This window comes from Streptococcus merionis DSM 19192, from assembly GCF_000380085.1.
Classification (GTDB): Bacteria; Bacillota; Bacilli; order Lactobacillales; family Streptococcaceae; genus Streptococcus; species Streptococcus merionis.
In genome coordinates this window covers 1-90,520 of record NZ_KB904560.1, presented here as the reverse complement: position 1 = coordinate 90,520, position 90,520 = coordinate 1, and the positions used below count along the sequence as shown (strand labels likewise).

79 protein-coding genes, 1 tRNA gene, 1 other RNA gene, 2 pseudogenes and 1 other annotated feature are annotated in these 90,520 nt (G+C 41.5%); of the genes and pseudogenes, 10 read left to right on the top strand and 73 right to left on the bottom strand.

Features of this window, described 5'->3' with window-relative positions; genetic code table 11:
* From A3I5_RS0110890 to A3I5_RS0110870, 5 genes are all read right to left on the bottom strand, one after another.
* The coding region (locus A3I5_RS0110890; protein WP_018374642.1) for a GAG-binding domain-containing protein at nt 1–2,665 on the bottom strand (2,665 nt) is incomplete at its 3' end.
* A 354-nt stretch (nt 2,666–3,019) separates the two neighbouring features.
* Nucleotides 3,020–4,666, bottom strand: a complete 1,647-nt coding sequence (locus tag A3I5_RS12150) for a sensor histidine kinase (RefSeq protein WP_018374641.1) — start codon at nt 4,664–4,666, stop codon at nt 3,020–3,022.
* The gene (locus tag A3I5_RS0110880; protein WP_018374640.1) at nt 4,653–5,342 is read right to left on the bottom strand and encodes a response regulator transcription factor; all 690 of its coding nucleotides are present in this window, start codon (nt 5,340–5,342) and stop codon (nt 4,653–4,655) included. The genes A3I5_RS12150 and A3I5_RS0110880 overlap by 14 nt, the downstream gene beginning before the upstream one ends.
* A 48-nt stretch (nt 5,343–5,390) precedes the next feature.
* Nucleotides 5,391–6,038: a response regulator transcription factor gene (locus tag A3I5_RS0110875; RefSeq protein WP_018374639.1), complete on the bottom strand. Its 648-nt coding sequence runs from the start codon at nt 6,036–6,038 to the stop codon at nt 5,391–5,393.
* Between the two features lie 915 nt (nt 6,039–6,953).
* Nucleotides 6,954–8,510, bottom strand: a complete 1,557-nt coding sequence (locus A3I5_RS0110870; RefSeq protein ID WP_018374638.1) for an ABC-F family ATP-binding cassette domain-containing protein — start codon at nt 8,508–8,510, stop codon at nt 6,954–6,956.
* A 173-nt stretch (nt 8,511–8,683) separates the two neighbouring features.
* Here A3I5_RS0110870 and A3I5_RS0110865 point away from each other — a divergent pair, with 173 nt between their 5' ends.
* Entirely contained in the window at nt 8,684–9,382 is a 699-nt protein-coding gene (locus A3I5_RS0110865) for a PASTA domain-containing protein (RefSeq protein ID WP_018374637.1), read from the top strand.
* 54 nt (nt 9,383–9,436) lie between these two features.
* Here A3I5_RS0110865 and A3I5_RS0110860 read toward each other — a convergent pair whose 3' ends face one another.
* Nucleotides 9,437–9,619: a PspC domain-containing protein gene (locus A3I5_RS0110860; RefSeq protein ID WP_018374636.1), complete on the bottom strand. Its 183-nt coding sequence runs from the start codon at nt 9,617–9,619 to the stop codon at nt 9,437–9,439.
* Between the two features lie 270 nt (nt 9,620–9,889).
* Between A3I5_RS0110860 and A3I5_RS0110855 the strand changes: the two genes are divergently transcribed.
* Nucleotides 9,890–10,339 carry a hypothetical protein gene (locus tag A3I5_RS0110855; protein WP_018374635.1) on the top strand — a complete coding sequence of 150 codons (450 nt, stop codon included), beginning with the start codon at nt 9,890–9,892 and terminating at the stop codon, nt 10,337–10,339.
* Nucleotides 10,340–10,352: 13 nt separating this feature from the next.
* On the opposite strand, the gene trmFO is transcribed toward A3I5_RS0110855, so the two are convergent.
* The 15 genes from trmFO to A3I5_RS0110775 form a co-directional block, all read right to left on the bottom strand.
* A complete protein-coding gene (gene trmFO, locus A3I5_RS0110850; protein ID WP_018374634.1) occupies nt 10,353–11,687 on the bottom strand; it encodes a methylenetetrahydrofolate--tRNA-(uracil(54)-C(5))-methyltransferase (FADH(2)-oxidizing) TrmFO in 1,335 nt (444 codons plus the stop codon).
* A gap of 549 nt (nt 11,688–12,236) precedes the next feature.
* Nucleotides 12,237–15,905: a transglutaminase domain-containing protein gene (locus A3I5_RS12145; RefSeq protein WP_018374633.1), complete on the bottom strand. Its 3,669-nt coding sequence runs from the start codon at nt 15,903–15,905 to the stop codon at nt 12,237–12,239.
* A 574-nt stretch (nt 15,906–16,479) separates the two neighbouring features.
* Nucleotides 16,480–17,244 carry a DUF3307 domain-containing protein gene (locus A3I5_RS0110835; protein ID WP_018374631.1) on the bottom strand — a complete coding sequence of 255 codons (765 nt, stop codon included), beginning with the start codon at nt 17,242–17,244 and terminating at the stop codon, nt 16,480–16,482.
* Nucleotides 17,241–17,906, bottom strand: a complete 666-nt coding sequence (locus A3I5_RS0110830) for a SatD family protein (protein ID WP_018374630.1) — start codon at nt 17,904–17,906, stop codon at nt 17,241–17,243. Before A3I5_RS0110830 ends, A3I5_RS0110835 begins: the two co-directional genes overlap by 4 nt.
* Nucleotides 17,907–18,055: 149 nt before the next feature.
* Nucleotides 18,056–18,676 carry a GntR family transcriptional regulator gene (locus A3I5_RS0110825; protein WP_018374629.1) on the bottom strand — a complete coding sequence of 207 codons (621 nt, stop codon included), beginning with the start codon at nt 18,674–18,676 and terminating at the stop codon, nt 18,056–18,058.
* A gap of 114 nt (nt 18,677–18,790) precedes the next feature.
* The gene (gene pyk / locus A3I5_RS0110820) at nt 18,791–20,293 is read right to left on the bottom strand and encodes a pyruvate kinase (protein ID WP_018374628.1); all 1,503 of its coding nucleotides are present in this window, start codon (nt 20,291–20,293) and stop codon (nt 18,791–18,793) included.
* A 49-nt stretch (nt 20,294–20,342) separates the two neighbouring features.
* Nucleotides 20,343–21,353, bottom strand: a complete 1,011-nt coding sequence (pfkA, locus tag A3I5_RS0110815) for a 6-phosphofructokinase (protein ID WP_018374627.1) — start codon at nt 21,351–21,353, stop codon at nt 20,343–20,345.
* Nucleotides 21,354–21,436: 83 nt separating this feature from the next.
* The gene (locus A3I5_RS0110810; RefSeq protein ID WP_018374626.1) at nt 21,437–24,550 is read right to left on the bottom strand and encodes a DNA polymerase III subunit alpha; all 3,114 of its coding nucleotides are present in this window, start codon (nt 24,548–24,550) and stop codon (nt 21,437–21,439) included.
* Between the two features lie 77 nt (nt 24,551–24,627).
* A complete protein-coding gene (locus A3I5_RS0110805) occupies nt 24,628–25,230 on the bottom strand; it encodes a lysozyme family protein (RefSeq protein ID WP_026217044.1) in 603 nt (200 codons plus the stop codon).
* On the bottom strand, nt 25,227–26,201 hold the full coding sequence (locus tag A3I5_RS0110800; protein ID WP_018374624.1) for a nucleoid-associated protein: 975 nt from the start codon (nt 26,199–26,201) through the stop codon (nt 25,227–25,229). Before A3I5_RS0110800 ends, A3I5_RS0110805 begins: the two co-directional genes overlap by 4 nt.
* A 19-nt stretch (nt 26,202–26,220) precedes the next feature.
* Nucleotides 26,221–27,477: a serine hydroxymethyltransferase gene (glyA, locus tag A3I5_RS0110795; RefSeq protein WP_018374623.1), complete on the bottom strand. Its 1,257-nt coding sequence runs from the start codon at nt 27,475–27,477 to the stop codon at nt 26,221–26,223.
* Nucleotides 27,478–27,713: 236 nt separating this feature from the next.
* Nucleotides 27,714–28,325 carry an L-threonylcarbamoyladenylate synthase gene (locus A3I5_RS0110790; protein WP_018374622.1) on the bottom strand — a complete coding sequence of 204 codons (612 nt, stop codon included), beginning with the start codon at nt 28,323–28,325 and terminating at the stop codon, nt 27,714–27,716.
* Entirely contained in the window at nt 28,318–29,148 is an 831-nt protein-coding gene (gene prmC, locus A3I5_RS0110785; protein ID WP_018374621.1) for a peptide chain release factor N(5)-glutamine methyltransferase, read from the bottom strand. The genes A3I5_RS0110790 and prmC overlap by 8 nt, the downstream gene beginning before the upstream one ends.
* Nucleotides 29,148–30,227, bottom strand: a complete 1,080-nt coding sequence (gene prfA / locus A3I5_RS0110780; protein ID WP_018374620.1) for a peptide chain release factor 1 — start codon at nt 30,225–30,227, stop codon at nt 29,148–29,150. Before prfA ends, prmC begins: the two co-directional genes overlap by 1 nt.
* Nucleotides 30,228–30,236: 9 nt before the next feature.
* Nucleotides 30,237–30,830, bottom strand: coding sequence for a thymidine kinase (locus A3I5_RS0110775; RefSeq protein WP_018374619.1), 594 nt, complete (start codon nt 30,828–30,830; stop codon nt 30,237–30,239).
* Nucleotides 30,831–31,152: 322 nt separating this feature from the next.
* Between A3I5_RS0110775 and A3I5_RS0110770 the strand changes: the two genes are divergently transcribed.
* Nucleotides 31,153–31,335, top strand: a complete 183-nt coding sequence (locus A3I5_RS0110770; protein ID WP_018374618.1) for a 4-oxalocrotonate tautomerase — start codon at nt 31,153–31,155, stop codon at nt 31,333–31,335.
* Nucleotides 31,336–31,498: 163 nt separating this feature from the next.
* On the opposite strand, the gene rpsA is transcribed toward A3I5_RS0110770, so the two are convergent.
* The 7 genes from rpsA to parE form a co-directional block, all read right to left on the bottom strand.
* Nucleotides 31,499–32,698: a 30S ribosomal protein S1 gene (gene rpsA, locus A3I5_RS0110760; RefSeq protein WP_018374616.1), complete on the bottom strand. Its 1,200-nt coding sequence runs from the start codon at nt 32,696–32,698 to the stop codon at nt 31,499–31,501.
* A gap of 123 nt (nt 32,699–32,821) precedes the next feature.
* Nucleotides 32,822–32,893: transfer RNA gene (locus tag A3I5_RS0110755), tRNA-Gln, on the bottom strand.
* A 154-nt stretch (nt 32,894–33,047) separates the two neighbouring features.
* The gene (locus A3I5_RS0110750; protein ID WP_018374615.1) at nt 33,048–33,281 is read right to left on the bottom strand and encodes a DUF2969 domain-containing protein; all 234 of its coding nucleotides are present in this window, start codon (nt 33,279–33,281) and stop codon (nt 33,048–33,050) included.
* A gap of 61 nt (nt 33,282–33,342) precedes the next feature.
* The gene (locus tag A3I5_RS0110745; protein ID WP_018374614.1) at nt 33,343–34,371 is read right to left on the bottom strand and encodes a branched-chain amino acid aminotransferase; all 1,029 of its coding nucleotides are present in this window, start codon (nt 34,369–34,371) and stop codon (nt 33,343–33,345) included.
* Nucleotides 34,372–34,610: 239 nt separating this feature from the next.
* Nucleotides 34,611–37,067 (bottom strand): DNA topoisomerase IV subunit A, encoded by a 2,457-nt coding sequence (parC, locus tag A3I5_RS0110740; RefSeq protein ID WP_026217043.1) that lies wholly within the window; start codon nt 37,065–37,067, stop codon nt 34,611–34,613.
* Between the two features lie 438 nt (nt 37,068–37,505).
* Nucleotides 37,506–37,919 (bottom strand): YkvA family protein, encoded by a 414-nt coding sequence (locus tag A3I5_RS0110735; protein WP_018374612.1) that lies wholly within the window; start codon nt 37,917–37,919, stop codon nt 37,506–37,508.
* Between the two features lie 9 nt (nt 37,920–37,928).
* Nucleotides 37,929–39,878 (bottom strand): DNA topoisomerase IV subunit B, encoded by a 1,950-nt coding sequence (gene parE / locus A3I5_RS0110730; RefSeq protein WP_018374611.1) that lies wholly within the window; start codon nt 39,876–39,878, stop codon nt 37,929–37,931.
* A 104-nt stretch (nt 39,879–39,982) separates the two neighbouring features.
* Between parE and plsY the strand changes: the two genes are divergently transcribed.
* A complete protein-coding gene (gene plsY, locus A3I5_RS0110725; RefSeq protein ID WP_018374610.1) occupies nt 39,983–40,621 on the top strand; it encodes a glycerol-3-phosphate 1-O-acyltransferase PlsY in 639 nt (212 codons plus the stop codon).
* Between the two features lie 274 nt (nt 40,622–40,895).
* Here the strand turns inward: plsY and thiI are convergent, their stop codons facing one another.
* From thiI to ssrA, 5 genes are all read right to left on the bottom strand, one after another.
* Nucleotides 40,896–42,110, bottom strand: a complete 1,215-nt coding sequence (thiI, locus tag A3I5_RS0110720; RefSeq protein WP_018374609.1) for a tRNA uracil 4-sulfurtransferase ThiI — start codon at nt 42,108–42,110, stop codon at nt 40,896–40,898.
* Nucleotides 42,111–42,122: 12 nt separating this feature from the next.
* Nucleotides 42,123–43,265, bottom strand: coding sequence for a cysteine desulfurase family protein (locus A3I5_RS0110715; protein WP_018374608.1), 1,143 nt, complete (start codon nt 43,263–43,265; stop codon nt 42,123–42,125).
* Nucleotides 43,266–43,548: 283 nt separating this feature from the next.
* The gene (locus A3I5_RS0110705) at nt 43,549–44,304 is read right to left on the bottom strand and encodes an SDR family oxidoreductase (RefSeq protein WP_018374606.1); all 756 of its coding nucleotides are present in this window, start codon (nt 44,302–44,304) and stop codon (nt 43,549–43,551) included.
* Nucleotides 44,305–44,379: 75 nt separating this feature from the next.
* Nucleotides 44,380–46,863, bottom strand: coding sequence for a bifunctional DnaQ family exonuclease/ATP-dependent helicase (locus tag A3I5_RS11975; RefSeq protein ID WP_040834872.1), 2,484 nt, complete (start codon nt 46,861–46,863; stop codon nt 44,380–44,382).
* 230 nt (nt 46,864–47,093) lie between these two features.
* Nucleotides 47,094–47,441, bottom strand: a transfer-messenger RNA (tmRNA) gene (gene ssrA / locus A3I5_RS12470).
* A 75-nt stretch (nt 47,442–47,516) separates the two neighbouring features.
* Between ssrA and A3I5_RS0110695 the strand changes: the two genes are divergently transcribed.
* Complete coding sequence (locus A3I5_RS0110695; RefSeq protein WP_018374604.1) at nt 47,517–48,110, top strand: TVP38/TMEM64 family protein; 594 nt, start codon at nt 47,517–47,519, stop codon at nt 48,108–48,110.
* 137 nt (nt 48,111–48,247) lie between these two features.
* On the opposite strand, the gene uvrC is transcribed toward A3I5_RS0110695, so the two are convergent.
* From uvrC to A3I5_RS11970, 14 genes are all read right to left on the bottom strand, one after another.
* The gene (uvrC, locus tag A3I5_RS0110690) at nt 48,248–50,035 is read right to left on the bottom strand and encodes an excinuclease ABC subunit UvrC (protein ID WP_018374603.1); all 1,788 of its coding nucleotides are present in this window, start codon (nt 50,033–50,035) and stop codon (nt 48,248–48,250) included.
* 135 nt (nt 50,036–50,170) lie between these two features.
* Nucleotides 50,171–50,659, bottom strand: coding sequence for a 2-amino-4-hydroxy-6-hydroxymethyldihydropteridine diphosphokinase (gene folK / locus A3I5_RS0110685; RefSeq protein WP_018374602.1), 489 nt, complete (start codon nt 50,657–50,659; stop codon nt 50,171–50,173).
* The gene (gene folB / locus A3I5_RS0110680) at nt 50,656–51,015 is read right to left on the bottom strand and encodes a dihydroneopterin aldolase (RefSeq protein WP_018374601.1); all 360 of its coding nucleotides are present in this window, start codon (nt 51,013–51,015) and stop codon (nt 50,656–50,658) included. The genes folK and folB overlap by 4 nt, the downstream gene beginning before the upstream one ends.
* 6 nt (nt 51,016–51,021) lie before the next feature.
* The gene (gene folP / locus A3I5_RS0110675) at nt 51,022–51,822 is read right to left on the bottom strand and encodes a dihydropteroate synthase (RefSeq protein ID WP_018374600.1); all 801 of its coding nucleotides are present in this window, start codon (nt 51,820–51,822) and stop codon (nt 51,022–51,024) included.
* Between the two features lie 4 nt (nt 51,823–51,826).
* Entirely contained in the window at nt 51,827–52,393 is a 567-nt protein-coding gene (gene folE, locus A3I5_RS0110670) for a GTP cyclohydrolase I FolE (protein ID WP_018374599.1), read from the bottom strand.
* Nucleotides 52,390–53,667 (bottom strand): bifunctional folylpolyglutamate synthase/dihydrofolate synthase, encoded by a 1,278-nt coding sequence (locus A3I5_RS0110665; RefSeq protein ID WP_026217041.1) that lies wholly within the window; start codon nt 53,665–53,667, stop codon nt 52,390–52,392. Before A3I5_RS0110665 ends, folE begins: the two co-directional genes overlap by 4 nt.
* A gap of 21 nt (nt 53,668–53,688) precedes the next feature.
* Nucleotides 53,689–54,033 (bottom strand): DUF2200 domain-containing protein, encoded by a 345-nt coding sequence (locus A3I5_RS0110660; protein WP_018374597.1) that lies wholly within the window; start codon nt 54,031–54,033, stop codon nt 53,689–53,691.
* 373 nt (nt 54,034–54,406) lie between these two features.
* Nucleotides 54,407–54,589: a hypothetical protein gene (locus A3I5_RS0110655; protein ID WP_018374596.1), complete on the bottom strand. Its 183-nt coding sequence runs from the start codon at nt 54,587–54,589 to the stop codon at nt 54,407–54,409.
* On the bottom strand, nt 54,590–54,940 hold the full coding sequence (locus A3I5_RS0110650; RefSeq protein WP_018374595.1) for a hypothetical protein: 351 nt from the start codon (nt 54,938–54,940) through the stop codon (nt 54,590–54,592). It lies immediately after the preceding gene.
* Nucleotides 54,937–55,299, bottom strand: coding sequence for a hypothetical protein (locus A3I5_RS0110645; protein ID WP_018374594.1), 363 nt, complete (start codon nt 55,297–55,299; stop codon nt 54,937–54,939). Before A3I5_RS0110645 ends, A3I5_RS0110650 begins: the two co-directional genes overlap by 4 nt.
* A gap of 3 nt (nt 55,300–55,302) precedes the next feature.
* A complete protein-coding gene (locus A3I5_RS0110640; protein WP_018374593.1) occupies nt 55,303–55,758 on the bottom strand; it encodes a hypothetical protein in 456 nt (151 codons plus the stop codon).
* A 31-nt stretch (nt 55,759–55,789) separates the two neighbouring features.
* Nucleotides 55,790–56,956, bottom strand: a complete 1,167-nt coding sequence (locus A3I5_RS0110635) for a hypothetical protein (RefSeq protein ID WP_018374592.1) — start codon at nt 56,954–56,956, stop codon at nt 55,790–55,792.
* A gap of 39 nt (nt 56,957–56,995) precedes the next feature.
* Nucleotides 56,996–57,472: a hypothetical protein gene (locus A3I5_RS0110630; RefSeq protein WP_018374591.1), complete on the bottom strand. Its 477-nt coding sequence runs from the start codon at nt 57,470–57,472 to the stop codon at nt 56,996–56,998.
* Nucleotides 57,473–57,677: 205 nt separating this feature from the next.
* Nucleotides 57,678–58,364 (bottom strand): recombinase family protein, encoded by a 687-nt coding sequence (locus tag A3I5_RS11970; protein WP_018374590.1) that lies wholly within the window; start codon nt 58,362–58,364, stop codon nt 57,678–57,680.
* Between the two features lie 275 nt (nt 58,365–58,639).
* Here A3I5_RS11970 and mnmE point away from each other — a divergent pair, with 275 nt between their 5' ends.
* Nucleotides 58,640–60,013 (top strand): tRNA uridine-5-carboxymethylaminomethyl(34) synthesis GTPase MnmE, encoded by a 1,374-nt coding sequence (mnmE, locus tag A3I5_RS0110620; RefSeq protein ID WP_018374589.1) that lies wholly within the window; start codon nt 58,640–58,642, stop codon nt 60,011–60,013.
* Nucleotides 60,014–60,249: 236 nt separating this feature from the next.
* On the opposite strand, the gene A3I5_RS0110615 is transcribed toward mnmE, so the two are convergent.
* The 6 genes from A3I5_RS0110615 to A3I5_RS0110585 all read right to left on the bottom strand — a co-directional run bounded on the left by A3I5_RS0110615 (nt 60,250) and on the right by A3I5_RS0110585 (nt 67,117).
* Nucleotides 60,250–61,413: an ATP-grasp domain-containing protein gene (locus tag A3I5_RS0110615; protein WP_018374588.1), complete on the bottom strand. Its 1,164-nt coding sequence runs from the start codon at nt 61,411–61,413 to the stop codon at nt 60,250–60,252.
* Nucleotides 61,414–61,422: 9 nt separating this feature from the next.
* Nucleotides 61,423–62,163: an esterase family protein gene (locus A3I5_RS0110610; protein WP_018374587.1), complete on the bottom strand. Its 741-nt coding sequence runs from the start codon at nt 62,161–62,163 to the stop codon at nt 61,423–61,425.
* 581 nt (nt 62,164–62,744) lie between these two features.
* Nucleotides 62,745–63,572 (bottom strand): alpha/beta hydrolase, encoded by an 828-nt coding sequence (locus A3I5_RS0110600; RefSeq protein ID WP_018374586.1) that lies wholly within the window; start codon nt 63,570–63,572, stop codon nt 62,745–62,747.
* A gap of 148 nt (nt 63,573–63,720) precedes the next feature.
* Entirely contained in the window at nt 63,721–65,157 is a 1,437-nt protein-coding gene (locus tag A3I5_RS0110595) for a 6-phospho-beta-glucosidase (RefSeq protein WP_018374585.1), read from the bottom strand.
* An 87-nt stretch (nt 65,158–65,244) separates the two neighbouring features.
* Nucleotides 65,245–65,814: a sugar O-acetyltransferase gene (locus tag A3I5_RS0110590; protein WP_026217040.1), complete on the bottom strand. Its 570-nt coding sequence runs from the start codon at nt 65,812–65,814 to the stop codon at nt 65,245–65,247.
* A 127-nt stretch (nt 65,815–65,941) separates the two neighbouring features.
* Complete coding sequence (locus A3I5_RS0110585) at nt 65,942–67,117, bottom strand: MFS transporter (RefSeq protein ID WP_018374583.1); 1,176 nt, start codon at nt 67,115–67,117, stop codon at nt 65,942–65,944.
* A 159-nt stretch (nt 67,118–67,276) separates the two neighbouring features.
* Between A3I5_RS0110585 and A3I5_RS0110580 the strand changes: the two genes are divergently transcribed.
* Nucleotides 67,277–68,152: a MurR/RpiR family transcriptional regulator gene (locus A3I5_RS0110580; RefSeq protein WP_018374582.1), complete on the top strand. Its 876-nt coding sequence runs from the start codon at nt 67,277–67,279 to the stop codon at nt 68,150–68,152.
* Nucleotides 68,153–68,226: 74 nt separating this feature from the next.
* Complete coding sequence (ypfJ, locus tag A3I5_RS0110575) at nt 68,227–69,147, top strand: KPN_02809 family neutral zinc metallopeptidase (protein WP_018374581.1); 921 nt, start codon at nt 68,227–68,229, stop codon at nt 69,145–69,147.
* Between the two features lie 255 nt (nt 69,148–69,402).
* On the opposite strand, the gene A3I5_RS0110570 is transcribed toward ypfJ, so the two are convergent.
* The 18 genes from A3I5_RS0110570 to rplU all read right to left on the bottom strand — a co-directional run bounded on the left by A3I5_RS0110570 (nt 69,403) and on the right by rplU (nt 85,633).
* A complete protein-coding gene (locus A3I5_RS0110570; protein ID WP_018374580.1) occupies nt 69,403–70,749 on the bottom strand; it encodes an MATE family efflux transporter in 1,347 nt (448 codons plus the stop codon).
* Between the two features lie 136 nt (nt 70,750–70,885).
* Nucleotides 70,886–71,518, bottom strand: a complete 633-nt coding sequence (locus A3I5_RS0110565) for a V-type ATP synthase subunit D (protein ID WP_018374579.1) — start codon at nt 71,516–71,518, stop codon at nt 70,886–70,888.
* Nucleotides 71,519–71,563: 45 nt separating this feature from the next.
* A complete protein-coding gene (locus tag A3I5_RS0110560; protein WP_018374578.1) occupies nt 71,564–72,964 on the bottom strand; it encodes a V-type ATP synthase subunit B in 1,401 nt (466 codons plus the stop codon).
* Nucleotides 72,951–74,741, bottom strand: coding sequence for a V-type ATP synthase subunit A (locus A3I5_RS0110555; RefSeq protein WP_018374577.1), 1,791 nt, complete (start codon nt 74,739–74,741; stop codon nt 72,951–72,953). The genes A3I5_RS0110560 and A3I5_RS0110555 overlap by 14 nt, the downstream gene beginning before the upstream one ends.
* A gap of 850 nt (nt 74,742–75,591) precedes the next feature.
* Nucleotides 75,592–75,912: a V-type ATP synthase subunit F gene (locus A3I5_RS0110545; protein WP_018374575.1), complete on the bottom strand. Its 321-nt coding sequence runs from the start codon at nt 75,910–75,912 to the stop codon at nt 75,592–75,594.
* Entirely contained in the window at nt 75,902–76,912 is a 1,011-nt protein-coding gene (locus tag A3I5_RS0110540) for a V-type ATPase subunit (RefSeq protein ID WP_018374574.1), read from the bottom strand. The genes A3I5_RS0110545 and A3I5_RS0110540 overlap by 11 nt, the downstream gene beginning before the upstream one ends.
* Nucleotides 76,913–76,924: 12 nt before the next feature.
* Complete coding sequence (locus tag A3I5_RS0110535) at nt 76,925–77,506, bottom strand: V-type ATP synthase subunit E family protein (protein WP_018374573.1); 582 nt, start codon at nt 77,504–77,506, stop codon at nt 76,925–76,927.
* A gap of 34 nt (nt 77,507–77,540) precedes the next feature.
* On the bottom strand, nt 77,541–78,020 hold the full coding sequence (locus A3I5_RS0110530; protein ID WP_018374572.1) for a V-type ATP synthase subunit K: 480 nt from the start codon (nt 78,018–78,020) through the stop codon (nt 77,541–77,543).
* Entirely contained in the window at nt 78,021–80,030 is a 2,010-nt protein-coding gene (locus tag A3I5_RS0110525) for a V-type ATP synthase subunit I (protein WP_018374571.1), read from the bottom strand.
* Nucleotides 80,020–80,343: a hypothetical protein gene (locus tag A3I5_RS0110520; RefSeq protein WP_018374570.1), complete on the bottom strand. Its 324-nt coding sequence runs from the start codon at nt 80,341–80,343 to the stop codon at nt 80,020–80,022. The genes A3I5_RS0110525 and A3I5_RS0110520 overlap by 11 nt, the downstream gene beginning before the upstream one ends.
* A gap of 245 nt (nt 80,344–80,588) precedes the next feature.
* A complete protein-coding gene (yihA, locus tag A3I5_RS0110515) occupies nt 80,589–81,185 on the bottom strand; it encodes a ribosome biogenesis GTP-binding protein YihA/YsxC (protein ID WP_018374569.1) in 597 nt (198 codons plus the stop codon).
* A 301-nt stretch (nt 81,186–81,486) separates the two neighbouring features.
* Nucleotides 81,487–82,719, bottom strand: coding sequence for an ATP-dependent Clp protease ATP-binding subunit ClpX (gene clpX / locus A3I5_RS0110510; protein WP_018374568.1), 1,233 nt, complete (start codon nt 82,717–82,719; stop codon nt 81,487–81,489).
* A 37-nt stretch (nt 82,720–82,756) separates the two neighbouring features.
* On the bottom strand, nt 82,757–82,927 hold the full coding sequence (locus A3I5_RS12705; protein ID WP_095114562.1) for a hypothetical protein: 171 nt from the start codon (nt 82,925–82,927) through the stop codon (nt 82,757–82,759).
* Between the two features lie 2 nt (nt 82,928–82,929).
* Nucleotides 82,930–83,439, bottom strand: a complete 510-nt coding sequence (locus tag A3I5_RS0110500) for a dihydrofolate reductase (RefSeq protein WP_018374566.1) — start codon at nt 83,437–83,439, stop codon at nt 82,930–82,932.
* 92 nt (nt 83,440–83,531) lie between these two features.
* Nucleotides 83,532–84,371: a thymidylate synthase gene (locus A3I5_RS0110495; protein ID WP_018374565.1), complete on the bottom strand. Its 840-nt coding sequence runs from the start codon at nt 84,369–84,371 to the stop codon at nt 83,532–83,534.
* A gap of 280 nt (nt 84,372–84,651) precedes the next feature.
* Nucleotides 84,652–84,945: a 50S ribosomal protein L27 gene (rpmA, locus tag A3I5_RS0110490; protein WP_018374564.1), complete on the bottom strand. Its 294-nt coding sequence runs from the start codon at nt 84,943–84,945 to the stop codon at nt 84,652–84,654.
* Entirely contained in the window at nt 84,938–85,303 is a 366-nt protein-coding gene (locus tag A3I5_RS0110485; RefSeq protein WP_018374563.1) for a ribosomal-processing cysteine protease Prp, read from the bottom strand. Before A3I5_RS0110485 ends, rpmA begins: the two co-directional genes overlap by 8 nt.
* Nucleotides 85,304–85,318: 15 nt before the next feature.
* Nucleotides 85,319–85,633, bottom strand: coding sequence for a 50S ribosomal protein L21 (gene rplU / locus A3I5_RS0110480; protein WP_018374562.1), 315 nt, complete (start codon nt 85,631–85,633; stop codon nt 85,319–85,321).
* Between the two features lie 34 nt (nt 85,634–85,667).
* Nucleotides 85,668–85,740 (bottom strand) — a sequence feature (ribosomal protein L21 leader region).
* A 382-nt stretch (nt 85,741–86,122) separates the two neighbouring features.
* Here rplU and pgfM2 point away from each other — a divergent pair.
* Nucleotides 86,123–88,843, top strand: coding sequence for a glycosyltransferase PgfM2 (pgfM2, locus tag A3I5_RS0110475; protein WP_018374561.1), 2,721 nt, complete (start codon nt 86,123–86,125; stop codon nt 88,841–88,843).
* 273 nt (nt 88,844–89,116) lie between these two features.
* On the opposite strand, the pseudogene pgk reads toward pgfM2, so the two are convergent.
* Nucleotides 89,117–89,272: pseudogene (gene pgk / locus A3I5_RS12465) on the bottom strand (phosphoglycerate kinase); the annotation flags it as partial.
* 295 nt (nt 89,273–89,567) lie between these two features.
* A complete protein-coding gene (locus A3I5_RS0110465) occupies nt 89,568–90,005 on the bottom strand; it encodes a hypothetical protein (RefSeq protein ID WP_018374559.1) in 438 nt (145 codons plus the stop codon).
* A 382-nt stretch (nt 90,006–90,387) separates the two neighbouring features.
* Between A3I5_RS0110465 and A3I5_RS12820 the strand changes: the two are divergent.
* Nucleotides 90,388–90,520: pseudogene (locus A3I5_RS12820) on the top strand (ISL3 family transposase); the annotation flags it as partial.

Genomic DNA, 90,520 nt, shown 5'->3' with positions numbered 1-90,520 from the left:
CGATAGCTTCTTTTTGGATCTCTGTTGTCTCTACAATCGCTGGTTCAAGTGGCGTGAGTGGACGATGTGTCCTTTCATATTCTGCGATGAAGTCATCAACTTGCTTTTTCACCTTGGCAACATTTTCAGGGATAAATGTTTTGTAGTCAAATGTGCCTAAGAGTTCTGCGGTTGCGAGATAAGTAACTTCTCGTTCTAACTCATTAGCTAATTCTGTCGCTTTCTCATTTTTCAAGGCTCTCAGACGACCAATATCGGAACGCATAGCTTCTTGTCCTTTTTTGAGCACTTCTAAATACATCTGATACTCTTTGGTGTAAGTAGCGACAGCATCCTCTGCATCTTTGACATGTTGGTCAACCAAACCAAGAGCAGTATCGTTAAGGACACTTATCAAGTGTTTCTGTCTTTCCAACTCTTTCACCAATTCAGTTGTCTTAGGCTTCTTAGAATATTCCTCAATCAACTTTTCAATCTTTTGAACACCCTCTGCCTGTTTGTCCAAGTTATTGACAAGCTGTTGAATTTCTTGGAAAGCGGGTTTTAATTCTGTTTCAAAGTAAACCCGCAGGTTCTCTCCAAACTGACTAGCATAGCTATTACTAGGTGTTTGTTTTATATAATTTTTAAATAACTCTTCAAGTTTCTGACTTTCTGGATATCTCTTTCGATATTCCGCAACTTGTCGTGTATAACTTTCTATTTGTAACTGACGGTTAAAATCAACGAGATCATTGTATTTAACTTCCAACTGGTTAAACTTATTCTGATCAGGTTTGACAGAATCCTGCTTAAATGAACTCATCTTACTTGTACCAACACGTGAGAACTCTTTCCATAAGTTATGTTGTTCATTATAATCTTCTGTCTCAGGCGCTTTTGGAAGCTTATCTAAATTAGCTAGACTGGCTTCTAATTGTTTAATAAGTTCTTTACCTTTGCTGATCAAACCGTTTAGATTATCTGTTTTTGCACGCTCTAGTATCTTAGCTGCTTCTTCTTTTGTCTTATCTTCTAATTCATTAGAGTAACCATTTTTTTGTTCTTGTGTCAGATATTTAAAGTCTTTAATTTCTTTATTAACTTTATTGGCTGCTTCAAAATCTTCCTTGCCTTTTTGATTTTTAGCAGCAGCTTCTTTTAGGATATTTTCGATCTCATTTTTTGAAGCCACTTTCTCAAGTTGCTCCACATAAGAATTTTTCTCTTTCAAATGTGGCATCTGATAGATTTTATTTTTAGCTTCTTCTGCCAACCTTTCAATCTCGGCTTTTTGTTCTTGTGCTAACTCTTTCATAAACATTTCAGGGATTTCTTTTTTAGCACTTGTTAAGCTAGTAGCTTTGTTGAACAAAGCTTGATACTTCTGTTTTAGATTTTGGGAGGCTTCACTTTTATTCAATTTTTCTATTTCTTCTTTAACTGTTTTATCTAACTCTCCCTTGTAATCTTGATCAATATACCCTTTAGCTTCTTCAATGGTCTTTGGTTTAATGACCTCTCCACTTCTGTGAATGATATCAGCTCCAATGAACGAAAGAAGTTTTTCTTCTAATTTTTTGCTATCAGTAACTCCTGACTTGATAAACGTTTCAGACAAGTCTTGACCCTGCTTAGCAAAGGCTTCTTTATAGTAATTGTTAACTTCAGCTAATTCTTTTATCTTTTCATAAATCTTTTTATACTCAGCAATCTTACTTTGATCAGCCGGCGCGTCTTTTTGTGGCTTTTCTTTCTCTGAATCAGCTGATGAATTGTCTTGATTTTCTGGCTGTTTTTCTTCAGGTTTAGCTGGTTGATCTTTTTGTGACTGTTCTTCTGTGTCTGGACTTCCTGGATCATCGCCTTGTGGTTGATCTTTTTTGAGTTTCTCTACTTCTCGTTCCAACTCTTCTGGAATAGTTTTATAGATATCTATAAGTGAAGCTTCTTGTAGCTTATCAAAGTATTTTTTCTTCACTTCATCACTAATAGATGAATTCAAAAAAAACTTCTCTCTTAGACTATTGGCTCCCTCTGAATAAGCTCTAGAATAATCCCTAATTATAAAGTCTCTGATATTGTTTCCAGATGTCTTTTCTCCTCTAGCATTTACAATTGCCTGAACATACCCCGCCAGAGCAACACTTTTATCATAATCATCTTTATTATTTGAAGTAAAAACAGTATCTAGATTCTTTGCTGAATCAGAATCTTTCGTACTTCCGTACTGTTTATAATTAATCTCTTGTAGCTCTTTTACGTAGCTGTATATATCTTGGAGATTTCTCCCCACACCCTTTTGCACTGGCTGTTCCGCTCTCGCCTCTGCCACTGGTAAAGGTTCTGCTGGCTCTTGAGTGAGTGTGATAGTCTCAGGCTCTTTCGGTAGGTCAGTTTCTTTAGGCTCTTGGCTTTCCGTTGTGGTCGGTTCGGTCGGTTCTTCTAGTGGGGTGATTTCAGATGTTGGAGGTATCTCTTCTTTTACTGCTACCTCATCTGACAAAGTTGAATCCGTTTCCATTTTATCGCTTGAAGACCTGGCCACTTCACTTGCTGAGGGCTGTTCCATCGTTGTTGCAAGGGCGGTAGAATTAGCACCAAAAACGACCATAGCAACCGCTATCGAGCCAACACCACACTTTAACTTTCTAATCGAGTACCTTAAATCTCTCTGGTTTTTCATGACTTTTTCCTCATTTCATCGTACTGTATAGCCCCATAAATTTAGGTTATGGAGAGAGCAAAAAAATCTCACATACATGAGTTCCTTTTCTATAGTACTAGGCTACCATCACAATCTTTTGTTAATCTGTGGTTTGTGTACATTTTTTGTGTTTTTTAGAAATTCGTCTGATAGCTACCACTTACACTATGAAAACACAGTAAACTTAGAGAGATTGCGACTCTTATCTCATGAAATAAACCATGTCTACACCTTGTTTACCTTGATAATGATTTTACAAAGAGGCTGGACAAAAAATCCAACCTCACCACTCATCGTTTGCGAAACATCTTAGCGCAGGAGTATTTACGATTCCTACACTCTGTCATCTTCGACATTATCTGCCAAGGGTAGGGTAATCACAAAGGCTTTGACGTAAGGAGCTGAAGGTGTTGTATCAAGTGCTACTTGGCCATGGTGCAGGCGGATGATTTTATCAACAATGGCAAGTCCCAGACCTGACCCGCGATTTCCCGCTGTTCTTGCCCTATCTCCTGTCACAAAGGGATTAAATATCTCTGCTGCTATCTCTGGCTCAATAGGCACACCGTTATCTGCTAAGGTGATTTTAACCTGCTTTTCTTCTTTTTGAACTCGGAAATAGAAGGTCGTTCCTTCTGGATTATAGTGGAAAAAGTTATTGATGACGTTATGTAACACGCGGTCAAACTTAGCGCTATCTAATAAGAGAGGCATACTTTTTTCTGTTAGTTCAATATCTATCGGATACTGATTTAAGGCGAATTCCTCATAAGATTTTTCCCAGTATTGCTGTAAATACACTGAAAAATCAACTTTTTTCAATTGTACAGAAAAGTCTGGGTGCTCAATATTACTATATTCATGAAAGGAATTGATCAAGTCGTTTAAGACACTAGCCTTGTAATGGATAATCTGCAAGTAGCGTTCTTGATTTTCTTCAGCAATTATGCCTTCTTCCATAGCTTTGGCATAGCCTTGGATGACTGTAATCGGAGTTTTCAAGTCATGGGAAATATCTGCCAGCATCTGCCTCTTACTGTCTTCTAACTGTGCACGCTTTTGCTCACTTTCTCGTAATTCTGCGGAAATTTTATTAAAGGTATTGGAAATATTGACCAATTCTTTTGGTCCATCATAGGCGACATAGACCTCTTCTTCTCCTCGATTTTTAGGAAGCGTCTCCAAAGCATTTCCCAAAATAGCCAACGGTTTAGCAATTTTTCTTCGAATGCGATAAGAGAAGAGAAAAATTAAAAGAATACAGATCGCAAAAAATAAAAATAAATTGGTAAATACCCGAGAAAAGAATAGCTTGTACTCCATTTCTGTATCATAAGGTCGATACAAGATAAGTGCCATTTTTTCACCGTCTTTTGTTGTGAAATTATAGCGATGCAGATTATACTTGTCTGAAAACCTATGCGTCATCAATTTTAATTCACGCTCAGTGAACTGTGTGTATGCCATTGGCTTCCTCGAAGATATTACCCTCAGTTGGTCATCCATCAAAAAATCAAACTCTTCTCGTAATATCTCAATCGGCTCATCGATGTATTTTTTATCTTTATAATTTCGCTGGACGATAGAAAAACTTTGACCGGATTGATCTTTAAACGGTACCCAAGTGAGATAATATTTTTCATCAAATTCGGGAATCACAGATACCTCTTTTGCTGTGAGCGGATGTTTTTCTTTTGAATTGCTTGTGTAGACAAGCCCCCGTTCATAAGAGAATATCTCGTAGAAACTGCCTAGTGTGGTTAAAGAGTCTATAGGGAGATGCTCAAACTTCTTAGATGTTAGATGGTCATCTAATTTACTGATTTGTGCGAGAGAAGGAAGATGATTGGTATCTGCATATAAAAGCACACTTTGAAATAACCACAAGGTACTTCCCAAAAAGAAAAGAAGCACATAGGCAGCATAGCTTCTTACAAGTAAGCCTACTAGGCTGCCTTTCTTTTGCTTACGTTTTTTCAATCTTGTATCCCACCCCTCTGATTGTTTTGATATATCTAGGATTTTTGGCATCTTCTTCGATTTTATCTCGAATGTTAGAAATGTGAGTCATAATTGTACTTTCATCTCCTCTGGCATCTTGATCATTAATCATATCGTAGAGCTGTGATTTGGTAAATATCCTACCAGGAGATTCCATTAAAATATGAAGCAGTTTAAATTCCTTGGCTGTCAAGGTAATCTTCTGCCCAGCTTTTTCTAGGAGAAATCTCTCGCTATCCATCATGAGATTCCCAATTGTCAAGACCTTGGAAGCAGTGGCTTTAGGATTTAGGTCATGATAACGGCGCAAGTGTGCATTGACGCGCGCTAAGACTTCTAGAGAATTAAAGGGCTTGGTGATATAATCATCCGCTCCAATATTGAGTGAGAAGACTTTATCTAGATCTTCTTTTTTGGCTGATAAAATCATGATCGGAATGGAGCTGGTTAGGCGAATAGCTTTGGTTAAACTATTACCGTCCATTTCTGGAATCATGAGGTCAATAATCGCCAAATCAATCGTTTCTTTTCGGAAGATATCATAAGCAGTTTTACCATCAGACGCGCAAAATACTTTGTACTTTGCATTTTCTAAGTACAATTTTAAAATCGCTGCGATATCCTGATCATCTTCTACAACCAATATGTGATACATCCTACTACTCCTTTTATCCCTAATGGCATTTTCTGATTAGACTTTATTTTAACTTTCTAGGATATATCCTAAGCCTGGCATTGTCTTTAAGGGAATGCCAGCTATTTTCTTTCTAATATGCTTGATGTGATTGTCTAAAACTCTGGTCTCCAACTCTCCGTATCCCCAAATCGTCTGCATGAGCTGTGCACGAGTCACTAGGCAATCACACCGTTTGACCAGCAATTCCAAAATCTGAAATTCCTTTTTCGTCAAACGCACTGATTCGCCTTTCCAACTAACAGCACAGGCTTCAAAATCGACATGTAAATCACCAATTGTCATCTCAGATTTCGCTGTGTTAAGTCGTAATACGTTCTTGACACGCTCAACTAAGACCAAAGGAGAAAATGGTTTTACGATATAATCAGCAATCAGTTGCTTGAAACTAAGGAGTTGTGTATATTCATCATCAACTCCTGTCAGCATGATAATCGGCACTTCACAAAAAGTTCTCACCTCCCGCAATACATCCAGACCATTGATCACCGGGAGCATGATGTCTAATATGACCAAGTCATATTTCTCCTGTTGAATAAGCTCGAGAGCATCTTTGCCATTAAAAATAGACTCTGTTTGATAATCTGCTCCTTCTAGCACTTCTTTGATTAAATTATTAATATCTTTGTCGTCTTCTACAATTAAAATTTTAGTCATACCTTTTCCTAATCTGTTAATTCCTTACCATGAGAGGAACCAAAAAGAAGTTGATAAAAAAGCAGCTCTAAGAACTCCTTTTCCACACAACATAAATGAAAAATGTTCATATCATTTTGAGAATTGATTCATAGTTTGACAACTACCTATACCAATTATACACTAAAAAAGAAAACTATCCAAGGTTTATGATAATTTTTTGAATCTTCTTTAGCACTTTTTCCTAGACTAACTTTCGTTTATAAGGACAATGGAATTTCACCATAAATTGTTATTAAAAGCTGTCAAATTGCTGTATCATCAGCTCTCTTAGATGATGGAAATCTGACCTTTGAAATATATTCGATTTCCGAACAAGTCTAATGGTGAAAAAGGCGAGAAAGTTAAGTGCACCTAAAAAGAAAGCATATACAAAATTCGATTGCAAAAACGAATTGAGTGGGAACGAACTCAAGCAACCAAAAAGAGTTCGTTTTCCCACCCCGCACAGTTACGGTGGTAACACTGGTTTGTTGAAGACAAACCAGATGTTCCACCTATGCGATAGCTGTCCAAGAGTTGCGAACATTGTAAGCAAACGATTGGAGACAGCGAACCGCTGATTAGGCCGGATGGATTTGGAGTGTAAAACACGAACAAATCTACCAATCAGCAGTGGTTCATTAGCGCTAAAGCACCTAATGATCTTTGCAGGGGTAAGACTAAGTTGGAGTCTTACTCCCAACCACTGCGCTGAGATATTGACGTAAACTATGAGTGATGAGGCTGGACTTTTTATACGTAATCTTCAATGATTACATGTTTTTTGGGGGAGTGAGGGCGAAGCCATCATGGTGGTCTTACCCAGCCTCATTCATTTTTTAGCGTGCTATTCTTAGTATTATTGGTCATTTCGCTGATTTTTCAGCAAGATCCCTAACCTTTCATAACAGAGTAGCCTGAAAAATCCCAAACATCAGTCGCTAGACCTTCATAGAATTCGGGCTCGTGACAGACCATAAGAATGCTACCTTTGTATTCTTTGAGGGCGCGTTTGAGCTCTTCCTTAGCGTCGACGTCCAAATGGTTGGTCGGTTCATCTAGGATAAGGACATTGCTCTCCTTATTTTGCAGCTTGCAGAGACGAACCTTAGCCTGCTCACCACCGCTGAGGACACGCACGTTACTCTCGATATGCTTGGTAGTTAGACCACATTTGGCAAGGGCTGCACGTACTTCGGCCTGATTCATATACGGAAAAGTATCCCAGATCTCATCCAAGCAAGATTTGTCTATATTTCCAGACATTTCCTGCTCAAAGTAGCCAATTTCCAAAAACTCTCCGCGCTCGACACTGCCGTCTAGTGGCTCGATCAAGCCCAGAAGACTCTTGAGCAGAGTTGTTTTACCAATACCGTTTGAACCTGTGATAGCAATCTTCTGACCGCGCTGCATTTCCAGATTCATAGCTTGGGTCAGGGGATTGTCATAGCCGATGATCAGATTTTCAGTCTTGAAGATGTAACGCCCAGGTGTTCGTGCTTGGAGGAAATGAAATTCTGGTTTTGGACGTTCTTGGACCAGTTCAATTTTATCCATCTTGTCCAATTTTTTCTGACGAGACATCGCCATGTTACGAGTTGCTACGCGAGCTTTATTTCGTGCCACAAAGTCTTTGAGATCAGCAATTTCTTTTTGCTGACGGTTGTAGGCAGCCTCTATTTGAGCCTTTTTCATAGCATAAACTTCTTGGAATTTGTCGTAATCGCCTACATAGCGATTGAGCTGTTGATTGTCCATATGATAAATCAAATTGATGACGCTATTAAGAAAAGGAATGTCGTGGGAAATCAGTATAAAAGCATTTTCGTAGCTATTCAGATAACGGCGCAACCATTCAATGTGCTCTGCGTCTAGGTAGTTGGTTGGCTCGTCCAGAAGCAAGATGTCTGGTTTTTCTAGCAAAAGCTTGGCCAGCAGAATCTTGGTCCGTTGCCCACCAGATAGTTCTGTCACATCGCTATCCAAACCAAAAGCTGTAATTCCAAGAGCCCGTGCCACTTCCTCAACCTTAGTGTCCACGATGTAGAAGTCGTGTGATTCGAGCAAGTCTTGCAATTCGCCAGTCTCTTCCATGAGCTCTGCTATTTTAGTATCGTCTGCGTCAGCCATTTCCATATAGGCTTCACCGATACGAGTCTCATAATCATAAAGGTAGGCAAAAGCTGATCGTAAAACATCACGAATCGTCATACCAGGCTCAAGGACCGTATGCTGATCTAAATAGCCAACACGGACACGCTTACTCCACTCCACCTTACCTTCATCTGGCTGAAGTTTACCCGTGATGATGTTCATAAAGGTTGATTTCCCCTCGCCATTGGCTCCGATTAGGCCGATATGCTCACCCTTAAGAAGACGAAAAGAAACATCGTCAAAAATCGCACGTTCTCCAAAGCCATGGGTCAAATGTTCCACATTTAAAATACTCATTAGTCATCCTATACTGTTATAAATTTGCCAGTCACAAAAACAAGCATACTCTTACTATTTTATCCTATTTCATAGGATTTGTCATGGAAATTTCTCTTCAAAAACCATTGAAATTACTTGTTTCTGAAAGTGGTTTTGGTATAATAAAATTAGTATAAAAAGGAGAATTAATTATGGCTATTCCTGTAAAGGGGTTGATGAAAGCTGCAAAAGTTGTAGCTCCAATTGTCGCTAGTGCAGCTCCTATGGTGAAAGATGTTATTGATCAGCAAAACGAAGCTAAGAAAGATTACATCCAACTTCCTAATCTCGTTGACATGCGTTTAACAGACGCTATTGGGCATCTTGAACGACTGCATTTTGTTCCTCAAGAAATGCTGGTTGAGCCTCATAAGAAATATTTAACCAAAAAAGTCGATTATGTCCTCCAAATGGATCCTAAACCTGGTAAATACCCAGAGGGAACCTTGGTCAAAATTTATTATATGAACGCAGACATTTTAGACCAATGTGATGACCAAGTGGAACTTCCTAAGATCAAGGGACTTGACCTTGAGGCGGCTACAGAACTTTTGACCAATAAAGGTTTTGAAGTCGTGACGGCTTTGGCAAAGCCTCATAAAAACTACGCAGATGATCACAATAATTGTGTGGTCGACTTTGAACCAAAGCCTGCCCTTTTTACTAATAACCTCCGTCGCGGCACAACAATTACCCTTCACTATGTCAATGATGTGATTATCGAAAAGAGCCAACACCTCCTCGAAGCCGAAAAAGCAAAGCAAGCTAGTAAAGCAAAAGTTGTTGATGATGGCGTCAAAGCAATCGGAGACGGTATTAATAATCTCAAAGGGATCTTTGGGAAAAAATAAAAAATGAGGCTGGGACAACTCCTGGCCTCAAACCGTTCATATCGCAATATAAAACTAAGTTTCTGACATGACAATCGCTAGGATAATATAAAGCGCTATTGCTCCTCCGCCTAAAAGTGCTCCCACGACAAATCCCAGACGGACATTATCTGACTTCATGCCAAAATACTCTGCAAGACCTCCACAGACCCCAGCAATCTTTCGATCCGTGCGAGATAAAACTAATCTTTTATTCATAATGACCTCCATAATTTGTAATCGCTTTTATTTTAACATAAATTAGAATATATCTCAATCTGACTAAGCCGTTTTACGTGTAGTAAACTCGCTTAGCACTTGTTAAAGTCACTAATTTGTCTTTCTTTTCACAAAATATGGTATACTTAACTTATAAACAACTTTTTTATCTTTGCACCTTTAAAGGAGGTTTCCGATGATTCCAATGCCTTTCTCTATGTAGAGAATGACCCTCATGCTTTTTTAGAAGAAGATGACCTCAAGGTACTAGTGAGTGATCATGAGAGATATCTCAATAATTCAAATCGAAATCGAAAAGCAGATAGATCACAGGTACCATTTAGTGATGAATTTGATAAACAGATTAATTTAGGATTTGGTAATACCTTGGATTTTTATCAATTGGCAGAAGGTAGTAAAACTTACACCATTGAGTTCCAACCTCTGACAATTGATGGTAAGGAATTATATGTCTCCCATACGACCAACACATTTGCTGATGGGGATGTGGTTGAATTGAACTATGTTTTAAAAGCTGGATTATCTCTGGTCACAGCAAAAGCAATGTTCAAAGCAGAAGATGAAGCAAGACTGCGTCCAGAAATCGAAAAGTCACTTGCCAGCATCGAACCATTTACCCTAGATTACCTGGATGAAAACGAGCCAGATTACCACGGCGTGACAATTGATGAAGAAAAAGAAAAACAAGATGGGCAATAAGCCGATCTTGTTTTTAGATGCTAAGGTATTCTTCCAAATCGGTCAAAGCACGTTCAGCAATGGCTTCGTAACGCGTTTTCTTATCACGAATACGTGGCCCTTCCAATTCCTTGATAATACCAAAATTGACATTCATTGGCTGGAAATGCTTGCTCTCCGTGTGGGTGATATAGTAAGGTAGGCTGCCGATAGCTGTTGTCTCAGGGAAGAAAATTGGCTCTTCACCCTTAAACAGTCGCGCAGCATTAATTCCCGCTACAAAGCCGCTGGCAGCAGATTCTACATAGCCTTCAACACCTGTCATCTGACCTGCAAAGAAGAGATTGCTCTGCTTTTTAGACTGGAAAGCTTGGTTGAGGAGGTTTGGCGAATCCATATAAGAATTGCGGTGCATGACACCGTAACGGACAAATTCGGCATTTTCAAGACCTGGAATCATTTGAAAAACACGCTTTTGCTCGCCCCATTTAAGATGAGTTTGGAAGCCAACCATGTTATAAAGGGAACCAGCTGCATTGTCCTGACGAAGCTGAACAACAGCATAAGGCGTTTTAAAGTCGCCATCACGTGGACCTTCGTAATCCTCTGGGTATTCCAAGCCAACTGGTTTCATTGGGCCATAGAGCATGGTCTTGATCCCACGTTTAGCCATGACCTCAATCGGCATACAACCTTCGAAGTATTTTTCCTTTTCAAAAGAATTGAGGGGTGCTTCTTCTGCAGTAATCAAGGCTTCGTGGAAGGCCATGAATTCTGCCTTGGTCATAGGACAGTTGAGGTAGGCCGCTTCTCCCTTATCATAGCGAGACTTGAGATAGACCTTGCTCATGTCAATGGTGTTAATATCAATAATAGGTGCTGCTGCATCATAAAAATAAAAACCATCGCCATCGTTAAATTCGTGAATTTTGGCTGCTAAAGCGTCAGAAGTCAGCGGGCCTGTCGCAATAACGGTAATCACATCTTTAGGTAGCTCAGTGATTTCCTCACGGATAACTTCAATCAGTGGATGATTATGAATTTCAGCTGTGACAGCTTCAGCATATCCTTCACGGTCAACAGCCATGGCGCCGCCCGCAGGCACACGATGAGCTTCACCATTACGCATGATAATCGAGTCCAGACGACGCATTTCTTCCTTGAGGAGACCGACAGCATTGGTCAAACTATCTCCACGAAAAGAGTTGGAACAAACCAACTCGGCAAAGTTATCGGTCTTGTGCTGAGGAGTTGGTTTAACCCCGCGCATTTCGTAAAGCTTAACTGGAATTCCACATTTGGCAATTTGATAGGCTGCTTCTGAGCCAGCCAAGCCAGCTCCAATCACATTGATATAAGATTGAGACATGTCTTCTACCTCTTCTCTTGGGAGTAAACTCCTTTAAATCTTTCTAATTCTCTTTTTCCCTTTGAAAATCACAAAAAGTCTCATCAATACAATGTCAACTTTCGGCGCAAAAAGCTCATTGACCTCTAAATATGAGAAAGAGCCAAAGCTTTAACTACGCTTGATTTCTTAACTTCTGCTAATTTTCATTGAGTACAACATTTCATATCTATCTAGTATACCAAAAATTAACCATTATAGCAGGATTGGTATACTAATACTCAGAATGATGCTCGTCAAAAATCAAAATTGGCAGCATTCATCATTGTATCGTTAGGAAAACTCGAAAACAGCAAAACTGCATGAAAACTCCGTTAAAAAAACGTTGATTTCATGCAGTTTTTATATAAGGTACGAGTGTTAAGTATGCGCTGGAAACAAGGCGATACCCAACGAATCTTTGGATTCATGGGGCACGCATTTTACCAAGTGATTCAGCTTGATCACAGTTTCTTATAGTGAATAGCAAGGTTTCTCTGACCTATCCAACGCTCAGATACCTTTTTCAAACTAATTTTCTTTTCTTTTTTTAAAACCAAGAAGTGAAAGCACCATTAGTCCGAAACCTAAGAAAGCTCCTGACCAATTTACTGTTCCTGTTTGAGGTAACTGCTTCTTGTTAGCCATTTCATTTTTATCAACTGCTACAATAGCGAACTTGCTAAAATGGTTAACGTTAAAGACGACTTTACCATTTTCCATGCTAGACGGAAGCAACTCAAGCGTACCATCTTCTTTGATATGGTAAACTTTGTAATCTTTTCTAGTATCTGAAACTGCAATCCGAACAGTTCTTGATTCACTGCTGTGTACTTTATGAGCATCTTTTGCGAGTGTCAAATCATAGATTGTCACATTTTCTGCGTTAACGCCAACTCGTTGAGCGACTGATTGGATCAGCGTGTGATCTTCTACTTTTTGAGCATGAAGCTGATTAACTTCTGTCATCTCTTTAGAAAATTCTGCTTCAATCCTTGTATCTCCAACCTGAGTTTGCAAGAGTGTTGTTCTTGGTTCTGCCTGTAAAGTTTGCTCAGCCTGTTCTTCTGTTTTAATGGAAGAAGGCACCTCTTGCTTCTGCCCAGCAGCATTTTCATTTTTAGGTGTAGAACCTGAAGTGGTAGAATTTGTTGATTCACTTCGAATTGGCAATTCTTTTTCCACTGTTGAGCTTGTCGTTGTTTCATTTTGGTGATTTTGCTCAGCTTGGGCTTTCTCTACAGATAGAACTTCTGTTTCTGTTGGAGTAATGGCTAACGCAGCAGCCTCTTTTGCCAAACGCTGGCGTTCTAGTTCTGCTTTTTGCGCAGCTTCTTCAGCCTGCTTTTGTTCTGCTTCCAATTCGGCTTGACGTTTTTCTGCTTCTTCGCGTTCTAGTTTGGCTTGCGCTTCTGCTTGAAGACGAGCAGCTTCAGCGGCTTGTTGTTGGGCAATTAACGCTGCTTGTTCTGCTTCTAAACGTTGGCGCTCTGCCTCTGCTTTTTGAGCGATTTCTTCAGCTTGTCTTTGGAGCTCTTTTGCTTCTTGTGCAGCCTGTTCTTCCTGAGCTTTCTTCTCAGTCAGTTTTTGCTCTGCTTCCAATTCAGCTTGACGAAGGCTTTCTGTCTCTTCTGATTCTAGTTGAGTCTCTGCCTGAAGACGTTCCGTTTCGGTTGCCTGTTTCTGAGCTTCTAACGCAGCTGCTTCTTCTGCCAAACGCTGACGTTCTAACTCTGCCTTTTGAGCTGTTTCTTCAGCCTGCTTTTGTTCTGCTTCTAACTCAGCTTGGCGGCGTTTTTCTGCTTCTTCGCGTTCTAGTTTGGCTTGCGCTTCTGCTTGAAGACGAGCAGCTTCAGCGGCCTCTTGCTGGGTAGCTAGGGCAGCCTTCTCTTCCTCTAAACGTTGGCGCTCCGCTTCTGCTTTTTGAGCCACTTCTTCGGCTTGTTTTTGTTTTGCTTCTAGTTCAGCACGCTCTTGTTCTTGACGTTCTTTAGCTTTCTCAGCTTGAGCTTTCGCTGTTTCTTCGGCCGAGTTGATGTCTTTTGTAACTTTTTCTAACTCTTTTTCTGTCTTAGAAGACTCGATCCAAGAATTGAGTTTTGCTTTCTCGTCGCTAGACAAATACTGGCTGTTACTTACTTGCGATTGAAGTTGGGCTTGTTTATCAAAAATGACTTTTTTTGCTGCTGACTTTTCTTTTGCTTGGTTGACGATTGTTTGCATTTCATCTGCTGATGAAGCATTAGCTAATAGCTTATCGTAATCATCTCGCTCTCCTGGAAGTAGATTAGGAGTCGTCCAAATGATTTGTTTTTGTTTTTCTCGTTCGGTTTCAAGTGAAGAGTATTTTCCTGCTTCTTCTTTTGCTTCGTTTAAAATGGTGTCAATAGCAGAGCTAGAAGTAGCGCCATTAACCTTAGTCTTGTATTGATTGGCAAGATAGTTTGGCAACTTCAAGGCAGTAATCTCAGAAATAGTAGCTTTTTTCTTAGCTGTGAGTTGTGCATCTGTAGTCTCAGGAGTCATTGATTCTTGTGATTTGGTAGGTTCTGCTGGCGTAAAGGTCGCCTTGGCTGGCGCTTCCTCTTTTTTCTCCTCATAAACCTTGGCTGTTTTTTCAGCTAATTTCTTGTCGTGAGCTTCTTTTTCCTCTTTAACTTGCTTTTCGACTTCTTCTTTTAATTTAGCGAAATCTGTACTTTCAGAAAGAGTATTATTTTTAGCTGATTTACTTAAAAGATTGGAAAGCTGATTGTAGAACGTTAAAGTATTATCCCACGCTTTCATATATTGTTCATATCCCCAAATATCAACCACCTTATTAGGCGCTAATGCAGCTACATCTTCTTCAACAGATTTAATTAAGTTTTCAATCTTATCTTTATAAGTATTTTCTGTGTCTTTTGCCTTCAATGCTTCAAGTGACGTTTTCAATTGCTCGTTCATTTTCTGCATTTTGTTTTTCAGATCTGTTGAAATCACAAATGGTGTACGATTGACAAAAGCCGCTTCTGTGTTGATGTATAATAATTTTGAAGTTTCTTGCCCTTTAGCCCACTCTTCAAAGTCCGGATCGATAATCATATATCCTGTCCCATCTGCAGGTGTCTTATCTTGATTATCTTTTGTGATGAGTGTGTAACTATCTAATCGCCATTTCTGATAAGAAAGTGCTGCGCTTGTTTTACCAACTTTTTTGGACAATTCTCCCCAAGAGGTTGTCGCTTCTAACGTATGCCATTTGCCATCAAAATAAACGCGTGTCGCAGCGTGTGCTCCTCCACCGTCTAAAGCACCACTTACGACATAAGCTGGCATGCCTAATAAATTCATAGCACGTGCCGCTGCAATACTAAAGCCGACACACATAGCCTTTCTACGAGTTGCCACTGAGAATAAGTCTGAAGAGAGTTCATAGCCATATTCTCCGCCCTTGCCTTCATAGGCCAATTCATCATACGGAATATTACTTGTGACGTAGGTTGTCCAAAGTTTCACTTTTTCAGCATCGGTAGCTGCTTTATCTGCACCAGAAGCCGTAATTAGCTCTTTTAACTTCACATCATTTTCTTTAATTTTATCTAATGTTAATTCATGATTGCCATATTCTTTATTAAATGGCGATGTCACACCGATCGTTTTTGAATAGAGGGGGAGGCCATTAATTCCAATATGGCTAGATTTTAGAGCAGAAAGGCCATTTGAGCGCAAAATAACATCATAGTTGTTCCGTTGTAAATCAAACAATCCATGAACATCTTGTGACTCCATTGTTTGAAACTTTTTCTGCGCTGCTGTAGTGTATTCTTCTTCAGAGTTGACAAGCAAATCATTATCTTTAACGATAAATACTATTTCATCGTGAGAATTTTTACCATTTAAAACGGCAAAACGGTAACCATTAGGAATTTTTTGGACTAACTCTGTTAATTTGACATTTTGCATCCAAAATTCTGATTTGCCAAGCATCCAGATTCTAACTTCGTCACTATCTTTTATTTCTGTTTTTAATTTTTCTACAAATTCCTGATTTGATAAGCTAGACTTCACAATGCTCATAGAAGGCTTTTGAGACTGGCTAGCAGTTACTGTAGCATTTTTTTGCTCCGCAAAAGCGGGATTGAGTGCTAAAGTTGATAAGCCAATTGCTGTTGCAGTTAGCAAGGCCAACTGGCAAGTTGTCATACGTTTTCTGTTCATATTTTTCCTTTCGTTTCAACCTGATTTAATGATAAAAGCCATTCCGATAAATAAGCGCGAACCATTCCAAAACACCCTCTTCGTCCATAGATCTATATGAGTCAGATGTCTTTAGATAGTAAGCTTGAACATCAAAAAAGGCTACTAATTTCGCCAAATGTGATAAAAATGTCATCTTGTCTCTATAAAATAAAATCAAACCTTTCCTGCTATATTCCATTGTGATATGAACTGCAAATAGCTAAACTATTACAGCACAAAACCCTTTTTATTGTACTAAATGAACCTTTATCTCTCAATGCTTTTTTAAATTTTTTACAAAAAAAACAGATGATACATCAGATGACATACAACTTATTAGGATAACCTGTATTTACAAAAAAGAGTAGATGAAAAGCGAAAAATAATCACTAATTAGTCTCTCCAAAAAGAGGCCTAACTTCTGTCTGAACCCACCGAACAAGTCTAATACAAAAAGACGACTGATCGGCAGCCTTGTGCTTCATCAATCGTTTTTGGTTTATTAGATTTTGACGCCTTTTACTTTTCAGTGGTCATTCTTGGCTCGTTTATTTTAAAAAATGCAAATCCAAGCAGCCAATAGCACTGTTAAAATGCTAAAGAGAGAGCCTATCAGGTAATACTCTGCGAAAGCAGGATCTTCTGAGATCTTGTTGTAGCGAGCAATGGATTTGGCTGTGAAGACTAGACCGATGGAGGCGAATTGTCCGAAAAGAATACAGATACCCATCACAACTCGCTCCAAGATTCCAATCGTTGCGCCAGCACCTGCAATGGTCGCTTGCATATCTTGTTTTTGTAGGACTTGATCGTTTTTCAAGACCAGCTTTGCGGGTTGGTATTTTCCAAAATACACTCGAAAAGCAATATTAGCTGGCTTCGTAATCAAGAGGAAAAAGAGAATCATATTCGGGATTCGATTCCAGCTGCCAAGCTGAGTCGCTAAGATAGCACCTTCTTGAGACAAATTTAGAGCTAGACCAAGCGATACGGTCAAGTGTATCAGTTGATCCAAGGAAAAATAAAGCTTGTCAGAACAGTTCAATAGTCTTTTCAATAAGGGTTTTAAACCGTCTAGTAAGGCATGTGAAAGGAAAATCACTACAACTGCAGGCCAGACGATTGGTTGCAAAAGACCTAAAAGAATAAGAGGCCAAGCTACGTGGCATAAGTGCCTTAAGAGATAGGAAAACTCTTTCTCCTTGAGGTCTGCCACTAGCTGGCTTTGCAAATGAAAGTCTGCTAAAAAATGACAAATCAGAAACAGTGGGATAAAGGGATTGAGAGCTAAAACGTGTGATAATGCGTTAAATGTCATCTGCTTTCCTCCTCGTACTGCCTTATCAGGTCTTGGACAGCTAGCCGACATCGGAAATAAATCTTGACGCCACTACTTTTGAGACGCTTGGTAAAAGCACTTTCTTTCAACCCTAGGTAATCCGCTGCCTTTTTTTGTTCAAACTGTTCTTGATAAATGCCCAATTCAAGCATAGCTTCAAAAACTTCGGTCTGACTAGCGCGCCAATTGGACTTGATATGCTCTGAAGCTGATAAAAGGGCATTGGCTTGAATGGTCAATGATGGTTCTGGTAAAACAAGAAAAAGCTTGGTATTTCCGTAGTCGTTCTTGGCATGTACTGTCTCAATAGCTTGCCGCGCTGACCAATAGGCTGGCCCATCTGCACCAATGCTCTGCTTAGGATCAATGGGTGTCACAATATCACCAAGCCCCAAACCAAATCGAATGGTATAAGGTTTCAGTGCTAGCGATAAGTCATCAATCAGTTTAAAAATCGGTGCGTCTAAATGAAAAAGGCCTTGAAACTCATCTCCCAAAGTGATGGTTAGCCTAGAAACTAGAAAATCACTGTACTTCTGGTTCAGGTTGGCCAAAGTCTTTTTTAAATTTTTCTGCACAGCTGAGCGATTGGTCATTTCCTTAGAATTGATAAAGTCGCCAATTAGGGCTAAATACTTCACGAGAACTCCTCCTTGATACTTTCCATTATAACAGACATTTCAAGAAATTTCTATTATAACGGACATTTTCAAAACTTTCCGTTATAACGGCAAAAAACAGCTAAATCTCCTGAAAATTCTAACTGTTGAAAATAAGGCCAGAATTACTCTTAAATCGAAAATAATAGTCGCATCCGATCCTGTGATTCACCATTTCCGACAAAATAGAGGACATCATTTTCCTGAATCGAAGCATAAGGTCCTGGTGAGAGAATAAGCTGATCAGCTCGCATGATAGCGATAATGGTCGCGCCAGTTTGGTGCCAAACATTTAATTCGTTTAGGGATTGACCAATCTTATCTGATTTTGTTACGAGCATCTCAAAAGGTTGGAAAGGATATTCCTTATGGACTAGGGTTGCCTGATTACTGATCGCTAGTGCTAACTCTTTTGTCCGAACAAGCTCTTCTTGCTGACGTTTCAGACTAGCCTGAAGTTCTTTTTCAAGGCGTTTAAGGGTCGTTGTTGCTTCAAACTGACGTACATAATCTTCTGCTTTCTCTTTCGAAATAACAACAGCGCCACTGCCTTGCTTGACCTCCATTATGCCAAGATCCGCTAAAATATTGATAGCCTTGCGAGCAGTCTCTGGCGAAACATGAAAGGATGTCGCAATAGTTGAGCGGGACTTAACGCGCTCTCCCACATGGTACTTTCCTTCTACGATCTGCGTTGCAAGCTCCAACGCAACCTTTTGATAACTGACATTTAAAATATCGACTTTTGGCATGCCACTTTTCCTTTCAGCGTCTTTTCTTTATTATAATATAAATCATGCAGAAATAAAAGAACCCGTAAAAAGAGTTTGCCAGCTGACAAACTCCTCTTATAATTTCTTTACAAATTAGCGAACAGTGCGAATACGCATTGTGTTTGTACCACCAGAACCAACAGGAACACCGGCAATAATGACAATATTGTCCCCTGATTCAACAAGGCCATGCTTAATCGCTTCTGCTTCAGCCACTTCAAACATATCATCAGTTGAATCTGGTTTAGCAGTCACAACTGGGATAACCCCCCAGTTAATCATCAAGCTACGCTGCGTTAACTCATCAAATGTTACAGCTAAGATATCTGCATCTGGACGGTATTTCGAGATCAAGCGAGCTGTATTACCAGTTTCAGTGATACATACAACCAATTTGATGTCCATTGAGTCTGTTGCATCTTTAACGGCAGAAGCCATAACTTCTGTCTTACCAGAACGCTCAAATTCAGAAGGATCTAAACGACCGTATTCGTTAAGAAGGCCTTGTGCATTCTTAGCGATTTGTGCCATTGTACGAACAGATTCTACCGGGTATTTACCGTTGGCAGATTCACCAGAAAGCATCGTAGCATCTGTACCATCGATAACAGCATTGAAGACGTCAGAAACTTCAGAGCGTGTCGCACGTGGTTTTTCAGTCATAGTTTCAAGCATGTTTGTTGCTGTGATAACGACTTTACCTGCAGCATTGACCTTAGTGATGATCATTTTTTGGTAAACTGGAACCATTTCAAATGGCACTTCGATCCCCATATCACCACGAGCAATCATGATACCGTCTGCTGCTTCGATGATTTCATCAAGATTGTCAATACCTTGTTGGTTTTCGATTTTCGCAAACAATTTCACATGGCTGTTGCCAGTTTCGCGACAGATATCACGAACTTCTTCGACATCCTTAGCAGTGCGAACAAATGAAATTGCAATAAAGTTGATCCCTTGCTCCAACCCAAAACGGATATCGGCGTTATCACGCTCAGCAAGTGCTGGGAACGGAATCTTAGTATAAGGAATGTTAACTCCTTTTTGCTTAGCAATGATCCCATCGTTTTCAACGCCTACGATAAATTCACGCTTCTCTTCGTCTTTAGCAATGACGGTCAAACCAAGCTTACCATCGTCAACAAGGATTTGTTTTCCAACTTCAACATCGTCGAAAATATCAAGACCACCTGCAACATTAAGAGCAATAACATCACGAGTAGAAAGAATTCCTTGCTTAGTCGCTACGCGAATTTGATCACCAGTGACATAAGCATACTCTTTAGCATCATCTTCAAATAATTCTGTACGAATTTCAGGACCTTTAGTATCCAAAAGGAAACCTACACGACGGCCAGCAATTTCTTCAGCGCGTTTGACAGTGGCCATACGAGCACCTTGCTCAGCATGGTCACCATGTGAGAAGTTAAAGCGGAAAGTATTAGCACCTTCTTCAATCAATTTAGCAATGGTTTGTGCTGATGTTTCAACATCGAGCTGCTCACCCCAATAGCCATCTTCCCCGTACTTTTTACCACCGCGCGTTTCAACGGCAGGACCAAGTGTAGCAACGATTTTAACACGTTTGTTCATGATGTTCATAACTCCTTTAATTTAAGCCTTTAACGGCAACAATAACTTGTTAGACAGAAAGTGCTTCGTTCAACTTAATCAAGTTGATATCAGCCTTGTGCGGATTATTGACGATAATCTGACGATCCTCACCGAGACTAAAGAGGGCTCCCTCTTCTGCGGCACCAAGAATTGGGCTAGTGACAATTTCCTCATCTTGAATGCCGACAGCAACACCGCCGATGCCTTCTTTGAGTAGTTCAACTGCTCGAGCACCGAGACGTGATGCAAGGACGCGGTCACGGGCCGTTGGTGACCCACCACGTTGTGTATGACCAAGGTCAGTAAAGCGTAAATCACCTTCGTAACCAGCAGCTTTTAAGTCTTCGGCAAACTCAGTACCTGATTTCACGCCTTCAGCCAAAACAATAATGTGGTGATTTTTTCCGTTGACAAAACCTGTATTGATATTCTCAACCACTTGATTGATGTCATACGGGTATTCAGGAATGATAATCTGGTCAGCTCCTGAGGCAATCCCTGACCAAAGCGCAATATCACCTGCATGGCGGCCCATAACTTCTACAATAAAGGTACGACGATGACTGGATGAGGTGTCGCGCAAGCGGTCGATAGAGTCCATGGCCGTATTGACCGCTGTATCAAAACCGATTGTAAAGTCAGTCCCTACAATGTCATTATCAATAGTGCCAGGAACACCAACAGCTGGGAAGCCATGCTCTGTCAAGCGCATCGCACCGTGATAAGAGCCATCACCACCGATAACAACAACGCCTTCAATCCCAAATTTCTTGAGTTGCTCAATCCCTTTTAGTTGCCCTTCAAGAGTGGCAAACTCTGGGTAACGAGCTGAGTATAGGAAAGTTCCACCACGAGAAATTTTATCACCCACTGAACGTGAATCAAGCGGTGCGATTTCTCCTGCAACCATCCCTGCATATCCGTGCTGGATACCATAGATTTCCATTCCCTCAGCAATTGCTTTGCGCACAACAGCACGAGCTGCCGCGTTCATACCAGGTGCGTCACCGCCACTAGTTAAAACAGCAATACGTTTCATTCTTGCTCCTTTTTAATTGTAAACTTGATAACTCATTCATTATATCATAAAAACCGTTGATAAGCTTGGATTTTTCCACAAAATTAGTAAAAAATCGTTTTCATTTTTCGTTTGGAAAATTCCTCTTCCAATGATTCCGTTTTCCTAATCCCAAGGTGTTTTGGTGAAATAGTCTCACCTGTAGAAGGGTAGCGAAGAACAACTGGAATTGGCCCTGAAAACTGCTTCAACAGATCAGCAACTTCTTGATCCTGATCATGGCTGTCCATCTGTATCCAAAATCGTTCAGTCGGGACTTGCTCAGCATGCTCCAAAAGCATCTGAAGCCGCCCATCTCTTTCTTGAATTTTACCAGATAGATAATAAAAACCTCCTATCTCAAGTTTTCGTCCCCATTGAAGATAGGCTTCAGGAAAGACTGTGATCTCCATCTGGTTTTGGGTGTCCGTTACCTTAACAAAGGCCATTTGATCGCCTTTTTTTGTCCGAATAACGCGAATGTCTAAGACTTCAACCATGATGCGACTATTACCTTCTGCTACAAGATCTCTGATCGGTGTGATAGATAGTGCAGCATTTTTTGACAATTTGACCAAGGGATGAGGACTTAGTCCGATACCCATAATCTCCTGCTCCTGATGGAATTTTTCAATCTCAGAAAAATCTGCCACTTCAGTCCAGCTATAAGCCATATCTGGATTGTCCTCAAACAGATTAGCCTGACCGAGTTTGTTATGCTCCCGTAGTCCTTGGTAATTCGCCAAAATCTTGTGACGGTTTTTTTCAAATTGGTCAAACAGACCGATTTTGATCAAAGGTTCCAACAGGACTGGCTTAGCAAAATTTTCTGGAAGACGATGAACAAAGTCCTCTACGCTATCAAATGGACGATTCTCTAAAATCCAGTGTGAAAAATCTCGGGATAGCCCCTTGATATTTTTCAGTCCAAGATGAATTTGCCCTTGATCGAATTTGTCATAATAAGGAACAGTGTTGATATGAAGCTGGGCTACCTTGAAGCCAAAGTTTAGCGCATCTTCAATATAGTCACTGCTAGAGAAATTTAGCATGACATCAAAAAAGACATCAGGATAGTGCGCCTTGAAATAAGCCAGCTGAAAGGCTAGGGCTGAGTAGGCAAAAGCGTGCGACCGGTTAAAGCCATAGCCGGCAAATTTTCCCATCATAGCAAAAATTTGCTGGGCTTTTCTCTCCTCATGACCACGCGCCATAGCACCGGACAGAAAGTCATCAGCCATAGCCTGCATTTCTTCTGGCTTTTTCTTGCCCATAGCCCGCCGTAAGAGATCGGCTTTGCCAAGACTAAAACCTGCATAGCGCTGGGCTATCTGCATGACTTGCTCTTGATAGAGCATAATGCCATAGGTTGGCTCCAATATATCTGCAATGCTCGGATCTAAAAGATCGACGCGCTCCTTTCCCCGACGGCGTTTGATAAAATTATCAATGTAATCACTAGCACCAGGGCGGTTAAGCGACGTTGTCGCAACGACATCTTCAAAGCAAACTGGTTTGACACGTTTTAAAAGAGAGATCGCTCCCGCAGCTTCAAACTGGAAAATCCCCTTGGTCTGGCCTCTAGCAAAAAGAGCTAGGGTGTCAGGGTCTTCTAAGTCAATCTTAGAAACATCAATGACAACACCATATTTTTCAGCTACTTTCTCCTGCATACGCTGAGCAAATGTCAAGTTACGGAGTCCTAGAAAATCCATTTTCAGCAGGCCGTTAGCTTCGACACCATGAGCATCATATTGCGTCAGGTACATTTCTTCGCCTTGCCTAAGCGGGATGCGATCAGTCAAGTCCCTGTCACTCATCACCACTCCTGCGGCATGGATAGAAGTCTGGCGAGGTTGACCTTCAATGGCCTGAGCCATTTCAAAAGCTCTCTGATACTCTGGCTTACCGACAATCACCTGTCTAAGGCTAGCATTACGCTCATAAGCTGTCTTTAAACTATCTCTAAATCCGATTTTCTTAGTCAGGTTGGTCAATTCATATTCAGCCAGACCAAAACGTTTGAAGACATCACGAATGGCTTGCTTAGCTCCAAAGGTTGAGAAGGTGACGATTTGCGCAGCATGCCGACTACCGTATTTTTCACGGACATAACGGATAAACTCAGGCCGATAAACATCAGGCATATCAATATCAATATCAGGCAAGCTAAAGCGTTCTAGATTGAGAAATCGCTCAAAGAGCAGATTTTTTTCGACAGGATCAATACCTGTAATATTTAGAACATAGGCAACCAAGCTCCCTGCTGCTGAACCACGTCCCATCCCCATATAGTAGCCCTGACTTCGGCCGAAGCGCAAAAGATCCCAAACGATGAGAAAATAATCATCAAAGCCCATTTGGTGAATGACAGACAACTCCTGTTCCAGCCGTTCTTGGTAAACTGGACTTGATAGACCTCTTTCTGATAAGCCTTCAAAGGCTCTCTCTCGCAATTCTTCCACAGCTGGTCGCTCACGATTAAACCGTGGCAAGACCAAGGATTGATTAAGCTGATACTTTATAGAGGAGACAAATCGTTCTAAATTCTCAAGAGCATCTGGAAATTTCTCCCTAAACAGCTCTGCCATTTCACCAGAAGGTAAAAGCACCTCCTGTCCCAAGACTGGTGCAGTCTCCTGCAAACTCTGATTATCCCGAATGGCATGGAGCATCTGGATAATACTACGTTGCTCCAAATCAAAATACCTTACCGTATGAAGTGGTAAAATAGGCCGCTGAAAGCTTTGTTGCGGTGTCTCAGGATAAACGCCGATATAATATGGTAGACCAATATCAAGCTGGTCAATCCCATCGTGATAAGGCAAAACGAGCGTTATTTTTTCCAAGAGATGACGAAGTTTCTCAAAATTTTCCTCTCCCATCATCTTCTGAGTTGAGAGCTTCATCAAGGCCTGATATGCTAGCGTGTCTTGAGCGATAGCATAAACCTTAATAGGCTGCTCATTCCACTGCAAAGTCATCTCCACCCCTAAAATCGGGCGGATACCTGCTCTTTGGCAAGCCTCCAAAAAGTGATAAGCGCCATAAAGATTGTCAACATCCATCATGCCGAGAGCTTGATAACCCATCGCCTTGCCTTTAGCAACATAGGTCTCAATACCAATCACACTATCCATAAAACTGTAGACGGTTTTCGTATCTAATGGGACAAACATGGTCTCACCTCTTTTCACTTGTTTACACTACTTTCAATTATACCAAATTTTAAAGCTAATGAAAAAAATCATGAGCCTTAGAACCAACTCATGATTTCAATCATATACATATTCATCCGTACCTGTCTAGAGTAATAAATGTTTCCACCATTGACATAGAGTTCACCACCATGGATCAAGGCAATCGGGTGATGGTAGCGATAGGTTTGTCCTGTCGTATTTCCCAAGCTAGGCGCCACTATATCACGAGAATAAGCTTTAGCAACCTTAATGAGATTCTCACCGCCATGTTTAGCCACATAGTCCATATAATTTTTTCCAAAGTTATAGGCCTGAACAGCTGTCCAAAGGTCTACACCGACTTGTTCTGCATAGGTCATGTTATCCACTAGGACTTGGGCACCTTGGCGAATGCTCTCCTTGCTATCCGTAATGGTATTCGTGGTGCCATGAGCACTTTCGCTGGACTGCATAACATCGTCTGACTTGCCTTTTGTCTCTGTGTAAATCATGGCCAGAATCAAATTCTCGTCTGCTGAACTACCTGACTCCGCCAAAACTTCTCTCACCAAGGAACGATAGGTAAGAACATGCTGGACATCTCTATGAACCTTATAGCCTTGATACCCCAAAACCACTAATAGCAGTAATAAGAAAAACCGCCAAATTTTCTTCCTCATTTATTCTGGATAGCCTCGATATTCTTAATTAAAATGGAGTAAGTTCCATCAGGATTTTGGATAAATTCGACAGATTCCGCATCCTCATAGACATTATTGGGGACAATCAGTTCGATACCGTTTGACAGAGACAGTTTTTGATTCTCAAATTTTTTGAGTTGGCGGCTGGTATCGATTTGATCGAGTTTGACAGGATTGGGAATCGTTTCTTTAACCTGGTCGATAAAGCTGAGTTTGGCAGTCAGGTTTTGATCAAAAAGTTGATCAGCAAGCTTCTCAGGAGATAGGGCTTGATCCTCTTCCAAATTTTTATGAATAGCTGATTTGACCTTGGACTGAAATTGAAAATCGTCCTGATTAAAGCTAGCGGCAACCTTCTGAGCGGTCTGCTCCAAGGTTTTAATAGACTTTTGAGCCGAATGTTCTGGCTGTACTGCTAAGAGATGATCTGAAAAATAATTCAGAAAAGCGCCATTATGCTTAATCCGCTTCTCAATCAAAAGGTAGTTATGATTCTTCAAATTGACAATCAAAGCCTCGTCTGGAGGCGATCCAGCACCAGGCAGGTTATTCTGGGTCAAGGTAATCGGATTGTCCACCTCTGTTCCCATATGAGCCAGATTTTCGCGCAAAGCCAGTCGCATAAAGGCAAAATGCTTGATACCATTGCTCTCAAAATCGATAAAAATCAGATCATTCGTCTTTTGGTTTTCAGAGAGAACAAACTCTTCTCTCCATGCTTGGGCAATGTCTACAGACGTTGCCAACAAATCATCCGTCAATCGTGACAAAAAAGCATTTTCGAGATCAAAAATGCCCGTTTTTGCCTGATCCGAGTAGACACGTTCAAGTTTTTTCCGCAAGTATTCTTCAATCTTGGGTGTGATATTGAGTAACTTGTCCGCCAGAACAAGCTCTGTGTCTGCAGGGGTAAATTGATGAATGACGGCTTTTTTAATAAAAATATCCATCATCTACTCGTTTTCTATTTTAGTTTTCATAAAGTGGAAAAGCATCTGTCAAAACTTTAATCTCTTGACGGACTTTTGCCATCACGGATGCGTTATCAGCATTTTCAAGAACCGTGATAATAGCCTCAGCAATCTTCTTGCTCTCTTCAACTCCCATGCCACGGCTAGTGATGGCTGGAGTTCCAATACGAATACCTGATGTCTTAAATAGTGATAGGGTTTCGTACGGAATAGAGTTTTTGTTAAGAGTGATATTGGCTTCTTCAAGCAGGTCTTGTGCTACTTTACCATTTTCCACTAAAGCTGTCACATCTACCATGAAGAGATGATTGTCTGTACCACCTGAAATAACTCGTAGCTTGTCATGCTGGTTAAAGACCTCAGCCATAGCCTTGGCATTTTCAATCACATTAGCTGCGTAAATCTTAAATTCTGGATCCAGACATTCTTTGAAAGCGATAGCTTTGGCAGCAACCACATGCTCAAGTGGTCCGCCTTGAATTCCGGGGAAAATCGCCGAGTTGATTTTCTTAGCCAAATCTTCATCATTAGTCAAAATCAAGCCACCGCGAGGGCCACGAAGGGTTTTATGAGTCGTTGACGTCACAATATCTGCAAAAGGAACAGGATTTGGATGGAGACCAGCTGCCACAAGACCCGCGATATGAGCCATATCTACCATGAGCTTGGCACCCACACTATCAGCAATCTCACGGAATTTGGCAAAGTCAATCGTCCGTGAATAGGCTGAAGCACCAGCTACAATCAACTTAGGCTGCACTTCTTTAGCGGTTGCTGCAATCTGGTCGTAGTCCAACTCCTCCGTTTCCTTATCAACTGTATAAGGGACAAAGTTATAGGTCTTACCTGAGAAATTCACTGGAGATCCATGCGTTAAATGCCCACCAGCAGATAAATCCATCCCAAGAATGGTATCGCCTGGCTCAACCAAGGCAAGATAAGCACCAGCATTGGCTTGACTTCCTGAGTGCGGTTGAACATTGGCAAACTTAGCGCCAAAAATTTCCTTAGCACGGTCAATCGCTAGATTTTCAATCACATCGACAACATCTGTTCCCCCATAATAACGCTTGCCAGGGTAGCCTTCGGCATACTTGTTCGTCAAAATGGAACCTTGAGCGGCCATGACAGCTTTAGAAACGATATTTTCAGAAGCGATTAGCTCAATATTGTCTTGTTGACGGATTTCCTCGTTAGCAATAGCCTCCCAAACCTCTGGGTCAAAAGATTTGTAATCTGGTTTATCAAAAATCATCAATATCTCCTTTCATCTTGCGCTAGAATCAGACCAAGTCAGCCTGACTCCCAACGACTGTGTCTTATTCAGCAAATTTAACCATTTAGACAGGCAAACTTCCCTTATCTTAAAAAACATCCTATAGTTCTAGAGTATCTCTGAAAACTCTAGTATTTTCAACTTTGATTGACTGAAAAGCTTTTAATATCAGCATTTCAAAATTTCACAAATAGTTTTTAGAAGTGTTCTTAATATCAGCTCAAAACGATTTGAGGACAACGCGTTTTTAAGTCCTCCTCGGTAATCGCACCTCGTCTGAGGATTTTAGCTTTCTCTGCCGATAAATCCAATATCGTTGAATCCTGACCTGTCAAAGCCTTATCATCAGCAAGTCCTTTAACAACTTGACCAAACTGAGAAACGATTTCTTCAAAGATTTTTCCACTACTCTCACCAGAAATATTGGCAGAAGGCCCAATCAAGGGGCCGGTTTCTCTGATAATTTTTTGAGTCACAGGATGGTTTGGCAATCGAAAGCCGACTGTTTCTAAGCCAGAATTAACCCAAGTCGGAACTCTGTCGTTGGCCTGTAAAATGATGGTCAATGGACCTGGTAAAAAGGCTTCGAAAAGTTGAGGCAAAAAATCTGGTTGGTTTTTCGAAAAACGGTATATCTCCTCAAGACTAGCAACATTCAAGTTCATGGCCTTATCTCTTGGACGTTGTTTCAGATCGTAAACACGATTAACTGATGACTCTTCAAGCGCTTTTGCAAAGAGACCGTAAACCGTTTCTGTCGGCAAAATCACTGCACCACCACTTTTGATGACCTGTATTAAGTCAGCAGTATCACGATTATCAGCCACGATCCATCACCACCATTCGATCTTTGCCAAATTGGTCTTGTAAAATACGGACACGACTTTTCGGAAAATGCTCAGTCAGTAAGTGAGACACAGCCTTCCCTTGTTTGTACCCGATCTCAAAGTAAAGTTTACCGTTCCTTGTCAGGTGAGCAGAAGCCTTATCGATAATCTGACGGTAAATAGCCAGACCGTCCTCTTTAGCAAAGAGTGCTAAGTGAGGTTCCGAAGCAAGGACATTAACACCTACTTCCTCCCTATCTTCGTAGGCAATATAGGGAGGATTAGATACTATGATATCAAATTTTCCAGAAATCGCATCGAAAAGATCTGAAAGCATAAACCTTACAGACAAATTCTGAACATTCGCATTTTCAATAGCCACTTCAAGCGCTTTTTCCGAAATATCGCTAGCTAGCACAGACCACTCTGGACTTCCTTTTTTTAAGGCTAAAGCGATAGCCCCAGACCCCGTGCAGAGATCTAAAACCTTTAAAGTCTTCTGCGAATTTTCAGCTAAAATCAACTCTACCAACTCTTCCGTCTCAGGACGCGGAATGAGAACCCGTTCATCTACCTTAAGTTCCATACCTGCAAAAGGCGCATAGCCAAGAATATACTGAGCTGGCCGATGATTTTTCAATTGATGAAAGATAGTATCAATAAGCTTGCTATCCTGCGCGGACACTTCATCACGCAAAGAAAGCACCAAGTCCGTCAAAGACCAGCCTTTCAACTCACGAAAAACAATCTTTAGCGCTTCTCTTTCTTCGCCACAGGTAACTAACTCTTGTTCTAACTGGGCAAATAGTTGACCGTAAGTCATTATTGATTCAAAGATTCCAGTTTTTGCGTTTGATCATACAAAACCAAAGCATCTATGACTTCGTCCATCTTACCTGACAGAATCGTATCCAACTTCTGCAGGGTCAGACCAATTCGGTGGTCAGTCACTCGGTTTTGTGGGAAATTATAAGTTCGAATGCGCTCCGAACGATCTCCTGTACCAATAGTTGACTTACGTTCCGCATCCTGCTCGTCTTGGGCAATTTGGGCAAAATGATCAGCAACACGAGCACGAATGATTTTCATAGCCTTGTCACGGTTTTTTTGCTGAGTACGTTCTTCCTGCATTTCAACCTTGATGTTTGTTGGCAAGTGAACAATACGCACTGCAGTCGCAACCTTGTTGACGTTCTGCCCACCAGCACCTGAGGCATGGTAGATATCAACACGAAGGTCTTTAGGATCAATGTCGTATTCAACTTCTTCAACCTCTGGCATGATGAGTACTGTTGCTGTTGAAGTGTGAACACGCCCTTGGCTTTCTGTCACAGGGACACGTTGAACACGGTGGGCGCCTGATTCATACTTTAATTTTGAATAGACGGACTGACCAGAAACCATGGCAATGACTTCTTTAAAGCCACCGACACCATTTAGAGAGGTTTCCATAATTTCAAAGCGCCATCCCTGACTTTCTGCATACTTTTGGTACATAGCCAGAAGATCGCCCGCAAAAAGCGCTGCCTCATCACCACCCGCAGCACCACGAATTTCCAAGATGATATTCTTATCGTCATTGGGATCCTTTGGTAACAGTAAAATTTTAAGGCGTCCTTCCAGCTCTTCTTTGGCAACTTTGGAGTCTTTTAACTCTTCCTTAGCCATTTCTTCAAGCTCTGCGTCTCCACTAGCATCTTTAATCATTTCTTCAGCGTCAGCGATAGCCTGAATGACTTGCTTGTACTCACGGTAAGTAGCAACAGTCTCACGACTACTAGCTTCCTCGCGCGATAACGCCATAAACCGCTTGGTGTCTGAAACCACATCTGGGTCGCTCAGTAATTCTCCAAGCTCCTCGTAACGGTCTTCTACAGCCTGTAGTTGATCGTAAATATTCATTGTACACTCCTATGACTTATTAATATCCATTTTGCCAAATTCTGGATGGAAATAGTGTTTGCGACAAACCGACGTATAACTCTCATTACCACCAATTTGGATCTGAGCGCCTTCATAGACAGGCTTGCCATTTTCTGTACGAAGTACCATGGTTGCTTTCTTTTTACAAAAGTAGCAAATTGTCTTGATTTCATCAATCTTATCTGCTAGCAGTAGCAATTGCTCTGAACCTTCAAATAGATGGTTTTGAAAATCATTTTTAAGGCCAAATGCCATGACAGGGATGTTTAATTCATCCACAATCTGAGCCAGTTCATACACGGATTTCCGCGACAAGAAATGAGCTTCATCAACTAGGACACAATATGGTTTTGGAGAAAGAGCATTGACAAAATCATAAATATTCATCTCATCGTCAATAGCAATCGCATCCCGCTTCATGCCAATACGTGAAGAGACAACTCCGAATCCATCACGCGTATCAATGGCCGAAGTCATCAGAACAACAGACTTCCCTTGCTCCTCATAATTGTAGGCAACCTTTAAAATCTCGATGGTCTTACCAGAATTCATTGTCCCATACTTGTAATATAATTGTGCCATCTCACTAAAATCCTCTTATCCAAAAATTTACTCTTTATTGTATCATAAAATGAAAAATTTCGCATCCTTGATAAAGAATGAAAATGTATATATGAAGAAGCCAAGACAAGCGCATGCAGACATCTTCTCCTAGTTTTTCAGAAGCAATCGAAAGTATTTTGAAATGACAAAAGAAATATGAGTTCAAAATCCCCCAAGCATTATTTTGCCATTTTCAATAATTGATGTCCTTCATGTGTCTGTCGTGTGAAAACTCTTTCTGCAATGGTAATTTTCTCACTTTTAAGTTAGAATAGTTCTACAAAAGAAAAAGGAGTTTATGATGCCATTTGTTAAAATTGACCTTTTCGAAGGCCGCACAGACGAACAAAAGATTGCACTTGCCAAGGAAATAACGGAGGTTGTCATGAAACATACTGGCGCAAACCGTGAAGCTGTCCATGTCTTCATCAATGATCTGATGGAAGGGACCTATTTCCCACACGGTGAAATGAAACGGAAGTAAACAAGAGTGGGAGAAACTCTTACTAACTAAGAAAGGGGCTGCCTTGCTTTATATCCGTCTCATGCTCAGACAAAAAAGTTTCTCGGGCAATCGCAATAGAGGCCTTAATGGCCTTTTTTTGTGTACAAAAAAGGAGCTGGAAAACCAACTCCTTCTGTCTATATTACAATTCAATATCGCCGAACAAGTCTGCCATTGAGAAACCTGTTTGTGTTTCTGGCAATTCGTAGTCACGTTTTTCACGACGTGGACGACGCGGACGTGATTGGCGTTTTTCTGATTGTTCACCTTCAGCTTGTGCTGGACGCTCTTCCAAGGCTTTGATAGAAAGCGAAACACGTTCGTTTTCTGCATTCACTTCAAGAACTTTGACAGTTACATCTTGACCAACTGACAAAGCATCTTTTGGATTTTCAACACGCTTGTGTGAAATTTGTGAGATGTGAACCAAACCATCAATACCTGGTAGTACTTCAACGAAAGCACCGAAGTCAGTCAAACGTTTAACCTTACCTTCGATCACATCACCAGCTGCCAACTTTTGCTCTACACCATCCCATGGTCCAGGGGTAGTTGCTTTAAGAGACAATGACACGCGACCTGCTTCTTCATCGATAGCCAATACTTTCACTTCTACGTCTTCACCAACAGTTACAACTGATTTTGGTGAAACGTTGCGCTCATGTGACAATTCTGTCAAGTGAATCAAACCGTCAACACCACCAAGGTCAATAAATGCACCAAAGCTTGTGATACGAGCAACCTTACCAGTTACGATTGAACCAACTTCAAGTTTGCTAAATACTTCAGCACGTGCTTCAGCGGCTTGAGCTTCCACAACATCACGACGTGAAAGGATAAAGCGGTTTTCAGCTGGGTCAACTTCCTTGATCTTAGCTTCAATCTCTTGACCTACAAAACGTTCAGTGTTACGTGTAAAGCGCGTGTCGATCATTGATGCTGGGATGAAACCACGAAGTCCTTCAAACTCAACTGAAAGGCCACCTTTGACCGCACGTGTCACGGTAACTGTAACGACTTCATCTTCACGACCAATCAACTTGTCCCATGCCTTGCGAGCTTCTAAACGTTTCTTAGAAACAAGATAAGTCACAGTGTCAGTGTCTTTGCCAACAACTTGGCGAAGCACCAAAACTTCAAGTGTTTCACCTGGTTTAACCAAGTCAGCAACGCTTGTGTCGCGATCGCTAGTCAACTCTCGACGTGTCAATACGCCCTCAACACCTGTGCCAGAGATAACAACATTAGCTTGATCGTCATCAACGGTCAAAACTTCTGCAGTTACCACATCACCTGTGTTAACTTCACTTACACTGTTCAACAAATCTTCAAATTCGTTCATTATGAAAAAAACCTCCAACATCAGCTAGCCCGATTGCTAACTGATAAAAATATATTTTATTTAAGGCACCCGCAACGACAACAACGCTTTTTAAACGACGTCAGGCAAAGCCTGATACCTTGACTGGGGTAGCTGGATTCGAACCAACGCATGAGGGAGTCAAAGTCCCTTGCCTTACCGCTTGGCTATACCCCAAAATGTTACTACGGAAATGTCAGTAAGCTGACATTTCTGTGTATCTTAGTGAAGAGAGAAGTCCAAATCACAGAATCCAAAGGAGGACTTGAAATGACCATATCTAACACTAACTTATTCATTATACCATGGTTTTCTTGACTTTACAAGCATTTTAGTGAGTTAGATTATAATTTTCGATGATATTTCCTACTGCTTTTTCAAGAGACTTGAAAAATATTTCGGCATTTCCATTTTTGACAACTGCAAATTGGTTATCAGATAACTCTGCAACCTGTCCAATTTCTTTTTTGCCAAGCGTTAAAGCATAGCCTTCATAACTTTGACCACTAACCAACACCTTAGCATCTGCTAACTGAATTTCAATTTTCTTATCTTTTTTACTCATGTCTGTCACCTCACTTTTTCCATTTTACCTGAAAATTAAAAAGCTGGCAAGTGCCAGCAATCTATTGTTCGTCTACTTTAACAATCCAGCCATCTGGGGCTTCCACATCTCCAAACTGGATGCCAGTCAACTCGTCATAGAGACGACGGGTAACAGGTCCAACTTCCGTTTCACTGTAAAAGACATGAAGATCATCACCGTGTTGTACCCCACCAATAGGTGAGATGACGGCGGCTGTTCCACAGGCACCTGCTTCGACAAATTTATCTAAATCATCTAGGAAAATATCTCCTTCAATCGCCTTCATTCCCAAGCGATGCTCTGCTAAATAAAGCAAGGAATACTTGGTGATAGATGGCAAGATAGACGGGCTGAGTGGGGTAATAAATTCGTTGTCTGCTGTAATCCCAAAGAAATTCGCAGAGCCCACTTCTTCAATCTTGGTATGAGTAGCAGGGTCAAGATAGATAACATCTGAGAAACCACGTTCCTTCGCCAACTGACCTGGAACAAAACTTCCCGCATAGTTTCCGCCAACCTTGGCTGCACCTGTTCCATGAGGAGCCGCACGGTCATAGTCATCTTGGATAAGGAAATTCGTTGGTTGCAAGCCACCCTTGAAATAATTTCCTACCGGCATAGCAAAGACGGTAAAAATGTATTCATCTGCCGGCTTCACACCAATAATATCTCCAATACCAAGTAAAAGTGGACGAATGTAGAGAGTACCCCCACTACCGTAAGGTGGAACATAGTCTTGATTGGCCTGAACCACTTGCTTACAAGCATCAATAAACATATCCTCCGGCACTGGTGCCATCATGAGACGTTCTGCTGTACGTTGCAAACGTTTCGCATTCTGATCTGGTCGAAAGAGCTGAATCGATCCATCCTTGGTTCGATAAGCCTTCAGTCCTTCGAATGCTTGCTGACCATAGTGCAAACTGGTAGAACACTCAGAAATATGCAGGGTCGCATCCTCTGTTAACTCACCTTTTTGCCATTGTCCATCTTTGTAATATGCCAAGTAACGATAGGGTAATTTCATGTAACTGAATCCTAAATTTTCCCAATCTAATGCTTTTGTCATAGCTGCCTCCTCAATTAGTTTTACTCTATTTTACCCTTTTCACTAAAGATTGCAAATTATTTTCATAATTTTCGCACAAATTTCCAAATTTCCGAATAAAAAAACATCTCAAACTTGCTGAATGAGATGTCGGTATCACGAGACTTGTTCGAAAATCCATTTTTATCGTTTTAAATTGTCAGGTCACTGTTACTTAAAACGATTGAGAAGCCTCAGCTTTAGATTTTCGAGCCAGTCTATTATTTGATTTTGGCCGCAAAAACACCTTGATCAGAGATGGTATCTGAGACAAAGGAACCGTTACTAGTTCGCTCTGATAGACTAAGATGATCAAGAGCAACTTCTACAGTCTGTCCCGTTGTTGAAGTGATAACTAAAATCTGACTATCAGATTCCGTCACTTCTGTCACAAAAAGGTTTAGATCTCCCGTTTGATCAGTCATGACATTTCCAGCTGCAAATACACGATGAGGTTTATTTTTCAACTCCCGCAAGACTTGCAAACCACGATTAGCACGACTGGTCGCAGGAATATCAGAAAAGGCCATGCGCTTGAGGCTACCACGTTGCGTCAGAAGGTAGAATGACGATGTATTGACAAGCAAGACTGCTGCTACAGTGTCGTCACCCTTGAGATTGATAGCCTTAACACCTGCCGCCTTGGCACCGACCACAGGAACTTCCTCGATATTAAAGCGCAAAGCGTAGCCTTTTGTCGTGATCAACAGAACATCATCTAGCTGAATTGGAGCAACCGTGATAATCAGATCATCAGTATTTTTGAGTTTCGCATACTTGACGGATTTAGATTTGTAAGTTCTCCACGGTGTGAATTCCTTTCGAATCACACGCTTGATTTGACCTAATTTAGTTACTGCGAAGTATGTCGTCATCTCATCAAAGCTATCTACGATTTCTGCACGAATAACGTTTTCTGCAGTATCATAATTTGTGATGCTCTGGCTCAGGTGTTCGCCGATGTCTTTCCACTTGATGTCAGCTAACTCATGAACCGGTCGATAGATGACATTGCCAAGATCGGTGAAAAGCAAGAGGTGCTGAGTTGTCTTAGCTAATTGATAGAAAATCAAATCATCCTCGTCTCGTTTGCCGATTTCCTCTAACTGAGAAGCTGAGAAGGACCGTGGACTAGTACGCTTGATATAACCACCACGCGTCACACTGACATAGGTTTCTTCCTCAGTAATGAGGCTAGCAGTATCAATTTCAATCACTACTGCTTCTGCTTGCAATTCAGAACGGCGCGGTGTCGCAAATTTTTTCTTGACTTCACGCAATTCGCGCTTCATGAGATTAAACATGGTCGCTTCATCACCAATAATAGCAGCCAGTGTTTGGATTGTGTCACGCAGCTCTGCTTCTTCATTTTCCAAAGTGACAATGTCGGTATTGGTCAAACGATAAAGCTGCAAGGTCACGATGGCTTCTGCCTGCTCCTCAGAGAAATCGTAGCTGATTTTAAGATTTTCCTTGGCGTCAGCCTTATTCTCCGAGGCACGAATAAGCGCAATCACCTCGTCCAAAATGGAAATAACCCGAATCAATCCCTCAACAATGTGAAGGCGTTTTTCTGCCTTGGCCTTGTCAAATTTAGAACGTGCAACGATGATATCTTTGCGGTGAGCAATGTAACTGGACAAAATCTTCTGGAGACCAACTTGACGCGGAGTGAAATTGTCAATGGCTACCATATTGAAGTTGTAATTAACCTGCAAATCCGTGTATTTGAACAGGTAATTCAGAATTGTCTGGCTGTCGGCATCTTTTTTTAGCTCGATAGCAATGCGAAGACCTGTTCGGTCAGATTCATCGCGGACTTCCACGATGCCAGGCACTTTGTTATTGACACGGACATCGTCAATTTTCTTGACCAGAACTGCCTTGTTGATGTCGTAAGGAATCTCTGTGACAACGATCTGCTCCTTACCACCTTTTAGGTTTTCAATCTCCGTCCGACTGCGAACCACGATACGACCTTTACCTGTTTCATAGGCTTTTTTGATTTCGTCTTGCCCTTGAATAATGGCTCCTGTCGGAAAATCTGGACCAGGTAAAAACTCCATGAGCTTGTCTAACTTGGCTTTTGGATGGTCAATCATGTAAATGACAGCATCGATGACTTCTGCCAAGTTATGAGGTGGAATGTCCGTCGCATAACCTGCTGAGATCCCTGTTGCTCCATTGACAAGAAGATTAGGGAAGGCAGCTGGCAAGACTGTTGGTTCTTTCTCGGTATCGTCAAAGTTCCAAGCCCAAGGGACAGTTTTTTTGTCAATATCCTGAAGAAGGTGGCCTGCAATCTCTGAAAGACGAGCTTCCGTGTAACGCATAGCGGCTGGCGGATCTCCGTCCATAGAACCATTATTTCCGTGCATTTCAACAAGAATATCACGATTTTTCCAATCTTGGGACATGCGGACCATGGCATCATAAATAGAACTGTCACCGTGGGGGTGAAAGTTACCCATGATATTCCCGACTGATTTAGCCGACTTGCGGTAGCCTTTGTCGTGAGTATTGCCGTCCTTATTCATAGAATAAAGAATACGACGCTGAACGGGTTTTAGCCCGTCACGAATGTCAGGAAGCGCCCGCTCCTGAATGATATACTTAGAGTAGCGCCCAAAGCGCTCTCCCATGATGTCCTCAAGGGACATGTTTTGAATTGTTGACATAATTAAGATACAAAGCCCGTTGAAAAGACAAAGTCAAAATAGAAAATCGACGGAAAATCCTGATTTTCTAGGCGATTTACACTAAAGCAGACACAGCTGTAAAAATTTAAACACCTGTGTCTCTTTTTGACACATTCTTTAGGGCGTGTTCAGTTAGGAGAGCTAGCTGAACAATCCTTTCTTTGTTTCTTGGTATTAAAGGAATTATTCCTTCTTTGCTTTCTTTATATTCCTAAGGCTTTAAAGTAGATGACGATAGATATCCGCAATTGCTCGATAATGTTCCAACAAGTCCTTGTCGCACAGCTCCATTGCTCTCTTTTTAAACAATGATTCTCACCACAAAAATAGCGTTTAAAATGGAGTTGGTAGCTTTCATCAAATAATCATTTTGATGAAAGCTAATTAAGCCTTCTACCTTTGATAACACGATGGTTTCTAATGCTTTGCTTTACCTTGCTTTGCCTTCCATTTCCGATAGGCGTCAATGTCATCATTGACCAGCTTCCAACAAGTACCAATGACAAGAGCATCGTCTAATTGGCCAAGGATTGGAATCCAGTCTGGAACGACATCAAGTGGCGACAGAAAATAAAGTAGAGCACTGACAATAGCTACCATCGTTTTAAACGGAACTTTAGTATAGTCCTTTTTCCAGTAGCTTCTCAACATGCCAATTAAGGTTGGAACAGACTTTAATTCCTTACTGATAAAGGGAATCCATTTGATTTTTCGTTCTAATTTGGTTAAAAATGTTTCAACCTTAGCATCGTCATTGAGTAAGTTTTCAGCTTTAGCATAGCGTTTCTTGAGTTCATCAAAGGCTGCTTGCTTTGAAATGGTTTTTGGCATAGGATCCTCCTATTTTGAAAATGCTGTATTTTCCTCTAATGTAAAGCGTACATTGTCCTCGATCCACTGTCTGCGCGGCGCGGGCTTATCTCCCATGAGAACGGAGACACGACGCTCAGCACGCGCCAAATCATCAATGGTTACGCGAATCAGAGTGCGAGTTTCTGGATTCATGGTTGTTTCCCAAAGTTGATCAGCATTCATCTCGCCGAGACCTTTGTAGCGTTGAAGCAAAGCTCCTTTACCAAATTGCTGGCGCAGATCATCAAGTTCACCGTCAGACCAGGCATACTCAATTATCTCATTCTTGCCCTTGCCTTTGGACATTTTATAAAGCGGCGGTAGAGCAATGTAAACATGACCCGCTTCAACTAGTGGTCGCATGTAACGGTAAAAGAACGTTAACAACAAGGTCTGGATATGGGCACCATCGGTATCAGCATCTGTCATGATGATAATTTTATCGTAGTTGATGTCATCAAGGCTAAAATCTGCCCCTACTCCTGCACCAATCGTATAAATCATGGTGTTGATTTCCTCATTTTTGAGGATATCCGTCATCTTGGCTTTCTCAGTGTTGAGGACCTTACCACGTAGGGGAAGGATGGCCTGGAACTTGCGGTCACGGCCTTGCTTGGCAGATCCACCGGCAGAATCCCCTTCGACGAGGTAAAGTTCGTTCTTCTGAGGATTTTTAGACTGTGCTGGCGTTAATTTCCCAGACAAGAGCCCCTTATCTTTCTTAGTCTTCTTGCCAGACCTAGCATCATCGCGAGCCTTGCGGGCAGCTTCTCTGGCATCACGCGCCTTGATAGCTTTGCGAATAAGGTTTGCTGCCAACTCTCCGTTTTCCATTAGGAAAAAGATAAGTTTTTCCGAAACAATCCCATCGACAATGGGACGAGCTAAAGGAGACCCTAACTTGTCCTTGGTTTGACCTTCAAACTGCAAATGCTCCTCAGGAACCAGAATTGACAAAACAGCAGACAGGCCCTCACGATAATCAGAACCATCCAGATTTTTGTCCTTTTCTTTTAAAAGTCCTGTCTTTCTGGCATAATCGTTCATGGCCTTAGTGATGGCTGTTTTCAATCCTGTTTCGTGTGTGCCACCGTCTTTGGTGCGGACATTGTTGACAAAGGATAAGATATTGTCTGAGAAGCCATCATTGTACTGCATAGCCACTTCGACTTGGAAGTTCGACTCTTCGCCCGTAAAATAAAGGACTGGGGTTAAGGTTTCCTTATCTTCGTTCAGATACTCCACAAAATCTTGAACCCCGTTTTCATAATGAAACTCGACAGACTCGCCGATACGCTCATCGGTCAAAGACAAGGTCACGTCTTTTAGTAAGAAAGCTGATTCGTTCAGTCGTTCTGCAATGGTATTATACTTAAAATCTGTGGTTGAGAAAATGGTTTTATCAGGCATAAAGCTGACTTTGGTGCCTGATTTCGACTTAGGAGCCGTGCCAATTTTTTTCAAGGTCGTTACTGGCTTACCACCGTCTTCGAAACGTTGTCGATAAACATGGCCATCCCTTGTGATTTCAACTTCCAACCAGCTAGACAGGGCATTGACCACCGAAGAGCCAACCCCGTGGAGACCACCAGAAGTCTTATAGCCACCTTGACCGAATTTTCCGCCTGCGTGAAGCACGGTAAAAATAACCTCAACCGTAGGAATCCCCATCGCATGAAGACCTGTCGGCATCCCCCGCCCGTGGTCAGTGACGGTCAGAGAACCGTCCTTATTGATCATCACATCAATGCGATCACCAAAGCCTGATAGGGCTTCATCAACCGCATTGTCAACAATTTCCCAAACCAGGTGATGAAGACCGGTGCCATCGGTTGACCCGATATACATACCAGGACGCTTACGGACGGCATCCAGACCCTCTAAAACCTGAATGGCATCGTCATTATAATTATTTACATTAATCTCTTTCTTAGCCAAGGCTTCCCTCCAGAATTATCATCTGTACTATCTTACCGATTTTTTCCAGAAAATGCAAAAGTTTTCACTAGTTAATCCCTCAAGTTCTATGTTATAATCACCTTATGACTATTTTACTCTTAATTATAGCCTATTTGCTAGGTTCGATACCTTCTGGCCTTTGGATCGGCCAAATCTTTTTTAAGGTTAATTTACGCGACTATGGCTCAGGAAATACCGGAACTACCAATACCTTTCGGATTTTGGGCAAAAAAGCCGGTATTATCGTCTTCTTGCTCGATTTTTTCAAAGGAACTTTGGCAACGCTGCTTCCTATCTGGTTTGGAGTGACCGAGCTGTCTCCATTGATTTTTGGAATGCTAGCCGTCATCGGGCACACTTTTCCGATTTTTGCGCAGTTCAAAGGCGGGAAGGCTGTAGCGACCAGCGCTGGTATGCTCTTTGGTTTTATTCCAATCTATTGTCTCTTGCTCATTGCGGTTTTTGCAGGAACGCTTTACCTGACATCTATGATTTCCTATTCTAGCGTGGTAGCAGCTGTGACAGCTATTGTATCTGTCCTTATCCTTCCTCAACTGGGCATTCTGCTACCCAAGGATTGGGTGCTTACCGTAGTGGTACTTGTTGTCGCCAGCATTGTCATTGTCCGCCATCGGGAAAATACTCAGCGCATTCGGCAAAAACGGGAAAATTTGATTCCTTGGGGACTGAATATAACCAATCAGAAACCTCATGTTAAGTAACTTTCAATTTTACATCACGTTAAAACACTGTGTCACCAATTGAGCACAGTGTTTTTTGATGCCATTTGACCGTTAGAATAATTCAGAGACTACATAACTCCGAACAAGAGTTTTCTTGAGCAGCTTGAGTAGAAGCACTTTTTGAAATTCAAAAAAAGTCATCGTCAGTTCGTTTTAATGGACTCCATTTTCTAAAATCGGATTCTTGCTACTCTTGATTTGCTTTGAGGATAGGATTTCTCAATAAATATCGCGTTTCGGAATAAGTCTATTGCTACAGCAGCTCATCAATCAGTTCAGAAACCTGATCCACTTCTGCTTCAGGAGTAATCTCTGTAACCACAATACCTGCTACTGCTCGCTTAACAAGCCCCTCAACATCCAAGCGTGCTTCATACTGCTCTACATTTTTTAGCTTAGGATTCGTCTTGGGCCGATCAGGTGCAAAAATCGTACAACAGTCCTCGAAAGGCTGAATTGAAATCTCAAAGGTATCTATTTTCTCAGCCAAATCAATAATTTCCAACTTGTCCATGGTCACTACAGGACGAATGACAGGCGTGCTGGTTACGGCATTGATAGCCTGCATAGACTCCAAGGTCTGGCTCGCTACCTGTCCAAGACTTTCACCATTTATAATCACCATACCGTCGCGTTTTTCACGGATAGCATCTGTAATCCGCATCATAAAACGGCGGGTCAGGGTCATCAGATAAGCTTCTGGAGCCTTTTCCTTGATTTCCTCCTGAATTTCCGTAAAGGGCACTTCGATAAACTGAATATTCCCACCAAATTTAGTCAATTTGCGGGTCAAATCATGAGCTTTCTTGAGCGCACCTGGACTGGTATAAGGAGGGCTAGCGAAATGAACCGCTTCAATATCCACCCCACGTTTGAGAGCTAGATAGCCCGCCACTGGAGAGTCAATTCCACCAGAGAGCATGAGCATGCCTTTACCAGAAGTTCCGACAGGCAGGCCACCAGCTCCTCGAAGGGTTTCGTGGGAGATATAAGCCGCATCTGTACGGATTTCCACACGAAGTACAACATCCGCTCCTTTCATTTGCACCTGAATCTCAGGAATGACCTCAAAAACAGCTGCACCTAGCGTATGGTTAAGTTCGACGGAATCCAATTCAAAGCTGTGATCGCTGCGCTTAGTCACGACTTTAAAGGTCATCCCTGGCTGGTAAACAGTCTTCATGATCGTCTGAACAGCCTTCTTCAAGGCCGGTACGGACTTCTCCACCTTATAAGACGGTGAATAGGTTTGAATGCCAAAAACGTTGGACAAAGCTTCTGAAACAGCCTTGTAATCAGCGCCGTTGAGGTAAACATGACCACGATCGCGATCGGCTGTTACGGTAACCTCTGGAAAAATCGTTAAAACATCTGCGACATTGCGTCTAAGTTTTCCAATAAACCGCATGCGGTTTTTACCCTTGGTTGAGAGTTCGCCATAACGGATTAAAATTTCTGAGTATTGCATGGTTTTACTTTCTTATCTGATTTTCTGTGTTTGGTGATCAATCTGCCCTAAAATGGTCAAAAAATGCTCAATCTGGCTCATATCCGTGTCATCTCCTAGACTGACTCGCACAGCGGTTTGAGCCAATTTTTGTGGCACTCCCATGGCAAGCAAGGTTCCAGCAGGCTTGCCTGCTTTAGAGGAACAAGCAGAGGTCGTCGAAATGTAAATCTCATGACTTTCAAAAGCATGAACAACAACTTCACCACGTACATTTTTGAGACCAAAGGTAATAATACTATCTGTAAAATTCTCCTGACCTGAGAAGACTGTGATGTCGGGATAGGTCGCTAACGCCTTTAAAATAACTTGCTTCATGGCTTTTTGACGATTATTGACCACCTCAAATCGCTCCATTGTCATGCGAAGCGCCTTGGCTGTCGCTGCAATGCCAGCAACATTTTCTGTCGTTGATCGCAAATCCTGCTCTTGACCACCACCTGTTAAAAGTGGAGTTAGCCTTTTGCTGGCTTTTTTGTAGATAAAGCCAACGCCTCTTGGACCATGGAATTTGTGACTAGAAAAGGTCGCAAAATCCACTCGAGGGGTCAAATACATTTCCGTTGGAATCTTCCCAACAGCTTGGACAGCATCAACATGAAAGGAAATGGTCGGTCGATCTTCCAGAAGTTTTGAAATTTGCGGAATCGGCTGAATGGCACCGATTTCATTATTGACAGCCATGATCGATACCAAAATCGTATCGGATCTGATAAGCTTCTCCAAAGCCTCTAGATCCACAAATCCGTCTTTAGTCACTGGCGCCAAATCCACCTCAAATCCTTGAGTTTTAAGCCAAAGAGCGGACTCTTTGACTGCGGGGTGCTCGATAGCTGACACGATGATGTGCTTGCCAAAGGCTTGTTTTTCAAAAGCTACACCCTTGATGACCCAATTATCCCCTTCAGTACCGCCCGATGTGAAGAAAATCTCCTCGGGCGACTTCCCTAATAGATCAGCAATTTGCTTGCGTGACGCGTCTAAAATCCGTGTTGCCTGCGTTCCCAAACGATGAAGAGAGCTAGGATTTCCCCAGATTTTTTCAGACACTTCTTTGTAAGTGTGTAAAACCTCAGGATAAGGCTGGGTTGTTGCACTATTGTCAAGATAAATCATGATTTCTGTCTTTCTAATCTTCGAGGTAGAATTGCCATATCTTCAAATTATAGCACAAGAATACCATTTAATCCAAAACGAGGGACAAAAAGGAGCGAGACAAAATCAAAACGATTTTGTAGCTCTGCTCCCGCAAGGTTGATCAAGCTTGTTATTCAAACTGGGCTCAAAGGATGATAACTGACCCACTTGAGCAAGATAAGTTCTTTTGTCCTACTTTCGTAACTAAAAATCAATCAGCTACTGCATTTATATTTTAAATGTTTCAATTGGTTTAAATGATTTATAAAATGGCGTCTAGCGACTCTGGCAGAATTTGTCCTCCATCAACCACAAGGGATTGACCAGTAATAAAACGTGCCTCTGGACTGACTAAAAAGGCAACAGCAGCACCAATATCAATAGGCTCTCCCAAACTATGAGTCGGTATAGTTGCCTTCATTTGATTAAGATAGTCTTCGCCTTGCTCTAGCAAGCCTTCCGTCAAAATATTGCCAGGTTGAACAGCATTAACTGTAATGCCAAACTTAGCATATTCTAAGGCAATGCTCCGCATAAAACCTAACTGACCTGCCTTAGTAGCACAGTAGTGCGACCAGCCCGGAAAGCCTGTAATAGGTCCTGTAATTGACGAGGTCAATACAACGCGTCCATAGCCTTGATTTTTCATATATTTTAAAGCTTCTTTGACAATTAGAAAAGTTCCTTTGAGATTGACTGATTGGATAAAATCCCAGTCCTCTTCTGTCATCTCTTCTAATGATTTTTGAGGAAAGATTCCAACATTTGACGCCAAAATATCAATGCGTCCAAACTTGTCTATTATCTCAGAGAAAACGCAGGATATTTGCTTAGCCTGAGTAACATCAAGCTCTAAAAAAGTAATTGGTAGCTGCTCAGCCAAAGCTTGGCCTGCCACCACATCTTTATCTAGTACAATCACCTGAGCCTCTTGCTTAAGTAAGGCTGAGACAATCCCTTTCCCGATACCTTTTGCACCACCAGTCACCACTGCAACTTGACCATTTAACCGAAACATAAAAACCTCCTCATCACAAAGTAAAAGTAAGCGTTGTCATCTTTATTATACAATTAAGAAAGAAAAAAGTAAATTCTACTTTTCCTCAATTTTAAAATGCTCTTGAATACCTTGAACCACATCTTTCGTCCTAATGGCTTCCACCTCACAAACAGTCTCCAGCATGTCTCGGAAGGCCTTGCCATAGTTTTTAGTCAGGATGCGGTTATCCAAAAGGACAATAGCAGAGCTTTGAAGCGGTTTTCGACTAGTACGACCGATAGCCTGTTTGAGCTTGAGGATAGTCAAGGGTAGATGGTAATCCTCAAAAGGTCTACGACCAGACTCTCTTAAATAACGATTAATCTTCTGGACAAATTTATCCTGAGGATTATCAAAAGGCAAGCGGGTCACAAGGACAAGCATCTGGTCCTGATTGGCAAAGTCAACACCTTCCCAAAACGCTCCAGAACCTAGCAGAATCTTGGATTCACCCCGCTCAAACCGCTTCCGAATATTAGCAGCTGTTCCGTGACCATGCTGGGCTAGGTGATTGATCCCATTTTCATTCAAAAGCGTCGAAACAGCCTGCAAATTCTGGTTGGCATTAAATAAAACCAAGGTCGGTCTTCCAAGACGACTGAGTCGAACAATCTCCTGAGTGATGAGATTAGCATAACGCTGAGGCGTCAATTCCTGAAGTTCAGGTATATCTGACAAGATCCAGACTTTCTGATGCTCTTGCTTGGACTGAGGCATCTGATCAAAGGTGACATCCTCCTCAGTGTAACCAAGCAACTGAGCTAGATTGACCCGTCGGCTGATGGTTAAAGTTGCACTGATACAAAACACCTTCGTTGAAGTTGGTATCAAGTCCTTAAAAAAGAGAAAATCAAGGCTAGCAGCGTTAAGAAAACGAATCCGCTTCTCCTCTGTAGACTCCTGAGTCAGCCAGAAATCGTCAAACTGTGGCGCCAAAACTTCTGCCAGACGAGGCAGATGATGCGAACCAATTTCCTGTAAATCCTGCCGCAGTTGCAAAATGCTGCGGTCAATCTGAGCCTGTCGTCCAGACTTACCGACAAGATCTGCCAACTGCTCCAGATGAAAAGAAGTATTCTCTAAAATGCGTCTAGTCAAAAGATCAGGACTCTGACGATAGAGAACTTCCACATCACTGACTAAACTAGTCAAACGCGCTCGCCTACGTGAGAAATTCTCCAGCTGTGATGGCATTTTCTGCGCCTCATCAACAATCAGAATGGCATCCTCTAAAAAGCTCTTATCATCGACTATTCTTGTCAAAAGGTAGGCCTGATTGGTAATAATGACTTGACTGACTTGCGCTAGGTCATAGCTACGCTGCCAAAAATCCACATCCCGAAACAGACTTGTTTTCAAATTTTGACCATCATGACGAAGCTCATCAAAATAAGAAGCGTAGCCATTTTTCTGCTTGATCTCATCTAAATCCCCCGTCTCTGTTTCTGTCAGCCAGACGAGGACAAGCATTTTGTAACGATTGACCAGACGATTGTCGTCCTCACGCTCCAAAGTCGCCCAAAAGCGATCCAGCTTGATGTAGTTCTCATAACCTTTAAGGCTATGGCAATTAATGTGGAATACTTTTCCTAATTGACGCACCTCGGTTTGCAACATTTGATCTTGAAGAATCTTGGTCGGTGTGGCAATAACGACCTTTTTCTGAGGATCTTGCGCCAAAATAGGCAGAAGATAACCGTAGGTCTTACCGATACCTGCTTGGCCTTGGATAAAATTGACCTGAGTATCGGTCAAATGTTCGCTCACCAAATTAGCAAACTCAGCTTGCTGAGGACGATTCTCTAAATCTAATAGGGCCAAATTATGCTCAAATTCTTTGGCTAAGTGACGGGCCTTGGCATAATAAGTTGGTTTACGCAGGACAAGATCCATGATTCGCTCCAGATTTTCATCCAGCTTCACTGGCGCATAAGGCAGTAGCTCGGTAATGACTTGGGAGGACTCATAGACGAGATGGTCTGCGTATTGGTTAATCTTTGCCAGAGTCACTTGAGGAAGACTGAGGATCTTTTCCTGAATTTTTAGAAAAAGCTGCGCAGTCGCCATCGCATCTGCAATCGCAGTATGAGCCGCTGTCAAGTTCAGTTCCAACTCCTCTGCCAGATAGCCTAAGTTGTAGCGATCTAAGGTCGGAAAGAAAACTTGGCTGAGTTCGACCGTGTCCACGCGCGGCGTTCGCAACTCAAATCCTTCAAGAAAGAGGCTTTCAGCTAATAAATTAGCGTCAAACTTGACATTGTGCGCAACAAAAACAGCATCTTTGAGCAATTCATAAATCTCACGCGCCACCTGCGAAAAGTCAGGCGCCTTTGCCAATTGAGAATCGGTAATTCCTGTTAGTTGTTTGATGTGCGGCGTCAACTTTTCATGCGGATTGACATCCGTTTCATAGGTTTGAAGAATACGGCCATCTTGAACTAGGACAATCCCTACTTGAATAATCTGCGCATCAACACCAGCAGATGTCGCCTCCAAATCCACGATGGCATACTTCTTCGTTCTTATTTCTTGTACCATAGTGTTCCCATTATATCATAAGCGCGGAACTAAGTTTAAAAAATCCATCACGCTTCAAGATAAAGTTATGACAAAAACCTTCACTTACTTATTCTGAAATAGCAAAAATTAGTCGTAACAAGCAAAGGAAACGATGCTTTCGTCAACTTGATATTTTTAAGACTTGAAGCCATAAGAAAAACGCTGATAAATCAACGTTAAATGAAACTAACCGAAACTATCGGAAGTCAATATGGAGCCGGTGGGAGTCGAACCCACGTCCAAACACCTGCCAACATATTCGTCTACAACCATAGACCTTGTATTCGTTTAACCAAGGCTCGACACAAGGTTCAAGCCTAGCATTGGCGAGTCTCAAGATCTCGTGACCTGAGGTGAGACACCCTCCAGACACCAGCTTACTATTTTTAAGACCTTAGGCTGCCGTAAGCAAACAGCCCTTGGTCACGCCCGCAGGTTATTAAGCTGCTAAAGCGTAAGAGTTTGTATTTTTTGCAGTTATATTTAACTGAGCGTTTACGTCGCCACACGAGTTGCAGAACATGCCTCATAATGCCTGTCGAATCCGTAACGACCCCAAAATGAGATGTTCTCATTATATCAAATAACAGTTCAAAATACAAAATTTTACTATGTCATGGTATAATGAAAACATGTATAAGTTCTGGCAAAAAACCTTTAAGATCCTTGGCATTGTAGCTCTGATTGCCTCTGGTCTAGCAGTCATATGGCTCTACAAACAAGGTATTCTTAACGATCAAAACGCGATGAAAGATTGGGCTTTGCGCTACCCTGTCATAGCACCTTTTGCTTTTTTCTTAGTCCAAGTGGTACAAGTTGTCTTCCCTATCATTCCAGGCGGTGTCACAACAGTTGTCGGCTTTCTTATTTTTCAGCCACTTCTGGCTTTCTTTATCAATTCTTCAGGGATAATCATAGGCTCACTCATTCTCTTTCACCTTGCGCGTATCTACGGTAAAAAATTCTGTCTTCTCTTTATGTCTGAGGAAACATTTTACAAATACGAGCGTAAGATTGACAATAAACGTGGCTTTGAGATTTTCTTTATTTTCTGCATGATTTCTCCCATGGCACCCGCAGACATCGTGGTGATGATTACTGGTTTGACCAGCATGTCCTACCGCAAATTTTTCCTGATTGCTCTGCTGTGCCGCCCAATTTCCATTGTCGTTTACAGTTACCTTTTGATTAATGGTGGCGAATTTATCAAAAATTTACTTCTTTAGTGCTAAAACTTTTATAGACACAAAGGGAGATTGGGATAAAAAGCATCTCAATCTCCTTTTTGTCATCATTAAACAATTAAACCCTAATCAGTCTTGCGGGAGGGGGAGACTAAAATGGATTTGATAATCTAAAAGTTCTAATTCTTCTCCTCATCGGCATTTAGCTTGTCCTTGACTCGCTCAGCTACCTTGTAAGGTACACCAGCTTCTGCGATTTCCTGAACATTAGCTTCCTTAATCTTGATAAGGGATTTGAAATGTTTGAGAAGTTTTTGCCTTCGCTTGGGACCCAAGCCCTCAATATCATCAAGCTTTGAGGAGAAGGTATTCTTGCTACGTAGTTGCCTGTGGAAAGTGATAGCAAACCGATGAACCTCATCCTGAATGCGCTGAAGCAGGAAAAATTCCTGAGAATTTCGCTTAAGCTCAATAACCTCAAGCGGATTGCCATAGAGCAACTCGTGAGTCTGGTGACGATCATTCTTTTGTAGACCAGCGACAGGGATATGAGCCATGCCGATAGCACGCAAACTTTCTTTGGCAGCATTCACCTGCCCCTGGCCACCATCAATGATAATCAAATCTGGCTCAGCAAGTCCATCCCGTTGGACACGGCTATAACGTCTGCTGATGACTTCTCGCATACTAGCATAGTCGTCTGGCCCAGACACCGTCTTGATTTTGTATTTGCGGTAGTCATTCTTGCTGGGCTTGCCATCAATAAAAACTACCATAGCTGAAACTGGACTGGTTCCCATAATGTTGGAGTTATCAAAGGCTTCAATCCTGCGAAGCTTATCTAATCCAAGAGCTTGTCCAAGTTGCTCAATAGCACCTTGATTTTTAGCCACATCTTTTTCTAGTAAATCGAATTTCTGTTGAAGACTGACAGTGGCATTCTTGATAGCTAATTGAACCAATTGCTTTTTTTCCCCTTTTTGGGGCTGGACAATTTTGGCAGAAACGAGAGCTTCTGCTGACTCTACATCAATGTTCCGAGGGAGTAAAATTTCCTTTGGCATGAGGTGCTGACTATCCCTGTAGAATTGACCGAGATAGGTCAAAAAGTCATCTTCTGCATCACCATAATAAGGAAAGAGCTGGCTATTGCGCTCAATCAATTTGCCTTGACGAACAAAAAAAACTTGGACAGACATCCAGCCCTTATCCACAGCATAACCAAAGACATCACGATCCTGCATATCCTGAGCAATGACCCGTTGCTTGGTTCTCAGAGTTGAAATTCCCTCAAGAATGTCGCGATATTCTGCTGCTCGCTCAAATTCCCAATTTTCCGATGCCTTGTCCATCTTGTCTCTGATGTCATGGATAATCTTGTCATCTTGTCCATTTAAAAACTGGCCAACTTCACGAGTCATCTGAGCGTAGTCTTCTTGAGATGGCATGTGATCGCCATGAGCCAGACACTGCCCTAAGTGATAATAAAGGCAGTATTTATTTTCAGGCAGTTTGCACTTCCGAAACGGATAAAGGCGGTTGAGAAGCTTCTGAATTTGGTTTGCGACATGCGCATCAGGATAAGGACCAAAATAAGTCCCCGTGCCTTTTTTGACCTGACGACTAATGATAATCCTTGGGTGACGCTCGTTAGTAATCTTGATAAAAGGATAGGACTTGTCGTCCTTGAGCAAGATATTATACTTAGGCTTATTCTCCTGAATCAAATTAATTTCTAACAAGAGCGCTTCAATATTTGAAGTAGTGACAATAAACTCAAAATCCTCAATCTCAGATACCAAAAGCTCCGTCTTGGTGTCATGACTTCCTCGAAAGTAGGAACGCACCCGATTACGTAGATTTTTGGCCTTGCCGACATAGATAATCTGCCCGTGCTTATCCTTATGCAAGTAGCAGCCTGGACTGGTCGGTAGCAGCTCCAGTTTGGCTTGAATCGTTTTGTTCATAGATTTCATTATACCACAGAGATCGCGCTTTTTAAAAAACGTTAAGCTACTCCAACGTAGACCATATGAGAATGGCGAGCCACTTTTGGTTTAATCAAGTTTACTCGTTTTGATGTCATCCCCTTGCTGTCCAAGTTAGTAAGCTTTATAGCGCACAACTCCTTCTTCTGCTAGTTGACTCAATAACTTGGCAATGCTTTGTCCTTCCACAGGGTGGATAACTGCGCTAGCAATTTCAGCCAAAGGTCTGAGAACAAAGGCACGCTCTGTCATATAGGGATGGGGAACTATGAGATTAGGCTCATCAATGACCAAATTATCAATTAACAGCGTGTCAATATCCAATGTCCGCGGCCCCCAATGCTCGTGGCGGACGCGGCCCAAATTTTTTTCAATAGTCTGGGTATGCGCCAAAAACTCTTGAGGTGACAAGTCAGATACCGCATGAACGCAGAGATTGAGAAAGTCCTCTTGGTCAGTCTTGCCCCAAGCGGCTGTCTGATAAAAGGATGAGACGGCCTTGATCGCTGTCGCAGGCATTTGCGAAATCGCCTCCACTGCTGAGCGTAAGTAGGTTTCTCGATCACCTATATTGCTTCCCAGACTGAGGTAAAATTGACTCATCTTTGTCTCTCCAAGGTCACACCGACATGAGCATAGTGTCCTGCAATCGGCGGATTCTCTTTCTTGATGGTGATTTTAATCGCCTGAACAGTAGGGTATTGTGCTAAAAGATCCTCAATGATGGCTCCTGCTAAGCGTTCAATCAGCTGATATTTATTGTTCTCCACTTGAGCTTTAATCGTATCAAACACATGCCCATAGTGAACCGTATCTGCCAAAGCATCAGACTGACTCACTCTAGTCAAGTCAAGTGACAGTTCACAATCCACTACAAAGATTTGCCCTAAGGTTTGCTCTTCTGCAAAGGCTCCGTGATAGCCGTAAAACCGGCAATCGGTTAAAAAAATCTTATCCATCATGTCTCACTTTCTGAGCTGCGCCACGGTTTTAACCACATCATTATTAGCTGCAACATTATGCACTCTGACCATCTGACACCCTTTTTCAATGGCATAACCAGAAAGAGCTGCTGTCGCTTGATCGCGCTCCAAGGGCTTCGTTCCTCCGCCCAGCAGATAGTCCACCACTCGTTTACGAGAAATACCAAAGAGGACAGGATAGCCTAGCTGACAAACGCGATCCAGACCTTTGAGTAAGTCAATGTTATGTTGAGGATTTTTGGCAAAGCCAAAGCCAGGATCCAGCCAAATGTTATCAGCTGAAACACCCGCGTCGCGCGCTGCCTGTGCTCGCTCAGAAAGAAAACTGCAGACTTCCTCAACAACGTTGCCATAAGCTTCCTCGGCTTGATTGTGCATGAGAATGATTGGCACGTTCCGCTCAGCTGCTAGCTGCAACATTTGACCATCATAAAGACCTGCCCAGACATCGTTGATGATATCTGCTCCAGCATCCAAAGCCGCAGCTACAGTTTCTGTCTTGTAGCTATCGATGGAGACGAGACAGTCAAACTTTGCTTTGATTGCTTTGATAATAGGCACAACACGGGCAATCTCATCTTCAACCGTGACAAAGTCTGCACCTGGTCGTGTTGATTCACCGCCAACGTCAATGACCGTTGCACCATCGGTCAACATCTTTTCCACCTGCGCTAAGGCACTTTCGATAGTCACATAATTCCCACCATCTGAAAAGGAATCTGGTGTGACATTCAAAATTCCCATGATTGTGGCATTATCAGTTAAATAGTTCGTCGTTATCATCTTTTCACCCGTTCTGTATCATGGCAAGAATCTCCTTGCGCTGGTCGATATTATCCTTAAAGACACCCTTAGCAACCGTTGTGACAGTCTTAGCTCCTGGCTTTTTTATCCCTCGCATGGTCATACACAGATGTTCGGCCTCAACCATGACAAAGACACCTTCTGGAGACAGCGCTTCATCTAAGGCTGTTGCCACCTGAGCGGTTAAACGTTCCTGCAACTGTGGGCGCTTGCTAGCGACTTCTACCGCACGCGCGAGCTTGCTAAGTCCTGTCACATGCCCCCTACTCGGAATATAGGCCACATGAGCAAGGCCGTAAAAAGGCACTAAGTGGTGCTCGCACATGGAATAAAAAGGAATATCTCGGACTAAAATCACTTCTTCGTGACCTTCTGAAAAGACCGCAGTGAATTCATCTTTCGGATCTTTACCTAAACCAGACCACATCTCTTGGTACATTTTAGCCACGCGCTTTGGCGTGTCCAAAAGCCCTTCGCGGTCAGGATTTTCCCCCATAGCCACTAAAAGCTGGCGCACAGCATCTTCTACTTGTGTTTGATTTATCGTCATAAATTCCTCTTTTTCTGCTCCCTTTCTGACTCTTCAAAAGGGATTAGGTGATTTCGCACTTGGGAAATAAAATACAGAGATCCTGTAACAACATAAAAATCGTGCGAAGCTGTGAAGTTTGTGTTGGCCAGCCACTGTCTAAAATCGGTAATCTCTGCAAAATTTGCTGGGTATTGCTCTAATGATAAGGCTGTAGGGTAATCAAAACTGGTCACCGTAACCTGACCGACTTCTGCCAATTGCGCCAACATGGTCTCTACTGGCTTGCCAGCAATCGCTGCAAACAAGATATGAATAGTCTTATCGGCGTAATCTGACTTAAGCAGGTCGCAGAGGGCTTTGACAGACTCGTCGTTATGGGCACCGTCAATCATGAGATTAGAAGCCAGTAATTCTGTCCGACCAACCCAGCTGGTCTGCGCTAAACCTTGTCGAATGGTCTCTTTCGTCACTCGAGGAAACTGCTCCTGCAAAAGCAAGCTGGCTTTAATCGCTAGACCAGCGTTGCTAATCTGGTGTTGGCCAGGCAGACCTGGAACGATAGTTTCAAGCACATGACCAGCCCTGTCACTATAAAGTCCATTCTTCAGGCTAAAATCAGCTCCTAAACGGTAAATTGGGGCACGCTTGTCAAGGCAGACATCTTCAAAAACTTGAGCGACATCCTCACGCTCCGTCGCATAGACAAAAGGCACGCCTGACTTGATCGCGCCAGCCTTTTCCCTTGCAATCTCAACATGGGCATTTCCCAGAATGGCTTGATGATCTAGCCCAATAGACGGGCAGACCACCATGAGTGGCGTGAAGACATTCGTCGAGTCCAGACGCCCACCAAGCCCCGCCTCAACAAGAACGAGATCAACGGGATGTATTTCCGCAAAGTAAAGAAACATCATAACCGTGATAATCTCAAACTCCGTCGCAGGTTCAAGTCCCGTTTCCTCAGGCAAGGCTTCAACGATTGCATAGACACGATCTACCAGATTGATCAGATCTGCCTGACTAATCATACGACCATTGACCGAAATCCGTTCTCGAAAATCCAGAATAAAGGGCGACGTAAAAGAACCCACTTGATAATCAGAGGTGGTAAAAATCTGCTGGAGATTAGCCACTGTTGAGCCCTTACCATTGGTACCAACGATGTGAATCCCTTGAATCTTATCCTGAGGATTTCCTAATTGGCCCAACATCCATTCCATTCGTTGAAGGCCTGGCTTAATGCCAAATTTCAACTTACTGTGTATCCAGTCAAGGCATTCCTCATAGCTAATTGGTTTTGTCATCTTCTTTCCTCAAACTTCCCGTTTGATCTTAGCCATAGCTTTGCCCTTGGCTAACTCGTCAATAATCTTGTCCAGATAGCGAATCTTTTGCATAAGAGGGTCTTCAATCTCTTCAACACGGTAACCACAGATAACGCCTTTGATAAGTTTTGCCTTAGGATTTAAGGCTGGTGCCTGATCAAAAAACGTCTGGAAATCTAGGCCTTGGTCAAGTACGTCTTGCAAGCTCTCGTCATCATAGCCAGTCAACCAAAAAATCAACTCCTCGACTTCTTCCTTGCTTCGTCCCTTTCGCTCCGCTTTTTGAACATACAAAGGATAGACACTAGCAAATGACATCGTAAAAATTTTCATGAATTTATTATACCACACCTCCCTCAGCAGTCCAAACAACCAACCGCCTCTCATAACCTTGTAAAAAGGCTCAATTTGTGTTGCTTGTTTAGCCTCGCCTTATTCAATTATTCTGATAGCTAAGCACGATTCGTTTTCAGGATAAATTTTCTCCGACATTTTAAGCTCTGGAGTCTAGAATAAAAAATCAAGCCAGCTCCCAAAAACGAAGCTGACTTAATTGTGTCGCTAAGAAGCTAACGAAAAGATATAAAAATACGCAGTAAGTTGCCTGACGGTTTGCTTGAAAAATGGCAAATTGTCAGGGACTATCGCCATTTCTTAAACTACCCGAAGCGGACAGCGATGCGATTGGGAGTCGCCGATAAAAAACTTAATCTCTGTTTTCTTGGTTCTTACTTTCTTCATATTTTTCGAGACTTCTGGTAAATGCACCTCCAATGAGACCACCAAAAAATCTTAAAATTCCAGCTATTACCGTTTCAAGAAGCTCCCACATCTTAACGATCACAAAACAAGCAATAACGAAAATAATAATCCCTAAAACCTTATCCACCTATATCTCTCCATTCTTTATTTTCAAAATGATATCTTTAATATCATCTTCTTTCCACAGAGAATAGACTAAGACACCCTCTGCTAAAATACAGAAGATAAACCCAGCCAGACTGCCATTACGTTTTTGAGAGGCTAATTGATTTATTTCACTCTCAGCAGTTTTAAAGAAACCATAGCTGGTATATGACGCAGGATCAAAAACAGAGCCAACCTCGTAAGAGAAACCACCATAATTTATTGATCCATTATCTTTTAATAAAAATATAAATCCAAGAAAAGCCACTATTAACACAGCTGTTATTCGCCAACGAATACTTGCTTTTAGCTTTTTAAATTCATCTACAATCATTCTTCGTACCTCAACGGATTAGTTGTAATTTCAACGACTTGGTCATCTACCAGAATCGCTACCATAGCAGTGTTACCATCAGACAATTTATAGAGATAATACTCTGTTGGTGTATTTTCAGGGTTCCACTTAGGGTCAACTTCTTTGGACGCATCAAATATTTGTAACATCATCTTAGCAACATCCAGAGGACTTTTAGAGGATTCATGTGGTTTACCGACAGCTTGCTCTAAGGAACTTTTAGTCAAACCAGAACCAATTGATGGAAAATCATCCGTAGTTAGGTTATTTCTTTGCCCACAGGCAACTAAAAGAATCGTCAGACCTAAGGCTAAAATAGATAATAATTTCTTCTTCATTACTTACTCCACTCGTTTAAATTCGAACTCTAAATAGTTTTGACCGATTGTCATACCGTTTGATGAAGGCTCATCACTAAGGTTATTTTTGAAGTACAGGGTATTGTTGTCATCAGAAAGAGTCGCCGTTCCTTCAATATTATCTCCTTCGATAACGATATGTCCGCCTTCTTCACGCCAAGTCGCACTAAACTTCATACCATTATCCATAACCGCAGTGCCATCTTCGTTTAAGGTTAACGTCGCATTCCAATGGAGCTGATTAGCAATAGCAGAAGAGATACTATTCCATACACCACCTCCAAATGCACTACCAGCAAATCCAGCACCAGCTTTACGACTATTACCTTGGTCGAAAATATCAGTTTGCCATTGACCAACATAGTTGGCGCGACTTTGACAACCGAAAAGACAAATTCCAATCAATCCCGCAAAAACAATATTCAATAATCTTTTCACGCTATTTCTACCTCCTCGTTAATGAGAATCATTAATGATTAGCGATTGCATTCTTCACAGCTTCTGTGTTTAATGTCATTTCTTCCCATTCTATAATATCGGCATTTTCATTAAGATCCCCTTTATATACCTTATTTCCATCATATCCATAACAGTCAGCATAAGAATTTCCTGGACAGAAAAGATATTTCATTTGTATTTTTTCACCTGATGCCGTATATCCTTTTTTAGAAAGAAATTCATCATCTAATGCTTTATCACCCTTAGTTTGAATTCCTTCAGTTCTTAACGCTTGGAGAAATTCATTCTTATTCTTGAATTTTGTATCATAATTTTCCAGCCAGTCATAATACTGCTGAAAGACACTTCGTTTAACGTATTCAGGAATATCGTCTGTCTTTTTGAATCTACGTGTCGCATGTTGACTATTATCCTCAAAAACAATTTCGCCATTATCCACTGCGGTGACGGTTCCACTAAAATCGCTGTATGGACCTATATAGATCGTATAAGACATTTCGCCTAAAAGAGGTACATTTGAAACTGTGAGATTGCCATCGTCGTCCTTTTTTACCTCACCAGCCGTAAAGGCTAATGTTTCTCGTTTGCCTTCCATATCGTAAACCCATTCTAAATTAAAATCGTAAGTATAGTTGCTAAATATTGAGATAGGCCGTAGTTTAAGTGTAGTAAACTCCGATGTGAGAACGCCTGATTCTATCCTTAAGTGTTTTGTGAGTTCATCAGATCTAACATAAGAATCATCGGATTGGATATACTTAACATTTTCTTGGTGAATAATACCTGTGAAAATATCTTCCTTATATAATGTATAGTAACCATTTTCTTTGATTTCAAGATATCTTTTTTCTGTTTCGGTATCTTTATCTACAGAGTCATGTGGGATTATTTCATAATAACCGACATAATTATCTACATTGGCAGGCGCCACATAAGGCTGAGTATCTGTGATGTTAATACTATCTTTACGCGTATAAACTTGATATGGAGAATACTGGTTTTTAAAATCAACCTCGTCTTCCGTAGCATCATTTGAAGATTCTTCAATAATTTCGTCGATAGATTCTACCGTTTCGATGGTGGTTGTTTGTTTATGGCATCCCATAAAGCATAGAGATAAGGCAGTAACAACAGAAATGGATAATAGATACTTTGCTATTTTTCTGAATTTTGTCATAATATTATCTTTCTTTTTTGGTATTTTAACTTTAAGAGCTTACTTCAAAAAAGGCTCAGAAGATCCCTTGTAATCAGGATCAAGCTGCTCAAATGCTTTTTCTACGGAGGTTAAGAAAACGTTAATATATCGTTCTATTGGGTAACCTTCGACGTCCTCAACATAGAACTCAAATTCAACATCATAATTTTTGCCACCTTTAGAAGTAAAGACAACGGTTGTTTCATTGTCTACAGATTTTCCCCACATAACAATACTGGATTGGCTCTCCTTTAATTGGCATACAATGCCTTCGGAATCCATATAAGACTTATCAATTGCATCGTATATTGATTTTAAATCCAATAACTTTGACTTAAAAATATACTTGCGTTTAAAGAAATATAAGGCACGCTTACGCATAATGCCAGCTTCAATAAGTTTCTTGTTTTGATAATTGATAATAATAGCGGCAGCACCGAAAACAACAACCGCAAAAACAATAATAAATGGTATATATCTAATAGGAATCCGCATAAAAATCTCCTTTTTATTTTTCACCCCAAAATCCCTGCTACAATAGGGTTTTGGCGTGTTTTAGTTAACGGTCGTCAACTAAAACACTGAAAAATCAAAAAATGCCAACCTGACAAAATCCTAAAAACCTTGTCAAATCAGCATTTCATTTATTTCTTATGGATGACTTTGATTGTTTTAATAAACGACCGTCTACTAAAACAGTTTACATGTTTACTTTACCATTTTTTTGAGGTTTCGTCAACACATTATGTGCTTTTTGACGATTTATTGGGATACTATTGCGCCGCAAAACGCTGTAAATGGTCGCAGTGGATATTTTGAGCTTTTGAGACAGTTTGCGAACCGACATGTTTGCCGAGAGGTATTCGGAAATGATTAGCCGTTCAAGATTCTTAGAAATGCCTTTATTACCAAGCTTTACACCGCGCTCGCGGGCTTTTCGCAGTCCGTCTTTGGTGCGATTTCGAATCGCTTCTAGTTCCCATTCCGCCACATAGCCGAGAATCAGGCAGAAAAACTTACCCGTTAGCGAATCTGTTTCGATATTTTCCTGAATGCTTTTGAGCTTAATGTTGTGGCTGGTGAGGTCTTGAATGATGTCCGACAGCTGAAACATTTTCCGAGTGAGGCGGTCTAATTTGTAAACGACAAGCGTTGTGTCTATGCCATTGTTCGAACACTGCCTTGCGAGTTCGAAGGCTTTTTTGAGTTTCGGGCGGTCTTGCTTGCCACCAGAATCTTTCTCAATAAAGACAATATCGCAGTTTTTAAGAGCTTCCTTTTGGACTTCCAAGCCCAATTCTTGGCGGTTGTCCGTTGAGCTGACGCGGGCGTAGCCGATTTTGATATGAGTTCGATTTTTGAATTTCTTAGCATAATATGTTGCCACTGATTTCTCCTTTTACTTAACTTTGGTATTGTAGCAGAGGATTGGAGATAAGTTAAGTTTAGAGGAAAATTATTTCGGGACAGTGATAGCTATAGTCAAACCTGATAAGTATTAGCAAATCAAAGCTTGGATTACTATAATTTATATATAACCAAGTAACTGATACTTTCTTCATAAATCATATGATTAATGAGTTGATTTCCAAATAGTGCATAACTCCTCACAACTCAACCTCGAACCTTGCAACTGCCCTGATTTTGCGCTACAATAGGGCTATGATTACCAAAGAATTTGATACGATTACTGCTATTTCTACACCTCTTGGCGAAGGGGCGATCGGGATTGTCCGTTTGTCTGGTACAGATGCGCTCACTATTGCTAACCGCGTCTTTCGTGGAAAGGACTTAACAACTGTTACCAGCCACACCATTAACTATGGTCACATCGTTGACCCACTGGTAGATAAGGTGCTTGATGAGGTCATGGTCACAGTCATGCTGGCTCCCCGTACCTTCACTCGGGAAAATGTGGTCGAAATCAACACCCACGGCGGAATTGCAGTAACCAACGAAATCCTTCAACTCCTCATTCGAGAAGGCGCACGCATGGCTGAGCCGGGCGAATTTACCAAGCGCGCTTTTCTAAATGGCCGTGTCGATCTGACCCAGGCTGAGGCTGTTATGGACATTATTCGTGCTAAAACGGACAAAGCTATGAATATTGCGGTCAAACAGCTGGATGGTTCTCTGAAAAATCTCATTGATACCACACGGCAGGAAATCCTGAACACCTTGGCTCAGGTTGAGGTCAACATTGACTACCCAGAATACGACGACGTTGAAGAGATGACCACTCAATTACTCCGTGAGAAAACCGAAGAGTTTGCCAAGCTCTTATCAGATCTCCTCCGCACAGCCAAGCGTGGAAAAATCCTCCGCGAGGGACTGTCTACTGCTATCATCGGGCGCCCCAATGTTGGCAAATCAAGCCTGCTCAATAATCTGCTTCGTGAGGACAAGGCCATTGTCACCGACATTGCAGGAACAACTCGCGATGTCATTGAGGAATACGTCAATATCAAGGGCGTTCCGCTAAAATTAATTGACACAGCTGGTATTCGAGAGACCGATGATGTTGTCGAAAAAATCGGTGTTGAACGCTCTAAAAAAGCACTTGAAGAAGCTGATCTTGTCCTTCTCGTCCTCAACAGTGCAGAACCTCTGACACCTCAAGACAAGGTTCTTCTTGATATCAGCCAGTTTAGCAACCGCATTATCTTACTGAATAAAACTGACCTTCATCAGGCTATTGAGCGCGAATTTTTGCCTGACGATGTTATCCCTATCTCCGTCCTGCAAAATCAAAACATTGACCAGATTGAAGACCGTATTAACCAGATTTTCTTTGACAATGCTGGCCTTGTTGAGCAAGACGCGACCTATCTGTCTAACGCCCGCCATATTTCCCTCATTGAAAAAGCACTCGAAGCCCTCAACAGTGTCAACGAAGGTCTTGAACTCGGTATGCCTGTGGATCTTCTTCAGGTGGACATGACCCGCTGCTGGGAAATCTTGGGTGAAGTCACAGGCGATGCTGCTCCAGATGAACTCATCACACAGCTCTTTAGCCAATTCTGTCTTGGGAAATAGTCTCTAGGTCTGCAACTCACTGGGTCATTTCACCCTGCTAAAATACGAAAACTGCACGAAATCAACGTTTACCTAACGATGGCTTCATGCAGTTTTATTGTTTTTAGAAACTTTGTTCAGCTCTTTAACTATTTTTCCACATAGTTTTCAAGCGGTTTGTTTATTGTCTGAAAACCATTGAATGGATTTCTTTGAAATCACAGCTTTTTACACGATGGCTTCAAAGGACTCCTTTTTTATTTACGTTTAGTGACAAATTCATAGATGGCATCGGCTTCTGCTCGATCATCAAAGACAAAGAAATAGTTTACATTGCCTAATAGCTCAGCGAAAGCACCCGACAAAGCTTTGCGGTCAATCAGTTTATCGCCATAAACTGCCTTGATCTCATCATCAGTGTGTCTATAGTCATACCCATCACGCCTAGAGCATACTAAAGAATACTGAGCAAAATCGTGTTCTGGCAGCTCCTCGCCAGCAATCATAGCTGCATAATCACGGAAGAGATTAATGCGTTGGCTGTGATTATAGGCATCAACCGTGTAGCCACCAGCTGCACGATTATTGTATTCAAGCGCCACATAAGAACCATCTTCATAGCGGAAAAACTCAATATGAAAGAACCGTTCACGCATTTGAAACGATTTGACGATGGCCTGACCATAGTCACGAAGAACGGGATCGATCGTTTTCTCCACAAAATAACCCATATCCAGCTGATTTTCGACCATTTCAAAAGGGGTCTTGTTATAAGTCAAACTTGTTTCGTAGATGATATTGCCCTCAATATCAACCAGACCATCGTACGTACAAACAACAGCCTTATCAACAAACGCTTCCAAGAAATAAGGCGTCTTCCCATCCCAAGTTTCTTTAAAGTTCTGGATAGAGGCTTCATCTGTCAACTTAAAAACACCTGAAGCACCAACACCATTGTCTGGTTTAGCAATCAAAGGAAGCCCTAAGTCGCTGACTACCTGATCAACATCTTTAATCGCATCAACAACCTTACCTGGAACCACTGGCACGCCTGCTTTTTTGAAATAGTCCTTCATCTTTGACTTAAACTTGGTCTTTTCCAAGTGTTTGTAGCGCATGCCAAAGACATTGAACTGCTCACGCAAAGCCGCATCGTGCTCTAGCCAGTACTCATTTTGAGACTCAATCCGATCAAATGGCCCGTGTTTGTAAAAAAGAAAAGCCGCCGCACGCTTGACTTCATCCAAGTCCTCCAGATCATTCACTCGGAAATATTCTGTGATGGCAGCCTGCAAGCCTTGCCCCAGCTGCTCGTAGGGCTCTTGACCAATGGCCAGTACGCTAATCCCTTTCTTAGCTAATTCAATATAAAATTGCTGAAAATTCTCTGGATAAAAAGGCGATAAAACCAAATAATTCATAGAAACCTCCTAGAATCCAAGTGCTGTCAAAAAGTAAGGCATCTGCACGCGCCACCATTCCCAGTCATGGGCAACATCACCACCCCACTGATCAAACCAAGCAGGGATATTTTTCTCTGCAAAGGCTTGTCTGAGTTGGTGATAAGATGGTAGACCGTCCTGCTCCCAAGCTCCTAGACCTGTGCAAACGATGATGTCTGCTTGACGATAACGGTCGATAAACCAGCCGTCATTCTGCTGCCAAATATAATCCGATGGAGAATTGTAATAAACAGCTAAATCATCTCCAAAATCTCCACCAAAATACCGAGCATCATAAACGCCAGACAGAGCAATCACTTTATTAAAGACATCTGGGTGCTGAAGGAAAAAATTGACTGCATGGTAAGCTCCCATAGAGCAGCCTGTCGTCATCATGGGGTCAAACCACCCCGTCTTATGCTTAATAAATGGAATAGCTTCAGAAATAAGGTATCGATCATAAGCCTGATGGGCAAGTGCCTTATCATGCATTGATTTCTCCTCCGCCAGCCAACTCTCACTATCAAACGAACTTAACGTGAAAAATTGAATGTTCCCAGCTTCAATAAAAGTCTGACAGGCCTCAATCATGCCAAAATCTGCATATTCATTATGCGTCCCACCCGAAGAGGGAAAAACCACAACAGGAAGGCCTGCATGGCCATAACGGTTTAAAAACATTTCTCGCCCCAATTGGCCAGACCAGTGACTCAACGCTTCAAAATGCATCACAATACCTCTAACTCTTACTTATTTATCCTATTTTACCACAAAAAGATTGATTTGCAACAAATATATTCAGAAAATTCACACGTATTACTCTAACCCCCAATCATAAGCGGAAAAGCTTTAGAATAAAGGATTTAGCCTGAGCCAAAGCTGATTTATCGTCAGATTCCTATATTATTAGATCTTTACATATTTTTGAAAAACAGGTCTGCTTGTCTAAACTGACTACAGCCCGTTGGAAACTCCTTCTGCTTTCTTACCTGCTTAGCCTTACTTTTGCAACAGAAAACAGCTCAGTTCATAGCGTCTGAGCTGTTTTATAGTAGATTGGCACGAGATTAGAACACAGTTGTCTCAAAATCAGAATGTCATCTTGCATGCCTTTCTAAAGCAAAGTTATATCATTTTCGATTCAATCGATTTTATGTTCCTGACCATAGGTCTCTTGGTCGGTCGCTGTTTGAAATTCTGTATTGTAAATTACTTCGATTGCCATAAGGATACCTCGTTTCTTCTTGATGATTCAAGTATATCTCCAATAGCTTAAAGAAATCTCAGAAAAAACTTAAGCAAACCTAAAATCAATCCCAACCTTCACTGAGAAATCTTAGGCACTCTGGCAAATAGGTTCCCCAGACACGCTCGTGATGGATAGCACCGACCACTACATTGAGCTTAATATGATCTAGCGGCAAACCACCTTCCAGCAATTGTCGATAATACAGCAAGGACTCATCAATGTACAACTGTTTAATATTGGACTTGGTTAGGGTCGAATCCGTATCATCACCTTCATCTGTTCCAACTTGGATGTAAACTCGCTGTTCCTTATCCAAGGGTTGACGCTTCACAAAGCGATCAAACTCCGAGCGATTGAGCCAATTCGCTGAGGAGAAGACTCCCAGGCCACCGATTTGATCCTGATAAAGCACCCCCATAAACTGAGTAATATTGCCACCGAGAGACGAGCCAACCATAGCAGTATGCTTTTTATCAGCCTTAGTGCGGTAGGTCTTGTCAATAAAAGGCTTGACGATATCCATGACAAACTCGGAGTACTCCTGACCCTTGCCTCCCATGTTCTGATCAGCTTCATGATGGATATTGGAAAACCGCCACGGTGCATACTCATTCATCCGAGAAATGTGATTATCAATCCCTACCACAATCATGCGGGGAATATCTGGATTATGCTTGATGGTTGGAATCACCTTCCACGAGTAACCCGTAAAGGCCTCTTTGCTGTAAAAAATATTTTGCCCATCGTGCATGTAGACCACAGGATAACGACGATTCGTATCTTTCCTGTAATTTTTAGGCAAAAGCACACGCACACGCCTCTTTTCACCTAAATAAGGCACTTCTAAGTAGTGTTCTTCCATCTCCAAATAAAAATAATGTTTGTTCATAGGTCAATCCCTCTGCAAGGTTCTTTTCTAGATTATACACTAAAAACGCTCTCATGCAAACTAAGAGATAGAGGTTAAAGCATATTCGAAAAACAAAAAAATCACCTTCCCCCATAACTCTGAGGAAAGTGACTATCTTCTGGAAATTCTACAAAATCATACCATTGCTGGTTGTGACTTGCTTGTACCAGTCGTAAGAATCTTTTTTAGAACGCTCAAGACTACCGTTGCCTTCATTATCACGGTCCACATAGATAAAACCGTAACGCTTTTTCATCTCACCTGTGGTAAATGACACGCAGTCGATACAGCCCCAAGGTGTGTAGCCCCATAGCTCTACGCCGTCTTCATTGATGGCTTTTTCCATTTCTTGAATATGGCTGCGCAGGTAATCAATACGGTAGGGGTCATGAACTGAGCCGTCTTCTTCTTTGACGTCAATAGCTCCAAAGCCATTTTCAACGATGAAAAGCGGTTTTTCGTAACGCTCATAAAATTGGCTGAGGGCGTAGCGAAGACCAACTGGATCAATCGCCCATTCCCATGCGGACTCTTCAATATAAGGATTCTTAACGGTAAACGGTGATGAATCCGCAACATTTTCACTGACATCTTTAGGAACAGCTTGTGAGTCAACTACCTTAGTCATGTAATAGCTAAAACCAATGTAGTCAACTGTTCCTGCTGCCAAGATTTCCTTGTCCTTTTCAGTGATTGGAATATTAAATCCTTTGCGTTCAAACATTTTGAGAGCATAGGCTGGGTAGTGACCGCGAACTTGCACATCACAGAAAAACCAACGATCATGCATTTCCTTAGTAGCAAGCATCATATCCTCTGGACGACAAGAATAAGGGTAGACAGGTGTCATGGCAATCATGTTCCCGATTTGGAAATCAGGATTGATGTCCTTACCAATTTTGACAGCCAAAGCTGATGCTACAAGCGTGTGATGTCCACAAATATACATAGCCTCTTCAGGATTATCGTAGTCTCCAAAGTGCGCACCAGAATTGGTCCAACCAAAAATATCGTTGCTGTAATTCATTTGGTTGTTAATTTCGTTAAAGGTCATCCAATATTTGACCTTGTCCTTGTAACGCTTGAAAACCACTTCTGCAAACGTCACAAAACGATCAATCGTATCACGGCTCATGAAGCCGCCATTTTTCTTAGCTAATTCATAAGGCATTTCAAAGTGAGACAGGGTGATGACTGGATCGATGCCGTATTTCAAGAGCTCATCAAAAACGTCATCATAGAATTGAAGCCCTTCTTCATCTGGCTGCTCTTCAAAGCCTGTCGGGAAAATCCGTGTCCAAGCAATTGACGTGCGAAAGGCCTTGAAACCAAGATCTGCAAACATGGCGATGTCTTCCTTATAGCGATGGTAAAAATCAATCCCAACATGATTAGGGTAGTAATTTCCCTTGACCACACCATCCGTAATAACACGTGGCACACCATGCGCCCCTGCGGTCATGACATCAGCCACACTAAGGCCTTTGGAAGTTTCTAAAACGCCACCCTCAAATTGGTGGGCTGCAAGGGCTCCGCCCCAGAGGAAATTTTTTGGAAATGACATATTTAATGCTCCTTTTTTATAAGATATGACAGAGTTAGATTAGAAATGGGTTATCTTTTGACACCGTTCGTCAATCGAGTTTAATGGCTAATTTTCAATATTATTGTCGAGAGGACGAATAACCTTGGCTGGCACACCTGCTACTAGGCTATTGTCTGGAACATCTTTGGAAACAACAGCACCAGCTGCAATAACGACGTTATTCCCAATCGTGACACCAGGTAGTATAGTAACATTGCCACCCATCCAAACATCATTTCCGATATGAATTGGCTTTGCCTGAGCAAGCTTATCTCGTCTTCCTTTTGGATTTAAAGGATGTCCCACTGTTGAGATTAGTGTATTAGGGCCAATCATGCAATAATCCCCAATATGAACTGGTGCAATATCTAAAATAGTCACATTGTAATTCGTCAGAAAGTCTTTTCCGATATGAATATTTTGACCATTATCGCATCTGAATCCTTGCTGGACAGAAACTGCCCCAGCACAAGAACCAAATAATTCACGAATCTTAGCATCAAGTGCAACTTCATCATCAAAGGCAATAGCATCGTATTCCTGACACAGTCTTACAGCATTTGCCTTTACAGCAGCGACCTCAGCATCGTAAAAATTATACGGTAAGCCAGCTTTTAATTTTTCAAGTTCCGTCATCATTTCTACCTCCGATTTATTTACCTCTAGTTTATCATTTGTTGTCATATGATGTAAGCCCATATAGGAGTTTTGGAACAAGGTTTCAAAAGCAGACAGATTTAAGCCGAGAAAGTTAGAACGGTGTTCAGGACTTGCTAAAGAGATTTTGGTTCCGCCCGTCTGGTAAGGAGATCTTATGAAGTAAGCCGTAAACGATTAGGGCAACCATAGCTAAAAACCAGCACATGGCACTGTATGACCAACGATCAATAATCTGGCCAACAACGCTTTGCGTTAAAATAGAGCCTAGACTGCGAAAGACCTGAACCAAAGACAGTGCTGTAATCAAGTAACGTTTATCAACCAAGGAGCTCACAATCTTCATGTTCAGCATGATAAAAAGCATGCCAGTCGTATGTTTTCCTAACAGAGTGACTATTACTTTAGACATGGGACCAAGCTCCAAAGCATAGATCATGAATTGTAGCATCACAAACAAAGTGGTTAGTTTAAAGAGACGACTGGAAGACAGCTGGTCCATGAATTTATAGGAAAACAGGGTCAAAGGTGTTTCAAACAGGACTGCAAGCGCTACAATCGAACTGACCCTTTGAACAGTAAAACCACTAGCTTCTAGCATCGCTGGAATGTAGGTATGCCCTGCATTGGTTACTCCTGAAAAGAGCATGGCTATAAAAAGGTAAAAGAGATAAGTTTGATTATGAAACAAAGCCTTTCTGGTAGAATCAGGTGCAGACAACTGAGGCGTTTTAGCTAGATGAACATCCTCGTCTACCTCTGTTCCCCAAATACCTAGAAGTGTGAGGAGCATGCTTATGATAAAGGCAAGAAATACAGCATAAGGAGCAATACGCTCATATATCAGCCCTGCAAACTGACTTCCCAGTGCAAAACCTATCGTTCCCCAAATCCTAATTTTTCCGTAGGTAAAGGGGCTGCTGGTCGCTATTTTTTCCATGACAGGAATAGACCCATTCACCAAAAGCAAAACCCAGCTGTAAGCCAAAGTAATGAGTAACAGATTTTGCGTGGCTATCATCAAAAGAGCACCAGGTATAGTCAGAAACAAGAGAAGCCAAGTCACTTTTTTGATGCCCATGCGATCATTCAGCCAGCCTATCAAGGGTTGGCTGAGCATAGACGCTATAAAGGAAGTCGAAACAACAGCTGAGACCTGACTAGCCTTATAGCCCAAATCCAATAAATAGACTGAAATCAAAGATGAAAACAGCGCCCATGATAGATAATAACACATGTACATCAATAAGTAGGCCAGATAGGAATTTTTAAACACTCGCACCCTTTATTCTCCTTGGTCTTTTTCAATTTTGAGAAATTCTTCTAATTATGATACCATAAAATCAGTTAAAAACGATAACAGGGTTACAAATTGGAACACTGTTCATCAGATTGCTCTATTTCTGTGATTATTTTGAAAAAGTTGTTGCAAGGAGGCTTTATGCTAATTACTGAAAAGTTAGAAACCCAACATTTTTCTGCCAGTGAGGGGATCATTGTTGATTTTTTACTGCAACACCCGCACCGTATCAAAGACTTGACCACTACACAAATCGCTGAAGAAACATTCTCATCAAAGTCAACACTGGTTCGCGTTGCCCAAAAACTTCAATTTTCTGGTTGGAAAGAGTTCAAAGAAGCTTTTCTCTCCGAGATAGACTACTTAGACAAAACTGTCAATTATGTGGATGCCAACTATCCGTTCGGACGCTATGACAGTTTTCAGCGCATCGCCAGCAAAATAGCCAAGCTAAAACAAGAAGTTACCACTGAAACACTTGAACTCTTAGACCCTAATCACTTGGAAAAAATTATCCAAGTCCTTGCTAAATCTCAGACCATTCACATCTTTGCAACCAGTAATAATCTGCTTCTGACAAAAGAATTTGCTCTCCAGATGAATCGTATTGGAAAAGATGTCCGCGTCCACGATCTCAGTGGTGAGACTTATTTTAATGCTTACTTCGCTCAAGAAAACAGTTGTGCACTGATGATTTCCTACTCTGGTGAGAATCTGAGCGTTATCAGATCTGCAAAGATTCTAAAAGACAAGAAAATCCCGATGGTTCTCATCACAAGTCTTGGTGAAAACCAGATGACCCAGTATACTGACCTTATTCTCCGCTTATCAACACGGGAAAAACTCTATTCCAAAATAAGCTCTTTTGCGACAGATGAGTCTATCCTTTACCTTCTAGACACGCTCTACGCCTGTGTTTTTTCACTTGATTATGACCATAACACCAGACTTCGCATTGAGGCATCACGTATTCTGGAGGTAGATCGCAGTGCGTCTTCGTCTATTTTGAAAGAATGAGAAGACTTAGTTCCTTTTTTTAGGATTCTAGGTTATACTATTATTAGTTAATGAAAAGGAAATAGGATAGCTTTATGAAAATAGATGATCTCAAAAAGAGCAACCGAGTGGAAGACCGCCGTGGGCAAGGTTCGACCGGTGGTGGATTTGGTCGGAGCACAGGTGGAGGTGGCCTTGGAACAAATATTCTCCTTCAACTGCTCCTTTCTTCAGGTAGAGGAAAATGGTTGATTTTAGGTCTCTTGCTCCTGACCCTTGTAGGTGGAGGTTCTGGTCTGGGCAATTTGTTTGGTTTTGATTCAGGTGGGTATTCTAATACTTATCAAGAAGCTGCAGAATCAAGCCAGACAGATGTGACCGATGATGAGGCTGTTTTTCTCAGTAAGGTTTTCCAAAGTACAGAAGACTTCTGGACAGAAGAATTTGCTCGCAATAGCAGAACGTATAATCCACCGACGCTTGTCCTATACAGCGGACGCACTAAGACAGCTTGTGGCCTCGGAGATGCTGCTACAGGTCCCTTCTACTGTCCCGGAGATAAAAAAGTCTATATTGATCTCTCCTTCTATCGAGACCTGACGACCAAATACAATGCCTCAGGTGACTTTGCCATGGCCTATGTCATCGCACACGAGGTCGGCCATCATGTGCAGACAGAACTCGGTACTATGACTGAATTTAACCGTACTCGCCAGCAACTTTCTGAAAAAAAGGCGAATGCCCTAACTGTTCGTCTCGAACTTCAAGCAGACTACTATGCAGGCGCTTGGGCCAAGTATGTTGACGGTCAAGGCCTATTAGAAGCTGGCGACATCGATGAAGCGATGGCTGCGGCCCATGCCGTCGGTGATGATACTCTTCAAGAAAAAGCCTACGGCCGAGTTGTGCCAGACAGCTTTACCCACGGCACTTCAGAACAACGCCGTAAATGGTTTGACCGCGGCTACCAGTATGGCGATTTATCCCATGGAGATACTTTCAGCGGAGATATTTAAGGTGTTAAGTTTGATTATTCCTGAATAGTGGAGCAATGAACGGTAGCTATTTCAGTTGCAGACAGAAAAAATGACTTGGAAATCCAGGTCATTTTCGTATTTAGAGAAACATTACAGTGTTTCAATTTATAAACCGTACCTTCATTTGTCTAATATCAAAAAACAAACTAGGAAGCTGCATTGACGTACGGCGAGGCGACGCTGACGACGTTTGAATTTGATTTTTATTGAGTATTAAACTGAATTGCACTAACGTTACACGCCTTGTACCATAGCAACTTTTATCTGCTTCACGACAATGTAGGTTGTGGGAATAAGAACCATCACACTTCCTATCCAAGCTGCTGGATTTGCTGCTGCGACACCGGCAAATCCAAAATAATGAAGACCAATCAAGGCCACTGCCGCTCGCATCACCAGCTCCATGACGCCTGCCAGAGTCGGCGCAAAGCTTTTACCAAGTCCTTGGATAAAACCTCTTAGAACAAAAAGAATGGCCAAAATCCAGTAGCAAAGCCCATTGATGAGGTAGTAGGAAAAGGCCATTTTGTAAATCCCTTCCGAACCTTCTGGTAAAAATAGTGTTGAGAAAGTCCGATTTCCAAGAAGTAAAATCACTGCAAAGAAGACAGACCAGGCAACAGACAACGCAACTGTTTTCTTAACCCCTTCAAAAATACGCCGATAAGCCTTAGCACCGTAATTTTGAGCGGTAAAAGTTGAAATAGCCTGCCCAAGATTGACCATAGGTGACATAGCCAGTTGATCAGTGCGACTAGCAATAGCTTGCGCAGCAATTGCCTCAGTTCCCAGTTGATTGAGAGCATACTGCAAGGTCATAGCACCAATAGCGATAATTGACGCTTGAAAGCCCATAGGAAGACCTAGTTGGAGGTGGCGTTTGCTCTCCTTTTTTGTCAACAATTGCCAATCATTCTTAGACAGCTGCAATTGAGGTACTCGCCTTTTGATATGCCAAAACAAGAAGAAGACGGACACCATTTGTGCTAGAATCGTTGCAACACCAGCTCCAAAAACACCCATTTTGAAAGTCAAGATAAAAACAAAATCCAAAATAACATTGAGAATGACAGCTACAATCAAGGCCAAAAGTGGCGTCCGACTATCTCCCAAAGCACGAATGCTATTGGACAGATAATTGTACAAAATAGTGGCAATCATTCCGCCAAAGATAGCTTTAAGAAACCGATGAGATTGTTCAATCAATTCTTCAGGCGTTTGCATGATGGTCAAAAATGTTCGTAAAAAGGCTAAAGAAAGAACTGTCAAAACAAGGCCAACTCCAATTGAGAGTACCAACCCTGTCGCGTAAGAGCGCTTAATCCCCACTGTATCCTTGGCTCCGAATCTCTGAGCAAGAATCACTGAAAAGCCACCTGTCAGACCTTGCGCAAAACCAAGAATTAAAAACGTAATACTTCCCGTCGCTCCCACCGCTGCAAAGGATTGCTCTCCCAAAGTGTGGCCGACAATCATCGAATCTGCAAAATTATACAGTAGCTGAAAAATACTCCCTACAACCAGTGGAATCGTAAAGAGAAGAATCACTTTAATGGGACTTCCCTTGGTTAAATCATGCATCATTTTCTCCTAAAAACAGTTCATTTTTTCAAACAGTGACTAGAATACCGCAAATGTTTAAGGTTGTCAACTATTGTTCCCACAGACATTTTTAAAAGTATAAAATGACAACTCAATCAAAAAGATAGCCCGAAAGCTATCCCATGTCTTTGACCTTCATCATGCGAACAACGTTAGCGCGTTCAGCTTCTTCGAGTTTCATTTCGATGTAATGAATGGTCTCTTTGAGTTGCGGAATGGTTGAGTACTCAAGGCCGTTAACACGGCGACGCGTTTTCTCAATTTCATCCGCCATGAGCTGGCAGGATTTTTCAATCTCTGCCAAGCGCAATAATTTAAGTAGTGAGTTCTCAATTTGCTCAATGGCAGCATCCATCTGAGAGTTAGAAGCCAAGTAACTGTACACGACATCGCCCTCATCATCCCCGTATGGATTGGTAACGTTCATATGCATGCGAGGAACATTGACACTCATGATATTTTCAGTCTCAATGTGAAGCTCTACTGTTTTCGTCGGTACAGCAAAGATTTGCTGTACCATCTTGTCATTCTCCAATGACTTAGCCAAGACAAAATCCTGCATACTATCTACCATACCTGCTTCCACTTCTTGTCGGAGGCGGTTGTTTTCACGAATCAATTCGATAAACCGGCGCATCAGTTCATCACGCTTGTCCTTGAGCAATTTATGACCTCGGACAGCAGTCTTTAAGCGATCCTTAAGACGACTCAACTCCATCCGAGTTGGTTTAACATTTAAACGTGCCATCGTTTGTCCTCCATAGGTTCCAAGTCATTAACAAGAGACTTTGCATTAAGCATCAGCCTCTTGAGACGCTGCATTTGGCAAATACTGGTCAATCATCTCATCCTTAATCCGCTTCAATTCCGTACGAGGCAAGATAGACAAGAGTTCCCAGCCCAAATCAAGTGTCTCTTGAATGGTTCGGTTGGTTTGGAAACCTTGGTTGATGTATTCTTTCTCAAAACGATCGGTGAATTTGACATAGAGCTTGTCTGTTTCAGACAAGGCTGATTCACCTAGCACGACTGCCAATTCCTTGGCCTGTTTTCCTTGGGCATAGGCCGCAAAGAGCTGGTTCATGGTTGCTGCATGGTCTGCACGTGTCTTGCCTTCACCAGATCCTTTGTCTTTTAACCGTGAAAGTGATGGCAAAACGTTGATCGGTGGGCGATAACCACTGTTGTAGAGATCTCGAGAAAGGATAATCTGTCCTTCAGTGATATAACCTGTCAAGTCCGGGATTGGGTGGGTAATATCATCCTCAGGCATGGAAAGGATCGGGATCTGTGTGACAGAACCTTTTTTGCCGACCAGACGTCCAGCACGCTCATAAAGCGTTGAGAGGTTGGTATAGAGATAACCTGGATAACCCCGACGACCTGGAACCTCACGGCGCGCTGCAGAGACTTCACGAAGAGCCTCACAGTAGTTGGTCATATCGGTCATAATAACCAGCACGTGCATATCTTTTTCATAGGCCAGATACTCCGCTGTTGTCAAGGCGATACGCGGTGTCGCGATACGCTCAATCGCGGGGTCATTGGCCAAGTTCACGAACAAAACAGAGCGGTCAATGGCACCTGTCTCACGTAGGTCATTCATAAAGAATTCAGCTTCCTCAAAGGTAATTCCCATCGCAGCAAAAACCACAGCAAAGTTTTCTTCTGAGTTGAGGACAGCTGCTTGACGAGCGATCTGCGCTGCTAATTCCTTATGAGGAAGGCCTGAGCCAGAAAACACTGGCAACTTTTGACCACGAACAAGGGTATTGAGGTGATCGATGGCTGAAATTCCTGTCTGGATAAATTCATCAGGATAGTCACGTGCTACTGGATTAATAGCCTGCCCATCGATATCCAAGAATTTCTCTGGAATCAAATCTGGACCACCATCGATAGGTTTTCCCATACCATTAAAGATACGACCAACCATATCCTCAGATACCGGCAATTCCAAAGGACGACCGGTAAAACGAACCTTAGCTTGCTCCAAGTTAATGCCGCTAGATCCTTCAAAAAGCTGAACCATAGCTTTGTCTTCTTGAACTTCCAAGACCTGACCTTGGCGCATCTCACCATTGTGGAGTTTGATGTGGACCAGCTCGTTGTAGCGCACCCCTTCAACCTGATCAACGATCATCAAGGGGCCAACAACTTCACTGACGGTCCGATATTCTTTAATAACCTTCATGAGTCACCCCTCCTTTTGCGACAATCTCGTGCAAGATTGTCTTGATTTGTTCTGACAGACCTTCAATCTCAGCGATTCGGTCCTCAGAGATAAATTTACTACGGGCAATACGGTCACGTAATTCTACCGTACCATCCATAATTTCTGTAAAGTAAGCTCCAAGTTCCAAAGCACGGTTAGCTTCGTCATCAAAGAGCAAGATGTTGCTGAGCATTGCCACTTGCTTGCGGAAAGATGTATAGGTATCCACATCGTCAAAGGCATTTTGCTGCAAGTAGTCTTCGCGAATCATCCTCGCGGCATTCATGGTTAAACGATCGCGTTCAGACAGAGAATCGATACCGACCAAACGGACGATTTCTTCCAACTCACTCTCTTTTTGGAGAATGTTCATGGCCTTAGTAACTTTTTCAGCCCACTGCATGTTTTCGCGTTGGTTGATGTATTGACCAATCTCATCCACGTAGAGTGAGTATGAGCTAAGCCAGTTAATCGCTGGGAAGTGACGACGTTGCGCAAGAGGTGCATCTAAGCCCCAGAAGACTTTAACAATACGCAAGGTGTTCTGGGTAACAGGCTCTGAAATATCTCCACCAGGAGGCGATACAGCACCAATAGCTGTAATAGTTCCTTCACGCCCTTGGCTTCCCAGAGTCACAACACGGCCAGCACGTTCGTAATACTCAGCAATACGGCTTCCTAGATAAGCTGGGTAACCTTCATCACCAGGCATTTCTTCCAAACGCCCAGACATTTCACGGAGGGCTTCAGCCCAACGAGAAGTGGAGTCAGCCATGATAGCTACGTTGTAGCCCATATCACGGAAGTATTCCGCAATTGTGATACCTGTGTAGATAGATGCCTCACGAGCCGCCACAGGCATGTTAGAAGTGTTTGCGATCAATACCGTACGGGCCATGATGGATTGTCCAGTTGCCGGGTCAATCAGCTCAGGAAATTCGTTCAGTACATCCGTCATCTCGTTACCACGTTCGCCACAACCAACATAGATAACAATATCCACATTGGCAAATTTAGCAATCTGGTGTTGCACAACGGTCTTACCAGCTCCGAAAGGTCCAGGTACAGCAGCAGCTCCCCCTTTAGTTACAGGAAAGAAGGTATCAATGACCCGCTGACCTGTCACCATGGGTTCAACTGGAATCAGCTTTTGAGCAATTGGACGACCACGACGAACCGGCCATTTTTGCATCAAGGTTCCTTTGTAGATCTCCCCATTGACCTGCTCAATTTCATAGATAGTCTCTTCAACCGTGAAATCACCTTCTGCGATGGCAATCACTTTTCCTTCAATTTGGTAAGGCACCATGATACGGTGCTCAATCACTTCTGTTTCCTGAACGGTTCCCAATACATCCCCAGCGATAACATGATCGCCAACTGAAAGACTTGGTTTGAAGCTCCATTTAGCTTCACGGTTCAAGTTTGGTAATTCAACCCCACGAATCAAGAAGTCTGACTGTGTTACTTCTTTGAAACTTTCCAAGGGACGTTGAATCCCATCAAACATTTGTGAAATGAGCCCTGGACCCAACTCCACAGAAAGCGGGCGACCTGTAGTGATCACAGGCTCGCCTGGACGAAGACCAGATGTTTCTTCATAAACCTGTATAGAGGCTTCGTCTCGGCGCATTTCAATAATTTCGCCAATTAAGCCCAAGTCTCCGACACGACAAATGTCCTGTATATTTGCTTCCTGCATTCCAGAAGCAATCACTAAGGGACCCGAAACTTTAATAATTTTACCCTGATTCAAGAGTTCCCCTCCTTGTTAAGATACGAGGCCATATAGAAAACCATATAAAAATAAGAAATTATCATTTTCACTAGGGTTTTAGGCCGAATTTAATTCAAGATACAAAGGGCGTGTAGAAATGCGATGGAAAATAAGGGAGTGACCGATGAGTCCGAAGACTCAAGGGAACTCACGCATTTTACCGAGCATTTTAGCCCGTGTTCAGTTTTAAGATATGAGGGTGTGTAAAAAGCGACTGAAAAACAGAAAATCTGACGAAGAGTGTCCGCGCTCTAGGAAGATTTATGCCTAAAGGTAGCCGCATCTGTATAGTGAGCAAAGCTCACAACATCTGCGTCTCTTTTTTCCAAGCTTTTAGCCCGAATTCAGTTACTAAGATACAAAGCCCGTCAAGAAAAGCGTTGAAAAATGGCGGTAAGTCAGTCATCTTCGATGACGTTGACGCACCCCGGTCAAGACGACTAGGATTTTCACAGATGAAATCGAAGAAAATCCAGACGGCTACGACCCTAACCATACCAAATGCCATTTAACTTTTTAGGCCGAATTCAATTCTAAGATGCAAAGGACGTTTGACTAATCTAACTTAGTTTTTCCCTACACAGTTCATTAGGTATTTCAGAACCAATGAATCTTTGCTGAGTTGCCTCTCATATATTGATGACTCAAATGTTATAGCTCTGTTCAGCTTTGCAAAGATGAGTGCTCAACAGTCTGGAAGCGATTGTTGGAACATCAAATCTCTACAAAACTATCGGTATTAGCCACTCTTAACGGTAACCGCACCACCAGTACATATATTTATAAGTTTTTTCCACGCATTAACAATAACCAAACGCCCATTGTTATGTTAAAGTATATTTTGTCCAACTGCTTTTTCAACATTATCTTGGACACGTTGAATACCGAGTCCGAGACTTCCTTTGTGAGTTGGCAAGAGGATGACAGCTGGTGTCAATTGACTGTCATAATAGTCAAGAGTATCTGGAATCTCTACAGCAATATCTTCTGTTAAATAGATAATCCCATAATCTTCCCGAGCGAGTTTGCGCAAAGTGTTAACGGCTTGCTGAGAATCCGTAACAGGAAACGTTTGAAATCCGATCATTCGAAAGGGAAGGATGGCGTCACGATTTCCAACAATACCGATTTTATAGGTTTTACTGGCCATAAACGGGTCTCATCCTTTCTTTCAAAACTTCTGAGCTAAGATCATTACTACGCCCTGTTAAAATTAAGCGCAGGTTTTTCACCTCCAATTCCTTGCCCCAAAGGTAACGGGCCAAGGGAAGTGGACCTTGTGTCTCAAAACGTCCCTGTTCCAGAACTTGGAATCGCAACAGATCCATCAAATACTCCAATTCCACAGCAGAAATATCTGCTTGCGCAAGTCCTGACTCAAAAGATTTAGTCGACAAATCAAAGCTATTAGGATAAACCTGATTAAACCAAGTCAATAAAGATTGATCTTCATAAAGTTTGAGGTAATCACGCGCCTTCATCAAAGCATCGTCAGACAAGAGCTGGCGCATAAAACTATTGGGTTTATCCTGATTAAGACCTCTTTTAACAGTAATCACATTGTAAAAATCAATGGTCAAATTCACAAAGTCCGTCAACTCTGGTGTATCAAGTTCTTCTGCTAGCTGTTTCAAGTGCTTAAAGTAAGCCATATCCATCCCAATATCAAGAACCCGCATATCCTGATAGTCCAAAAACTCCAGCCAAGTTGCTGAGACCTCCTCGACCATCACACTAGGACAAACTTCACTTGTCAAGGTCGTAACTAAATGTTCTAAAATCTCTTTACTATAACGACCGATTGGAAGGATTAACTCAGACAAGTCTGTCTGCGTTGCACGCGCTTTTAAAAGGACCTTTAGATTATGATACGTGTAACGAAGAGCAAAAAGTTGTGTGACTTCTTCTACAGGCGTTTCTTCAAAAGCAAAACGATAATCATCTGCTAAGTTCTTGATTAAGACCTGTTCAATCACATTGGGATCAGCCAGACTCTCCTTATCCAGCTTATAATTTGTCTCTTGCAAGGTCAACGCCATGCGTTCTCTATCCTCTACAGACAAAAGTTGATCAAATTGCTCTTTAGTCACCATACGTGCTTCACGCACACTGATTGCTGTATTGATTTGTGAAAATAGGCTTGCATCCATACGAAGCACCTCCTATTCTGCTTGGAAAATCTCAGAAGCCAAACGATAACTTTCAGATTCCCAAATTTCTTGCACTAGCGTACTGTAAAGGTAGTTATCGTCCACCTTTCCGTCTGAAATTAGAAAACCAGCCTCCCCAGCAACACGCTCATCTGCAAAAGTTACATTAGGAAATGCTTGGCTAAGTTCCTGCCAAGTCGCTTCTGAAAATCTATCCGCTGTCTTTTGCCCCACTTGAATCGTTACTGGATTTTGGTAATGTGTCATGATTGACTTGAAGAATGCGACCTGCTCAGCTTCAGACCAATTGGCCATTCTGTCCTGAGCAGCGGCAAACAATTCTTTGAGCACTTCTTGCTTCGTTACAAGGCTTGACTGACGCGCCTGATTTTCTAATTGTTGCGTATCTCGTTGCTTACGACGATTAATTTCTCCCAAGCGATTACGGCGAACAGCTTCTTTCTCCAAAATAAGTTGTTCTTTTTTCTTTTCAAAATCCGCTTGAATTTTTTCTTTAGCAGCTGTGAGATTGAGGCGGCCTTTTTCATGAGACTGCGCCAACACAGATGCTTTCAGTCCTGTCATATCTGACATATCAGCCCCTCCTTTTCTTTAGTGACAGGGATGATTAACCCACACGGAGGGTCAAGATGAAGGAGACAACGAAGGCCAAGATAGCGTAAGTTTCGACCATGGCACAAAGGATAACCCCCTTCATGAACTCTTCTGGACGTTTTGCCAAGATTTGCATAGCACCAACAGCCACACCACCTTGGTGCTTAGCTGAGAAATAACCGACAATAGCAATTGGCAAGGTCGCAAAAAGATAAGCAAGTCCTTGATCAGGGGTTAATTCAGCTGGCATGGTAAAGAGAATAACCATCCCAATAACGAAACCGTAAAGACCCTGAGTTGCAGGCAAAAGCTGGATGGTCAAAGCTTGAACAAACTTTTCAGGTTGTTCTTTCAAAAGAGAAGACGCCGCCTGACCAGCTTTACCAACACCGAGGGCAGAACCCATACCGCTAAATGATACGGCTAAAACAATACCAAGGCTAGCAAAGAAAATGCCACCGTAAGTTGAAAAGTAATTTGCTAAATGCTCCATTTATTTGTCCTCCAAATGAACTTTTTTTATATCAAAATATTTCTCAGCAGGTCTTAAGGGATTAAAGGCACGGCCACCACCCTCATAAAACTTACCAAAGAACTCAACGAAAATGAGACGTGCACCATGAACATAACCTGACAAAAGTGACAAGGCTAAATTGACTGCGTGCAACGCGATAAACAAGAGAATACCAACAGTAAACCGAGCCGGTGTTGGCAGCAATCCCACAATCATATTAAAGGCTGTCCCAATACTAGCGCCCGATACACCGAGAGCCATCAGACGAGTAAAGCTGACCAAGTCACTGACATAACCCGTGGCATTGTAAAGATTGTACAAACCAGAACCAAGACCAGCTAAGCTCTTAGACGCAATGACCGAAACCACTAAGATACCGATGGCATTTAGAATCATAAGCCATTTTCCAATGGTCGCAAGGTAAGCCATACTAGGAAGCATCATACCGACTATCAGAAATATCACACCAACCAGAATTAAAAGCCAAGCAAAGCCAGCGTTGTAGGCTTCTGCATAGTCTTTCATCCTCATCTTTTGACGACCACTCAAGAACAGAGCAGTCAAGACGGTGATAAACCCAAAAGCAACCGACAAGACCAAGATAACCATAACATCATCAGTTGTACTCAAAAGCTGGACTGGCAATTCAAAGGCGAAGAATGACCCATAGACTAGCCCCCAAAGACTGACTGAGACACTTAACACATTGAAAAATTGCAAGAATCGCTTGGTTCCCTTGGCTAAAGAAAAGAATCTAAGTGCCAAGCCTGTCGCTAAGAATAAGAGCAATCCATAACCCACATCCGCAATCATCATCCCAAAAAAGGTAAAATAAAATGGGGCTACGTAAGGCGTTGGATCCTTTTCATAATACTTGGGCAGCGAGTACATCTCTGTAATCATTTCAAACGGTTCAATAAGAGGATGGTTTCTCAATTGAGTTGGAACATAATCCCAATCCTCTTCAGTGACTTCACTCTCTGTCAGCAAGATACTATCACCATACTCGGCTTGTAACTTTTGCTTAAATAGAGGCAATTCCGAGGTTTCAATCCAACCTTCTATAGCAACCAGATACTGACTCGCCGCTAACTTTTTCTTGGCTAGTTCACGAGCATGATGGTTGGTTACAGCTTCTAATTCCAGCTCTAACTGCTCAAGACTGTCTTGTGCATCACGCAATTGACCTTCAATACCCTGAATACGCTCTAACAGGAGCTTTTCTGCAACATCAAACTCTTTGAGTTGCTCTGCGGGCACTAAATCGTAAGGATATTCCAAGGGCTTAAACAGAAAGTCTTCAAAGTTAATCGGAGCCTTCTTTTCCTCACGCGGGTGAAGAAAAAGAATAACACCGTACTCCGTCTCCGAACGAAAGACTTCCTGAAAATCAACCGCTTCAGCTTCTTGAAGTTGTCTAAGAAACTGATTGTCCTCTGTATTTGGGATTGTTCCTACAAGGGCCTTAATATGTTTAAACTTGCTCAGTTCTTTGGGAGTGATTTCTAGGTTGGACCATTTAGAAATTTGAGTCCGATTGTCTTCCAACTTTTGCAATTGTTCTTTAAGACTGTCGTGTTCCCGAAATAAGGACTGGACTTTCTTGAGAACATTTTCCTCAAGGCATTCACGTCCCTGAATTTCCACATCTGAAAAGTCGAGAAGACGACGCTTTTGACGAAGACTAGCAATTAGTCCTTGCTTAGGCAAATAAGTTTTTAATTGCGCAATGGCATTTTCTAGTTTCTGCTGCCGCTTTAAGAAATAAGCCAAGGCCTCTTCACCAGCAAGAACTTCTTGACCTCCTCTATCAAAGGATGAAACTTCTGCTAGCTGAACTTGATTTTCAGACAGTGCCAGCTGCCAAGAAGCATCTTGACCTAAATCACGAACTTCCACATGTCTCAAATCCTGCATCACTAAAAGAACATCATCTAGTTGCTCCTTTGGCAAAATCAGAGATAGTTTCTGCATTTGACTAATGGCCATAACTTGCCACCACCCTATCTACAATAGCCTGAACCAACTGATCTTTTTTATCGGTCAAGGCCTCTCGCACTGCAGCTTCGTTTTGTGCAATAGTGCCTTGGATTTCTTGACGCAACTTATCAATTTCTTTTTCTGCAAGGTTTTTCAACTGAGAAACTTCCGCTTGAGTATCTTGATCATATTGCAAAGCGAGTGCTGCCAAATCTTCTTCGCTAGCTTTTCTCAAGTCAGCAATCTCTTGATCATAACTCTCCAAAACAGCTTGTGCTTCCATTTCAATCTCTTGCATCATTGCTAATGTTGCATTTGCCATAAACTCCTCCCTTCTTAATGTGTTCTAATTTTTTAAAATTAAAACTATCTGTTTACTATTTTAACACAATTTTTCCCTTTTGTAAGGGGGTAAATAAAGCGCCATCATAAAATACTTTTATATCATAGTTAAAATAGCTATTTAGAAATCGGTTATTAAATATGAAGAAAAGAGAGCCTTTTTCACTAAAAAATTTTTTTAATGAGGCTAAAGAAAAATCCAGTAAAACTAGATTTTCCCACTCCTTATGATAAATCTGCAGCAGTCAGAATGGCTTCCCAAGCTTTTTCAACACCATCTTTTGTGATCGCTGAAAAGGGGATGAAGGTGTCCGATGAGTCAAACTTTAATCTCTTTTTAATGACAGATTCCTGCTTGTTCCATTTACCACGAGGGATTTTATCCGATTTGGTCGCAACGACAATAACAGGAAGATCATAATATTTTAGAAATTCGTACATCTGCACATCATCTGCAGTTGGTTCGTGACGCATATCCACAAGACTGACAACAGCTCGTAAATTTTCACGACTTGTCAGGTATTCCTCAATCATCTTCCCCCACTTAGCACGCTCAGTCTTTGAAACCTTGGCATAGCCATAGCCCGGCACGTCAACAAAACGCAATTGATCATCAATGTTGTAAAAGTTAAGCTGCTGGGTTTTACCCGGCTTACTAGAGGTACGGGCTAAATTTTTCCGATTGAGAAGCCCATTGATAAAACTAGACTTTCCAACATTAGATCGGCCAGCCATAGCGATTTCTGGCAAAGCATCAGCTGGATATTGAGCCTGAGAAACAGCTGACAAAACGATCTCAGCATTATGAATATTTATAGTCATCTTTATCCTTTCTTTAACACCAAAAAAGCGGGAACAACTCCAACCAACTTTGAAAGAGTCCTTTCCCACTCCACTTCTTCAAACCACTACGAAAAATAAATTGTTTTACCAATTTAGATATAAGAACCTGTATTCACAAGTGAGATACTTTAATTCAAGAGGTCGTTTTTCGATCATCGAGGCAATTTCTAAAGAAATACTGATTGTATGCTAAAAAACAAACGATGCGTAGCGAAAAAAGCGGCCTTGAATGACAGGTTCTTATCATATTTAGAATTGATTCCCAACTCTGGGTGGAGTTTTAGGCAGTTTCTAAAATGGGTTTATCACGGCCTTCAACAGCTGCTTTGGTAATATAGACCACTTTGACATCTTCTTGACTCGGTATCTCAAACATAACATCCATCATGGTTTCTTCGATAATAGAACGAAGCCCACGCGCACCTGTTTTACGAGACAAAGCTTTCTCAGCAATGGCTTGTAAAGCATCATCTTCAAAAACAAGTTCCACATCGTCGTAAGAAAGCAAAGTCTGATATTGCTTAACCAAAGCATTTTTCGGCTCTTTCAAAATGCGAACCAAATCATCTACTGTCAGCTGCTCAAGGGCTGCAAAGACTGGCAAACGACCGATTAATTCAGGAATAATCCCAAATTTCTGAATATCATCTGCTTCAATAGCCTGCATGTAAGAGGCTCCTTCGTCAATGCCCTTGTTGTTGTGACCAAAACCGATAACTTTCTCGCCTAAGCGTTGCTTGACAATCTCTTCAATACCATCAAAAGCGCCACCCACAATAAAGAGGATATTCTGTGTATTGACCTGAATCATCTCCTGATTCGGGTGTTTACGACCACCTTGAGGCGGCACGCTAGCCACAGTACCTTCGATGATTTTTAACAGCGCTTGTTGCACTCCTTCGCCTGAAACATCACGAGTAATAGAGACGTTCTCCCCTTTTTTAGCAATCTTGTCGATTTCATCAACATAGATAATCCCTCGCTCGGCGCGCTCGATATTGAAATCCGAGGCCTGCAAAAGTTTGAGGAGGATATTCTCCACATCTTCACCGACATATCCCGCCTCTGTCAGTGCTGTCGCGTCCGCAATGGCAAAAGGTACATTGAGACTACGCGCCAAGGTCTGTGCTAATAAGGTCTTCCCCGAACCTGTAGGCCCAATCATGAGAATATTAGACTTTTGTAAGTCCACTTCTTGACTCTCATCCTTGCTGTGCTGGAAATTAATGCGCTTATAGTGATTGTAAACAGCAACTGCCAAAGTACGTTTGGCCTTGTCCTGTCCAATAACGTAGTTGTCCAGAATCGTCAACAATTCTTGCGGTTTTGGGACTTCAGACAGGTCTGCAAGGACTTCCTCAGCCATCTCTTCACGAATAATTTCTTGAGCTAATTCGACACATTCGTTACAGATAAAGACATTGTTCCCCGCGATAATCTTCTGGACTTCGTCTTGGTTTTTGCCACAAAAAGAGCAATAAACCATCATTTCATTTTTCTTATTGGTTGGCATGATTTTCCATACTTTCTCTCAAATTGTTCGGCTGTCCTTAGAACAGCGTGTTGTAAAAGGCGTGAATACTATTGACAAGATTGGTAAAGGCATTAAACAAGAAGATAATCCCCAAGCCTGTCCGTTTTTTCCGAAAAGCTTGCATGGCACACAAGACACAGATGCCACATAAAAAAGCGGTGAACACCCCAAAAATACTACGTTGCATGTCTACCCTCTTCTTGCCAAGACCTTAACTGTAAAGTCATAGGCGTTTTTTTCGTCTTTTGGAAAATGGCTGACGCTAACTTCCTCAAAACCTGACCAATCAAAATTCTCTGGAAAATAGGTATCTCCATCAAACTGGCCATGAATTTCTGTCTTGATAACTTGGTCTAGATAGGGTGAAAAGAGAGCATAAATCTCAGCTCCACCAGTAATGTAAAGGTTTTTCTCCTGCTGATTATACCAGTCTAAAACCGCATCAACACTATGTAACACAAGCACATTTGGGTTATCTACACGATAGCCGACATCTGTTGTCAGAATTAAGCTAGTCCTATCTGGCAAGACACGCCTACCCATTCCATCAAAGGTCTTACGCCCCATAAGAATGTTGTGCCCCATGGTTGTTTCTTTAAAATGCTTCAAATCCGCGGGAAGACGCCAAGGCAACCCATTATCTTTACCAATCAGATGATTTTGATCCTCAGCCCAGATAGCTACTATTTTTTTAGTCATCTGCTTCCTCCCTACTTCATGATACTTTTATTCATTATATCAAAATAGCGACCAAAAAGCACTTAGGAACTAACCTTATGCTGTCTCTCAGTCTAGATGGCAAGGTCAAATTTCAACTGCGGTTTGACAGGATGGTAGTCAACTAATTCAAAATCCTCAGGCTTAATGTCAAAGAAATTGGTCTTATCGGGGACATTGAGGATTAAGCGCGGTTGTCCGTCTGATGGTTCACGGCGCAAAAGTTCCTCAGCTTGCTCGAACTGATTATCATAAATGTGAAGGTTATTGACAAAGTAGAAAAATTTGCCAACCTTCCAACCAAAGTGCTTAGCAATCATCATCTGCAAAGCGACATACTGCATAGCATTGATATGATGCGCCACCAGCATGTCATTAGAACGCTGGGTCAGAGTCGCATCCAGATAAATATCCCCGTTCACACGTCTCACATCAAACATCGTCTGAAAAGCACAAGGTAAGAGCCCTTCTGAGCGCTCAAAAGCTTCATAATCCCACAGGGAGATGACATTACGACGGTTCCAAGGATTTTCCTCTAGTTGCTTGAGCAATTTATCGATAATATCATGTTTTTTTACAATAGCTCCGTAACGCTCACCAATGTGACCAGACTCTCCAACTTCCCAATCGTTCCAGTATTTGACGCCGTACTTATCATTGAGAACGGACAAATCATTGGACTGATCTTGATAAATCCAGAAAATTTCCTTGATTGCAGACTTGATGGCAATAGGTCGCAAGGTTGTAATCGGAAATTCACCCTTGGTCAGGTCATAGCTTGCAAAAGCGCCTGTAATATACTTGGAATTAGCTGTTTTCCCGTTCTTATACTTAGGACGGGCTTGTTCACTGAAGACACCTTCCTTTAAAATAGTTGCAATGTTTTCTTTAAAAATAAGATCTGCTTTTGTCATAGGATTATTGTATCAGAAAGCTTTTAAAATTGCACAAAAAAACGAAGAGACTCATTTCAAAAGGAAATTATCATTTTCTGCTTCCGCTTTCCCTTCTTATTTCCAATAGAGACACTCATAGACTATTGTTTTCTGATTATACACTGAAACGCTATAGCTCTTCTTACCAAGTGTAGAAAGGAATCTGACATGTCTTAGGGTAGCCGCTTTGTACCAGACCACAACTCCAAAAAGGCCTTCTGATATCTCAGAAAGCCTTAATTCATAGGGTTTTACAGTCTTATTTTGCGATTGGGTAGACAGAAACTTGCTTCTTATCGCGACCTTTACGCTCAAAGCGCACAACACCTTCAACTTTAGCGAAGAGTGTATCATCACCACCACGACCAACGTTTACACCTGGGTGGATTTTAGTACCACGTTGACGGTAAAGGATTGAGCCACCTGAGACAGTTTGACCATCAGCAGCTTTAGCACCAAGGCGTTTAGCTTGTGAATCACGTCCGTTTGATGTTGAACCGCCACCTTTTTTGTGGGCGAACATTTGCAAGTTAGAAAGATTTAATTTAAGCATTAGTTTTTCCTCCGTTGAGTTTTTCAATCACCTGAGTTTTGACAAAATCAGAAGCATTGTCACTCAGATTATTCATACCTAGTAAGAAAGCTTCAAATAAGAGTTGGGCATTCTGACTAGTTAGGGGTTCTAGTTGATTTGGAAGAGTCATGCTAATGAATCCTCCATCTATCTCGTTAATTTCGACTTCCGCCTGAACTCTTACAATTTCTGTCAAAGAATTGATGAAATTGATTGCCAAGGCAGAAACAGCTGCACACACGATATCATAACCATAGGGTCCACTTCCTGCATGACCACTGATTTGAACGTGTTGCAGTCGACCGTCATGCTGACGAGTGAATTGGGCTTGAATCATGCATTCAACCTAAAATTAAGCATTGATAGCACTGATAACAACTTTAGTGTAAGGTTGACGGTGACCTTGTTTGCGATGGCTACCTTTTTTAGGCTTGTATTTAAAAGTAACAACTTTCTTTTGCTTGCCTTGTTTTTCAACCGTACCTACAACTGTTGCACCTTCAACAAGTGGCGTACCAACAACTGTTTTGTCACCACCAACGAGAACAACTTCGTTAAAAGTAACTTCTTGACCTGCTTCAACGTCCAATTTTTCAACGTAGATTGCTTGACCAGCTTCAACTTTAACTTGTTTTCCGCCAGTTTTGATAATTGCGTATGTGCTCATGATGCACCTCCTATAATATTTTTTGGAGAAAATTCTCCTTGTGAAGACTCGCCTAGTACCGTGAGGTTGCCCTACTTGAGACGGTAGTCGTGCGGTTGCACAGAAGTGCATTAAGTCAACCCTTTGATTGTACTACATTAAGTTGATATTTGCAAGTAGAAACATCTAAAAAATATGCCGATTGTTAAAAAACACTTTCTACTTCTTTTCTGTTTCTATCCGTTTTTTAATACATTTGATATGCTTCCTTCCCAGCAATTGTATCTAATTTAAGCAATAGACAGATAATGGCACTATTTATGGCGACAGTACAAATCACAGTAGGAAATCTATATTTAACATAATTTAGTTATTAAACATAAATTTCTTATAAATTCAAACACGCTAAAAGTCTATCAAAACTGATGATATGTTAGGGTATTTATATCTGTTTAAGATGTTTTTATGTTAAAATATAAGTGCATTAAATGAAAGTGATAAAAGATACCAATGATAGTCAAAAATTTCTTACAATTATTAAGACGAAAACTAGATCAATTTTCAAACACTATTATCGATAAGATCAATACAAGCTCTTGGCTTCCATTTTGGCTTGCTTTTCTGTTCCCAGCCCTTGTCCTCGTTTTCGTTTTTTTAATTCTTGGACTCTATCCATTCGGTGATAGAACCCTAACAAGCGGAGACTACCTCGTTCAGTACATCCCTTTATATCGAGCCTTAGGAAATTTAGCAACAAGCGGAGATTGGGGTGGTTTATTCTGGTCTTGGAGCAAAGGCTTAGGAGGCGTGATGGCGCCTGTTTGGGGCTTTAATAGCCTCACACCTTTCAGCCTGATTCTTGGGCTTGTTCCAGCTCAATTCTTGAATGCAGCTGTCTTTATGGTCACTTTGTTAAGACACAGCCTAGCATCACTAACCTTTTACCTTTTTTTATCTAAGCGATACCAAATTGATTCAAACAAACTTTTAGGCATTCTTATTGCAAGCATCTATGGTTTAAATGGTTTCCTTATCACCAATCAGATCAATCCAAACTTTTTAGATAATATTGTCCTGCTTCCTCTACTTATGATCGGCTTAGAAAAAATCTTATCCGGTCAAAAGTCAAAATCTTATTCTTTTATTTTGGCCATAATGATTATCTGGCAGTTTTACACAGCTTATATGGCTTGTTTTTTCGTTATTATTTATGCTATTTATTTTGTGATTAGAGAGGGATTTTCCTTCAAGTTAGCTTTCAGACGATTACTGAATGCAGCAGGTTATTCCATTATTGGCCTTTGCCTCAGTGCTATCTGGCTGCTACCAGTCTTCTTCTCCCTCCTGGGAACAAAAGCTGCTTCTGGTGGAGGCGATGTCCCATGGACATTTAACTTTGTGCACTCACCTCTAGAAATTATCTATAAATTTATTCCAGGTTCCAGTAATGGAGAAGAATGGGGAAATCACTTATCAGGCCCCAACTTCTATGTCGGCCTAATATCAGCTATTGGTCTCATTGGTTTTTTAGTCAGCTCTTCTTTTTCGAAGCGTCATAAAATTGCAGCAAGCCTAGTTCTAGCAACCTTCTTATTACTCTTTTCAAATACTGGATTAATTAGGCTAATGCATATGGGGCAAATGCCTGTTGGCTTCTATCATCGAAACGCTTGGATTATCAGCTTCTTTTTACTGATCATTACATTTCACTACCTAAAAAGTTTAGAGAAAATTATTCCTATTCACCTTCTTTTTATACATCTCGGTATTCTTGTCATTGGTTGGATCGGCTTAAATGTGCAGAAAACAAGAAATTATCCCTTGGTAACTCAAAATCAGCTGTTTATCATGCTTTTTTTGCTGGTAGCTTTCAACGCCATCATTCTCCTTAACATTCCACGTTCGAAAAAACTACTTTTTCTACTTCTGGTTTGTCTATTAGATTTGGGCTACCATGCTAAAACAGTTATTGATCGCAACCTATGGCATGACTCTGCCCTTTCTTTCAGTGATGAAAAGGACTTTGAAATGCTTTATAAAGAGCTTCCAGGCTTTCAGACCAGTCTTGATCGACTTGAAAAAAGCACTGGAAAAACATGGAACGACCCTCTTACCTACAACTTTTATGGCATTAATCACTTCACTTCAAGTGTTGAATATCGTAATCTTGAATTTTTGGGTCGCCTAGGGCTGGCGTCATCAACAGCTATGTCGGTTTATTCAGGGGGAACTCCACTTAGTGATGCCTTGGTTAACTTGCGGTATTACACGTCAACAGAGACTTGGAGTTACAGTAGCCGAAAGCAAATGCTCAAGTCCTTTGATTTAATAAAAGATACAGATAAGATTGATATTTATGAAAATCCTCATACACTGGGATTGGGATTTTCCGGTTCTTCCTCCGGGAAAGATTTAGAGCTAGCCTCTAATGATCCTATTACCAACCAAAATAGGATATTTCAAACGCTTTTTGAAACTGACCAAAATATTTTAGAGCCTTCCTACGGTTTTTCTGTCGAAATGGAGAATATGAAACCTGTAACGCCAGACAGCTCTATTTTTCAGAGAAACAATACTGAGCAAGAAGGCAAAATTACTATCAAGTTCACGCCAACTGACAATAATAGCTTCTACTTTTATGCTCCTAAAATAACTAGTTATAATCCCCGCATGCTATCTTTTAAGCTTAATGATGAACCTTACCATTATTTTTACCGATATCGTCATCCGCAAATTTGGAACTTAGCCAATCAATTAGAAGGGCAACAACAGGTTTTTACCATCCATATCACAGAAGATCAACAACTTGATCTATCAGGGCTAATGATTTATCGTTTTGATAACCAGCTTTTTGAAAAATTTTTGTCGGAAGCAACTATAGCAAAATGGCGACCAACATCTGTTAGTGCCACACAACTTTCAGGTTCTGTTGTCCAACCAAAAGGAAAAGAATACCTCTACACTTCTATTCCATATAATAAGGGTTGGCAGGTAACTGTTGATGGAAAACATGTCAAGACTGAAAAAGTATGGGACGCAATGATAGCCTTTAAGCTTTCACCTGGAAACCATAAATTGGAATTACGCTTCATACCAGAGGGTTTTCGAATGGGTGCTGTGTTTTCTACTTTATCTTTTCTATATATGATTGTTGATTCAAAATGGTTGTCTAAGCAAAATCACCTTCTCAAAAATCTTAAATCAAAACTCTCACCTAATAAAAAATCGTAGAAAGATATTGACTTGATATGCTGCAAGCGACCAACGTTCTTATACACCCCATTCTCTCTTCTCTTTAAGAACTAATATCCTTATGACAGAATCATCGCCCTCACAATTTTTTCGAATAATATTTTCATATGACAACCTCTCTTAGCAAGCTCCATCTCACAGCCCTCGTGAATGTCCTATAACCTCTTTTAATATAATGAGACAAAAAGAGGCTGGGACAGACCACCATGATGGCTTTCCCCACACCCCCAAAACATGTAAATTACGTATAAAGATCGCTGCGAATAAACGTTCTGATGCTTCAACGGCTTCTTCTTGGATGTAGGCAATTTCATTTTCAAGAAAGAAACCAATGACTGCCTTGTCAACGTTTGCTGAGATACCAACATTAGATGCGTACGCACGGTGAGCTGTAACAAAAGCATCGTTTTAAAATGAAAATTGTTTTGTATTGAACCCCTTTATCTTACTAAAGACAGAATCGTAAGTAGGCTTAGCTGAACAATAATATAAACCAAATAAAGAGAGAAAATGATGCTATCAATCCGTATATTGCGAAATTTTTTAAAAACAAACTGTAGCACTAATAAAAATCCAACAATCGTCCCCAAGAACGACGAAACACACCCAGTATTGAACATGCCAATACTAATCCGAGGTAGACTGAGATAAATAAACAGGGCAACAACCAAAACTAATGGATTCTTAGTATAATGTTTTACTGTCATTTTTTCAATCTCCACTGTTCTTCAGTTGTACGAATATGTGTCTTCACATGTCTTAGAAATCTACCGGTGTATTTATTGTGTACATCATATTCTAAATCATATTCTACATTACGATAATAAATGTCATAAGTCTTGTAAATAGAAATGATACCAGACTGAGGACCTAGAACTACTGTATGCCCATAATACCAGCCTGAGTTAAGCTTATAATTTGTTTTTCTAATATTTCTTGGGCCATCTTCATCCATTACTGGACGAATTTGTGAATTGACGTCAAAAGCATTATTCAACGACTGTTCTTCAGTTGAAACTTCATCCAAAGCAGAATTTATACCAGTCACTAACCCAGCATCGCTAGATGCATGCACTAAGGATGTCCCAGTAAAAATAGACAATACCATAACCCATACAAAAGTTAAAAATCTTCTTTTCATGTTAGTTTTCCCTTCTTACAATATGAAAGCGATTCTTATACTATTGACATAAGCTTCATGTTCAAAAATTATGATGTGTCCATGTTTATTTCCTCCTTCTTTTAATAACAAAATTTTAGCTCTAAACTACTATAACTTACTACAAAAGATTCCTCAACAACCAAAGATAATCGCATATAATTTTATTTGATAACCAAATTATATCATAAAAAGAAAGCGATTTCAATAATATCCTTACTTTTGTCAATGCTTAATAAAAAACGGCTCTATACTATCTGTAGTGGGTAACTCCACTTTGGATAGTATAGGGCTTTTTGAGTACACAAAAAGTCCCATAAGACTTATAATGAAAAGCGCTAACCAACTCATTAGAAAGCATCTTATGGAACACATCAATCATACCACACAACTCATCGGAATGAAAGATAAAAATATCAAACTAAACGAAATCATGAAATATGATACCCATATCCTTATCAGAGCTACACTAGATTATATACCTCCTCTATGCAAGC

What these genes read in the sequence shown, in the direction of transcription:
- A3I5_RS12145 (WP_018374633.1), bottom strand. Translation starts at nt 15,905, where the DNA reads ATGAACAGAAAACGTATGACAACTTGCCAGTTGGCCTTGCTAACTGCA.
- parC (WP_026217043.1), bottom strand. Translation starts at nt 37,067, where the DNA reads ATGTCAACAATTCAAAACATGTCCCTTGAGGACATCATGGGAGAGCGC.
- A3I5_RS0110590 (WP_026217040.1), bottom strand. Translation starts at nt 65,814, where the DNA reads ATGACGGAACTTGAAAAATTAAAAGCTGGCTTACCGTATAATTTTTAC.
- A3I5_RS0110650 (WP_018374595.1), bottom strand. Translation starts at nt 54,940, where the DNA reads ATGATTGTAGATGAATTTAAAAAGCTAAAAGCAAGTATTCGTTGGCGA.
- A3I5_RS0110565 (WP_018374579.1), bottom strand. Translation starts at nt 71,518, where the DNA reads ATGGCACGTTTAAATGTTAAACCAACTCGGATGGAGTTGAGTCGTCTT.
- A3I5_RS0110715 (WP_018374608.1), bottom strand. Translation starts at nt 43,265, where the DNA reads ATGATTTATCTTGACAATAGTGCAACAACCCAGCCTTATCCTGAGGTT.
- A3I5_RS0110615 (WP_018374588.1), bottom strand. Translation starts at nt 61,413, where the DNA reads ATGAATTATTTGGTTTTATCGCCTTTTTATCCAGAGAATTTTCAGCAA.
- plsY (WP_018374610.1), top strand. Translation starts at nt 39,983, where the DNA reads ATGACTATTTTACTCTTAATTATAGCCTATTTGCTAGGTTCGATACCT.
- A3I5_RS0110695 (WP_018374604.1), top strand. Translation starts at nt 47,517, where the DNA reads ATGTATAAGTTCTGGCAAAAAACCTTTAAGATCCTTGGCATTGTAGCT.
- yihA (WP_018374569.1), bottom strand. Translation starts at nt 81,185, where the DNA reads ATGACTATAAATATTCATAATGCTGAGATCGTTTTGTCAGCTGTTTCT.
- folE (WP_018374599.1), bottom strand. Translation starts at nt 52,393, where the DNA reads ATGACGATAAATCAAACACAAGTAGAAGATGCTGTGCGCCAGCTTTTA.
- rpmA (WP_018374564.1), bottom strand. Translation starts at nt 84,945, where the DNA reads ATGCTTAAATTAAATCTTTCTAACTTGCAAATGTTCGCCCACAAAAAA.
- A3I5_RS0110870 (WP_018374638.1), bottom strand. Translation starts at nt 8,510, where the DNA reads ATGAGTATTTTAAATGTGGAACATTTGACCCATGGCTTTGGAGAACGT.
- prfA (WP_018374620.1), bottom strand. Translation starts at nt 30,227, where the DNA reads ATGAATATTTACGATCAACTACAGGCTGTAGAAGACCGTTACGAGGAG.
- A3I5_RS0110880 (WP_018374640.1), bottom strand. Translation starts at nt 5,342, where the DNA reads ATGTATCACATATTGGTTGTAGAAGATGATCAGGATATCGCAGCGATT.
- A3I5_RS0110800 (WP_018374624.1), bottom strand. Translation starts at nt 26,201, where the DNA reads ATGGATATTTTTATTAAAAAAGCCGTCATTCATCAATTTACCCCTGCA.
- thiI (WP_018374609.1), bottom strand. Translation starts at nt 42,110, where the DNA reads ATGCAATACTCAGAAATTTTAATCCGTTATGGCGAACTCTCAACCAAG.
- A3I5_RS0110825 (WP_018374629.1), bottom strand. Translation starts at nt 18,676, where the DNA reads ATGCCAAAAGTCGATATTTTAAATGTCAGTTATCAAAAGGTTGCGTTG.
- A3I5_RS0110540 (WP_018374574.1), bottom strand. Translation starts at nt 76,912, where the DNA reads ATGGATGCAAGCCTATTTTCACAAATCAATACAGCAATCAGTGTGCGT.
- mnmE (WP_018374589.1), top strand. Translation starts at nt 58,640, where the DNA reads ATGATTACCAAAGAATTTGATACGATTACTGCTATTTCTACACCTCTT.
- glyA (WP_018374623.1), bottom strand. Translation starts at nt 27,477, where the DNA reads ATGATTTTTGATAAACCAGATTACAAATCTTTTGACCCAGAGGTTTGG.
- A3I5_RS0110875 (WP_018374639.1), bottom strand. Translation starts at nt 6,038, where the DNA reads ATGACTAAAATTTTAATTGTAGAAGACGACAAAGATATTAATAATTTA.
- A3I5_RS0110735 (WP_018374612.1), bottom strand. Translation starts at nt 37,919, where the DNA reads ATGCCAAAAACCATTTCAAAGCAAGCAGCCTTTGATGAACTCAAGAAA.
- A3I5_RS0110805 (WP_026217044.1), bottom strand. Translation starts at nt 25,230, where the DNA reads ATGAGGAAGAAAATTTGGCGGTTTTTCTTATTACTGCTATTAGTGGTT.
- A3I5_RS0110630 (WP_018374591.1), bottom strand. Translation starts at nt 57,472, where the DNA reads ATGCGGATTCCTATTAGATATATACCATTTATTATTGTTTTTGCGGTT.
- A3I5_RS0110485 (WP_018374563.1), bottom strand. Translation starts at nt 85,303, where the DNA reads ATGATTCAAGCCCAATTCACTCGTCAGCATGACGGTCGACTGCAACAC.
- A3I5_RS0110610 (WP_018374587.1), bottom strand. Translation starts at nt 62,163, where the DNA reads ATGCATTTTGAAGCGTTGAGTCACTGGTCTGGCCAATTGGGGCGAGAA.
- uvrC (WP_018374603.1), bottom strand. Translation starts at nt 50,035, where the DNA reads ATGAACAAAACGATTCAAGCCAAACTGGAGCTGCTACCGACCAGTCCA.
- pfkA (WP_018374627.1), bottom strand. Translation starts at nt 21,353, where the DNA reads ATGAAACGTATTGCTGTTTTAACTAGTGGCGGTGACGCACCTGGTATG.
- folB (WP_018374601.1), bottom strand. Translation starts at nt 51,015, where the DNA reads ATGGATAAGATTTTTTTAACCGATTGCCGGTTTTACGGCTATCACGGA.
- A3I5_RS0110465 (WP_018374559.1), bottom strand. Translation starts at nt 90,005, where the DNA reads ATGAAAAGAAGATTTTTAACTTTTGTATGGGTTATGGTATTGTCTATT.
- A3I5_RS0110745 (WP_018374614.1), bottom strand. Translation starts at nt 34,371, where the DNA reads ATGACAAAAGCATTAGATTGGGAAAATTTAGGATTCAGTTACATGAAA.
- A3I5_RS0110860 (WP_018374636.1), bottom strand. Translation starts at nt 9,619, where the DNA reads ATGAATAAAAGATTAGTTTTATCTCGCACGGATCGAAAGATTGCTGGG.
- trmFO (WP_018374634.1), bottom strand. Translation starts at nt 11,687, where the DNA reads ATGTCTCAATCTTATATCAATGTGATTGGAGCTGGCTTGGCTGGCTCA.
- A3I5_RS0110645 (WP_018374594.1), bottom strand. Translation starts at nt 55,299, where the DNA reads ATGAAGAAGAAATTATTATCTATTTTAGCCTTAGGTCTGACGATTCTT.
- A3I5_RS0110660 (WP_018374597.1), bottom strand. Translation starts at nt 54,033, where the DNA reads ATGAAAATTTTTACGATGTCATTTGCTAGTGTCTATCCTTTGTATGTT.
- pyk (WP_018374628.1), bottom strand. Translation starts at nt 20,293, where the DNA reads ATGAACAAACGTGTTAAAATCGTTGCTACACTTGGTCCTGCCGTTGAA.
- A3I5_RS0110530 (WP_018374572.1), bottom strand. Translation starts at nt 78,020, where the DNA reads ATGGAGCATTTAGCAAATTACTTTTCAACTTACGGTGGCATTTTCTTT.
- A3I5_RS0110580 (WP_018374582.1), top strand. Translation starts at nt 67,277, where the DNA reads ATGCTAATTACTGAAAAGTTAGAAACCCAACATTTTTCTGCCAGTGAG.
- pgfM2 (WP_018374561.1), top strand. Translation starts at nt 86,123, where the DNA reads ATGATAGTCAAAAATTTCTTACAATTATTAAGACGAAAACTAGATCAA.
- rpsA (WP_018374616.1), bottom strand. Translation starts at nt 32,698, where the DNA reads ATGAACGAATTTGAAGATTTGTTGAACAGTGTAAGTGAAGTTAACACA.
- A3I5_RS0110560 (WP_018374578.1), bottom strand. Translation starts at nt 72,964, where the DNA reads ATGAAGGTTATTAAAGAATATCGGACCGTCAGTGAAGTTGTTGGCCCC.
- folK (WP_018374602.1), bottom strand. Translation starts at nt 50,659, where the DNA reads ATGAGTCAATTTTACCTCAGTCTGGGAAGCAATATAGGTGATCGAGAA.
- A3I5_RS0110770 (WP_018374618.1), top strand. Translation starts at nt 31,153, where the DNA reads ATGCCATTTGTTAAAATTGACCTTTTCGAAGGCCGCACAGACGAACAA.
- A3I5_RS0110595 (WP_018374585.1), bottom strand. Translation starts at nt 65,157, where the DNA reads ATGTCATTTCCAAAAAATTTCCTCTGGGGCGGAGCCCTTGCAGCCCAC.
- A3I5_RS0110810 (WP_018374626.1), bottom strand. Translation starts at nt 24,550, where the DNA reads ATGTTTGTCCCATTAGATACGAAAACCGTCTACAGTTTTATGGATAGT.
- folP (WP_018374600.1), bottom strand. Translation starts at nt 51,822, where the DNA reads ATGATAACGACGAACTATTTAACTGATAATGCCACAATCATGGGAATT.
- rplU (WP_018374562.1), bottom strand. Translation starts at nt 85,633, where the DNA reads ATGAGCACATACGCAATTATCAAAACTGGCGGAAAACAAGTTAAAGTT.
- A3I5_RS0110495 (WP_018374565.1), bottom strand. Translation starts at nt 84,371, where the DNA reads ATGACAAAAGCAGATCTTATTTTTAAAGAAAACATTGCAACTATTTTA.
- A3I5_RS0110500 (WP_018374566.1), bottom strand. Translation starts at nt 83,439, where the DNA reads ATGACTAAAAAAATAGTAGCTATCTGGGCTGAGGATCAAAATCATCTG.
- A3I5_RS0110835 (WP_018374631.1), bottom strand. Translation starts at nt 17,244, where the DNA reads ATGACATTTAACGCATTATCACACGTTTTAGCTCTCAATCCCTTTATC.
- A3I5_RS0110775 (WP_018374619.1), bottom strand. Translation starts at nt 30,830, where the DNA reads ATGGCACAATTATATTACAAGTATGGGACAATGAATTCTGGTAAGACC.
- A3I5_RS0110535 (WP_018374573.1), bottom strand. Translation starts at nt 77,506, where the DNA reads ATGTCAGATATGACAGGACTGAAAGCATCTGTGTTGGCGCAGTCTCAT.
- A3I5_RS11975 (WP_040834872.1), bottom strand. Translation starts at nt 46,863, where the DNA reads ATGGTACAAGAAATAAGAACGAAGAAGTATGCCATCGTGGATTTGGAG.
- A3I5_RS0110545 (WP_018374575.1), bottom strand. Translation starts at nt 75,912, where the DNA reads ATGGCCAGTAAAACCTATAAAATCGGTATTGTTGGAAATCGTGACGCC.
- A3I5_RS0110865 (WP_018374637.1), top strand. Translation starts at nt 8,684, where the DNA reads ATGGCTATTCCTGTAAAGGGGTTGATGAAAGCTGCAAAAGTTGTAGCT.
- A3I5_RS0110705 (WP_018374606.1), bottom strand. Translation starts at nt 44,304, where the DNA reads ATGTTTCGGTTAAATGGTCAAGTTGCAGTGGTGACTGGTGGTGCAAAA.
- A3I5_RS12705 (WP_095114562.1), bottom strand. Translation starts at nt 82,927, where the DNA reads ATGCAACGTAGTATTTTTGGGGTGTTCACCGCTTTTTTATGTGGCATC.
- A3I5_RS0110570 (WP_018374580.1), bottom strand. Translation starts at nt 70,749, where the DNA reads ATGCATGATTTAACCAAGGGAAGTCCCATTAAAGTGATTCTTCTCTTT.
- A3I5_RS0110600 (WP_018374586.1), bottom strand. Translation starts at nt 63,572, where the DNA reads ATGAACAAACATTATTTTTATTTGGAGATGGAAGAACACTACTTAGAA.
- A3I5_RS0110635 (WP_018374592.1), bottom strand. Translation starts at nt 56,956, where the DNA reads ATGACAAAATTCAGAAAAATAGCAAAGTATCTATTATCCATTTCTGTT.
- A3I5_RS0110520 (WP_018374570.1), bottom strand. Translation starts at nt 80,343, where the DNA reads ATGGCAAATGCAACATTAGCAATGATGCAAGAGATTGAAATGGAAGCA.
- A3I5_RS0110525 (WP_018374571.1), bottom strand. Translation starts at nt 80,030, where the DNA reads ATGGCCATTAGTCAAATGCAGAAACTATCTCTGATTTTGCCAAAGGAG.
- ypfJ (WP_018374581.1), top strand. Translation starts at nt 68,227, where the DNA reads ATGAAAATAGATGATCTCAAAAAGAGCAACCGAGTGGAAGACCGCCGT.
- A3I5_RS0110750 (WP_018374615.1), bottom strand. Translation starts at nt 33,281, where the DNA reads ATGAGTAAAAAAGATAAGAAAATTGAAATTCAGTTAGCAGATGCTAAG.
- prmC (WP_018374621.1), bottom strand. Translation starts at nt 29,148, where the DNA reads ATGACTTACGGTCAACTATTTGCCCAGTTAGAACAAGAGTTAGTTACC.
- clpX (WP_018374568.1), bottom strand. Translation starts at nt 82,719, where the DNA reads ATGCCAACCAATAAGAAAAATGAAATGATGGTTTATTGCTCTTTTTGT.